General features: G+C 58.1%; 109 protein-coding genes, 1 other RNA gene and 1 riboswitch (1 of these 111 running past the window's edge). Of the genes, 68 read left to right on the top strand and 42 right to left on the bottom strand.

What is annotated here, in order from left to right; genetic code table 11:
• Both leuS and LCM21_RS13025 read right to left on the bottom strand, forming a co-directional pair.
• Positions 1-1640: the 5' portion of a leucine--tRNA ligase gene (gene leuS, locus LCM21_RS13030; protein WP_224890990.1), read on the bottom strand. Its footprint begins 895 nt before the window's first position; the window shows 1640 of its 2535 coding nt (coding positions 1-1640); its start codon is at positions 1638-1640; its stop codon lies off the left edge, out of view.
• Between the two features lie 72 nt (positions 1641-1712).
• Entirely contained in the window at positions 1713-2198 is a 486-nt protein-coding gene (locus LCM21_RS13025) for a DUF3576 domain-containing protein (RefSeq protein WP_224890989.1), read from the bottom strand.
• 285 nt (positions 2199-2483) lie between these two features.
• Here LCM21_RS13025 and LCM21_RS13020 point away from each other — a divergent pair, with 285 nt between their 5' ends.
• Both LCM21_RS13020 and LCM21_RS13015 read left to right on the top strand, forming a co-directional pair.
• Positions 2484-3542 (top strand): porin, encoded by a 1059-nt coding sequence (locus LCM21_RS13020; RefSeq protein WP_224890988.1) that lies wholly within the window; start codon positions 2484-2486, stop codon positions 3540-3542.
• A gap of 102 nt (positions 3543-3644) precedes the next feature.
• Positions 3645-4304 (top strand): YggS family pyridoxal phosphate-dependent enzyme, encoded by a 660-nt coding sequence (locus LCM21_RS13015; protein ID WP_224890987.1) that lies wholly within the window; start codon positions 3645-3647, stop codon positions 4302-4304.
• Here LCM21_RS13015 and LCM21_RS13010 read toward each other — a convergent pair.
• Both LCM21_RS13010 and ribA read right to left on the bottom strand, forming a co-directional pair.
• The gene (locus LCM21_RS13010) at positions 4288-4788 is read right to left on the bottom strand and encodes a L,D-transpeptidase family protein (RefSeq protein ID WP_224890986.1); all 501 of its coding nucleotides are present in this window, start codon (positions 4786-4788) and stop codon (positions 4288-4290) included. The two genes, LCM21_RS13015 and LCM21_RS13010, sit on opposite strands and share 17 nt — an antisense overlap.
• Complete coding sequence (gene ribA, locus LCM21_RS13005) at positions 4785-5879, bottom strand: GTP cyclohydrolase II (protein WP_224890985.1); 1095 nt, start codon at positions 5877-5879, stop codon at positions 4785-4787. The genes LCM21_RS13010 and ribA overlap by 4 nt, the downstream gene beginning before the upstream one ends.
• Positions 5880-6039: 160 nt before the next feature.
• Between ribA and LCM21_RS13000 the strand changes: the two genes are divergently transcribed.
• The 6 genes from LCM21_RS13000 (at position 6040) to LCM21_RS12975 (ending at position 10124) form a co-directional block, all read left to right on the top strand.
• Positions 6040-6726, top strand: a complete 687-nt coding sequence (locus LCM21_RS13000) for a response regulator transcription factor (protein WP_068337060.1) — start codon at positions 6040-6042, stop codon at positions 6724-6726.
• A 185-nt stretch (positions 6727-6911) separates the two neighbouring features.
• Positions 6912-7382, top strand: a complete 471-nt coding sequence (locus LCM21_RS12995) for a GNAT family N-acetyltransferase (RefSeq protein WP_224890984.1) — start codon at positions 6912-6914, stop codon at positions 7380-7382.
• 108 nt (positions 7383-7490) lie between these two features.
• Complete coding sequence (locus tag LCM21_RS12990; protein WP_224890983.1) at positions 7491-8279, top strand: exodeoxyribonuclease III; 789 nt, start codon at positions 7491-7493, stop codon at positions 8277-8279.
• A 76-nt stretch (positions 8280-8355) separates the two neighbouring features.
• Positions 8356-9273: a thioredoxin gene (trxA, locus tag LCM21_RS12985; RefSeq protein WP_224890982.1), complete on the top strand. Its 918-nt coding sequence runs from the start codon at positions 8356-8358 to the stop codon at positions 9271-9273.
• Positions 9274-9300: 27 nt separating this feature from the next.
• Positions 9301-9942 (top strand): LON peptidase substrate-binding domain-containing protein, encoded by a 642-nt coding sequence (locus LCM21_RS12980; protein WP_068337072.1) that lies wholly within the window; start codon positions 9301-9303, stop codon positions 9940-9942.
• Positions 9939-10124, top strand: coding sequence for a Trm112 family protein (locus LCM21_RS12975; protein ID WP_224890981.1), 186 nt, complete (start codon positions 9939-9941; stop codon positions 10122-10124). The genes LCM21_RS12980 and LCM21_RS12975 overlap by 4 nt, the downstream gene beginning before the upstream one ends.
• Here LCM21_RS12975 and LCM21_RS12970 read toward each other — a convergent pair.
• Positions 10121-11383 carry an FAD-dependent monooxygenase gene (locus LCM21_RS12970; protein WP_224890980.1) on the bottom strand — a complete coding sequence of 421 codons (1263 nt, stop codon included), beginning with the start codon at positions 11381-11383 and terminating at the stop codon, positions 10121-10123. The genes LCM21_RS12975 and LCM21_RS12970 overlap by 4 nt on opposite strands.
• A 56-nt stretch (positions 11384-11439) precedes the next feature.
• Here LCM21_RS12970 and LCM21_RS12965 point away from each other — a divergent pair, with 56 nt between their 5' ends.
• The 4 genes from LCM21_RS12965 (at position 11440) to LCM21_RS12950 (ending at position 17603) form a co-directional block, all read left to right on the top strand.
• Positions 11440-12768 carry an amidase gene (locus LCM21_RS12965; protein WP_224890979.1) on the top strand — a complete coding sequence of 443 codons (1329 nt, stop codon included), beginning with the start codon at positions 11440-11442 and terminating at the stop codon, positions 12766-12768.
• A 108-nt stretch (positions 12769-12876) separates the two neighbouring features.
• Complete coding sequence (locus LCM21_RS12960) at positions 12877-14058, top strand: aminotransferase class I/II-fold pyridoxal phosphate-dependent enzyme (RefSeq protein WP_224890978.1); 1182 nt, start codon at positions 12877-12879, stop codon at positions 14056-14058.
• 14 nt (positions 14059-14072) lie between these two features.
• A complete protein-coding gene (locus LCM21_RS12955; RefSeq protein WP_224890977.1) occupies positions 14073-16967 on the top strand; it encodes a DNA translocase FtsK in 2895 nt (964 codons plus the stop codon).
• 39 nt (positions 16968-17006) lie between these two features.
• The gene (locus LCM21_RS12950) at positions 17007-17603 is read left to right on the top strand and encodes a LolA family protein (RefSeq protein ID WP_224890976.1); all 597 of its coding nucleotides are present in this window, start codon (positions 17007-17009) and stop codon (positions 17601-17603) included.
• A gap of 12 nt (positions 17604-17615) precedes the next feature.
• Here the strand turns inward: LCM21_RS12950 and LCM21_RS12945 are convergent, their stop codons facing one another.
• Together LCM21_RS12945 and LCM21_RS12940 are read right to left on the bottom strand one after the other, a co-directional pair.
• Positions 17616-18197, bottom strand: a complete 582-nt coding sequence (locus LCM21_RS12945) for a transglycosylase SLT domain-containing protein (RefSeq protein WP_224890975.1) — start codon at positions 18195-18197, stop codon at positions 17616-17618.
• 60 nt (positions 18198-18257) lie between these two features.
• Entirely contained in the window at positions 18258-19139 is an 882-nt protein-coding gene (locus LCM21_RS12940; protein ID WP_224890974.1) for an AEC family transporter, read from the bottom strand.
• A gap of 80 nt (positions 19140-19219) precedes the next feature.
• On the opposite strand from LCM21_RS12940, the gene hspQ reads away from it, so the two are divergent.
• Entirely contained in the window at positions 19220-19546 is a 327-nt protein-coding gene (gene hspQ / locus LCM21_RS12935; protein ID WP_068337094.1) for a heat shock protein HspQ, read from the top strand.
• A gap of 25 nt (positions 19547-19571) precedes the next feature.
• Here the strand turns inward: hspQ and LCM21_RS12930 are convergent, their stop codons facing one another.
• The 3 genes from LCM21_RS12930 to LCM21_RS12920 form a co-directional block, all read right to left on the bottom strand.
• Positions 19572-21149: a gamma-glutamyltransferase family protein gene (locus LCM21_RS12930; RefSeq protein WP_224890973.1), complete on the bottom strand. Its 1578-nt coding sequence runs from the start codon at positions 21147-21149 to the stop codon at positions 19572-19574.
• 212 nt (positions 21150-21361) lie between these two features.
• Positions 21362-21802: an ATP-binding protein gene (locus LCM21_RS12925; protein ID WP_224890972.1), complete on the bottom strand. Its 441-nt coding sequence runs from the start codon at positions 21800-21802 to the stop codon at positions 21362-21364.
• Positions 21803-21834: 32 nt separating this feature from the next.
• Positions 21835-22173 (bottom strand): STAS domain-containing protein, encoded by a 339-nt coding sequence (locus tag LCM21_RS12920; protein ID WP_224890971.1) that lies wholly within the window; start codon positions 22171-22173, stop codon positions 21835-21837.
• 99 nt (positions 22174-22272) lie between these two features.
• Here LCM21_RS12920 and LCM21_RS12915 point away from each other — a divergent pair, with 99 nt between their 5' ends.
• Together LCM21_RS12915 and LCM21_RS12910 are read left to right on the top strand one after the other, a co-directional pair.
• Entirely contained in the window at positions 22273-23445 is a 1173-nt protein-coding gene (locus LCM21_RS12915) for a thiolase family protein (protein WP_224890970.1), read from the top strand.
• Between the two features lie 53 nt (positions 23446-23498).
• Positions 23499-23951: a GAF domain-containing protein gene (locus tag LCM21_RS12910; protein ID WP_224890969.1), complete on the top strand. Its 453-nt coding sequence runs from the start codon at positions 23499-23501 to the stop codon at positions 23949-23951.
• 51 nt (positions 23952-24002) lie between these two features.
• Here the strand turns inward: LCM21_RS12910 and LCM21_RS12905 are convergent, their stop codons facing one another.
• Positions 24003-24392 (bottom strand): SHOCT domain-containing protein, encoded by a 390-nt coding sequence (locus LCM21_RS12905; protein WP_224890968.1) that lies wholly within the window; start codon positions 24390-24392, stop codon positions 24003-24005.
• Positions 24393-24503: 111 nt separating this feature from the next.
• A complete protein-coding gene (locus LCM21_RS12900; RefSeq protein ID WP_224890967.1) occupies positions 24504-24770 on the bottom strand; it encodes a DUF1294 domain-containing protein in 267 nt (88 codons plus the stop codon).
• Positions 24771-24899: 129 nt separating this feature from the next.
• Here LCM21_RS12900 and LCM21_RS12895 point away from each other — a divergent pair, with 129 nt between their 5' ends.
• The 8 genes from LCM21_RS12895 (at position 24900) to rarD (ending at position 34756) form a co-directional block, all read left to right on the top strand.
• Positions 24900-25469: a helix-turn-helix domain-containing protein gene (locus LCM21_RS12895; protein WP_224890966.1), complete on the top strand. Its 570-nt coding sequence runs from the start codon at positions 24900-24902 to the stop codon at positions 25467-25469.
• The gene (locus LCM21_RS12890) at positions 25469-26095 is read left to right on the top strand and encodes a LysE family translocator (RefSeq protein WP_224890965.1); all 627 of its coding nucleotides are present in this window, start codon (positions 25469-25471) and stop codon (positions 26093-26095) included. The genes LCM21_RS12895 and LCM21_RS12890 overlap by 1 nt, the downstream gene beginning before the upstream one ends.
• Before the next feature lie 4 nt (positions 26096-26099).
• Positions 26100-26480, top strand: a complete 381-nt coding sequence (locus tag LCM21_RS12885; protein WP_224890964.1) for a GFA family protein — start codon at positions 26100-26102, stop codon at positions 26478-26480.
• A 15-nt stretch (positions 26481-26495) separates the two neighbouring features.
• Positions 26496-28949: a GcvT family protein gene (locus LCM21_RS12880; protein ID WP_224890963.1), complete on the top strand. Its 2454-nt coding sequence runs from the start codon at positions 26496-26498 to the stop codon at positions 28947-28949.
• Positions 28950-29125: 176 nt separating this feature from the next.
• The gene (locus LCM21_RS12875) at positions 29126-30178 is read left to right on the top strand and encodes a zinc-binding dehydrogenase (RefSeq protein ID WP_224890962.1); all 1053 of its coding nucleotides are present in this window, start codon (positions 29126-29128) and stop codon (positions 30176-30178) included.
• Positions 30179-30191: 13 nt separating this feature from the next.
• Entirely contained in the window at positions 30192-31085 is an 894-nt protein-coding gene (locus tag LCM21_RS12870; protein ID WP_224890961.1) for a homocysteine S-methyltransferase family protein, read from the top strand.
• A gap of 151 nt (positions 31086-31236) precedes the next feature.
• Positions 31237-33690 (top strand): GcvT family protein, encoded by a 2454-nt coding sequence (locus tag LCM21_RS12865; RefSeq protein WP_224890960.1) that lies wholly within the window; start codon positions 31237-31239, stop codon positions 33688-33690.
• 190 nt (positions 33691-33880) lie between these two features.
• Positions 33881-34756, top strand: a complete 876-nt coding sequence (gene rarD / locus LCM21_RS12860; RefSeq protein ID WP_224891211.1) for an EamA family transporter RarD — start codon at positions 33881-33883, stop codon at positions 34754-34756.
• On the opposite strand, the gene LCM21_RS12855 is transcribed toward rarD, so the two are convergent.
• Both LCM21_RS12855 and LCM21_RS12850 read right to left on the bottom strand, forming a co-directional pair.
• Positions 34747-35451: an SGNH/GDSL hydrolase family protein gene (locus tag LCM21_RS12855; RefSeq protein ID WP_224890959.1), complete on the bottom strand. Its 705-nt coding sequence runs from the start codon at positions 35449-35451 to the stop codon at positions 34747-34749. The two genes, rarD and LCM21_RS12855, sit on opposite strands and share 10 nt — an antisense overlap.
• A 2-nt stretch (positions 35452-35453) precedes the next feature.
• Positions 35454-35864 (bottom strand): nuclear transport factor 2 family protein, encoded by a 411-nt coding sequence (locus LCM21_RS12850; RefSeq protein WP_224890958.1) that lies wholly within the window; start codon positions 35862-35864, stop codon positions 35454-35456.
• A gap of 96 nt (positions 35865-35960) precedes the next feature.
• Between LCM21_RS12850 and LCM21_RS12845 the strand changes: the two genes are divergently transcribed.
• The 5 genes from LCM21_RS12845 to LCM21_RS12825 all read left to right on the top strand — a co-directional run bounded on the left by LCM21_RS12845 (position 35961) and on the right by LCM21_RS12825 (position 39899).
• Positions 35961-36608, top strand: coding sequence for an RluA family pseudouridine synthase (locus LCM21_RS12845; protein ID WP_224890957.1), 648 nt, complete (start codon positions 35961-35963; stop codon positions 36606-36608).
• 302 nt (positions 36609-36910) lie between these two features.
• Complete coding sequence (locus LCM21_RS12840) at positions 36911-37630, top strand: helix-turn-helix transcriptional regulator (protein ID WP_224890956.1); 720 nt, start codon at positions 36911-36913, stop codon at positions 37628-37630.
• 100 nt (positions 37631-37730) lie between these two features.
• Entirely contained in the window at positions 37731-38402 is a 672-nt protein-coding gene (locus tag LCM21_RS12835; protein WP_068337145.1) for a YiaD family glycine zipper/OmpA-like lipoprotein, read from the top strand.
• Positions 38403-38517: 115 nt separating this feature from the next.
• The gene (locus LCM21_RS12830; RefSeq protein WP_224890955.1) at positions 38518-39060 is read left to right on the top strand and encodes an NADPH-dependent FMN reductase; all 543 of its coding nucleotides are present in this window, start codon (positions 38518-38520) and stop codon (positions 39058-39060) included.
• Positions 39061-39098: 38 nt separating this feature from the next.
• Positions 39099-39899: an HTD2 family dehydratase gene (locus LCM21_RS12825; RefSeq protein WP_224890954.1), complete on the top strand. Its 801-nt coding sequence runs from the start codon at positions 39099-39101 to the stop codon at positions 39897-39899.
• Here the strand turns inward: LCM21_RS12825 and LCM21_RS12820 are convergent.
• Positions 39891-40931 carry an NAD(P)/FAD-dependent oxidoreductase gene (locus LCM21_RS12820; RefSeq protein ID WP_224890953.1) on the bottom strand — a complete coding sequence of 347 codons (1041 nt, stop codon included), beginning with the start codon at positions 40929-40931 and terminating at the stop codon, positions 39891-39893. The genes LCM21_RS12825 and LCM21_RS12820 overlap by 9 nt on opposite strands.
• A gap of 48 nt (positions 40932-40979) precedes the next feature.
• On the opposite strand from LCM21_RS12820, the gene mnmC2 reads away from it, so the two are divergent.
• Positions 40980-41645 carry a tRNA (5-methylaminomethyl-2-thiouridine)(34)-methyltransferase MnmC2 gene (gene mnmC2 / locus LCM21_RS12815; RefSeq protein WP_224890952.1) on the top strand — a complete coding sequence of 222 codons (666 nt, stop codon included), beginning with the start codon at positions 40980-40982 and terminating at the stop codon, positions 41643-41645.
• Positions 41642-42511 carry a DMT family transporter gene (locus LCM21_RS12810; protein ID WP_224890951.1) on the top strand — a complete coding sequence of 290 codons (870 nt, stop codon included), beginning with the start codon at positions 41642-41644 and terminating at the stop codon, positions 42509-42511. Before mnmC2 ends, LCM21_RS12810 begins: the two co-directional genes overlap by 4 nt.
• On the opposite strand, the gene LCM21_RS12805 is transcribed toward LCM21_RS12810, so the two are convergent.
• Complete coding sequence (locus LCM21_RS12805; protein ID WP_224890950.1) at positions 42485-44449, bottom strand: lytic transglycosylase domain-containing protein; 1965 nt, start codon at positions 44447-44449, stop codon at positions 42485-42487. The two genes, LCM21_RS12810 and LCM21_RS12805, sit on opposite strands and share 27 nt — an antisense overlap.
• Positions 44450-44584: 135 nt before the next feature.
• Between LCM21_RS12805 and dapA the strand changes: the two genes are divergently transcribed.
• Positions 44585-45460, top strand: coding sequence for a 4-hydroxy-tetrahydrodipicolinate synthase (gene dapA / locus LCM21_RS12800; RefSeq protein ID WP_224890949.1), 876 nt, complete (start codon positions 44585-44587; stop codon positions 45458-45460).
• A gap of 32 nt (positions 45461-45492) precedes the next feature.
• Here the strand turns inward: dapA and LCM21_RS12795 are convergent, their stop codons facing one another.
• The 8 genes from LCM21_RS12795 to pdxR all read right to left on the bottom strand — a co-directional run bounded on the left by LCM21_RS12795 (position 45493) and on the right by pdxR (position 56035).
• Complete coding sequence (locus LCM21_RS12795; RefSeq protein ID WP_224890948.1) at positions 45493-46377, bottom strand: sigma-70 family RNA polymerase sigma factor; 885 nt, start codon at positions 46375-46377, stop codon at positions 45493-45495.
• Positions 46374-46832, bottom strand: coding sequence for a carboxymuconolactone decarboxylase family protein (locus LCM21_RS12790; protein WP_224890947.1), 459 nt, complete (start codon positions 46830-46832; stop codon positions 46374-46376). Before LCM21_RS12790 ends, LCM21_RS12795 begins: the two co-directional genes overlap by 4 nt.
• A 97-nt stretch (positions 46833-46929) precedes the next feature.
• On the bottom strand, positions 46930-47817 hold the full coding sequence (locus LCM21_RS12785) for a dimethyl sulfoxide reductase anchor subunit family protein (RefSeq protein ID WP_224890946.1): 888 nt from the start codon (positions 47815-47817) through the stop codon (positions 46930-46932).
• Complete coding sequence (locus LCM21_RS12780) at positions 47817-48566, bottom strand: 4Fe-4S dicluster domain-containing protein (RefSeq protein WP_224890945.1); 750 nt, start codon at positions 48564-48566, stop codon at positions 47817-47819. Before LCM21_RS12780 ends, LCM21_RS12785 begins: the two co-directional genes overlap by 1 nt.
• A 109-nt stretch (positions 48567-48675) precedes the next feature.
• Positions 48676-51489 (bottom strand): molybdopterin oxidoreductase family protein, encoded by a 2814-nt coding sequence (locus LCM21_RS12775; RefSeq protein WP_224890944.1) that lies wholly within the window; start codon positions 51487-51489, stop codon positions 48676-48678.
• Positions 51486-52583 (bottom strand): acetate/propionate family kinase, encoded by a 1098-nt coding sequence (locus LCM21_RS12770; protein ID WP_224890943.1) that lies wholly within the window; start codon positions 52581-52583, stop codon positions 51486-51488. Before LCM21_RS12770 ends, LCM21_RS12775 begins: the two co-directional genes overlap by 4 nt.
• Before the next feature lie 93 nt (positions 52584-52676).
• Positions 52677-54449 carry a sulfoacetaldehyde acetyltransferase gene (gene xsc / locus LCM21_RS12765; RefSeq protein ID WP_224890942.1) on the bottom strand — a complete coding sequence of 591 codons (1773 nt, stop codon included), beginning with the start codon at positions 54447-54449 and terminating at the stop codon, positions 52677-52679.
• A gap of 125 nt (positions 54450-54574) precedes the next feature.
• On the bottom strand, positions 54575-56035 hold the full coding sequence (gene pdxR / locus LCM21_RS12760; RefSeq protein ID WP_224890941.1) for a MocR-like pyridoxine biosynthesis transcription factor PdxR: 1461 nt from the start codon (positions 56033-56035) through the stop codon (positions 54575-54577).
• A gap of 133 nt (positions 56036-56168) precedes the next feature.
• On the opposite strand from pdxR, the gene LCM21_RS12755 reads away from it, so the two are divergent.
• Together LCM21_RS12755 and LCM21_RS12750 are read left to right on the top strand one after the other, a co-directional pair.
• Entirely contained in the window at positions 56169-56477 is a 309-nt protein-coding gene (locus LCM21_RS12755) for an ArsR/SmtB family transcription factor (protein WP_068337190.1), read from the top strand.
• Positions 56470-57498 carry a permease gene (locus LCM21_RS12750; RefSeq protein ID WP_224890940.1) on the top strand — a complete coding sequence of 343 codons (1029 nt, stop codon included), beginning with the start codon at positions 56470-56472 and terminating at the stop codon, positions 57496-57498. Before LCM21_RS12755 ends, LCM21_RS12750 begins: the two co-directional genes overlap by 8 nt.
• Before the next feature lie 38 nt (positions 57499-57536).
• Here the strand turns inward: LCM21_RS12750 and LCM21_RS12745 are convergent, their stop codons facing one another.
• Both LCM21_RS12745 and LCM21_RS12740 read right to left on the bottom strand, forming a co-directional pair.
• Positions 57537-57929, bottom strand: coding sequence for a hypothetical protein (locus tag LCM21_RS12745; protein WP_224890939.1), 393 nt, complete (start codon positions 57927-57929; stop codon positions 57537-57539).
• Between the two features lie 51 nt (positions 57930-57980).
• A complete protein-coding gene (locus tag LCM21_RS12740) occupies positions 57981-58742 on the bottom strand; it encodes a DUF1013 domain-containing protein (RefSeq protein ID WP_068337200.1) in 762 nt (253 codons plus the stop codon).
• Positions 58743-58872: 130 nt separating this feature from the next.
• Between LCM21_RS12740 and LCM21_RS12735 the strand changes: the two genes are divergently transcribed.
• On the top strand, positions 58873-59514 hold the full coding sequence (locus LCM21_RS12735; RefSeq protein WP_224890938.1) for a ribonuclease T2 family protein: 642 nt from the start codon (positions 58873-58875) through the stop codon (positions 59512-59514).
• Here the strand turns inward: LCM21_RS12735 and LCM21_RS12730 are convergent.
• The 5 genes from LCM21_RS12730 to LCM21_RS12710 form a co-directional block, all read right to left on the bottom strand.
• Positions 59511-59999, bottom strand: a complete 489-nt coding sequence (locus tag LCM21_RS12730; RefSeq protein WP_224890937.1) for a hypothetical protein — start codon at positions 59997-59999, stop codon at positions 59511-59513. The genes LCM21_RS12735 and LCM21_RS12730 overlap by 4 nt on opposite strands.
• Positions 60000-60061: 62 nt before the next feature.
• Positions 60062-60652: a thermonuclease family protein gene (locus LCM21_RS12725; protein ID WP_224890936.1), complete on the bottom strand. Its 591-nt coding sequence runs from the start codon at positions 60650-60652 to the stop codon at positions 60062-60064.
• A gap of 72 nt (positions 60653-60724) precedes the next feature.
• Positions 60725-61318 (bottom strand): recombination mediator RecR, encoded by a 594-nt coding sequence (gene recR / locus LCM21_RS12720; protein WP_224890935.1) that lies wholly within the window; start codon positions 61316-61318, stop codon positions 60725-60727.
• Between the two features lie 63 nt (positions 61319-61381).
• Positions 61382-61726: a YbaB/EbfC family nucleoid-associated protein gene (locus LCM21_RS12715; RefSeq protein WP_068337214.1), complete on the bottom strand. Its 345-nt coding sequence runs from the start codon at positions 61724-61726 to the stop codon at positions 61382-61384.
• Positions 61727-61855: 129 nt separating this feature from the next.
• The gene (locus tag LCM21_RS12710; RefSeq protein ID WP_224890934.1) at positions 61856-63616 is read right to left on the bottom strand and encodes a DNA polymerase III subunit gamma/tau; all 1761 of its coding nucleotides are present in this window, start codon (positions 63614-63616) and stop codon (positions 61856-61858) included.
• 134 nt (positions 63617-63750) lie between these two features.
• Between LCM21_RS12710 and LCM21_RS12705 the strand changes: the two genes are divergently transcribed.
• Positions 63751-64245, top strand: a complete 495-nt coding sequence (locus LCM21_RS12705) for a protein-tyrosine phosphatase family protein (RefSeq protein ID WP_224890933.1) — start codon at positions 63751-63753, stop codon at positions 64243-64245.
• A gap of 1 nt (position 64246) precedes the next feature.
• On the opposite strand, the gene LCM21_RS12700 is transcribed toward LCM21_RS12705, so the two are convergent.
• Entirely contained in the window at positions 64247-64654 is a 408-nt protein-coding gene (locus LCM21_RS12700; protein ID WP_224890932.1) for a hypothetical protein, read from the bottom strand.
• Positions 64655-64735: 81 nt separating this feature from the next.
• Positions 64736-64955: riboswitch (cobalamin riboswitch) on the bottom strand.
• 134 nt (positions 64956-65089) lie between these two features.
• Between LCM21_RS12700 and LCM21_RS12695 the strand changes: the two genes are divergently transcribed.
• On the top strand, positions 65090-65947 hold the full coding sequence (locus LCM21_RS12695) for an alpha/beta hydrolase family protein (RefSeq protein WP_224890931.1): 858 nt from the start codon (positions 65090-65092) through the stop codon (positions 65945-65947).
• Positions 65948-65978: 31 nt separating this feature from the next.
• Here LCM21_RS12695 and ffs read toward each other — a convergent pair.
• Both ffs and LCM21_RS12685 read right to left on the bottom strand, forming a co-directional pair.
• Positions 65979-66077, bottom strand: an RNA gene (ffs, locus tag LCM21_RS12690) — signal recognition particle sRNA small type.
• A 39-nt stretch (positions 66078-66116) separates the two neighbouring features.
• Positions 66117-67997: a bifunctional 2',3'-cyclic-nucleotide 2'-phosphodiesterase/3'-nucleotidase gene (locus LCM21_RS12685; RefSeq protein ID WP_224890930.1), complete on the bottom strand. Its 1881-nt coding sequence runs from the start codon at positions 67995-67997 to the stop codon at positions 66117-66119.
• A gap of 174 nt (positions 67998-68171) precedes the next feature.
• Between LCM21_RS12685 and nudC the strand changes: the two genes are divergently transcribed.
• A complete protein-coding gene (gene nudC / locus LCM21_RS12680; protein ID WP_224890929.1) occupies positions 68172-69152 on the top strand; it encodes an NAD(+) diphosphatase in 981 nt (326 codons plus the stop codon).
• Between the two features lie 37 nt (positions 69153-69189).
• Positions 69190-69657 (top strand): SRPBCC family protein, encoded by a 468-nt coding sequence (locus LCM21_RS12675; protein WP_224890928.1) that lies wholly within the window; start codon positions 69190-69192, stop codon positions 69655-69657.
• A 112-nt stretch (positions 69658-69769) separates the two neighbouring features.
• Here the strand turns inward: LCM21_RS12675 and LCM21_RS12670 are convergent, their stop codons facing one another.
• Positions 69770-70603: a prephenate dehydratase gene (locus LCM21_RS12670; RefSeq protein WP_224890927.1), complete on the bottom strand. Its 834-nt coding sequence runs from the start codon at positions 70601-70603 to the stop codon at positions 69770-69772.
• 119 nt (positions 70604-70722) lie between these two features.
• On the opposite strand from LCM21_RS12670, the gene LCM21_RS12665 reads away from it, so the two are divergent.
• The 5 genes from LCM21_RS12665 (at position 70723) to LCM21_RS12645 (ending at position 77085) form a co-directional block, all read left to right on the top strand.
• Positions 70723-71232, top strand: coding sequence for a c-type cytochrome (locus LCM21_RS12665; RefSeq protein WP_224890926.1), 510 nt, complete (start codon positions 70723-70725; stop codon positions 71230-71232).
• 172 nt (positions 71233-71404) lie between these two features.
• The gene (locus LCM21_RS12660) at positions 71405-73309 is read left to right on the top strand and encodes an extracellular solute-binding protein (RefSeq protein WP_224890925.1); all 1905 of its coding nucleotides are present in this window, start codon (positions 71405-71407) and stop codon (positions 73307-73309) included.
• Positions 73310-73318: 9 nt separating this feature from the next.
• Positions 73319-74404 carry a microcin C ABC transporter permease YejB gene (locus LCM21_RS12655; protein WP_224890924.1) on the top strand — a complete coding sequence of 362 codons (1086 nt, stop codon included), beginning with the start codon at positions 73319-73321 and terminating at the stop codon, positions 74402-74404.
• The gene (locus LCM21_RS12650) at positions 74405-75511 is read left to right on the top strand and encodes an ABC transporter permease (RefSeq protein WP_224890923.1); all 1107 of its coding nucleotides are present in this window, start codon (positions 74405-74407) and stop codon (positions 75509-75511) included.
• Entirely contained in the window at positions 75508-77085 is a 1578-nt protein-coding gene (locus tag LCM21_RS12645) for an ABC transporter ATP-binding protein (protein ID WP_224890922.1), read from the top strand. The genes LCM21_RS12650 and LCM21_RS12645 overlap by 4 nt, the downstream gene beginning before the upstream one ends.
• Before the next feature lie 20 nt (positions 77086-77105).
• On the opposite strand, the gene LCM21_RS12640 is transcribed toward LCM21_RS12645, so the two are convergent.
• Together LCM21_RS12640 and hemN are read right to left on the bottom strand one after the other, a co-directional pair.
• The gene (locus tag LCM21_RS12640) at positions 77106-79034 is read right to left on the bottom strand and encodes an elongation factor G (protein WP_224890921.1); all 1929 of its coding nucleotides are present in this window, start codon (positions 79032-79034) and stop codon (positions 77106-77108) included.
• Between the two features lie 173 nt (positions 79035-79207).
• A complete protein-coding gene (hemN, locus tag LCM21_RS12635; RefSeq protein WP_224890920.1) occupies positions 79208-80563 on the bottom strand; it encodes an oxygen-independent coproporphyrinogen III oxidase in 1356 nt (451 codons plus the stop codon).
• Positions 80564-80624: 61 nt separating this feature from the next.
• On the opposite strand from hemN, the gene fnrL reads away from it, so the two are divergent.
• Both fnrL and LCM21_RS12625 read left to right on the top strand, forming a co-directional pair.
• Positions 80625-81368 carry a transcriptional regulator FnrL gene (fnrL, locus tag LCM21_RS12630; protein ID WP_068337246.1) on the top strand — a complete coding sequence of 248 codons (744 nt, stop codon included), beginning with the start codon at positions 80625-80627 and terminating at the stop codon, positions 81366-81368.
• 74 nt (positions 81369-81442) lie between these two features.
• The gene (locus LCM21_RS12625) at positions 81443-81694 is read left to right on the top strand and encodes a GlsB/YeaQ/YmgE family stress response membrane protein (RefSeq protein ID WP_068337248.1); all 252 of its coding nucleotides are present in this window, start codon (positions 81443-81445) and stop codon (positions 81692-81694) included.
• A 36-nt stretch (positions 81695-81730) separates the two neighbouring features.
• Here the strand turns inward: LCM21_RS12625 and LCM21_RS12620 are convergent, their stop codons facing one another.
• Positions 81731-82570 (bottom strand): universal stress protein, encoded by an 840-nt coding sequence (locus LCM21_RS12620; RefSeq protein WP_068337250.1) that lies wholly within the window; start codon positions 82568-82570, stop codon positions 81731-81733.
• Between the two features lie 196 nt (positions 82571-82766).
• Here LCM21_RS12620 and ccoN point away from each other — a divergent pair, with 196 nt between their 5' ends.
• The 11 genes from ccoN to nusG all read left to right on the top strand — a co-directional run bounded on the left by ccoN (position 82767) and on the right by nusG (position 92809).
• Positions 82767-84374 carry a cytochrome-c oxidase, cbb3-type subunit I gene (gene ccoN, locus LCM21_RS12615; RefSeq protein WP_224890919.1) on the top strand — a complete coding sequence of 536 codons (1608 nt, stop codon included), beginning with the start codon at positions 82767-82769 and terminating at the stop codon, positions 84372-84374.
• Positions 84375-84388: 14 nt separating this feature from the next.
• Positions 84389-85117, top strand: coding sequence for a cytochrome-c oxidase, cbb3-type subunit II (gene ccoO / locus LCM21_RS12610; protein WP_068337252.1), 729 nt, complete (start codon positions 84389-84391; stop codon positions 85115-85117).
• Positions 85118-85129: 12 nt separating this feature from the next.
• On the top strand, positions 85130-85366 hold the full coding sequence (locus LCM21_RS12605; RefSeq protein ID WP_224890918.1) for a cbb3-type cytochrome c oxidase subunit 3: 237 nt from the start codon (positions 85130-85132) through the stop codon (positions 85364-85366).
• Positions 85363-86226, top strand: a complete 864-nt coding sequence (gene ccoP, locus LCM21_RS12600) for a cytochrome-c oxidase, cbb3-type subunit III (protein ID WP_224890917.1) — start codon at positions 85363-85365, stop codon at positions 86224-86226. Before LCM21_RS12605 ends, ccoP begins: the two co-directional genes overlap by 4 nt.
• A gap of 375 nt (positions 86227-86601) precedes the next feature.
• Positions 86602-87477 carry a LysR family transcriptional regulator gene (locus LCM21_RS12595; protein WP_224890916.1) on the top strand — a complete coding sequence of 292 codons (876 nt, stop codon included), beginning with the start codon at positions 86602-86604 and terminating at the stop codon, positions 87475-87477.
• A gap of 100 nt (positions 87478-87577) precedes the next feature.
• Positions 87578-89005, top strand: a complete 1428-nt coding sequence (gene ccoG / locus LCM21_RS12590; protein WP_224890915.1) for a cytochrome c oxidase accessory protein CcoG — start codon at positions 87578-87580, stop codon at positions 89003-89005.
• 1 nt (position 89006) lies between these two features.
• On the top strand, positions 89007-89465 hold the full coding sequence (locus LCM21_RS12585) for a FixH family protein (protein ID WP_224890914.1): 459 nt from the start codon (positions 89007-89009) through the stop codon (positions 89463-89465).
• A gap of 4 nt (positions 89466-89469) precedes the next feature.
• A complete protein-coding gene (locus LCM21_RS12580) occupies positions 89470-91647 on the top strand; it encodes a heavy metal translocating P-type ATPase (protein ID WP_224890913.1) in 2178 nt (725 codons plus the stop codon).
• A gap of 5 nt (positions 91648-91652) precedes the next feature.
• A complete protein-coding gene (gene ccoS / locus LCM21_RS12575) occupies positions 91653-91811 on the top strand; it encodes a cbb3-type cytochrome oxidase assembly protein CcoS (protein ID WP_068337263.1) in 159 nt (52 codons plus the stop codon).
• 68 nt (positions 91812-91879) lie between these two features.
• Entirely contained in the window at positions 91880-92077 is a 198-nt protein-coding gene (gene secE / locus LCM21_RS12570) for a preprotein translocase subunit SecE (protein ID WP_068337265.1), read from the top strand.
• A 198-nt stretch (positions 92078-92275) separates the two neighbouring features.
• Positions 92276-92809 carry a transcription termination/antitermination protein NusG gene (gene nusG / locus LCM21_RS12565; RefSeq protein WP_068337267.1) on the top strand — a complete coding sequence of 178 codons (534 nt, stop codon included), beginning with the start codon at positions 92276-92278 and terminating at the stop codon, positions 92807-92809.
• A gap of 56 nt (positions 92810-92865) precedes the next feature.
• Here the strand turns inward: nusG and LCM21_RS12560 are convergent, their stop codons facing one another.
• Positions 92866-94077 carry a peptidoglycan-binding domain-containing protein gene (locus LCM21_RS12560; RefSeq protein ID WP_224890912.1) on the bottom strand — a complete coding sequence of 404 codons (1212 nt, stop codon included), beginning with the start codon at positions 94075-94077 and terminating at the stop codon, positions 92866-92868.
• A 326-nt stretch (positions 94078-94403) separates the two neighbouring features.
• Here LCM21_RS12560 and rplK point away from each other — a divergent pair, with 326 nt between their 5' ends.
• Both rplK and rplA read left to right on the top strand, forming a co-directional pair.
• Complete coding sequence (rplK, locus tag LCM21_RS12555; protein WP_037314971.1) at positions 94404-94853, top strand: 50S ribosomal protein L11; 450 nt, start codon at positions 94404-94406, stop codon at positions 94851-94853.
• 1 nt (position 94854) lies between these two features.
• Positions 94855-95553: a 50S ribosomal protein L1 gene (rplA, locus tag LCM21_RS12550; RefSeq protein ID WP_068337271.1), complete on the top strand. Its 699-nt coding sequence runs from the start codon at positions 94855-94857 to the stop codon at positions 95551-95553.
• Positions 95554-95625: 72 nt separating this feature from the next.
• On the opposite strand, the gene LCM21_RS12545 is transcribed toward rplA, so the two are convergent.
• Together LCM21_RS12545 and LCM21_RS12540 are read right to left on the bottom strand one after the other, a co-directional pair.
• On the bottom strand, positions 95626-96651 hold the full coding sequence (locus LCM21_RS12545; protein WP_224890911.1) for a Hint domain-containing protein: 1026 nt from the start codon (positions 96649-96651) through the stop codon (positions 95626-95628).
• A 153-nt stretch (positions 96652-96804) separates the two neighbouring features.
• Positions 96805-97770, bottom strand: coding sequence for an aminoglycoside phosphotransferase family protein (locus tag LCM21_RS12540; protein ID WP_224890910.1), 966 nt, complete (start codon positions 97768-97770; stop codon positions 96805-96807).
• A gap of 410 nt (positions 97771-98180) precedes the next feature.
• On the opposite strand from LCM21_RS12540, the gene rplJ reads away from it, so the two are divergent.
• From rplJ to LCM21_RS12510, 6 genes are all read left to right on the top strand, one after another.
• The gene (gene rplJ, locus LCM21_RS12535; protein ID WP_170387618.1) at positions 98181-98699 is read left to right on the top strand and encodes a 50S ribosomal protein L10; all 519 of its coding nucleotides are present in this window, start codon (positions 98181-98183) and stop codon (positions 98697-98699) included.
• 79 nt (positions 98700-98778) lie between these two features.
• On the top strand, positions 98779-99156 hold the full coding sequence (gene rplL, locus LCM21_RS12530; RefSeq protein ID WP_224890909.1) for a 50S ribosomal protein L7/L12: 378 nt from the start codon (positions 98779-98781) through the stop codon (positions 99154-99156).
• 249 nt (positions 99157-99405) lie between these two features.
• On the top strand, positions 99406-103539 hold the full coding sequence (rpoB, locus tag LCM21_RS12525; RefSeq protein ID WP_224890908.1) for a DNA-directed RNA polymerase subunit beta: 4134 nt from the start codon (positions 99406-99408) through the stop codon (positions 103537-103539).
• A gap of 49 nt (positions 103540-103588) precedes the next feature.
• The gene (gene rpoC / locus LCM21_RS12520) at positions 103589-107830 is read left to right on the top strand and encodes a DNA-directed RNA polymerase subunit beta' (RefSeq protein WP_224890907.1); all 4242 of its coding nucleotides are present in this window, start codon (positions 103589-103591) and stop codon (positions 107828-107830) included.
• Between the two features lie 273 nt (positions 107831-108103).
• Complete coding sequence (locus LCM21_RS12515) at positions 108104-108730, top strand: NAD(P)H-dependent oxidoreductase (protein ID WP_224890906.1); 627 nt, start codon at positions 108104-108106, stop codon at positions 108728-108730.
• Positions 108731-108787: 57 nt separating this feature from the next.
• Positions 108788-109657 (top strand): DMT family transporter, encoded by an 870-nt coding sequence (locus LCM21_RS12510; RefSeq protein ID WP_224890905.1) that lies wholly within the window; start codon positions 108788-108790, stop codon positions 109655-109657.
• Here the strand turns inward: LCM21_RS12510 and LCM21_RS12505 are convergent.
• Positions 109642-110457 (bottom strand): putative rhamnosyl transferase, encoded by an 816-nt coding sequence (locus LCM21_RS12505; RefSeq protein ID WP_224890904.1) that lies wholly within the window; start codon positions 110455-110457, stop codon positions 109642-109644. The genes LCM21_RS12510 and LCM21_RS12505 overlap by 16 nt on opposite strands.
• Before the next feature lie 396 nt (positions 110458-110853).
• On the opposite strand from LCM21_RS12505, the gene rpsL reads away from it, so the two are divergent.
• The 4 genes from rpsL to LCM21_RS12485 all read left to right on the top strand — a co-directional run.
• A complete protein-coding gene (rpsL, locus tag LCM21_RS12500) occupies positions 110854-111225 on the top strand; it encodes a 30S ribosomal protein S12 (RefSeq protein ID WP_005980675.1) in 372 nt (123 codons plus the stop codon).
• Positions 111226-111240: 15 nt separating this feature from the next.
• Complete coding sequence (rpsG, locus tag LCM21_RS12495; protein ID WP_039529242.1) at positions 111241-111711, top strand: 30S ribosomal protein S7; 471 nt, start codon at positions 111241-111243, stop codon at positions 111709-111711.
• Positions 111712-111729: 18 nt separating this feature from the next.
• Positions 111730-113847, top strand: a complete 2118-nt coding sequence (fusA, locus tag LCM21_RS12490; RefSeq protein ID WP_068337291.1) for an elongation factor G — start codon at positions 111730-111732, stop codon at positions 113845-113847.
• 60 nt (positions 113848-113907) lie between these two features.
• Positions 113908-114026, top strand: a 119-nt coding sequence (locus LCM21_RS12485; protein ID WP_222457858.1) for a GTP-binding protein, incomplete at its 3' end; no start/stop codon positions are given.

Genomic DNA, 114026 nt, shown 5'->3' with positions numbered 1-114026 from the left:
CGGGAATAGAGCAGGTGCAGAATCGCATGCTCGATACCGCCGATATACTGATCGACATTCATCCAGTACTCGGCCTCGGCCAGATCGGTGGGTGTTTCAGCGTGCGGGGCGGTGAATCGGGCGAAATACCACGACGAATCAACAAACGTATCCATCGTATCGGTTTCGCGCCGGGCAGATCCGCCGCATTTGGGGCAGGTGCAGTCGCGCCATGTCGGATGACGGTCCAGCGGGTTTCCCGGCTTGTCGAAGGTGACATCGTCGGGCAGACGGATCGGCAGGTTTTCTTTCTTCTCGGGCACAACGCCGCATTTTTCGCAATGCACCACGGGAATCGGGCAGCCCCAGTAGCGCTGGCGCGACAGGCCCCAATCACGCAACCGGTATTTGGTGACGCCTTCTCCCCAACCCGCCTTTTCGGCGAAATCGACCGTGGCGTTGATCGCCTCGTCGCCAGTGGCCTCGGTCAAACCCGCAAAGTGATTCACCCAGCGGACTTTCTCGGTTTTGGGCGGGACAAATGCAATCTTGTCGACCGGAGTGCTGTCATCCAGCGCAAAGAACGTGTCGATCACGGGCAAGTCATACTTGCGGCAGAAATCCAAATCGCGCTGGTCATGCGCCGGGCAGGCAAAAATCGCACCGGTGCCGTAATCCATGAGGATGAAGTTCGCTATCCATACCGGCAGTTCCCAATTGGGGTCCAGCGGATGTTTGACACGGATGCCGGTGTCGTAACCAAGCTTTTCGGCGGTCTCGATGGCTTCTTCCGTAGTACCGCCTTTGCGACATTCTGCAACAAATTCAGCTATTTCAGGGTTATCGGCTTCCAACTGTCTGGCTATCGGATGATCCGGTGAGATACCGACAAAGGACGCACCCAACAACGTATCGGGGCGCGTTGTGTAAACGGTGATTGGCTCACCCCCATCGGTGCGTTGGAACCCGAACTGCAGTCCGCGCGATCGGCCGATCCAGTTTTCCTGCATCAGCCGCACCTTGGCGGGCCAATTGTCCAGTGTATCCAGTGCCTCAAGCAGCTCTTCGGAATAATCCGAGATCTTGAAGAACCACTGTGTCAGTTCCCGCCGCTCGACAAGCGCGCCAGAACGCCAGCCGCGCCCGTTTTCGACCTGTTCATTGGCCAGAACGGTCATGTCGACCGGGTCCCAGTTTACCACGGCGTTCTTGCGATAGACCAAACCGGCTTCGAGCATATCCAGAAACAAGGCCTGCTGCTGACCGTAGTATTCGGGGTCACAGGTGGCGAATTCGCGGGACCAGTCGATAGACAGACCCAGTGGTTTCATCTGCCCGCGCATGTCGGCGATGTTGCCGTAGGTCCAGTCCTTTGGGTGGCCGCCAATGGCCATCGCGGCGTTCTCTGCCGGCATTCCGAACGCGTCCCAGCCCATCGGATGCAGCACGTTGTGCCCGGTCGCCAGTTTGTACCGCGCGATCACGTCACCCATCGTGTAGTTGCGCACATGCCCCATATGGATTCGGCCCGAGGGGTAGGGGAACATCTCAAGCACATAGTATTTCGGCTTGTCCGCCTTGTGGTTGGCGGTGAAGATTCCGGCCTTGTCCCAGGCCTCTTGCCATTTTGCTTCGATTTCGGTGGCCGAATAGCGAGACATCGTGCGGTCCTTCGTGAATGAAAACGCCGGGCGTGAACCCGGCGTGGTAATATTGCGATTTTCGGCGGGTTGCTAGAGCTTGTTGTCCGCGATGCGCAACTGACGGGCGCGGGACAGGATCGCATCCTCGACCGCGCGAGTGGTTGCCGCGCTAACCGGGTTGCCGCCACTTGTCTGCAAAGCAACGCGCAGAGACCGCGCCGCAAGGGCGGGATCGCTTATGTGAACCGTTGCCCGGTATTGCCGCCCCCCGCCCGGAGGCGTGCCGTAACCTGTTACAATTACACCGGTAAACGGGTCAATCTCCTGAACGGGCAGGAAATTCAGAACATCCAGTGAGGCAGCCCACAGATAGCGATTCACGTTGGTGACCTGCTCGGCATCAGCCGTGTTGAAGACATCCCAAATGGTCGAGCGGTTCGGATCGTTCAGTTCCTGCTCATCGGAATTGCCACCGGTTGCAAGCACATCCGGGTTTGCCGTGGTGCCCCTATTCTCTCCGCAGGCCGACACGGCAGCAGTCATTATGATCAAACCGAGAATCGTCTGCAGGCGCATTGTCGACTGGTCCTGTTCACTTTGGTCTACATTGTCTGAGTGATACTCCTAGACAAGGACCCGTTCAGCAACAACCCTATTATTGTCACATATGGTTTGGCGTGGGGTCCATCCGGCCCTCAAAACCGACTGTGGCATCCTTGCACCAATTCAGGGTCAATGAGCGGGCAGTCCTTATGCCAAGCTTGCGTAAAGGGGGCAAAAAGAGCGAAACGGTTCCCGTGCTGAGACATATGCTTTGGCATGTGTCGAGTAGATAAACTTTTTGAAACCGAGGGAAACAAGATGAAAAAAGTTCTCTTCGCAACGACGGCTCTGATTGCAACCGCAGGCGTTGCGGCCGCCGAGTCCGGCGTTAACTTTAGCGGTTATGGCCGCTTCGGTATTGGGTACTCTGAAGACCGTACCGGTGCCGTAACCAACTTTAACACTGGCGTGGTTACAACCACCACCACAGGCGGTGCGACTGTAACTGGTACCACCACCAACACCGCTGTTGTTGACACCGACGACGCAATCCTGGTTTCGCGTTTCCGTCTGAACATTGACGGTTTCACCGAAACCGACGGTGGCGTTCGCTTTGAAGGCCGTGTTCGTCTGCAAGCCGACGAAAACTCTTCGACCGGTGAAGCCAACTCGGCTGGTCTGAACGGCGCGCGCTTCTCGGTTATCTACGGTGGTCTGCGTGTTGACGCCGGCAACGTTGCCGGTTCGTTCGACAACCTCGCAAACTACTATGGTAACGAAGTTGGTCTTGAACTGTTTGCTGGTCAGTACTCGGGTGTTGACTACAACTTCCTGGCCTACAGCTCGACCGGTTCTGGCGCGAACGCTGTGTTCTTCCAGTACGCAGTTGGTGACTTTGCGTTCGGCGCATCGTACGACCAAGCGACTCTGGGCCTGAACGGTTCTGCAGTTGACGCTGACCGCTGGGACATCAGCGCGACCTACTCGTTCAACAACATCACCGCAGCGGTTGCCTACGGTCAGACTGATCTGGACGACTTCGGTGGCAGCGATCCAAGCCTGACAGTTCTGACTCTGGGCGGTGAATGGGGCGACTTCTCGGGTACTCTGTTCGTAGCAGACGACGCCACCGAAGTTGACGCAACTGACGGCACCGCATGGGGTCTGTCGGCAGCCTACAACCTGGGCGCTGCAACCACCCTGCTGTTCGCCTACGGTGATGGCAACGCGGATGCGGACACTCAGCAGGTTGCTCTTGGCGCCATCTACGACCTGGGCGGCGGTGCATCGCTGCGCGGTGGTATCGGTGTAAACGACTGTGACGTTTGCGACGACTCAACGATCGTTGCTGACTTCGGTGCGCAGTTCAACTTCTAAGTTGATCTGAACCGAAAGGTTTAAGGGCAGGTCTTCGGGCCTGCCCTTTTCTTTTGCAGCAACATGGTGTTTTCCTGCGCATAAAGCAGATTGAGGTACTCTATGTCGCTGCAAGATATCACTGCCCGCATCGCCAAGGCCGAAACCGCCGCCAGGCGGTCTGCGGGGTCCGTAAAATTGATCGCTGTTTCCAAGGTGCAACCGGATGAGCGTGTGCAGGCCGTTCTAGAGCAGGGCCATCGGTGTTTCGGCGAAAATCGGGTGCAAGAGGCCGCCGGCAAGTGGCCGCGCTTCACTGAGCAGTTTCCAGATGTTGATCTGCACCTGATTGGACCCTTGCAAACCAACAAGGCCCGCCAGGCGTTTGACTTGTTCAGCACCATCCACTCGGTCGACCGTCCCAAGCTGGCAAAAACGCTGGCGCGGCTGGCGCAGGAAATGGGCACATGCCCGGACCTGTTCATTCAGGTCAATACGGGGGAAGAGGATCAGAAAGCAGGTGTCCTGCCCGCTGATACAGATGCCTTTGTTGCGGAGTGCCGGGATCTGGACCTGCCGGTGCAAGGCTTGATGTGTATCCCCCCAATAGATGAGGAACCGTCCCTGCATTTCGCCTTGCTGGCCAAGATCGCCGAACGCAACGGGCTTAGCGGTCTGTCGATGGGTATGAGTGGTGATTTCGAACAGGCCATCGCACTGGGCGCAACCCATGTGCGCGTGGGGTCGGCCATTTTTGGTGAGCGCGTCAAGCCCGGGGAATGATCAGGCGCGTACCCAATGACACCCGCCCAGCGATCCAGCGCAGGTGATCGCGGCGAAACGCAACACAGCCTTCGGTCGGGAATCCCGGACGCCGCCATTGGTGAATAAAGATCGCCGACCCACGACCCGGAACCGCGTTGGGCCAGTTCCAGTCGGTGATCAGCACCAGATCATACAATGGATCGGCGCGGCGTAGTTTTTCGTGGCTGAAACCGTATGGCGCGGTGACCAGGTTGTTGTAGCGACTGTCGCGGCCATCGTCCGACCAGAGATCGCGCGGGCCTATGGGAATCGCCCAATTTGCAGGACGGGCCATCCGATCTGGCCGATAGAGCATCCCTACGATGTGATGCAGACCAGTGGGTGTGGCCCCGTCGCCCTCGTGCTTGGTGTTGGTTAACCCGCCTTTGCCGATCACGCATGGAAACATACGACCCGCGAACCGTGTTCCGCGAGGGGTCAGAACCAGATCATCTGGCGTCAAAGCAAATGCCCCGATTTTGCGGCCTTTGTCGCCAGGTAGCCCCGGTTATGGGCCGTTTCGCCGACCTTCAGCGGGACACGTTCAGCAACGGCAATCCCGGTCTTTTCCATCATTGCGATTTTCGCTGGGTTATTGGTCAGAAGGCGTACCGAGTTGAATCCCAAGGATTTCAAGATATCCGAACCCAGCCGGAAATCCCGTTCGTCATCCTCGAAACCCAACCGGTGGTTGGCCTCGACCGTATCGAACCCCTGATCCTGCAGGAAATAGGCTCGCATCTTGTTGGCTAGGCCAATGCCACGCCCTTCCTGGTTAAGGTAAAGAAGAACCCCGGCCCCTTCTGCGCCCATCTGCGCAAGCGCGCCCCTCAGTTGCGGACCGCAATCGCATTTCAGGCTGCCCATAAGGTCACCGGTGAAACAGGCTGAATGCAACCTGGCCAGAACCGGTTTGTCGCGCTCTGGGCGACCGATTTCAACGGCATAGTGTTCCTCGCCACCGTCTTCGGGGCGGAAGATGTGAAGCCGCCCAGCTTCTGATACTTCCATTGGCAAACGGGCCGCGGCCACCTCGTGCAATTCACTGCGATCAGCCAGATGCGGCGCTGCGCTTGCGTGATCGATACAGGTCAGGCCATGGGTGGCGGCAAAGCTGCGCCCATCCTCGATTGGCACAACAACAGCGGCCGGCAAAAGCCGCGCCGTCTTGGCCAAGACAATAGCGATGCGATGCAAGTTGGCATTGCCCTGACGTCGGGTCATCAGGGGGCCTTTCATCGGGGCATTCAGGTCGTCCGACGGATCGGCGACAGCTTGTACCCACGCGATATCCGCATCCATTGGGATGATCACCCGCGCAAGATCGCCATCATAGGCACGCGCCTTGAGCGTCTCGGCCCGGCGCACGGTAACGGCGACGACTGCATCCTCTCCGACGCTGCGCAGGTCCGCAAGCCGCTGCGCACTCAGCGTCTCGGTCGCGATGGCCAGTACACTGAACCCGCTGTCATCGGTCAGGGCAACAGGAACACCCATGCGCAAATCCGCACGGGCCCGCGCCAGCAGTTCTGAGATATCAGGAACAAGGCTCATCAATGGTATCCTGTCACAATCCGGCCTTCCCATATCCTGATCCGGCAATAATGTGAAATAATTCCTCCTCATCAGACACGACCGCGTGAGCGTGTTGCAGCAAACCTTGTTGATTGCATCTTCTGCGCGCAAGTGGTGGAAAAGGTTTGGAGGACCCGACATGGCTCAGCTCAAAAAAATCCTGCTGGTAGATGACGATGAAGACCTGCGCGAGGCGTTAAGTGAGCAGCTTGTGATGACCGAGGATTTCGATGTGTTCGAAGCTCAGGACGGTCAATCCGCGATGGAGCGTGCACGCGAAGCGATCTATGACCTGGTCATTCTGGATGTGGGCCTGCCAGATACCGATGGCCGGGAATTGTGCCGTCTGATGCGGAAACAGGGTGTCAAAAGCCCTATACTGATGCTGACAGGCCATGACAGTGACGCGGACACTATTCTGGGTCTGGACGCAGGCGCCAACGACTATGTCTCTAAACCCTTTAAATTCCCGGTCCTTCTGGCCCGTATTCGCGCCCAACTGCGCCAGCACGAGCAGTCAGAGGACGCGGTTTTCGTACTTGGCCCCTACACGTTCAAGCCTGCGATGAAAATGCTGATCACCGAAGAAGATCGCAAAATCAGGTTGACCGAGAAAGAGACCAACATTCTGAAGTTCCTGTATCGGTCGGCCGATGGTGTGGTCGCCCGCGACGTTCTGCTGCACGAGGTCTGGGGCTACAATGCGGGTGTCACCACGCACACGCTGGAAACGCATATCTATCGCTTGCGTCAGAAGATCGAGCCCGATCCATCCAACGCGCGCCTTTTGGTCACAGAATCGGGTGGATATCGCTTGGTGTCATAACTCGTTGTGGATTGACGTGCATCAAAGTGATACTCTGGATGTGTAATTAGTTTACTCCCAACCCGCGCATGTCCGGGTTATGACATGCACCTCCCTGTTGGACTGCCGGGCCCTTGGGCCCGGCCTTTTTTTGTGTTTAAGCGGACCATTCCGCAGCGGCGCTTTCTGCGGTAGGAAAAGCTGAAATGACCAAAATTGAATTCACCCGCCTGCCGGATATCGATGCAAAAGAGATTTTGTTCCACATGTCAGACCCGCGCCTTGCGGAACATATGCCTTTGCTTACAGGTGCTTGGGGCCTGTCTGATGTGGCTCGTTTTGTCGAAGCCAAGGAACAGTGCTGGTCACGTGATGGGTTGGGGCATTGGGCCATTTTGCACAACGGAAACTATGTCGGTTGGGGCGGGTTTCAGAAAGAAGAGGGCGAGTGGGATTATGGGTTGGTTCTTAAACCGGGCTCATTTGGGCTTGGTGGGCGGATCACCCGGAAAGCACTGGACTTTGCCGCTTCAGACCCGCGCATTCCGTTTGTCACGTTTCTGCTGCCGCCATCCAGGACAAAGACCGGTGCCCTGTCAAGGCTCGGTGCACAGTTCGTGGGCGAAACGAAGTATGAGGGTGCCCTGTTCCGAAAGTACCGGCTGAACACGGGGTGAAGTCGCGCGCCGTTTCGCGATAGTGATGCCATTGTCAGGGTTTTCCGATGGCACCCCGGCCCGCACCGCGCTAGTTTCCGGACAATCGCGACAGAGGATTCCCCGAATATGCCTTTTACCCTTGCCACCTGGAACATCAACTCGGTCCGCCTGCGCGAGCCTATCGTCCTGAAATTGCTGCAGGAAGAGGCTCCGGATGTGTTGTGTTTGCAGGAATGCAAGTCTCCGGTCGACAAGATCCCGACCGAAGGGTTCGCTGCGCTGGGCTACACTCACATGATCGCACGTGGTCAAAAGGGCTATAACGGTGTCGCCATCCTGTCACGGCTTCCGATGGAAGAGGTCGGCGACAAGGACTTTGCAGGTCTGGGGCACGCCCGCCATATCGCAGGGCGGCTGGAGAATGGTGTAACCATCCATAATTTCTACGTTCCGGCGGGCGGCGATGTGCCGGACCGTGAGGTGAATGAGAAATTCGGTCAGAAACTCGATTACCTCACCGATATGCGCGACTGGTTCCATGCCGATAAACCCCAGAAATCCATTCTGGTCGGTGACCTGAATATCGCTCCGCGCGAGGACGACGTTTGGTCGCACAAACAACTGCTCAAGGTCGTCTCGCACACGCCGATCGAGGTTGAAACACTGGCCGAAACCCAGGATGCGGGGGGTTGGGTTGACGTAACCCGGCAGGATATTCCCGATGGGCAGCTTTATAGCTGGTGGTCCTATCGTGCGCGCGATTGGGATGCGGCGGACAAGGGGCGGCGGCTGGATCACGTCTGGGCCACGCCTGATATTTCAAACGCAGGTCATTCCAGCCGTGTTCTGCGCGACGCGCGCGGATGGGAGAAGCCGAGTGATCACGCGCCTGTTTTTGCCAGTTTCGACCTGTAATTGCGCAACTCTGCCCTTGGTTTCCGCTGCCAGCGGTTGCATATAAGGCTCAAGTTCGAACCGGAGAGTGAATGCCATGGACCTTCTGAACGCCGCTGCCAGCCCTGACACCACCAACCTGATCAAGGACGGGTCCGAGGCCACGTTTATGGCCGATGTGGTCGAAGCATCGCAGGAAACACCGGTCATCGTTGATTTCTGGGCGCCTTGGTGCGGCCCATGCAAAACGCTTGGCCCGATGCTGGAAGATGCCGTGACCGCCGCCAAGGGTGCGGTGAAGATGGTCAAGATCAACGTGGACGAGGCGCAGATGATCGCAGGACAACTGCGCATCCAATCGATCCCGACGGTTTATGCCTTCTACAAGGGCCAGCCGGTGGATGGGTTTCAGGGCGCACTGCCAGGCTCCGAGATCAAGGCGTTCATCGACCGTGTGATCGAAGCGGCGGGCGGTGAAAGCCCCGGTGGCCAACTGGAAGAAGCCGTTGAGGCCGCCGAAGAGATGCTGGCCGCCGGTGCCGCCAGTGATGCCGCGCAAACATTTGCGGCTATTCTGGGCGAAGACCCGAACCATGCGGCGGCTTATGGTGGTTTGGTCCGCGCCCATATTGCGGCCGATGATCTGGAACAGGCCGAGGCGATCCTGAACGGCGCACCGGCCGAGATTTCCACCTCGACCGAAGTAGAGGCGGCACATGCGCAACTGGAACTGGCAAAGCAGGCCGCAGATGCGGGCCCGGTCGCCGATCTGAGCGCCGCGGTCGAGGCCGATCCGGACAACCACCAAGCCCGTTTCGATCTGGCGCAGGCCCTGCATGCAAACGGCGATGTTGAAGAAGCCGTTGCTCAGTTGCTGGAGCTTTTCCGCAGGGATCGTGAGTGGAATGAAGGCGCGGCCAAGGCGCAGCTGTTTACGATCTTCGACGCGCTCAAGCCCAATGATCCGATTGTTTTGAATGGGCGGCGCAAACTCAGCTCGATGATATTTGCCTAATCTCCGATCAGAGCTAGAATCGGGTACATGATGCATCCCGCTGACCTGCCTGAAACGGTGTCCGTTTTTCCATTGCCGGGGGCGCTTTTGCTGCCCCGGTCCCGCCTGCCTCTGCACATTTTTGAGCCGCGCTATCTGCAAATGTTGGATGACGCCCTGAAAACGCAGGAGCGATTGATTGGCATGGTGCAACCAAACCCGTGCAAGAGTAATGAAGGCAAGCTGCACCAGATCGGCTGCGCCGGTCGCGTGACGCAGTTCTCGGAAACCGAAGATGGCCGTTATCTCATTACGCTTACGGGAATATCGCGGTTCCGCATCCGGTCCGAACTGGACGCATTTACGCCTTACAGGCGTTGTGTGGTGTCGTGGGAAGGGTTTGACCGTGACCTCGGCAAGGTGGAAACGGACAAAGGCTTTGATCGTAAGCAGTTCATGAACCTTCTTGAACGGTTCTTTGCGTCACGCCACCTTTCAACCGACTGGGACACACTGAAAGACGCCGAGGATGAGCTATTGGTGAACTCGCTCTCCATGCTGCTGGATTTCGACCCCGAAGAAAAACAGGCGCTTCTTGAGGCGCCTTGCCTTCGTACGCGGCGTGAGACACTGGTGACCCTGATCGAAATTGCCATGCGCGGCGGAACGAATGAGGAAAAGCTTCAATGACCGAGCCTGAACACGCGTTTGATCGACATATGCTTGAGGCTCTGATCTGTCCACAGACCCATACCACGCTGCACTATGACGCAGAAAAGCAAGAGCTGGTGTCCAAGGCGGCGGGTCTTGCTTTTCCCATTCGCAACGGCATCCCTGTGATGTTGGTGGATGAGGCTCGCACGCTGGACTAGATCGACCGGCCTTGTAAAAGCTTGGGCAAATCCCCGGTCAATCCGGCGGCTTCCCGCACGAAACCGCGCCGTAGGCCGGGTAAAGAGCCTACGATCCCCATCCCGATATCCCGACCCATCCGGAGTATGGGATTGTCGTTGGAAAACAGCTTGTTGAACATATCCGTCGCCATCGCCAGTGAGGCGGTGTCAAAGCGGCGCCACGCCTGATAACGCTCCAGCACCGTGATTGAACCGATATCCTCGCCCCGTCGGCCTGCAAGGGTCAGCACCTCGGCCAGTGCGCCGACATCGCGCAGGCCCGCATTCAGACCTTGCCCGGCAATGGGGTGCATGCCGTGTGCGGCATCTCCGACCAAGGCCAGATGATCCGCGATGAAGGAATTGGCGATGGTCAGGTTCAGCGGATAGGCGAACCGGTCTCCGGCCAGCATGATCTCGCCCAGGAAATCACCGAACCGGGGCCGCAGGACTTGTAGATAGTCGGCTTCGGACATGGCGTTGATCCGCTCAGCCATTTCGGTCCGCTCGCTCCATACGATGGAACTGCGATTGCCAGTCAGGGGCAGGATGGCCAAGGGGCCGGGTGGCATAAAGAACTGATGTGCGATGCCGTGATGGGGCAGCTCGTGCTCGATGGCGCAGACCAGCGCCGTCTGACCGTAATCCCAGCCGGTGCGCTTGATCCCCGCCCGCGCGGCCGTACCGCTGCGGCGTCCGTCGCAGCCGACCAGCAGATCGCCAGCCAAGGTGCTTCCATCATCCAATGTCAGCGTAACGCCGTTTGCGTTGCTCTCTTGTGCGACAACCTTCTTGCCGCTGAGTTCCGTGATGGCCTTTTCCTCGGCCATTGCGTCCAGAAATGCGCGCCGCAGGTGACGGTCTTCTACCATGTACCCCATCGGGCCTTCTTCGATCTCGGCATGGTCGAAATGCATGAAAAAAGGCGATGGACCTGCCCCGGCGTGCCCGTCGGTGACCTTGATCTCCAACATCGGCTGGGCGTGTTCGGCCACGCGGTCCCAGATCCCGATCGCATCCAAAAGGCGTTGTGATGCAAGCGCCAGCGCGTAAGAGCGCCCGTCAAAGGCCGCATTCTTGCGCACCTTCTCGGCCAGTGCGTCAATCACGGTGACGGAATGCCCCGTCTGCGCCAGGGATAACGCCAAGGCCGGGCCATTCAGGCCTCCGCCTACGATCAGGATGTCGGGTTTCTTTTCCATGCGGTGCAATATGCGCGACCATTCGGGATTGTCCATGTGTGGTCCTGTCGCTACCGTCGCCAAAACCAAGAATTGAGAAAAAGGGGGCAGGGATGCAGGACTGGCTGACCATGACAGCATGCGATCTGGGTCGGGGTATAGGCATGGGTCGAATCGACCCTGTGGAATTGACCGAGACGTTTCTGTCCGCAATCGACGCCCATCCCCACCGTGACCGGATTTACGCGCGCGTCACCCATAACCGTGCGCGCGCCGAGGCTGCAGCCGCGCAAGAGCGCGTCAAGCACGGTCTGCGCCTTTCACTGCTGGATGGCGTGCCAATCAGTTGGAAAGATTTGTTCGATACCGCTGGCATAGCGACCGAGGCGGGTTCTGCCCTGTTAAAAGGCCGCGTACCGCAGGCTGACGCGGTCGTGTTGCGCAACGCCACTGCCATGGGCGCGGTATGTCTTGGCAAAACGCATATGAGCGAGTTGGCCTTTTCCGGTTTGGGCCTGAACCCGATTACCGAAACACCGCCTTGTATTGACGATGAAAAGGCCGTTCCCGGCGGATCATCCTCGGGCGCGGCGGCATCGGTCGCATGGGGGCTGGCTGCGGGCGGTATTGGCTCGGACACTGGGGGTTCGGTGCGCATTCCGGCGGCTTGGAACAATCTGGTCGGGCTAAAGACCACCTCGGGGCGGATCAGTCTGGAAGGGGTTGTCCCTTTGTGCCTGCGCTTCGACACCGTTGGCCCGCTAGCCCGGTCGGTGGAGGACGCGGCGCATATGCTGGCGCTGCTTGAAGGAAACAGCCCCGCAGACCTGCGAGGCGCCAGCCTGAAAGGCCGCCGTTTCGCCGATTTGCAGAATGTCGCAAAAGATGATCTGCGCGATGCACCGCGCGCAGCCTATGACGCGTCGCTGGATCGTCTGCGCGATGCCGGAGCCGAGATCGTACCCATCGAAGTCCCTGAGCTGAACGAAGCGATGGGTCTTTCCGGCGTTCTTTATACGACCGAAGCCTACGGACTGTGGCGCGATGTGATCGAGGCCAACCCTGACGCGATGTATCCCGAGATATTAGAGCGTTTTCGTGCTGGAAAAAACGCCGCGGGTCCCGATTATGTTGCCGCTTGGTCCACGCTCAAGGCGTGCCGTGCCGCTTGGGATGCGGCCACGTCCGGCTTTGATGCCGTTCTGGCCCCCACCGCGCCCATCCTGCCGCCGAATCTTGAAAGGCTAATGAGTGATCACGACTATTACGTCACCGAAAACCTGTTGGCGCTGCGCAATACGCGGATCGGGAATCTCATGGGTCTGGCCGCGCTAAGCCTGCCGACAGGCACCCCCGGATGTGGGCTTATGATGTTGGGCTATCCAGGTTCGGAAGAGGCGCTTTTGCGTCTTGGTTCTGCAGCCGAGACAGCATTGGCCTGAATGCCACAATCCCCTGATTCGGCACCTCTTTGTCTGGACGAAGCAGGATGCGGTCTGTAATCTTCTGAAAAAACGGGGCGAAATGATCCCGATATTGAGGCAGTAGTTATGAATTTTCCCGAGCGGTTTTCGAACCTACCGGAATATGCATTCCCACGTCTGCGCACCCTGTTGGACCACCACCAACCGGGCGGAGACGTGATTCACATGACCATCGGCGCGCCGATGCATGATTTCCCGTCCTGGGTAACGGACGTGATCATGGAAAACGCAGCGGGATTTCAGGGCTATCCGCCGAATGAAGGGACGGCTGAGTTGCGCCGCGCGATCACCGACTGGATTGGCCGTCGCTATGGCGTAACCATGGACCCTGAGACCAATGTGATGGCTTTGAACGGCACGCGCGAGGGGCTGTACAATGCCGCCATGGCGCTGTGCCCCGAACAGAAGAATGGGCAAAAACCGGTTATCCTATGCCCGAACCCGTTTTATCAGGTGTACATGGTTGCCTCGATTTCGGTCGGGGCCGAGCCGGTATTTGTGCCTGCCACGGCCGCAACAGGCCATTTGCCGGACTATGCAAGCCTTCCCGATGACGTTCTGAACCGCACCGTTGCGGCTTACATCTGTTCACCGGCCAACCCGCAGGGCGCTGTTGCGTCGCGTGACTATTGGGCCGAATTGATCAGTTTGGCCGAGAAGTTCGATTTCCGGATTTTTGCCGACGAATGCTATTCTGAAATCTATCGCGACAAAGCACCCACAGGTGCGCTGACCGTGGCGCAGGAACTGGGGGCAGATCCCGAACGGATCACGCTTTTCAATTCGCTGTCGAAAAGATCGAACCTAGCCGGCTTGCGCTCGGGGCTGATTGCGGGTGGCCCTGAGACGATCAAACGGGTCAAGCAGCTGCGCAACTATGCTGGCGCACCCTTGCCCGCGCCGTTGCAGGCGGCGGCGGCACGTGTCTGGGCTGACGAAGAGCATGTCGCGGAGAACCGCGCGCTGTATCAGGAGAAATACGCGATTGCCGATGAGGTGTTTGCGAATGTTCAAGGCTATATGCCGCCAGAGGCCGGGTTCTTCCTTTGGTTGCCGGTCGATAACGGCGAAGAAACCGCATTGAAGCTGTGGCAGCAATCCGGCGTTCGGGTCCTGCCGGGCGCTTACCTTTCCCAAGGTGATTCCGGGCAGAACCCGGGCGAACATTTTATACGGGCCGCCCTGGTGGCCCCAAAAACAGAGTTGCAGCAAGGGCTGATCAAGCTCCGCGACTGCATCTATTCGTGAGGTACGAGGGCAAAATGGCATCATATAACGCGCGCAAACGCGATCCATTGCTGGACAGCACGACCCAGGCGGCAATTGAACGACGCAGCAAAGAGCTGATCGGGATCGCGCTGATCCTGCTGGGGTTGGCCTCGGCCGCGATGATATGGTCCTACACGCCCGATGATCCGAACTGGATGGTTTCGACCGATGCGCCGGTGCAGAACTGGATGGGTCGGATCGGCGCATCGATCGCAGCGCCCCTGTTTATGATCGTAGGTTGGGGCAGTTGGGGCATCGCGCTGGTGCTGATCGGTTGGGGCGCGCGATTTGCCGGCCATTTTGGTGAGGATCGCGCGGTCAACTGTCTGATCTTCGCGCCGATCTGGATTGCCGTTGTGTCCGTTTACGCGGCGACGCTGGTGCCGGGTGAGGCGTGGCGCGCCACCCACAGCTATGGCCTGGGTGGGCTGTTCGGCGACACTGTGATGGGTGCATTGCTGACCCTGCTGCCGCTTTCTTCGCATTTCATGGTCAAGCTGATGTCGCTGGCCATGGCGGTCGGGATGCTGGCGCTTGGTGTTTTTGTGCTGGGTTTCACCAAATCCGACGTGCGTAAGGGGTTCCGCGCCTTCCTGTTGGGCTTGGTGATGTCCTACGACATGCTGATGAACGTGCTGGGTCGAGGGGCGGCTGCGACTGCACAGGCCGCCCGAGATCGCCGTGCACAGTGGGATGAACGCAAGGCAGCGCGGGCCGAAGCTGCCGAAGCCGTGTTTGACGATGACATGGCCTATGCCGATCCGGTATTTGAAGACCTTGAATATGCCGAGCCCGAGCCTGCAAAGCCGGGGCTTCTGGCACGGATGCCCAGCCTGATCCGTCGTCCCGATCCGATGCCCGAACCTGAACTGATTGATCAAGACCCGGTTGCCGGTTTCGATGAAATGCCGGGTGAGGATCGCATTAGGTCCAAAATCTCTGCCGCCGTTCGCAATCGCAAAGTGGCTACCGGAGAGATGACGCCCGAGCCCGATCCGAACCTGCCGCTGACCAAGGGGCGGGGTCGGGGACCGGACCCATTGATCCTGAACCCAAGAGGCACGGGTGAACTGCCGCCCGAACCGCCTGTGACTGCAGCGGGCTTGCCGCCCGAACCCATGCTGACTGCGACTCCTGACCCTGAATGGCAGGACACCTTGCATGATGACTTTGCGCCCGAGCCGTATGACCAAGACGATGACGTGTTCGAAGACGCACCAGAACCGGAACCTCAGCCGCGCCCAGCGATGAAAATTCCGGTGGCCGAGCCGCGCAAACCGGTCGTTGCGCAGCCTGTGCGCCGCACCCCGCCACCCTCGCGCCGGGCCCAGGCCGAGGCGCAGCCAGCATTGTCCTTTGAGGAACGGCACTCTGACTTCGAATTGCCGCCGCTTGGTCTTTTGTCCAATCCGGCCAGCATTCAGCGGCATCACCTCAGCGATGAGGCACTGGAGGAAAACGCGCGAATGCTGGAAAACGTTCTGGATGATTACGGCGTAAAGGGTGAGATCGTCAGCGTCCGTCCCGGCCCGGTTGTCACGATGTACGAATTGGAGCCAGCCCCGGGGTTGAAAGCCAGCCGCGTGATCGGCTTGGCCGATGATATTGCGCGTTCGATGTCAGCCCTTTCGGCGCGGGTTTCGACCCTGCCAGGGCGTTCGGTGATCGGGATCGAACTGCCCAACGAAAACCGCGAAATGGTTGTGCTGCGCGAGATTTTGGCCAGCCGTGATTTCGGTGATGGCAACCAAGCACTGCCGCTGGCACTGGGAAAAGATATCGGTGGCGAATCTGTCGTAGCCAACTTGGCCAAGATGCCTCACCTGTTGATCGCCGGGACAACTGGATCGGGTAAGTCGGTTGCGATCAACACGATGATCCTGTCGCTGCTCTACAAGCTGACACCGGATGAATGCCGCCTGATCATGATCGACCCCAAGATGCTGGAACTGTCGGTTTATGACGGTATCCCACATCTGTTGTCGCCCGTTGTGACCGACCCGAAAAAGGCGGTGGTGGCCCTGAAATGGGTCGTGGGCGAGATGGAAGACCGCTATCGCAAAATGTCCAAGATGGGCGTGCGCAATATCGCGGGCTACAACGGTCGCGTGAAGGATGCGTTGGCCAAGGGTGAGATGTTCAGCCGCACGGTCCAGACTGGGTTTGACGAAGAAACCGGCGAGCCGATGTTCGAGACCGAGGAATTCGCGCCCGAGGCGATGCCCTACATCGTCGTGATCGTCGATGAGATGGCCGACCTCATGATGGTTGCCGGCAAAGAGATCGAAGCCTGCATTCAGCGTCTGGCACAAATGGCGCGAGCTTCGGGCATTCACCTGATCATGGCGACGCAGCGCCCCTCGGTCGACGTGATCACCGGCACGATCAAGGCGAACTTCCCGACCCGGATTTCGTTCCAGGTGACGTCCAAAGTCGACAGCCGCACTATTCTGGGCGAAATGGGCGCCGAGCAGCTTTTGGGGCAGGGTGACATGCTGTACATGGCGGGTGGCGCCAAGATCACACGCTGCCATGGACCTTTTGTTTCGGATGAAGAGGTTGAGGAAATCGTCAACCACCTGAAACAGTTCGGCCCACCGGATTACGTCGGCAGCGTTCTTGATGGACCAGCAGAGGACAAGGCTGATAATATCGACGCCGTTCTGGGGCTGAACACCGGTGGCAACACCAATGGTGAGGACGCGCTCTATGACCAGGCGGTGGCGATTGTGATCAAGGATCGCAAATGCTCAACCTCTTACATCCAGCGGAAACTTGCCATTGGCTATAACAAAGCTGCGCGGCTTGTTGAGCAGATGGAAGACGAAGGCGTTGTTTCGTCAGCAAATCACGTCGGTAAACGAGAAATCCTCGTCCCCGAGCAATAGGATATTTAATAACAAGGGCAGAGCGCATATCTGTGGGGCATGAAACAGATTGCCCTTGCCCTTGCCTTTTGCCTTGCCGCGCCAGCCGCCTGGGCTGCCGACAAGTTGCCCTTGTCACAAATCTCCGACTATCTGAACGGCCTGAAAGCCGTTGAGACTACGTTTACGCAGGTCAACGATGATGGCTCATTGAGTACTGGAAAGTTGTGGCTTCAACGGCCCGGCAAGATGCGGTTCGAGTATGACCCGCCAAACAGCGCTGTTGTTTTGGCAAATACTGGAACCGTGAAAATCTTTGACCCGAAGTCAAATCAACCACCCGAGCAATACCCGTTGAAACGAACGCCCCTGTCACTGGTGTTGGCGCGCAATGTGAATCTGGGGCAGGCGAACATGGTGGTGGGTCATGATTTCGATGGCACTGCTACGGTTGTCACCGCTCAGGACCCGAAGAACCCTGAAACTGGACGGATTGAGCTGATGTTCACCGATAACCCGATTGAGCTGCGCAAGTGGGTCATCCATGACAATGCAGGCAGCCAGACAACCGTTCTGTTGGGACAGTTGAACACAGGCCCGAACCTGAGCCGGGATCTGTTCTCTTCTTCAAAACGAAGCGGGTCAAACAACCGCTGACCCGCGTGGTTTTTAGTGGCGGCACCCAGCCAGCTGCGCCTGATACAGCTTAGCGCGGGCATCTACGTCATTAGCCACATTCAGCAGCCAGGTCTTGCTGTAGTGGCTGCCCCTGGCATAGCCTGTGTGACCCTCGTGATAGGCGAGGTACTGGTTGCGCGTGTCACTGGGGTGGATACCATTCCGCGTGTAGCTTTTGTTCATGTACCAGCCGATAAAGTCCGACGCATCGCGAATACGGTCACGCTTGGCCCGGCGTTTGCCGGTTTCTTTCTGGTATTCTTCCCATGTGCCATCCAACGCCTGACTAAAGCCATATGCGCTGCTCTGACGACCCATCGGGATTACGCCCAGAACGTATTGGTGCGGCGTGCGTGCGTCATGCCGATAGCGACTTTCCTGATATATCGTCGCCATCTGAACGTGAACGGGGATGCCCCATTTGCGTTCAGTGTTTTTGAAGGCCTTTATGAATTCAGGCCTTTCACGCGCAATGCTGCACGCGTCATTCAGCTTGCTGGGCGGCTGTTTTGAACCACCCCCACAGGATGCCAAAAGCAGCACCCCGAAGAGTACGATAAGAATTCTGCTCATGTGCCTCGTGCCTTTTTTCTTTATTCTAGCGTAAATTGCGGTTTTAGGAAATCACATTCGTCATAGAATAATAGCTAGAATTAAGGGCATTGCGCCTATTGAAAGGGCGGTTGAGACCATGACCATCCCGGCGACGGCATCGGAATCGACCTCGAACCGTTCGGCCAACAGGTATGAGGTCACGGCCACCGGCGCGCAGGCCTGTAGCACCAGAACTCCGAAGGCCACGGCATCCAGACTGAACACACGCGCAACAGCCCACCCCAAAACGAAGCAGACCCCCAGCTTCAGCAATGAAAGCGAAAATGCCTGACCCAAGCGATGCGTTGTCAGGCGTGCCACCGCAACGCCCAGAGTGATCAGCATCAGGGGAACGGCCATCTGCCCCAACAGGTCCAGTGTGTTGGTCAGGAACACGGGCGTTTCCCAGCCGCGCCACAAAAACAAGGCACCAAACAGGGTCGCCCAGACAATCGGTTCACGCAAGACTTTTCCGAACGCGCCTTTGCCAGCCACCAGATAGATGCCGAAAGTGAATGAAAACAAAGCAGTAGTCGACAAGAAGATGACGGCATAGCCCAGTCCGGCCTGACCAAACGCAAACAGGCACAAAGGTAGGCCAAGGTTGCCTGTATTCCCGAAGATCAGCGGCGACAGGTAGGTGCGCTGCTCAAGCCTCAGCCCGCGTGCAATCACCCAGAATACCCCCGTCATCGCCAGATGTGCTGCAACGGTTGCAACGGTGAAGCGAGAAAGATCTTCCCCCGGAATATCTGTTTTCATCAGCGCTACAAAGATCAGACTGGGCACCGCAAGGGTCATGGCAAAGCGCGTGACGAATTGCAGTCGGTACTCAAACCCAAGCTTGACCCACGCAAAACCGATTCCCGCCAAAAGAAAAACCGGTGCCACGATTTCGAAGACTGTTGGCAAGAGGTTCACAGACTGTTTCCCTAAATTTCAGATCAATCATTGGCATTTCGGCCCGGAAACAGGTAGTAAGACCAGTGGGGGCAGAGATAATGCTGAAGACAAACGCCAAATACGGTTTGGGACAGGTGGTCCGCCATAAGAAACATCCCTTCCGAGGGGTGATTTTTGACGTCGATCCAGAGTTTTCGAATACGGAAGAATGGTATCAGGCCATCCCCGAGGATAGCCGACCCGTCAAGGACCAGCCGTTTTACCACTTGTTGGCAGAAAACGATCAATCGTTCTATGTCGCTTATGTTTCTGAACAAAATCTGGTTGCGGATCAGTCCGGTGAACCGGTTGAACACCCAGATATTCCCGATATGTTCGGCCCGTTCGAGAATGGCGCATATCCGCTCCACTTTCATTTGAACTGAAGTCGTTCGACCAGACGTCTGTTCTTTAGTACCCAAGCGCACATCCGTCTTTTCGCGGGTCGCTTGCGCCCTGCAAAACACCGCTTTCACAGATTCGAATTGCCTGAGCACCGCCTAACGGTGTTTCCGATACTTGAATATTGTGACCAATCTCACTCAATTGTTGAGCAACCTTGGGCGAAATTCCGCGCTCAAGCTTCAAAAAGCCTTTGTCGAAAAATGCGCGCGGTCCATCGATGCTGGCCTGTAGGCCCATGCCGTGGTCGGTCAGGTTGGACACGAACCGCGAGTGGCCGGTGGGTTGATAGGCGCCGCCCATTACACCAAACGGCATAAGAACGCGCCCATCTTGCTTCAGCAATCCCGGAATGATCGTGTGCATTGGCCGTTTGCGACCGCCCAGTTCATTCGGGTGACCAGCTTGCAGGGTAAAGCCCGACCCCCGGTTCTGCATCAGAATGCCATATTTTTCGGACGCGATCCCCGACCCGAAGCTGTGGAAAATGGAATATATCAGCGATACCGCCATCCGGTCCCGGTCTACGACGGTGATATACACGGTATCCATGTGGACGGATTCGGTCAGAGGGGTTGCTGCAGCCATGGCCCGTTTCGGATCAATCAGCGCGGCAAGGCGGTCAGCTACGTCCTGATCCATGAAACGATCTGCATGCGTCGAGTGATCAGGGTCCGCAATGAACCGGTTGCGCGCATCGTAGGCAAGCTTCGAGGCCTCGGTCTCGATATGCAGACGCTCCACCCCGAACGGGTCCATGCTGGCCAGGTCAAAGCTTTTGAGAATGTTCAGCAGCAGAATGGCCGTGGCCCCTTGAGCGTTAGGTGGATGCTCAACTAGTTCCAGACCGTTGTAGTTGCCACTGACGGGCTGTGTTTTTGTGCAAGAAGTGGCCAGAAAATCCTCGGCCGTGTGGACGCCACCGAGTTGGTTCAGCGTCGCGATCATGTCATCGGCGATTTCACCGGAATAAAAAGCATCCCTCCCATCCCGCGCGATCCGGCGCAAAACCTCTGCCTGACCGGGAGAGCGAAAAACCTGCCCGGTCTCAAGCGCCTTGTCGTTGACCAGATAATGCGACCGCGCTGCACCTTGCAGCGTTGCTGCGCCAATCTGCCAGTCAAAGGCAACCCTCGGGGCAACCGGCACGCCGTTTTCGGCATAGTGAATGGCGGGCTGTAACAGGGCATCCAGTCCCAGCTTGCCCTCGGCCTGCGCCAAGTGGCAGAAGGCATCCACGGCACCAGGGACAGTCACCGAATCCGCCGTATTCAGCGGGACCGCCTTTAGCCCTTGTGCCCGAAGTTTTTCAGCATCGGCAGCAGCCGGTGCACGGCCCGAGCCGTTCAGGGCGCGCACCTCATCCTCACCCGCGCGGTTGAAAAGAACGAAACAGTCACCGCCAAGCCCCGTCATCTGAGGTTCGCAAATGCCAAGCAAGACCGCACCTGCGATGGCCGCATCCATTGCGTTGCCACCTTGGGCAAGAATGTCCAAAGCCACCTTGGCCGCCAACGGGTGCGACGTCGCGCACATCCCTTCGGTGGCCAGAACTTCGGACCGGCCCGGTGTTTGAAAATCCCGCATGGTGATGTCCCCCCGATTCAACGCGCCGAACCTATCGCGCGGCCCGGGGTTGTCCAGTAAAATCAATGGGAAATTCCTCGGCGCCGTTCACTGGGTGGGGGCTGTGACACATGGCGCCGAGGGAAGCTATCTGAGCTACGTGTTCCTTTTTGCCCTGCGTTTGCGGCGTTACAATGGTTCGATCTGGGCCTTATTGTGACGATTTTTGGTCATTACACGGTTTGAACGAAGTCGAAGCGCAACGACAGTCGGTTGCGCCCGTTGCTACGCTCATAGCGGATTTCGCTGGTCAGTTCGTGGATCAGAAACCAGCCAAACCCCCCTTCGGGCAGTTCACTCAGTGTTGATCCAAGTGGGGCAAGGATGCCGTCCGGTATACATAGCCCAGGCAACGGGTTGCCGGTGTCCGTGATCAGAACATCCAGCCAAGTTTTGTGTAATCGGCACCGAATCTCGACCTTGGCGGGGGCGAGGCCAGCATAGGCATGTTCGACAACGTTGTTTATCGCTTCGGCTAGGGCAATCTTGACGTCGCCCGCCCAAGGGGCCGGAAGCCCTTGGGCCTCCAGGTCTTGGCTTATTCGAGCGACCCCGGCGCTGGCCTTCGACTGGGTCGCTAGGAAGCTCAAATCCAAACACTTGCCGGTTTGCATGGGCATCGCGCCTATTCAGATAAACAAAGGCGTCAGTCTGTTGCGGCTGACAGGGCGTCATCAAGCGTTGGGTACAGTTTGAACACTGTATCCATGCGGGTGAGTCGAAAAACCTTTTCGACAAAGGGTTGAAGGCCGGCCAGGTCCAGCCTGCGGTCGCTGCCAAGCTGCTTCATCGAGGCGACGATCGCACCCAGCCCGCTTGAATCGATGAATTCGACATTCGTCAGATCGAGCACAACCCTGGGGGCACCACTTTCCGCTTCGCCCCGCATGTTTTCCTTGAATTGAATTGCCATGGCCGCATCAATGCGGTCGCAATGCACCTTGATGATCTGGGTTGCGTCGTTTGTTGTGCTGGTCAGGGCCATGCGCGACGGTCCTTTAATCTGAAGGTTGCTAGTAGAAATACGCTAGACGACAAATCTTACCATTCGGTATCCATCGACTGGCAAAACAGGAGAAGCATCGTGAAACAGGTCGTTATTGCCGGCGCAGCACGGACGCCCATGGGTGGGTTTCAAGGAGTATTCGACGGCGTTGCCGCATCCGAGTTGGGCGGTACCGCGATAAAGGCGGCGCTCAAGGGCGCTGGCGCAGAAACCGTTGACGAAGTTTTGATGGGATGCGTCCTGCCTGCGGGGCTGGGTCAAGCACCTGCGCGCCAGGCCGGGTTTGCGGCCGGTCTGGGGGAAGAGGTGCCCGCGACAACGCTGAACAAGATGTGTGGATCAGGCATGAAGGCCGCGATGATGGCCTTTGATCAGATCGCGTTGGGCCATGCGGACATCATGGTGGCAGGTGGCATGGAAAGCATGACCAATGCCCCGTACCTGTTGCCCAAAATGCGTGGCGGTGCGCGGATCGGGCATGGTCAGGTCGTGGATCATATGTTCCTGGATGGGCTCGAGGACGCTTACGACAAGGGCCGCCTGATGGGAACCTTTGCCGAGGACTGCGCCGAGGCCTATCAGTTCACCCGTGAGGCACAGGACGAATACGCGCTGCAATCTCTGTCCAACGCGCTGTCGGCACAGGAAAGCGGTGCTTTTGAGGATGAAATAACTCCGGTCACGACCCGCACGCGCAAGGGCGAAGTTACATTCGCGGAAGATGAACAGCCAAAATCCGCACGGCCAGAGAAAATTCCGACGCTGAAGCCAGCGTTTCGCAAGGATGGGACGGTGACGGCGGCCAATTCGTCGTCAATTTCTGACGGTGCTGCGGCCTTGGTCCTTGCCTCGGCCGAGGCGGCAGAGGCGCAAGGCCTGACCGTGCGCGCCCGGATCGTTGGCCATGCCAGTCACGCCCAGGCGCCAGGCTTGTTCACGACCGCTCCGGTTCCGGCAGCGCAGAAGCTGTTGTCGAATGTCGGCTGGTCCAAAGAGGATGTTGATCTGTGGGAGGTGAACGAGGCTTTTGCCGTCGTGCCCATGGCGTTCATGCACGAGATGGGGCTGCCCCGCGACAAGGTGAACGTAAATGGCGGTGCCTGCGCGCTGGGCCATCCAATCGGCGCTTCGGGCGCACGGATAATGGTGACGCTTCTCAATGCGTTGGAAAAGCGAAACCTGAAACGCGGTGTGGCCGCTATCTGCATCGGTGGTGGAGAAGGCACCGCCATTGCCATTGAACGGGTTTGACCCCCTGTCCTTTTCCGCATAGTGCGGGGAAAATTCCTGCAATGAGCATGACCATGACCGCTGACTACGACGCCCTGGCGAAAACCATATCTGCGCTGACCGAAGGTGAAACGGATCAGGTTGCGCTGATGGCAACCGTCGCCTGCGAGGTGCACCATGCAGATGACCGGTTCGACTGGACTGGGTTCTATCGCGTTACCGAGCCGGGGGTGTTGAAGATCGGCCCCTACCAAGGCGGGCACGGCTGCCTTGTCATTCCGTTCGACCGGGGCGTCTGTGGCGCGGCGGCGCGCACGGGCGAGGTACAACTGGTTCCGGACGTGGATGCTTTTCCGGGCCACATTGCCTGCGCCTCGTCCACCCGGTCCGAGATTGTTTTGCCGGTACGCAACGTGCAAGGGGAGATAATCGCCGTCTTCGACATCGACAGCGACCAACCGGACGCGTTCACCGAAACGGACGCGTCTGCCCTGTCTTCAATCCTTACAGACGTTTTCGCAAGATAGGCTCGACCGGCGTCAAGCCCCGTTCGACATCAGTCAAGCCGGAGTTTTCAATCAGGTTCCCAGTACCTTGGCTTTCTGAGCGGCGAATTCTTCATCCGTCAGGTGGCCTTTTTCCTTGAGGCTCGCAAGCCGCTCAATCTCATCCGCAGCAGATACGGATGCGACCGATCGGATATAATCCTTCTGAGCCTCTTCAATCTGGTTCATGGTCTCAACGCTGTGTTGATGCATCTTGTCGCCGCGCACGACGAGATAGCACAGGACACCCAACCACGGTATCAGGATCACGAAAGCAATCCAGAGCGCCTTGCCGCCTCCGCTCAGGTCTTTTGAGCGAAAGACATCGGCAACAACCGATATCATCACCCAGAACCAGGCGACCATCAGGAACAGCAAGAAGATCGACCAGACTACGTCAAAGAAACCAAGCCCGTTTTCCATTTTTGTCCAATCCTTTAATCAATTGTAAGAAATCCCTGCGCTTTGAGATCACGCAATTGTAACAGGCAGGTCGCGCGTTGGTTAGAAAATTCTTTGGGTGCGATGCGCGGCTTACAGCAATGTGGGCAGGGTTTCGGATATAATCAGGTAGACCATCGCCGCTTGAGTCAAGAAGATCCCGAACAGCCAGATCGAAAACCCGCGCTTGCGCGTCTTGTGCCGGAACATCCAACGCCCCAGCATAGCACCGGGGCTGCCGCCAAGCACGGCCAGCCAAAGCAAGCGGCGTTCCGGGACGCGGCGCTTTCGACGTTTCGCGCGGGTCTTGTCCCAACCAAAGGCCAGCAAAGTCAGGGTGTTAATCGCCCATAGGTACATCACTGCAATCCACATAGCCGTGGCATATCAAGCGGAGCGGCTGGCGCAAATGAAAAAACTCTTGGAAATTTCATGATTCTGCGACACCGTGAAAAATGAAAGCAGAATTTCACGAGGTGCCGCCCTGCCATGAACACCCAAGCTGCTCAAAGCGCCACGCTCGGTGTGGATATTCGCGCCCTGCGTAAGGCGCGCGGGCTGACGCTTATCGAGATCGCGACGCGATTGAACCGCTCGGTGGGATGGCTCAGTCAGGTTGAGCGTGACATGTCGGATCCTTCAATCTCGGACCTGCGCCAGATTGCCGAATGTCTTGGCGTTCCGATGTCGATGCTTTTTGCGCATTCCGCAGTGCCAGCTGACGAGCAGGGCTATGTCGTGCGCGCGGGATCACGTCGGCCTATGGGTTCCGGTGACGAGGGATTGATCGAAGAACTGCTCTCACCCGATCTGACCGATGATTTTGAGGTGGTGCATTCCACGTTCGAGCCACGGTCCAAGATGCAGAAACCGGCCAACAGACCAACGCAAGAGGTCGGTTATGTCATTTCAGGCCGGTTGGATCTGACCATTGGGTCCCGACAGTTTACGGTAGGCGCGGGCGACAGCTTCCGTATCAAGCACGAACCCTATCAATGGGCCAATCCCTATGATGAGCCTGCCCTGGCCATCTGGGTCATCGCGCCACCGGTGTATTGATGAGTTTCGAGGCCTGGACCATATTCGCGCTTTTCTGGGTGGTGTTCGTGACCACTCCGGGTCCGAATGCGGTCAATTGTATCTCGAACGGGATGAGCCTGCCTTTTCCTAAAGCAATGCTTGGGGTCTTGGCGATCCTGACTCAGGCGAGTGCGTTTCTGATCCTGTCTGCGCTGGGCATCACTGCGCTGATCGCGGCGTCTCCGACCGGATTTTTCATCGCCAAGCTGGTGGGCGCGGGGTTTTTGATATGGGTCGGTGTGCGCGGTTGGGTAAACGCGACCAAGCCCGCCCCGGCCCGCGAACGACCCGCGCGGCATGTCTATCTGCATGCGCTGGCGGTAGCGACGATAAACCCCAAAAGCGTGGCCGGATACCTCGCGGCCTTTTCCCAATTCGTTCAACCAGACGTGCCGGTGTGGCAGCAGATGGGGGTGATCATGCCCACTGCGCTGATTATCACCACCCTCAGCTACACGGGGTTTACCCTGCTGGGCGCGCTGATGGGCAAGGCCGCGTTGGGGGCCGTGTTCAACATCTGGGTCCGCCGGGTAATGGCGGCCTGTTTCATTATTTACGGCGTGTTGCTGGGGGCCAGCTCCACGCCCACAACAACTAGGGGATAACGACATGCAAACTGGCTCATGTCTTTGCGGCAAGGTTGCGTTCACGATTGAAGGAGACCTCACCCCGCCTAACGCGTGTCACTGTGGTCAGTGCCGCAGGCAATCAGGGCATCTGTGGGCCTCGACCGTGACGCATGAGGACAACCTGAGCTTCACCGCCCAAGAGACGCTGGGCTGGTATCACGCGTCTGACATCGCCAAGCGTGGTTTTTGCAGCGCGTGCGGTTCGTTTCTGTTCTGGCAGCACAACGACGAGGAAACGATCGCGATCTCCGTGGGCTCATTGGACGAACCCACCGGACTGAAACTCGCCCAGCATATCTTCGTGGCGGACAAAGGCGACTACTACGACATCATGGACGACCTGCCCCAACGGGCCCAGTAACAGGGAACAAGACCAATGAGCGATTTTCCGACAAAAGCCCGCGTGGTAATCATCGGTGGCGGTGTTGTGGGGGCTTCCTCGCTGTACCATCTGGCCAAGAAGGGCTGGACCGATTGCGTCTTGCTTGAAAAGAACGAGCTGACCGCCGGCTCAACCTGGCACGCAGCGGGCAACGTCCCGACCTTTTCAACGTCATGGGCGATCATGAACATGCAGCGCTATTCGACCGAGCTGTATTCGCGGCTTGCCGAAGAGGTCGACTATCCGATGAATTACCATGTTTCGGGCTCGATCCGTCTGGCGCATAGCAAGGAGCGGATGCAGGAGTTCGAGCGCGCCATGTCCATGGGCCGCTATCAAGGCATCCCGATGGAGATTTGGACCCCGGAACAGGCCAAGGAACGTTACCCGTTCCTTGAAACCCATGATCTGAAAGGCGTGCTCTACGACCCGACCGATGGCGATATCGACCCGGCGCAGCTAACGCAGGCATTGGCCAAGGGCGCGCGCGATCTGGGACAGAAGATCATCCGTTTCTGCCCGGCGACCGGCGTGACCCAGCAGGAGGACGGCACATGGACGGTTCATACTGACAAGGGCGATATTGACTGTGACTATGTCGTCAACGCGGCGGGCTACTACGCGCAGCGTGTGGGTGAGTGGTTCAAACCCTTTGGCGGCCGCACTGTGCCCGCGATGGTCATGAGCCATCAGTACCTGTTGACCGACGAGATTCCGGAAATTGAGGCTTGGACCAAAGAAAACGGTGGCAAGCTGCCGTTGCTGCGCGACGTGGATGTTTCCTACTACCTACGGCAAGAGAAGAACGGATTTAACCTCGGCCCCTATGAGCCCAACTGTAAGGGCCACTGGATGACCGAAGATGATCCCATGCCCGATGATTTCAGCTTCCAGCTTTGGAACGACGATCTGGACCGGATCGAAGACATCGTCACTGACGCGATGGAGAGGGTGCCACTGATGGCTACCTCGGGCGTGGGCCGCGTAATCAACGGCCCGATCCCATACGCGCCGGACGGTTTGCCGCTGTTAGGACCCATGCCGGGCGTGAAGAACGCGTTTGAGGCCCACACTTTCACTTTTGGCATCGCGCAAGGCGGCGGGGCCGGCAAGGTGCTGGCCGAATGGATCGTCGATGGCCACACCGAGTGGGATATGTGGGCGGTCGATCCGCGCCGCTATACCGATTACACCGATCAGGATTACTGCAACCAAAAGGGGATGGAGGTCTATGGCAACGAATACGCCATGCACTTCCCGCATCACGAATGGCCCGCCGCGCGGGACAAGAAACTGTCACCCGTACATGACAAGGTCAAAGCGCTGGGCGGCGTGATGGGTGCCTATAACGGCTGGGAGCGCGCCAACTGGTTCGCCAAGCCGGGCGACGACACGTCGCTTGAGGCCACACATACCTGGGGCCGCTCGGGCCCGTGGGAGCAGCGCGTCAAAGAAGAATGTGAAACTGTGAGGGACGACTGTGGCGTGCTGGATCTGCCGGGGTTTTCGCGGTTCAAAATACAAGGTCCGGGCGCGGACGAATGGCTGCGGGGTCTTGTAACGGGCGCTCTGCCCAAGATTGGTCGCGTCGGGTTGGTGTATTTCGCTGATGAACGAGGTCGCATCCTTACGGAAATGTCTGTGACGCGTGAGGCCGAAAACCTGTTCGTGCTGGTGACTGCGGCCACGGCGCAATGGCATGACCGCGAATGGCTGGAACGCCACATGCCTGCTGACGCGGCCTTCACGCTGGAGGATTGGACGACGCGGATGAGCACACTGATCGTGACCGGACCAAAGTCGCGCGAGGTGCTCAGTAAGGTTTGCGAGGCAGATCTTTCGCTTCCATGGCTCAGCTTTCAGGAGAGTGAAATCACCGGCGGCTGGGTTGCGCTTTTACGCGTGTCCTTCGCAGGTGAGCTAGGGTGGGAGGTTCATGCAGAAAACGCGGATATGCCTGCCATTTATGACGCGATCCTTGAGGCCGGGGCCAAGCCTTTTGGTATGTACGCCTTGAATTCACTGCGCATTGAAAAGGGATACCGCGCGTGGAAGGGCGATCTTTCGACCGACTATTCGCTGCTCGAAGGTGGTCTGGAGCGGTTCGTCAAGCTTGATAAGCCGCAGGATTTTCCGGGTAAGGCTGCGATCCTGAACGAAAAGCAGCAGGGTGTGAAAAAGTCTTTTGTTACCCTGACCGTGGATGCGGGTGACTGCGACGCGCCATACATGTCGTGCATCTGGCAAGGTGACCAGATCGTGGGTGAGACGACCTCGGGCGCATGGGGATACCGTGTTGGCAAGTCCATCGCGTTGGGCATGATCAAGGCTGAACTGGCAAATCCGGGCACCGAGCTTGAAGTCGAAATCTACGGGCAAAAGCATCGTGCGGTCGTAGAAAAAGACCAGCCGCTCTGGGATCCTGAGAACCAGCGGCTTCGCGCCTGACAGGAAACTGCCGTGAGCAAACGATATGCATGATGGGACCCGACCTGGGTCCCATTTATAACCGGAAGACTGACCAAACCCTATTACACGGTGTCGGGTCAGAACACGGGCGATGCATAATTCTGATGGGGTCGGTGCCACCACATCTGGACGACAAGACGTAAAGGTGAAGTCTAATGAACCTCCCCAATCACATGTCCGGCGTTTACCTGACCCGACACGGCGGGCCAGAGGCTCTGGAATGGCGCGATGACATACCAGTGCCAAGGCCCGGTCCGCGGCAGGTTGTGGTTCGGGTTGCAGCGGCGGGCGTGAACAACACCGATATCAATACGCGGGTCGGCTGGTATTCCTCGGACGTGACCAGCGCCACTGATGCGGTCGATCAGGATGTTGAGGCCGGAGGCTGGGGCGGTGCGTTGCAGTTCCCGCGCATTCAGGGCGGTGATCTTTGCGGGGTCGTAGCGGCGGTTGGACAAGGGGCGGCGTTCCGACCCGGCCAGCGTGTGACCTGTCCGATCAACCTGCCACGGCCAAGACCCGGAAACCCGACCGGTTTTATTGCCTTGGGTTCAGAATTGGACGGAGCTTTTGCGCAATATTGTCTGGTCGAGGTGGATGATCTTTATGATGTTTCGGCCTCACCCCTGTCTGATGTCGAGATTGCCGCAATCCCCTGTGCTTTTGGCACCGCCGAAAACCTGCTGACCCGCGCAGGTGTAAGCCCGGGGCAGAAAGTGCTGGTCACAGGCGCATCGGGCGGCGTTGGACTGGCCGCCGTACAACTGGCGGTGTTGCGGGGGGCGACGGTTTGGGGTGTGACCAGCCCAGTCAAGGCCGACGTTGTCAAAAGTCAGGGCGCTGTAGATACGTTCGACCGTGACGCGGCGCTGCCCACTGACACATTCGACGTGGTGATCGACGTTGTGGGCGGACCTGCGTGGCCCGGTCTGATACTCGCGCTGAAGCCGGGTGGACACTATGCGGTTTCGGGTGCCATCGCTGGCCCGGTGGTGCAGGCCGATCTGCGCGACATCTACCTGCGCGACATCACCATTCACGGCTGCACCCATCAGGTCTTCGAGGTATTTGGGCGACTGGTTGAGATGATCAATACCGGTCGGATCAGACCTTTGATTTCAAAGACCTATCCGCTAAAAGACATCGCCGCTGCGCAGGAGGATTTTCAATCCAAATCGTATCCGGGCAAACTTGTTCTGATCCCCTAACTAGGCTGAAAACATGGCGAATATCACTCTTTTGGATGGCTCAATCGGGCAGGAATTGGTCAAACGCAGTGGTGACAAGCCAACACCCTTGTGGTCGACCCGCGTCATGATTGACCATCCTGAGCTGGTTGGGGACGTGCATGCAGAGTATTTCCGGCGCGGGGCGACGGTGGCCACAACAAACACCTACGCCATTCACCGGTCGCGGCTTGCGCGGGAGCAGATGGAAGACCAACTGGCGGATCTGGTCAATACGGCCCTGACACAGGCCGAACGGGCGCGCGGGTCGAATGGCGGGCGCATTGCCGGGGCGCTTGGGCCTTTGCTGGCCTCTTACCGGCCTGACCTGAAACCAGATGTGGACGACGCCGCCGCAAAATTCGCTGAGCTGGTGGACCTTATGCGTGAACGCGTCGATCTGTTCCTGATCGAAACCGTTTCCTCGGTGCAAGAGGCCGAAGGTGTTTTGCGGGGAACGGCGCATAGCGGCAAACCGGTCTGGCTCGGGCTTTCGGTCATGGATGATGATGGGACAAGGTTGCGTTCGGGCGAGCCGCTTTCCGATATCGCTCCGGTAGTGGATCGTTTCGCGCCCGAGGCTGTTCTGATCAACTGCTCGCGCCCCGAGGCCATCCCGGCCGCGCTGAAGATCATCGCAAAACTGGGGCGCCCATTCGGCGCCTATGCAAACGGATTCACGCGCATCACCCAGGGGTTTTTACAGGACGCGCCCACGGTGGATGCATTGGAACAGCGTCATGATCTGGGACCTGACGCCTATGCGGATCACGCAATGGGCTGGGTGGCGCAAGGGGCAACCATTGTTGGCGGCTGTTGCGAAGTCGGACCGGATCATATTGAAACCCTTGCCAACCGGCTGCGCGCAGCCGGTCACCAGATCGTCTGAGAGGCAGCGGATGGGAATACCGGCGGACGCTTCAACACAAACGTGCGGTACTGCATCGGTGGAAATTGCCGATACTGCGACGGTTATCGTACATTTGTTGCCGGTCTTTCATGGCATTTTGGTACAACCCTGACACAGCGGAGATTTCAGGATGGTTGATCTTCCCAGCAAGGCCCGAGTGGTGATCATTGGCGGCGGCGTTATCGGATGCTCGGTCGCGTATCACCTGACCAAGAAGGGTTGGAAGGACGTAGTATTGCTTGAGCGCAAGCAATTGACCAGCGGCACCACATGGCACGCGGCAGGTCTAATTGCGCAGCTACGTGCAACGGCGAATATGACCAAGCTGGCGAAGTACAGCCAAGAGCTCTATGGCTCACTTGAAGAAGAAACCGGTGTCGCCACCGGGTTCAAGCGGTGCGGATCAATTACCGTCGCGTTGACTGAGGAGCGCAAGGAAGAGATTTATCGGCAAGCGGCCATGGCGCGCGCTTTTGGTGTTGAGGTCGAAGAGATTTCGAATGAACGCGTGCAGGCGCTTTATCCGCACCTGAACCTCGACGGTGTCAAAGGTGCTGTTTATTTGCCGCTGGACGGGCAGGGTGACCCGGCAAATATTGCCCTTGCTTTGGCCAAAGGCGCCCGCCAGCGCGGCGGCATCGTCAGGGAACGTGTGAAAGTCACCGATATCGTCAAACAGGGCCGTGAGGTAACGGGTGTTGATTGGGTGGCGGATGACGGCAGTGCCTCGGGCCATATTGAATGCGATATGGTTGTGAACTGTGCAGGCATGTGGGGCCACGAAGTTGGCCGCATGGCTGGAGTGAACGTCCCGCTGCACGCGTGTGAGCATTTCTACATTGTCACCGAAGCCATTGACGGTCTGACCCAATTGCCGGTGCTGCGCGTCCCTGACGAATGCGCCTATTACAAAGAAGACGCGGGTAAAATGCTGCTGGGCGCGTTTGAACCAAACGCAAAGCCCTGGGCGATGAAGGGCATCCCTGACAGTTTTGAATTCGACCAGCTACCCGAGGATTTTGACCATTTCGAACCGATCCTTGAGGCCGCGTGCAACCGTATGCCCATGCTGGCCGAGGCGGGTATTCATACCTTTTTCAACGGCCCGGAATCTTTCACGCCTGACGATGCCTACCATCTGGGCCTTGCGCCCGAGATGGATAATTTTTGGGTGGCGGCTGGGTTTAACTCGATCGGTATTCAATCGGCAGGCGGTGCCGGTATGGCGCTGGCCGAATGGATGGATAGCGGCGAGAAACCGTTTGATCTAGGGGATGTGGATATCGGTCGGATGCAGCCGTTTCAGGGCAACAAGAAGTATCTGTTCGAACGGTCCAAGGAAACGCTGGGTTTGCTCTATGCCGACCATTACCCCTATCGCCAGAAGGCGACTGCACGCGGCGTACGCCGGACCCCGTTCCATCACCACCTCAAGGAACAAGGTGCGGTTTTCGGCGAACTGGCAGGGTGGGAACGCGCCAACTGGTTCGACAGTGAAGGGCAGGAGCGCGAATACCAGTACAGTTGGAAGCGCCAAAACTGGTTCGAGAACTCGGCCGCGGAACACCGCGCGGTCCGTGAAAACGTCGGCATGTACGATATGTCCTCGTTCGGTAAAATCCGCGTTGAAGGGCCGGATGCCGAGAGATTTATGAACCACATCGGCGGCGGTGACTATTCGGTGCCAACTGGCAAGATCGTCTACACCCAGTTCCTAAACCGCACCGGCGGGATTGAGGCGGACGTGACCGTTACGCGCCTGACCGAGACCGCCTATCTGGTTGTAACCCCGGCAGCGACCCGTTTGGCGGATCAGACATGGATGATGCGCCATGCAGGTCATTTCAATGTCGTCATCACGGATGTGACTGCTGGCGAAGGTGTTCTGGCCGTAATGGGCCCGAACGCGCGCGCGCTGCTTGAAAAAGTGTCGCCGGGTGATTTTTCGAACGCGACCAATCCATTTGGCACCGCGCAAGAGGTCGAACTCGGCATGGGGCTGGCCCGTGTGCACCGCGTCACATATGTGGGTGAGCTGGGGTGGGAGGTCTATGTCTCGGCGGACATGGCTGGCCATGTTTTTGAAACCCTGTACGAAGCCGGACAGGACATGGGGTTGAAACTTTGCGGTATGCACATGATGGATAGCTGCAGGATCGAAAAGGGGTTCCGCCATTTCGGCCATGACATCACCTGCGAGGATCACGTGGTCGATGCGGGCCTCGGCTTTGCCGTGAAGGTGGACAAAGGCTGTGACTTCATCGGACGCGAGGCCGTTATTGCGCGTAAGGAAAGCGGACCGAAGAGCCGTCTGGTGCAATTTAAACTGACCGATCCTGAGCCTTTGCTGTTCCACAATGAACCGATCATCCGCGATGGCGAATATGTGGGCTATCTGAGTTCGGGCAACTACGGTCATACCCTGGGCGGTGCCATTGGTCTGGGCTATGTCCCCTGCGCAGGGGAGAACGCGGCGGATGTCCTGGCCTCAGACTATGAGATCGACGTGTGCGGTGTGAAAGTTAAGGCAGAGGCATCGCTCAAGCCGATGTACGATCCGAAATCCGAACGCGTTAAGGTGTGATCAAATCGTCGGGGCGCTTCTGCGCCCCAGCCCTTCCCGACCGGCCGTTACTAGTAGGTCGGATACATCAGCATTCGTGATGACCTTGTTCACAGTTTTCTGAGTTCCCAAACGCGCCTGATTTGCCATAGAGAACCAGGGTATCAATCGGAGACCCGCCGTGGCAGACACTCCCTTACCGCCGAACACGATGGACACGCCCAAGGGGCTGGCGCTGGCTGTCACGGCATACGTCCTGTGGGGCTTTCTGCCGTTGTACATGAAGGCCATTGCGCATGTTGGGGCGGTCGAGATCGTGTCGCATCGTATCATCTGGTCGGTTCCCGTTGCGGGCCTGCTGCTGGTGGCCTTGGGGCGCACGCGGGATTTGAAGGCGGCACTGGTGAACCCCAAGATGCTGGGGATGGCTTGCCTTACGGCGGCGCTGATCTCGGTGAATTGGGCAATCTATGTCTGGTCCATTGCAAATGACCGGGCTTTGGATGCCGCGCTCGGCTATTACATCAACCCATTGTTCAGCATCGCGCTTGGCGCGGTTCTGCTGCGCGAGCCATTGACAAAAACGCAACTGGCGGCGGTGGCGATTGCCGCGCTGGGCGTGCTGGTTCTGATTGTCGAGGCAGGCAGCTTGCCTTGGCCCGCGCTGGGGTTGATGGTCAGTTGGGGGTTCTATGCCTTTTTCAAACGGTCCCTTCCCATCGGGCCCAATCAGGGCTTTTTGCTTGAGGTTCTGATTCTGCTGATCCCGGCCTTGGCATATGTCACATGGCTGGGCGTGCAAGGCACGGGGCATTTTGGAGTCACCGCGACGGACACAATGCTGCTGGCAGGGGCCGGGGTCGTGACGGCGGTGCCGCTGCTCGTCTATGCCAACGGGGCCAAGCTGGTACGGCTGTCGACGATGGGCATCCTGCAATACATCGCTCCGACCATGATCTTTATCACTGCGATCACTATTTTTGGCGAACAGATCGACCGAGGGCGCATGATTGCCTTCCCGCTAATCTGGACCGCTTTGGTGGTGTATTCGATCCCGATGATCCGGCAGGTGCGCGCTCAGGCTTGACGCAACAGACGGGCGGCTTCTTCGGCCCACAGGGCATAGGCTTTCGGACTGGGGTGATATCCGTCAGGGGCGGCAAGGGCCGGGTCGTCGGGCAGGTCCAGTTTCAGATGCCGGACCTTTGGAAAACTGTCTGCGACCTGCTGCAAACCCTGATCCAGACGCGCGGCCTGACGTCCAAGAACCCAGGCCAGCGGTTGTGGCAAGGCTGGGAACCTTTGCATCTGTGGAACCGCAGTGACCACAATCCGTCGCGCGCCCAGACGACCGGACAAAAGGTCCAGCAATTGGGCCTGCTGCGTGATGAACTGTTGGCGCGTCACACCGCGGGTCACGTCATTCACGCCAAGCGCGGTTAGCGCCATATCGAACTGGTCATTGATTTCGCCAAGCCGGTCAATCGTGTCTTGCGTCCGATGCCCGGTCGTGGCCTCAAGCCGCCATTCAACAGCATAGTGCTTGGCCAATCGGGTGACGAGATGCCCGGACAAAGCTTGCGCCTGTGTTCCCGCGCCGACCCCGGCGGCAGAGCTGTCTCCGGCAATCAGCAAGCGCAATCGGGGGCCGCGCCCGATGCGTCCTTGGCGTGGGCCAATCGGTTCGGGCAGACGTTGCGCCTTGCGGCGTACCGATAGGCCTTGAGCAGCCAGAACCGGCAGCAAGGGCAAGCGGAGCAGTTGATCTGCGGCAACGGGCATCGTCAGCTTAGCGCGCTTTTGAACTCAAGGAACCGTGCGTCTGTCATGATGCGCGCCATCATCGCCTCACGCAGGGCGCCGATGGTTTTGTATGGCCGCATGACGACCTCGAACTCCTGGATCAAGCCATCTTTGTTGAGGGTTATCAGGTCAACGCCCACGGCATCCAGATCCCCGACCTTGCATTGAAACTCCAGGGCCCAATCGTTGCCTTCGCCCATCACACGGCGATAGCGAAAGTCAGAAAAGACCTGCCCCACATGCCCCAGTACAGCTGCCACAGGCACACGCCCGGTCCAGGTGCTGTAGTAAGTCGGCGGAGAGAACCGAACATCTTCGGCCAGCAATTCGCAGATCAGGCTTTCATCGCCTTTGGCAACCACCTCTTTCATGCGTTCGATTGTGGGGTGCATGGGGTCTCCTTACCTTTTTGGGCAGAGTTGCGGAACCAGCCCACTCAGGCAAGCCCGACGTTGCGGGAGGTCGCGCGCTGCGATACGCAGGCGCGCATGAGCGAGACCTATGACCCCCCTATGACCCCCTTGGATGTATTGCACGAGGATGCGCAGTTGATTGTGGTGAACAAGCCTGCGGGCCTGTTGTCAGTGCCGGGGCGGGGCGCGCATCTGGCCGATTGTCTGCTGGCGCGGGTACAGGCGGCATTTCCGCAGGCCCTATTGGTGCATCGGCTGGATCGGGATACATCCGGTGTGATGGTTTTTGCACAAACCCCCCATGCGCAGCGGCACCTTGGCTTGCAATTTGAGAACCGCCAGACCCGAAAGACCTATGTGGCGCGTGTCTGGGGGCGGGTCGCTGATAAAACGGGAACAGTTGATCTGCCGCTGATCGTGGATTGGCCCAACCGACCGCGTCAGATGGTCTGTCACGAGACGGGCAAGGCAGCCGTCACAGAGTGGCGCGTCGTGAAGCATGAGGGTGAAACGACCCGCCTTCGGCTATTTCCAAAAACGGGCCGTTCGCACCAGTTGCGCGTACATATGCAGGCGCTGGGTCACCCGATTCTGGGTGACCCGTTTTACGCCGACGGGCCAGCGCGGGATTTCCCGCGCCTGATGCTGCATTCCGAAGAGCTGCGACTAAAACACCCCGAAGGCGGTGTTTCGATGAAGTTCAGGGCCAAAGCGGATTTTTAGAACTCAGGCCGGTTTTCTCATAAGCCGTTTCAACTTTCCGAGAGAAAGCCACCTTTTGCGTGTCTTCGCGCTGGTCAGGCTGCAGTGTCGAGTCGCGGCAATCTCGCGCTCGATTTCGAACGCCCGCAAAGCGTGGTCCTGAGACCATTGACCAAGTTTCAGCGTCATCATGACGTGGTTGTCGAGGCAGGGCATGTTCTGTCTCCGTTTATTCAAGAACGGGCCCAGTTTCGCGCATCACTCCTGACACTACCCTGTCAGGGGCGAGTGCTAAGATGTCAGCAGATCGCACGGAGGAACATATGCGCCGCTCAACCAGATTGTTTGAAATCATCCAGATCCTACGGGCCGCAGGTGCGCCGGTGACCGCCGAGGAACTGGCCGCGCAGCTGGAAGTTTCCGTACGCACGGTTTATCGCGACATTGCCGAGTTGCAGGCCCAGCGAACGCCTATCGAAGGCGAGGCGGGGATCGGGTATCTGATGCGGCGCGGGTATGATCTGCCGCCCTTGAACTTCGACGCCGAAGAAGTTGAGGCACTGTGGGTCGGTCTGTCGCTTCTGGCACGAACCGGAGATAGTCACCTGCAGCGCGCCGCCAACCGCATCTGCCAAAAGATCGAGGCGCTGCATTGCCCCGCGGATTGGCTGCATGTTGCGCCGTGGGGCGCTCCGGTTGATGATCCGGCCAAGGGCTGTATTCCCGTTGCCAGTTTTCGCGAAGCGATCCGAGCCGAACAGAAAATTCGCATAACTTACGAGAATGGCGATGGCGATCGCACGGAACGCGTGGTTCGCCCGGTGGCGCTGATCTATCATACCGAATGTACGATGCTGGCGGGGTGGTGCGAACTGCGCGACGGGTTCAGGCATTTCCGAACCGACCGCATCTGGGCCAGCGAATATGTTGGGCAAAGCTTTTCGGGGCAGGCAAGGTCGCTTCGGGAACTCTGGCAGGAACGAAACAGTGCACAAATACTGGCTGGGCGATGCGACCCGTCCACATTGGCGGGTATTCGCTGATTTCACCTGATTGTTGCTTGAGCCTAACTGCGGGTAAAGCGATATACTGCACCAAACAATATGCGCCCGGAAAACGGGCGCCGGAGCAGAAGGTGTTATCATGTCGATTTCCAAATTTGTTATTCCCGCCGGGCTGGGTGCGGCCATGATGCTGGCCGCCTGTGCCGATCCGGGTACGCTGAACTTGCCTGCCGATCCCAATCAGAACACCAGGCAGGGCGCAATTCTGGGTGGTTTGGTTGGTGCCGGGGTAGGTGCTATCGCGAACAGCTCGGACCCGCTTTTGGGTGCGGCTGCCGGTGCGGCGATTGGTGCCGCCGGGGGTGGTCTGATCGGCAATCAACTGGATAGACAAGCGGCTGAACTACGCCAGCAACTGGCCAATCAGGGCATCATCGTCACCAATGCCGGTGACCGACTGATCGTTACCGTGCCGAATGATATTACCTTTGATACCGACAGCGCGACCGTTCGCCCGGCGCTGCGGTCTGATCTGGTGCGGGTGGGGCAAAACCTTGTGAATTACCCCAATTCGAACGTTCAGGTCATCGGCCACACCGACAGTGATGGGGAGGCGTCCTACAATCAGGCTCTGTCCGAACGCCGCGCCAGATCGGTGGCAGACATTTTGCAGGCCAATGGTGTCAGCGGTGCCCGGATTTCAACGCTTGGTCTTGGGGAAAGCCGGCCAGCCGCCTCGAACCTGACGCCCGAGGGCAAGGCGCAGAATCGCCGGGTCGATATCGAAATCGTTCCCAATGGTCGTACCTGAGCATTCCGGGCGCGTTTCGACGCGCCCTGATTGCAAATTGACGGCGCGTCACATGGGCTTTGGCCCGCGCAAATTCTGAACTAGCTATTGGGAATTACAATAGCGGAGCTGATGAATGTCCGAACCGATCCTTCTGAGCCTGTCGGGCTCATTGCGCCAAAATGCGACCAACCGAAAACTGCTGCGGGAAGCCGCGCGCCTGTTTGCCCCCGGAACACATATCGAGGCAGATCTGAACCTGCCTTTGTATGATGGGGATCTTGAGGATGGTGAAGGCATTCCCGAGACCGTACAGACTTTGTCCGACCAAATCGCGCAGGCCCATGCGGTCATCATCTCTACCCCGGAATACAACAAGGGGCCGTCCGGCGTTCTGAAAAACGCGCTGGATTGGGTCAGCCGTACGGGCGGGCGACCCTGGGCTGACAAACCGGTGGCCGTGATGTCCGCCGCCGCTGGCCGCGCTGGTGGCGAGCGCGCACAGATGGTGTTGCGCGGCTACATGGTGCCGTTCCAGCCGCGTATCCTGCAAGGGCCTGAGATGCACCTGGCCGACAGTTCCAACGAGTTTGATGAACACGGTAAACTCACCAGCGACCGCTATGAAAGCACGCTGCGGACCCTGATGGAAAAGCTAAGGGCCGAGGCTGGTTTCTAGCGCTTGTTCCAGCGTGAACGGCTGCCTAATCTGCCGTCATGACAGTGGAAATTCAAACCGATGTAATGGACCCGGCCCGCGCCGCTGCTCTGCTGGTGGCGCTGGGGCAAGAAGGTGCGGCTGCAGATGGCTCTCCACTGCCATCGTTTTTTCACCAGCTCTATTTCTGGTCGCCGCGCCCACCCTCTCAGCTTGGTCGGGACGGGCACCCGAGAGTTGGCGAAGGGGTGATCCCCGATATGGGGCTGCCCCGCCGGATGTGGGCGGGCGGACGGTTGCAATTCGATGCGCCTTTGATCGCGGGCCGAAAAGCCGAGCGGCGAACCACCTGTGAAAATGCAACCTCAAAGACTGGGCGCACCGGGCCGCTGGGGTTTGTCACTCTGCGCCACGAAATCTGGCAAGACGACGCCGTGTGCCTGACCGAATGGCAGGACTTGGTTTACCGTCAGGACCCCGCTGCTGATGAGATCAAGCCAACGCCCCCCACCGCCCGGACCGATGAGACCGACCAGCGCGATGTCACGTTCGATTCGACCTTGCTGTTTCGCTATTCCGCGCTGACCTTCAATGGTCACCGAATCCACTATGATCTGGAATATGCCCGCGATGTTGAAGGTTACACCGGGCTGGTGGTGCATGGCCCGCTGCTGGCGCAATTGCTGATGCGGTTCGCCGAAGACATACTGGGGCCGTTGGCGCAGTTTTCTTTTCGCGCCACAGCGCCCTTGATACATTTCGAAACGGCGACCCTATGCCGGGAAGGCCATGCGCTGTGGGTGCGCGGCCCTGATGGGCGGCAATGTATGACAGCCAAGGCTGTTCCGCGATCAAAGTGAAGCCTCAGGCCGGAACTCATCGGGGATATTGTCGATTCTCTCAAGAACCAGATCGGCCATCACCTCGGCGATCTTCGGAGCCATGCCAAAGCCGATCTTGAAACCACCGTTTGCGATGAACTGGCCTTGGTAAAGCGGATGAGCGCCAAGCATCGGTGCGCGGCTTTTGCTGCGGGGCCGCACACCGGCCCACCTTTCAAGAACCTCGGCACCGTGCAGCACCGGCACGGCGCGAGTTGCCCGCTCAAGCACATCGTCCAAGGCGGCGTCGGTGCTGGTGGGGTCATTATAGTCACGCTCTGACGTGGAGCCGATCGCCAGCGTACCGTCCGCATGGGGGACGAAGTGAATGGCATCAGCGAACAGTTGCGGTACGTCGCCCGCGTCGAACCGCAGTAGCGCGGCCTGACCTTTGACGCCATTGCCGACCGTTTTCCCGAATGCGGCGGAAAGCTCTTGCAATCCGGCAAGACCCGTTGCGTGGACCACTTGCCCTTGGTCCGGCGCGTTCGAGACCACGTTGACCCCCATCACCGCCAGCGCAGACACCAGCGCGGCGCAAGCGCGTCGGGGATGCATCCGGGCGCTTAGCGTATCGTGAATCACGAAACCCGTCGGGCTGAGCGGGCACCATGAGCCAAGTTTGCGACCCTCAACCACACGCCATTCGGCGCGACCCTGCCAAAGCTGCGCCGCGGTCTGTGCCCGCGCGTGGGCAAGTTTTAACGCCCGGTCGTCTGCGATGGGCTGCAACCGGCCCAACCGCGCATATCCGGATGAGACGCCGCCGGTGGCTTCGACCTGTCTCCAGAAGGGTTCGGCCATCAACAGGCTGTCGAACTGAAACGCCTTTTTGGCGTTCCAGTTTTCGGGCACATGTGGGGCCAGCGCACCGACAAGCCCACCGCTGGACCCGGCACCGGGGCCAAACGGATCAACGACCTGAACCTTGGCGCCGCGCCGCGCGCATATCCACGCGATGGACAGGCCAAAAATACCTGCGCCGCGCACCGTCACATCGGCCATTGCCATTCCCCTTTTCCTTGTTCAGTGTCGCGCCGGTGACTACAGGATTTCCCGATGGCAGACCAGCACGCCGAACTCACATGGACCGAGGATCACATCCCGGTCTCGGATCGTTTCGACGACCCATACTATTCGTTGCAGAACGGGTTGGAGGAAACCCGACACGTGTTTTTGGCAGGTAACGATCTGCCTGCGCGGTTTGCACCGGGGTTCCGCATTGCCGAACTGGGCTTTGGCACGGGTCTGAACATGCTGACCGCTTGGTCCGAATGGGAAAAATCCGGTCAGTCAACGCCCTTATCCTTTTCCAGTTTCGAGGCATTTCCGATGACTGCGCAGGATATGGCGCGTGCGCTGGCGGCCTTTCCTGAACTGAAACCATGGGCCGCCCGTTTTCTGGCCCAGTGGCGCGGCGGCACGTGCAAACTGGATACCTTGCACCTTGAGGTCATCGAAGGTGACGCGCGTCAAACATTGCCCGCATGGACGGATCAGGCGGATGCGTGGTTTCTGGATGGATTTTCGCCTGCCAAGAACCCGGAATTGTGGGGCGCTGACCTGATGCAACAGGTCGCCAGCCACACTGTAAAAGGGGGCACCGCGGCTACCTATACTGCAGCAGGATTTGTGCGGCGTGGATTGCAAGAGGCAGGCTTTAACGTATCCCGCACTGCCGGATTTGGCCGCAAGCGCCACATGACCCGTGCGGTTCTGCCATGACGCAGCAGAACAATGCCCGTGCAGGCATCGCACTGATGATTGCCGCGACAATCGTGTTTGCCCTTCAGGATGGGATCTCGCGTCATCTGGCGGGGACCTATAACACCTACATGGTTGTCATGATCCGATACTGGTTCTTCGCGGCCTTTGTCATCGCCCTGGCCGGACGCGCGCCCGGAGGCTTAAAAGCCGCGTCGCAGACCAGTCAGCTTGGGTTGCAGGTGTTTCGCGGCATCTTGCTGGCGGCCGAGATTTGCGTTGCCGTTTTCGCCTTTACGGTTCTTGGGCTGATCGACAGTATGGCGGTTTTCATCTGCTATCCCCTTTTGGTCGCAGCGCTTAGTGGCCCGGTTCTGGGTGAAAGTGTCGGCTGGCGTCGCTGGACTGCAATCGGAGTGGGATGCATCGGTGTGCTGATCATACTGCAACCCGGCAAGGGCGTCTTCAATCCTTGGGCTGTTCTTCCTTTGATGTCAGCACTGATGTTCGCAGTCTATGGCTTGCTGACCCGCTATGCCGCCCGTAAGGACAGTTCGGCCACCAGCTTCTTCTGGACGGGTATCGCCGGGTCGGTGACGATGACCTTGGTTGGCATGTGGTTCTGGGAGCCGATGGCGCAAGCGGATTGGGCGTGGATGGCGCTGCTGTGCATCAGCGGTGTCAGCGGCCATTGGCTGCTGATCAAATGCTATGAAATGTCCGAGGCTAGTACCGTGCAGCCTTTTGCCTATTTCCACCTTGTATGGACCGCCATCCTAGGGATCTCAGTATTTGGGGAGGCGCTGCGGCCAGAGGTTGTTCTGGGCGCAGCTTTGGTCGTAAGCGCTGGTCTCTTCACCTTATGGCGCGAAAGACGCCAGGGTTGAGCCGATTAGCTCCTGCGAGAACGGAATCGGTAGCGCGGGCTGACCCAGCCGTGCGCGGTAAATCGGCAGGCTTTCCGCCACGCGCATCACATAGTTGCGGGTCTCGCTGAACGGGATGGTTTCAATCCAGTCCACCACGTCGATCTGACCGGCACGGGGATCGCCATACCGCTCCATCCACGAGATCGGGCGGCGGGGCCCGGCATTATAGCCAGCGGCCATCATCACCACGTTGCCGTTGAAATCCGCGGCCAGCCCTGACAGGTAATTCGCGCCCAGTTTGGCATTGTACTGCCAGTCAGAGGTCAGCTTGATCGTCTTGTGACCGCTGAGGATGCCAAGCTCTTTGGCGACCAGTTGCGCCGTGGCGGGCATCACCTGCATCAGGCCGCGCGCCCCCGCGCCGCTGATCACCACCGGATCAAACTCGCTTTCGCGGCGGGCGATGGCCAGCGTCATCTCTTTCGCCATGGGCAGCCCCATATCGGCTACCGGGTGCACCGGATAATAGGCCGCAGGCAGAACAATACCGCTTTGGGCCGCGCGTTTTGCGATCATCACCGCCAGATGGGGCTCGTTCAACTCGATCACCAGATCACCCAGCTGCGTTGCTTCGGTCTGATCCAGGCTTTCAACCAGATGGGTCAGAAAACGCTCGGAAGTATTGTCTTCGCCCGCGCGCAGCAACAGCAGGCCAGCCTCCAAGACACTGGAGTCAGCAAAGTCAGCCTGTTTCCAATGCGGTGCGCGGCGGGGGTTGGCCAGATCGCTGTCAAAAGGCCGTCCGATCCGCTCGGCGGCCAAAAGGCCATAGAACGAGGTTTGGTGGTCGGCGCCCATCGCATACGCTGCATAGGCTTTGTCAGCATCACCCAGCGCCGCATAGGCCCGCCCCAACCAGTACCCGCCTCGCCCTTTTGAAATCGGTGACTGTACCGCAGCCGAGAAGTTCTGGAAATGTCGTACCGCTGTGGCTGGGTCATTCAGCTTGCGCAACGCAAGGAAGCCGGCCAGCCATTCCAGATCTGCATAGGCATAGCCCATTTCCGGTGTCATGTGGTGGTTGGCTGCGATCCGATAGGCCCGATTGGCGTCGCCGTTGCGCATCTCAAGCCGCGCCAGTCGGCGACGGCCCTCGGCCCATTTGTCAGGCTCACCCAAGGCATCCGGCCCGGTCGAGCGCGTCAGCATCAGTTCAATTGCACTGTCGTCCAGCTCTTTCTTGTCGCGCCAAACAAAGCGGTCAAAGGCCAGCCCAGGTGCATCCGCCACGGATTTCGGAACTGCGGCGACTTTGCCATCAACGCCGGGCTGACGTTTCTGCAAGGCGATCCGTGCCTCGGCCAGCTTGCGCTGATCGGTGCTGACCAGCGGTAGCATCTGCGCGGCACTGACAAGGTGGTTGTCCCACAGCATCCTGTCCAACCGGGCCGCGTGGTGGGGTTTCAGAAGCTCGCCGAAGTTCTCCAAGTAGTCTTGTTGCAAACCCTTGCCCATCGGCATGGTCCGCCACGCGGTCACAAGATCAGCCTGCGCCTCGCCCTGACGCCCTTTCGCCAGCAGTGCTACGGCGTAGTTCAACGCCCCCTCGGCTGTTTGCGGTGGTTTGCCTGCGTAGAATTTCAGCACCCGGTCGGGATCAGCGCCGGTAAATGCCGGCTCACTTTTGCGCCGCAACCAGGCCAGACCCGGCCAATCCGGCCGGCGATCCAGAAAAACAAGCACATCGCCCGAGCTGCCATACCCCTCGCGCAGCCAGTGCCACACGATGATATCACGGCTGACCGATCCCCGTTGGCCCGACACCCGCAAGGCCGCATTCCAATCGCCCTTGCGCATTTCCGCCATTCCGGCGCGCAGATCGCCCACCGCATCGGCTTGTGCTTGCCCAACTGACCCAAGAATCACCGCTATCAAAAGCGCCAGAACGCGTGTCATGCCTTGCATTTCCCAACCAACCAAGGATACAGCCAATCAGGATAAACCTTGCGCTGCCGGGATCAACTCACATCGGTTGGATTGTGATGACTCAGGGCGCAAAAAACACACTAACTGCACCCTAAGGAGCGTGTCATGTTCAAAGGCTCAATGCCGGCCCTCGTCACCCCGTTCAGCAACGGCGAGTTGGACCTGAAAACGCTCAAACACTTGGTGGAATGGCAGATTCAGGAAGGCTCGACCGGGCTGGTGCCCGTTGGCACCACCGGCGAGAGTCCGACGCTGGGCCATGATGAGCATGAAATAGTTGTTGAAGAGGTGGTCAAAGCCGCAGCCGGTCGTGTACCCGTCATCGCCGGGGCAGGTTCGAACAACACGGTTGAGGCGATCCGGTTCGTGCGATTCGCGCAGAAGGTTGGTGCTGATGCGGCGCTGGTTGTGACTCCATACTACAACAAGCCCACCCAGAAGGGTTTGATCATGCATTACCGCGCCCTGCATGATTGCGCGGATATTCCGATCATCATCTACAACATCCCCGGCCGGTCAGTGATCGACATGACGCCTGAAACCATGGGTGAGCTTGCCAAGCTGCCGCGTATCATCGGCGTCAAGGACGCCACCGGTGATCTGGCCCGTGTCAGCCAGCAACGCGCGACCTGCGGGCCGGACTTTTGCCAATTGTCGGGTGAGGACGCCACGGCGTTGGGTTTCAATGCGCATGGCGGCGTCGGCTGTATCTCGGTCACCGCAAACGTCGCGCCGAGGCTGTGCGCCGAATTCCAGCAGGCCACATTGGACGGCGACTATGCCAAGGCGCTGGCGTATCAGGATCGTCTGATGCCCTTGCACGAGGCGCTTTTCATCGAACCGGGACTTGCCGGAGCGAAATACGCGCTGAGCAAGCTGGGCCTGTGCAGCGAGGAAGTGCGTTCGCCCCTGACAACGTTGGAAACCAGTACCAAAGCAGCGATTGACGCGGCGATGGCGCACGCGGGGCTTGTGAAATAGGGAACTCGGGCCTGTTTTGATCTCTGCAGGCTCTAATCGCTCATAACGCTTTCCAGGTGCCGGGTCTTGTCTGGATTGCGCACCATGTAGATGGCGGCGATTTCGCCCTTTTCGATGTTTACCAAGGTCGCTTGCAAAGTGCCGCCCGGCTCGCGATTGATGATCGCGGGTAAGCCGTTCAGCTGACACGCAACCCAGTGAGCGGGCTGGGTTGCGGTAGGTTTACGAGACAATCCGGCAAAGAACCGAACGACCTTATCCCGCCCGACAATCGGGTTCAGGGTCGCGATGATTTTTCCTCCGCCATCCGAATGGAGTTGGACATCGCGTGACAGCAAATCAGTCAGGTGTTTCGTGTTACCGGTTTTGGCTGCGCTGAAAAACGCATTGGCCAGTTCCTGACCGTGTTCGCGGTCAACACGGGCGCGGGGCTTCATGTGTTCGATGTGTTTCCTGGCGCGGCTTACAAGTTGGCGGCAACTGCTGTGACTACGCTCAAGCGTTTTGGACAAATCATCGTACGAGCACTCAAAAACGTCATGCAAAAGAAAGGCGGCGCGTTCCAGGGGTGACAATCGCTCTAGCGTCATCATCAGCGCGACCGAGACATCGCGGTCAAGCCGCTCTGTTGCGTCGTCGGTGACAAGCGGTTCCGGCAACCACTCACCCGGGTATGCGTCACGGATGGCCCGCGCCGCGCGCAAATGATCAAGGCATAGTCTGGTGACGACCCGGATCAGGTAGCCGGTTTCGTCCCGTACCTTTTCTACATCGACACGTTGCCAGCGCAGATAGGCGTCCTGAACGATATCCTCGGCATCGCTGACCGATCCGAGCATACGATATGCAACCGCTAAAAGACGCGGTTGCAAGTCAACGAATGCCCGATCCCCGGGCTGTGTATGTGATCGGGTCACGCGGCCACTTCTTTGGCTTTGGGGTGCGGAACCGCGAAACCGATGGCCAAGCGATTCCACGCGTTGATCTGGGTGATCACCAAAGTCAGTGCCACCTGGTCATGTTCCGAAAACTGAGCAGCCATGGCGTTATAGACGTCATCAGGGACGCGGTTGGTTTCAACTCGTGTCAGGGCTTCGGCCCACGCAAGCGCGGCACGTTCACGGTCTGAATACAGCGACGACTCGTGCCATGCGTTCAACAGGTGCAGGCGATCTTCGGTTTCACCGTTGGCGCGGGCGTCATGTGTGTGCATGTGAATACAATAGGCGCAGCCGTTGATCTGCGACACCCTAAGCTTGATCAGTTCTTTCAAACTGTGTTCCAGCCCGGATGCGCTCAGGCGTTCTTCCATATCGAGCATGGGTTGAAGCAAGTTGGGGGCGACGGCAAAGTGATTGATCCGAGGGGACATCGTATTCTCCTGCTTTTGAAGTTAACAAAAACAGGACATGCGTGGCACCGGGTTTGTGACAGGGTCAGAGAAAAAAATCCCATAAGATCTTTTCCGGTCAGCGTTTGCCATAGTACAACCCGACCACATGCTCGGCCTGCGCAAAGAACAACCACCGAGACGTGGCGACCCCGGCAAGATGTGAAAGGACAGCCAGAAGGGCCAAAACGTGTTTTACTGCGGTGCTTTCAACCGGCGGCACGATTAAAAGCAGCGGAAGACCGAAAGCCAGGCTGAACGCTATCAAGCGCAGTTTTTCGGCATGTTTGCGACCGACCACGTAAACGAATTCGCGAAGTAAGTAATTCGTGCCTGTATGTGGTGGCTCGAATGCACGGACATTGCCGCGCGAACCAAGCCCGGTAGCAGTTCCCAGATCGGTGCCGGACTGCTTTAGCGCATTGTCTCCCTTCCGCCAATATAGCACCTGAACCGCAGCAGCGATCGACAAAAGCGGTATGGCCAGAGTGATTTGCCCTGCCAAGAGGGCTCCTCCGGCAAGGCTGAAGCTTAGGAACATGGCCGGCGTCAGGTTCATGTTCCACCTCGGGATCGTCTTTAGCTGGGTATAGATCATCGAGGTTGTAAAAACCGTCGCCAGTGAAAACGCCGCGCCGAGGACGCCAAGACCGCCCCAGCGCTGCCCGAAGAATACGGCGCCGATCGCGTAAAGCCCCATAACCAGCAGCGCAATGACGGCGCACCAGCCTTCGCGGCTGAGCCAGCTTGATCGCCACTGCGTGAACGCTTTCCATGCGCGTTCGGGATGACCCAGATGAAATGTCGAAGCCAGAAGGCCGCAGACGGAGAGCCCATAGGCGATCAGGTAGAAAACGAAAGCCACCCAGCCCGTGACGTCCGGCATGCCGAGGCCCAGGAAAAACAGCAGTCCAAAGCCGAGACCAGACAAGGTGGTAAATAGGATGACGGAAGGGGCCGGGTGCATCAGAGCTTCTCCAATGTCTTGTCCAGCCAGCCCAGAAAGCCCTTGGGCTCGTCGGCGACGGGGGCCAGAAGCGGGGCCAGAATGTCGATCTGGTCCTCGATCTGATCTTTTGGCCGCGGTGGCAGGTATTTGTTGACGGGTTTGGTGCCCATTTCCGGCATCAGGTCCATGCCTTCGCGTTCGGCCACCAGTTTGCTGACGTCGCTGTCGGGATCACCAAGGTCGCCGAAATGGCGGGCACCGGCCGGGCAAGTGCGCACACAGGAAGGCACGCGGTCTACTTCCGGCAGGTTTTCGTTGTAGATGCGGTCAACACACAGCGTGCATTTCTTCATCACCCCTTCGGCCATGTCCATTTCGCGCGCTCCATACGGGCAGGACCACGCGCAAAGGCCACAGCCGATGCAGTCGCTTTCATTCACGAGGACAATGCCGTCTTCAACGCGCTTGTAGCTGGCGCCGGTAGGGCAGACAGTCACGCATGGCGCGTCCTCGCAATGCAGGCAGGATTTGGGGAAATGGATAAGCTGGGCAGGTCCGTCTTTTGGCTGCACCTCGTATGAGTGCACACGGTTCAGGAAAGTACCCGATGGGTTTGCCCCATATGCATCCTGATCGGACAGCGGCGCGCCGTAGTTCTCGGTATTCCAGCCTTTGCATGAGATGACGCAGGCATGGCAGCCGACGCAAGTGTCAAGGTCGATGACCAGTCCCATTTTACGGTTGGTGGATTCGGGAAGCTGGGTCATATCAGGGAACCTCGGCTGTGGTAGGCGGGGGAGGGGGCCAGCCCCCTCTTGAGCCTGCGGCTCAATTCACCCCCGGGATATTTTTGGCCAGATGAAGGGCGGATCCGGGTCATTTGCCAACCTTCCATGCAAGATCTTTCGGACCGGTGCCTACTGGGGATTTTATAGGGGCAAATTCGGGCTGGCTTTCGGCATCGCTGGGGGCTTCGGCTTTTTCGATTTTGACTTTCAGGTCGAACCACGCGGCCTGACCGGTCACCGGGTCAGAATTGGCCCATCGCATCCCATCCCCTTTTGGTGGCAGCAATTCGTGAATTAGGTGGTTCAGCAAAAAGCCTTTGGTGGCTTCCGGTGCATCCTCTTGCAATGCCCACGCGCCTTTGCGTTTGCCGATGGCGTTCCATGTCCAAACGGTGTTCTCGTTCAAAGCGGCCATTTCCATGACGGGTACTGTGATCTCTCCGTGCGGGGACGTAACCTTGGCCCAGTCGCCATCCTTCAGCCCGTGTTCGCGCATCAGCTTGGTTGGTACGTATAGCGGGTTGCGGCCATGCAACTGGCGCAGCCATGCGTTCTGAGTGCCCCAACTGTGATACATAGCCATTGGTCGCTGGGTCAGGGCGTTAACCGTAAAGCCTTCGTTGCCCTGCTGATCGGTTTCATACCAGATGGGCAGCGGGTCCATTGCGTGTTGAACCCGTTGGCGCAGATGATCGGGGGGTTGGCAGTCGCCATACCCCTCGGCGGCCAGTTGAAACTTGCGCATAGGTTCCGAGTAGAGCTGAAACAGGTAAGGCTGGGGGCTGTCATACAGCCCCATACCCACTGCCCAGTCCTGATAGGCCGTGTTCCAGGGTTTGTAGTAATCCGCACCTTTCGGGATATGCGAGACGAAGAAGCCGCCGTTTTCGATGTAGCGGTTTAGCTGGTCTGGGTTGACCTCACCACGCCCGACCTTGTCACCGTTGCCGCGAAACCCGGCCAAAGGTCCGATACCCGGTTTACGCTCGTGGTTGACGATGTAATCGGCGTAGTCCTTCCACTTGGGTGTACCGTCCGCGTTGGTGAAACCGGGCAGGCTCATGCGGTTGGCCAGTTCGATCAGCACCGACTGAAAACCACGTACGTCTCGGTCGGGTTCTACGACGGGCCAGCGGATCGCGTCGGCTGCGGCGTCGGCCTCGCAGATCGGACGATCCAGCAACGAGATACAGTCGTGACGTTCCAGATAGGTCGTGTCAGGCAGGATCAGGTCCGCATAGGCAACCATTTCCGAGGAATATGCATCAGAATAGATTATGCGTGGGATAACATATTTTCCATCCTCGTTTCGGGTGGTCAGCATCTCCATCACGCCCTTGGTGTTCATGGAGGAGTTCCACGACATGTTCGCCATGTACATGAACAGCGTGTCGATTTTGTACGGATCTCCTGCCGCGGCGTTCGAGATCACCATATGCATCAGGCCGTGGGCCGACATCGGGTTTTCCCAGGTAAACGCCTTATCAATGCGCTGGGCGGTGCCGTCCTCGTTGAGCAGCAAATCCTCGGGGCCGCGTGGAAAGCCGAGGTGCGGGCCCTCTAATGGGCGTCCCGGTCGGCGATCGCCATGCGGGGTGGGGTGTGCCTCGACCGGTTTCGGATAGGGCGGTTTAAAGCGGAATCCGCCTGGAACCTCGACCGTCCCCAGCAGGATTTGCAACACGTGCAGGGCGCGGCACGTCTGGAAGCCGTTGGCATGGGCCGAGATGCCACGCATGGCGTGAAAGCTGACCGGGCGGCCGATCATCTTCGCATGTCTCTCGCCCCGGAAATCGGTCCATTCGTGGTCCAGCTCGATGGCCTCGTCAAAGGCGACGCGGGCTATCTCGGCTGCGATGGCGCGAATGCGCTTGGCGGAAATGCCGCAGCGTTCGGCCACGGCTTCGGGCGCGTGGTCGTCGGTCAGGTACTTCTCGGCCATCAGGTGGAAGACCGGGCGGTGGGTGATGCCGTCCTTTTCGTAGGTCGCCGACAGATCGGGCCGGACGCCCGGTTTGTCGAAAGCGGCCGGCTTACCGGTGGTGCGGTCGATGACCAAAGGCTTGCCGTCGGCGTTGCGCAGGAACAGGCCCTTCTCAGGCCCCTCGGTAGTATTCACCAGAACTGGCGCGTTGGTGTAGCGGCTGAGGTAGTCCAGATCGATCTTACCTGCCTTCATCAGGACGTAGATCAGCGACAGGATGAACAACCCATCGGTGCCCGGCGTGATCCCGACCCAGTCATCAGCAACGGCGTTATAGCCCGACCGGATCGGATTTACCCCAATCACCCGCGCGCCGCGCGCCTTGATCTTGCCAATACCCATCTTAATCGGGTTGCTGTCATGGTCCTCGGCCACGCCGAACAGCATGAACAGCTTGGTGTGATCCCAATCCGGTTGGCCAAATTCCCAAAACGCGCCGCCCATAGTATAGATACCGCCCGCCGCCATGTTGACCGAGCAGAACCCGCCATGCGCCGCGTAGTTCGGCGTGCCGAAATTCTGTGCCCAGAAGGACGTGAAGCTTTGGCTCTGATCCCGCCCCGTAAAGAACGCCAGCTTTTGCGGAGCAGTCTCGTGCAACTCGTTCAGCCAACCGACTGCGGTGCTGATCGCTTCGTCCCACTCGATTTCGCGGAACTCACCTGATCCACGCGGACCGACGCGCCGCAGTGGTTTGCGCAAGCGCGACGGTGCGTTGACCTGCATGATCCCTGCGCTACCCTTAGCGCACAGAACGCCTTTGTTCACCGGGTGGTCGCGGTTGCCCTCGATATAGGCGACTTTACCGTCTTTCATATGCACGTTTATCCCGCAGCGGCAGGCGCACATGTAGCAGGTGGTCTGCCGAACTTCGTCAGAGACTTTCGGCGAAAGATCAAGGTCTGGTTGCTGGCTCACGTGCTGGCTCTCCGGTGTGTGTCCCGTTGCGGTGCCTCTGCATTCAACAGGCGCAGCGTATCGCGTGCAATCTGCTTTTCTTCATCGGCGGGCACAACATGATTGGGGACCTGCCCAAAAAAGGACAGGTGTTGCATGATGTTGTGTCGGATGAGTTCCGCATTTTCACCGATGCCCCCGGTGAAAGCGACCGCATCCAGCCCGCCCATCGCGACAATTGCGCTTCCGGCGTGGCGTGCGGCCCAGTAACAGAAGTGATCAACCGCAAAGCGTGCCGCGTCGTCGTCGCGGCTTAGAAGTTCGGCCATGTCATTTGTACCGGCCAGCCCCCTCAACCCACTTTGCGTGTTGAGTATCTTGTCGGTCTGTTCCAGCCCATATTCCTGAACCAGCCGCAAAACCGCCATGCCATCAATGGCGCCGCTGCGGGTGCCCATTGTTAACCCGTCCAGCGGGGAATAGCCCATACTGGTTGCCATGCTTTTCCCATTGAGAATGGCGCACAGGCTGGCCCCGTTTCCCAAGTGGAATGCAAGTAAACGCGACGGCAACGCATCACCAAAGTGTTCAACCAGTGCCGCATAGCTGAGCCCATGAAACCCACTGCGTCGCAAGCCGAGCGAGCGGGCTTGTTCGGGCAGGGCGTATGTCGTCGCGACGGTAGGGTTGCTGGCGTGAAAGGCCGTGTCGAAACATGCGAACTGCCGCAGGTCGGGCATTTTGTTCGCCAGACTTTGGATGGCCGTCAGGTTGTGGGGGTTGTGCAGCGGGGCCAATGGAATGCAGGCGGCGATCTGATCCAGCACGGTTTGCGTCAGCCGTGTTGGCTGCGTCAGTTCGGTGCCGCCATGGACCACGCGGTGACCGGCTGCGCTGAGGTCTGACAGGCTGATACCTTGCTCCTCCAACGCCTCTAACACTTTAGTCAGAGCTACCGCGTGGTCGGGTGCTTCGACACTGGCGGTGATGTCGCCAAGTTTCAGCCGCGCGGCACCGCCGATTTCCGTAACCGCAGCGGACAGGGCCGAGGTAAGGTCAAGCTTGAAAAGCTCAACCTTGATCGAGGACGATCCTGCATTGACGACAAGGATCATAGATCCCGGCACGTCAGTTTGTGCATAGGTCCGGTTTCGGTCAATCAAAGGCTCCTGTTGTGGAAGCAGGCAAGCATAGGCTTGCCTGACCGTTCAATGTTGCGGTGCCATATCTGCCGCGTCGACTCCGGCGACTGCAACTGGCTTTTTCATCGCGTCGCGGCGGAACGGCTCACCCAATTCCTGATTGATCATGACTTCAATTAGGGTTGTCGTGCCATTCTTCTGATCTTCGATCGCCTGTTTCAGCGCTGCGGTCATTTCGTCCATGGTGCGGGCGACGACACCCTTGAGGCCACAGGCCTGCGCGATGCCGGCATAGGATACCTTGGTGTCCAGCTCGGTTCCCACGAAGTTGTCGTCGAACCAGAGGGTCGAGTTGCGCTTTTCCGCGCCCCATTGGTAGTTGCGGAAAACCACCTGTGTCACGGCGGGCCATTCCTCGCGGCCGATGGCGGTCAGTTCGTTTACAGCGATGCCAAACGCGCCGTCACCGGCAAAGCCCACGACCGGCACATCCGGACAGCCGATCTTGGCACCGACGATGGCGGGCAAGCCGTAACCGCAGGGGCCGAACAGGCCGGGCGCAAGGTACTTCCGGCCGTCATCAAAGGATGGATAGGCGTTGCCGATGGCGCAGTTGTTGCCGATGTCCGAGCTTATGATGGCCTCTTTCGGCAGGGCCGCCTGTATTGCGCGCCATGCCATGCGGGGGCTCATCCAGTCGGGCTTGGCCGCGCGGGCGCGTTCATTCCAGGTGGTGCCGGGGTCGTCGTCTTCGTGATCCATGCTGGAAAGCTGCTGAGCCCAGGCAGATTTCTTCTGCGCGATCTTTGCCTTGCGGTCCGCGCGGCCTTCATCACCGGCGGTGTCGCTGAGCTGGGCCAGAATGCCCTTGGCCACTTTGGCCGCGTCCCCGATAATACCGACCGTGACCTTCTTGGTCAGGCCGATACGATCGGGGTTGATGTCAACCTGAATGATCTTGGCATCGGCTGGCCAATATTCCATGCCGTATCCAGGCAGAGTTGAGAACGGGTTCAAACGGGTGCCCAAACACAGAACCACATCGGCTTCGCTAATCAGCTCCATCCCGGCCTTCGAGCCGTTATAGCCCAGTGGTCCAGCAAACAGAGGGTGCGAGCCGGGGAACGCGTCGTTGTGCTGGTAGCCAACGCAGACCGGTGCGTCCAGACGCTCGGCCAAAGCTTTTGATGCCTCGATCCCGCCTTCGGACAGAACCACGCCCGCTCCGTTCAGGATGACGGGGTTCTTGGCGTTCGACAGCAGTTCGGCGGCTTGCGCAACGGCGGTCTCACCGCCCGAGGGGCGTTCGAACTCGACAATGGCAGGCAGTTCGACATCGATGACCTGAGTCCACATGTCACGCGGTATATTCAACTGGGCCGGGGCACTTGCACGTTTGGCCTGCATGATCACGCGGTTCAGAACCTCGCAGACGCGGGTCGGATCGCGGACCTCTTCCTGATAGGCAACCATGTCTTCGAACAACTTCATCTGCTCGACTTCCTGGAAGCCACCTTGTCCGATAGTCTTGTTCGCCGCCTGCGGGGTGACCAGCAACAGCGGGGTGTGGTTCCAGTACGCGGTTTTCACGGCCGTCACGAAGTTGGTGATGCCGGGGCCATTCTGCGCGATCATCATCGACATCTTGCCGGTCGCGCGGGTGTAACCGTCGGCCATCATTCCGGCGCTGCCTTCGTGCGCGCAATCCCAGAACATGATGCCGGCCTTCGGGAACAGGTCCGATATCGGCATCATGGCCGAGCCGATGATGCCAAAGGCGTGCTCGATACCGTGCATCTGCAAAACCTTCACAAAGGCTTCTTCTGTGGTCATCTTCATCTGAGCGATCTCCGAGAATAAGTGGAACGGCGGGGCGGTTTGCGCTGCCTTTGCCTACGGTTTTGGCGTAAGGGAAGGAGCTGCGTTAGGGCCAGAACGGGTGGCGGATTAGGTCCAGTCTGGTGTTAGCTTGCGCGTATGGCATCAGCGATCAGCTTGACGCCCGGATCGATCCGATCCTGCCGGATTGAGGAATAGCCAAGGCGGTAGAAATTCTTTGGTTTGTCCAACCCAGCAAAGAAAGACGCCCCGGGTTCTATATGGACACTCTGGCCCTGCAGGGTATGGGCCAATTGCGTTGTGTCGACATGGTCAGGCACTGACATCCACAGGGACGAGCCGCCCATGATCCCCCGTCCGGCGACGGTCAGACCGTGTTCCTCTATTGCTGTGTCCAATGCCTCGCGCCGCTGTGCCAGCGCCTTAGACATGCGCCTGATTTGCGCGTCGTAGTGGCCCAACGACAGGAAATAGGCTGTTGTGCGCTGAATATGGCCCGGCGGGTGACGCAGCACCAGGGAACGCAGCGCGCGCGCTTCGCGGATGAACGGTTCGGACCCGACCATGTATCCCAAGCGCAATCCGGGAAAGATTGATTTCGAAAAGCTGCCAACATAGATCACGCGGCCATCCCGGTCCATCGACTTCAGCGCAGGAGAAGGGGCACCCAGAAAGGCCATCTCGAATTCATAATCGTCTTCGACCACGATTGCATCCAGGTCCCGTGCGCGCTCCAGCAGCTTGGTCCGGCGGTCAACGGGCATTGTTGCGGTTGTGGGGCATTGATGGCTGGGGGTCGTGAAAATGACATCGGTGCTGTCTGGCAAAGCATCAGGCGGCAATCCATCTCGGTCAACGGGCAGGGCGGTCACGATGCAATCCCAAGGGTCTAACAGACTGCGGAGGGCATAATAGCAGGGATCTTCGATCACGGCAGTCCGATTGCGGCTCAGCAAGATTCGAGAGGCCAGCCATAGCGCATTCTGCGCCCCCATGGTGATCAGAATCTCTTCGGGGCGGGCGGCTATGCCGCGGCGGGGCAAGGTGTGGCGGGCGATGAACTCAACCAGCAGGGGATCATCCTGATCGACATAGTCGGCGGTCAGGGTATCGAACTCTTTGTGCCCAAGCGCACGCACGGCGCACAGGCGCCAGTTGGCGTGGTCGAACAGCGACTGGTCGGCCTGACCGTAGATGAAGGGATAGCGATAGCTGCGCCAGTCGGCCGGTTTCGCAAGCACATCCCCGCCCGAAAATCGACGGGCAAGGGCAGCGTCCCAGTCAACTGTTTCCGTCCCGCGCTGGACAGGCGTGTATTTGGGCGGTACCGGTGCGTTCTGCGAAACAAAATACCCCGACCGCCCTTTTGCCGTGAGGTAGTCATTGGCAAGCAATTCCGTATATGCCAGCGTCACCGTGATGCGACTTACCCCCAGATGGGCGGCCAGTTTGCGCGACGAAGGTAGCTTTTCACCGACGTGAAAACGCCCGGACAGAATGCCCTCGGCAATCATCTGCTGGATTTGGGCTTGCAGAGTGCCTTGCCCGTTGAGCTCAAGAAAGAATGTATCGACCGATATTGCCATGAGCCTTTATAGTTTGGACTTACGGGGTGGGCAATCTGGACTTATGCCCTTTCGATAAATCCTGCGTCAGGTGATTGACTGAGAAATTCGATTACATTAAATAACTAGAAAACTAGTTTAATGGAGTAAGCGAATGTGGGAAACCGCGGCAGCAGGATTTTCGGCCATGGGATCAGAGGCCCGGTTGAAGGTTCTAAGGACTCTGGTCCGGGCTGGGCAGGCTGGGCTGACAGTTGGTGAAATACAGGAACGGACGGGAATCGCGCCGTCGACACTGGCGCATCACCTCCGGTTTCTGGCCGCTGGTGGGGTGGTCGAACAAGAGAAGGCCGGGCGCAGCACGATCAATCGGGCCTGCTATGACGAGCTGAGAAATCTGGCGCAGTTCATCCTTGCGGAATGCTGCGCGGACGAAGTGGGAAAGGCCGCGAACGATGGCTGAATTGACGCAAAACCCCAAAGTGCCTGTAAAGGCGCTTGAACTGATCAAAACCCCATGGGCGCTGATCGTCGCGATCCTGATAGCCGTCGCGCTTTTGGACCCCGGCAACTGGATTGAGGTCGTTACCTTTGCCGGCAAGGCATTGGCCCATACCGGCCAGTACATACTGTTTGCTGTTCTGCTGCTGTCCTATCTCAAGGCAACAGGGGCCGAGGTCATGGTCGCGCGGGCGTTTGAGGGGCGCGAGACTCGGATGATTTTCCTTGCCGCCGTCTTTGGTGGATTGGCCCCGTTCTGTTCCTGCGAGGTCATTCCGTTCATCGCTGGTCTGCTGGCGCTGGGTGCGCCGCTTTCTGCCGTGATGGCGTTTTGGCTTAGCTCACCCTTGATTGACCCGCCGACATTGCTGATCACTGCGGGCGCTCTTGGATGGCCCTTTGCGATCGGTAAAGCCGTCGCGGCGGTCGCGCTGGGTTTGTTCGGCGGCTTCGTCGTGCGCGGCCTGATGCGATCGGGCGCTTTTTCCGCGCCTCTGCGCGAGTATAAACCGGCTAGCTGCTGCGGGTGTGGGCCCAAGCAGGATGACAAACCGGTTTGGAGGTTCTGGCAAGAACCCGACCGTCGTCAGCGGTTCCGCGCTGAGTTCGTGCATAACGGTCTGTTCCTGCTGAAATGGCTGGCCTTGGCCTATGTGCTCGAGGCGTTGCTGGTCAACTACGTTCCGGCTGACATGATTGCCAACGTGGTGGGCGGCGAAGGGGTCATGCCCATTGTAATCGCCGCGCTGGTCGGGATGCCCGCCTATCTGAACTCATACGTTGCGCCGCCACTCTTGGCCGGTCTAACAGAACAGGGGATGAGCGCAGGTGCAGCAATGTCATTCATGATCGCAGGTGCCGTCAGCTCGATCCCGGCCATGGCCGCAGTCTGGTCGTTGGTCAAACCCAAGGTCTTTGCAACCTATCTGGGTCTGGGTGTCACCGGGGCGATCATTGCCGGTATTCTTTTCCAGATGATCTAAAGGAAAAACCGCCCGGAGATGCCTCCGGGCGGTTTTGCTTATTGGTTGGCCTCGCAGAGGCTCGGCTGTTTAAAGCGGTACCGTGGTTCTCCGCTTTCGACGAACACGCGTTTTTCCACGCATGCAGTGGTACCAACGGTTCGTGCAATATGCTCTTTGGGTTCGTTGATCGAGATGGCCGAGCCATCTGGAAGCTGAACGGAGGCAATGACACCGAATTTCAGATCCCCATTCACAGGCGTCGCTGAAAGAACCGGAACGGTCAGATACGCCTCATGTTCATGCGTGCCATCGTCATTCAGCACCAAAAGCGCCGTTGCAATCGAGATGGTGCCGATGACCGCCAACACCAGCAAACCCCAGGTTTTCAGAAACGCATAGATTGATACAGCGCGGTGCGGGCCAAAGATCTTGGACAGGATGGTCAGCATGGGTTCCCCACGAAAACACCCCAGCCTTTACGGGCCGGGGCTTTCTGAGCATCAGGCGCGCTGATCGTCTTCGTCTTCTTCCTCGGCTCCGCCTTTTGGCAGATTGAAGAAGCTGTCGGCGTCGAGGATCGGCTCGTCCTCTTTTTCTTCCGCAGGTTCGTCGGACAGCGAGAACGTTTCCAGCCCTTCGATGGCTGTCGGAATCTTCGGCGCGGCGTCCATTTCCAACGACTGCTCGGTCGAAACCAGCTTGCGGCGCTCGTCATCGCTCATGACGCCACCTTCGGCAGCTTTCTTGGCGGCGGCTTTCTGAACGATCGCATCCAGCTCGGACTGTTTACACAGACCCAATGCAACCGGGTCGATGGGCTGCATGTTGGCGATGTTCCAGTGCGTACGCTCACGGATCGACTGGATGGTCGGTTTGGTGGTGCCAACCAGCTTTGCGATCTGACCGTCGCTGAGTTCGGGGTGGAACTTGACCAGCCACAGGATCGAGTTCGGGCGGTCCTGACGTTTCGACAGCGGCGTATACCGCGGGCCGCGGCGCTTTTCCTCGCCCGAGGCGGCCGGGTTGAACTTGAGCTTCAGCTTGTGCAGCGGATTGTTCTGCGCGGCGTCGATCTCATCCTGGGTCAGCTGGTTGTTGGCAATCGGGTCGAACCCTTTCACGCCAGCGGCCACATCGCCATCGGCGATACCCTGCACTTCAAGCTCGTGCATTCCTACAAAATCAGCGATCTGCTTGAAGCTGATCGTTGTATTGTCCACCAGCCATACGGCTGTTGCCTTGGCCATAAGCGGTTTTGCCATCAGCCCGTCTCCTATAAATACATCTGTCCCGTCGCCGGAATTCGGCGGCCCCGTGATCTTGGGGCAGGTTTCCGTTGTCGGGGAACTTCGGGTCTATATAGTCGCGGCAGGGCAAGAAGGAAAGAGGCGAATGCTGCGGCCTATTCTAGGACTGGTTCTGTGGGTGTTTGGCACTGTAACTGTGCTTGCCGAAGGCGAAAAGGCGGGAGAGTTTGACTACTACGTTCTGTCGCTCAGCTGGTCGCCCAACTGGTGCGCGCGCGAAGGCGATGCGCGCGGGTCAGACCAATGCGATGCGCGGCACGACCACGGCTGGATTCTGCACGGTCTTTGGCCGCAATATCACCAGGGTTGGCCTGCCTTCTGCCGCACGCCCGAGGCGCCCCCGTCGCGTGCGATGACGCGCGAAATGGCGGATATTCAGGGCTCGCCGGGTCTTTCATGGCACCAGTGGAAGAAACATGGCACCTGTTCGGGCCTGTCCGCAGCGGATTACTTTGAGTTGTCGCGAAAGGCTTATGCGCAGGTCGAACGCCCTGAGGTTTTCCGTCAGCTGGATTCGTCGGTCAAGCTGCCTGCTTCAGTGGTGGAAGAGGCGTTTCTGAAAGCCAATCCCGCGCTGGAGCGCGACATGATCACCGTCACCTGCAAACAAGGCTATATCGAAGAGGTCAGGCTGTGCCTATCGCGCGACCTTGAGCCTGTGCCTTGTGGCCGCGACGTGATCAAGGATTGCGCAGCCAAAGACGCGCTGTTCGATCCGATTCGTTAAAGCGTTCGGGTTTGGCATTCGCGAGCGTAATCCAACGCCTTGGCGGTGCCCTTGAGGTCAATCGCCATCACCACGTCACCTGTGGAGTTGTAAACGGTCATCGTCCTGTTCTGCGCAATGACGTCGACGAAACGTCGGTCGGTGAAGAACACGGTCGCGCCGGGCACACGGCCCTGATTAAATCCAATGGCAGTAGCGGCATAGCTCTTACTGTCCAGTTCGAACCGGATCGGATAGCTTTCGCCGTGCTCGATATCGCCCCAAGCCTTGTTGTAAACGGCGAAATACCCGCGATTGTCCAGCGCGTCATAGCCGATACGCACCACCGAAAGGTCCTGATAAACTGTCTGGATCAAGCACCCATTGCCAAGCGCGGGGTCCATCATGATGTTCCAGCCTTCGACAAATCCCTTGTCGATGAGTTCTTGAGACAGGGCGGCGGTTGCAGTGAAGGCGGCGAAGATGAGGGCGAATAGGCGGGTCATTGGGTGGTCCAAATTTTAGACATTCGAATTCCTCCAATAGCGGTTCATAGCATGACTTGGCTTTAGTCTTGATTTCGTCTCGGCTTCACTTCAGATCGAAAAGCGTTCATGTGGCCTTTTTGACGCGCAGCAGCACGCCATAGTCTTTTCCGCGCGTCATGTGGTTCCAGATGGGTATATTCACCACCTGAGAATATTGGCCAGTCTAGCGCAAGCCCTTGCTTCACGAGCTCTGCGGCAACGTCCGTGCCGTCTGGAAGCAGGCACTTTGCGACGATCCTGTCATAAGAAATCTCTTCTCTAATGAAAGCAGTGACAAGCGTGCCTTTACACATGCTGATCAGAGCAAATTTTGATTTTTTGCCCCACGGATGTTCTAGCTCGGGCGCGTCGATCCCTGCGATCCTAATCTTGGTTCCGCTGATCACGATTGTATCACCATCTATGACGTAGCACATACCCTTTATGGTTCTGGCTGTTGGCAGTTTCGAAACAGCGGCTGGTTCGGAAACGCGCGAATAGTCCCGTTTAATGGCTTTAGGAGTTCGAGGCTCGAAATGTGCGGCGCTCGCTCTTTGGTTCGACAAGCCGAATAAAGCGTCCAGTAATTTTTTTAACATCTGAATGGCTACTTCGATTGACTTGAGTAACACATAAAGATGCTAATTGATGAATGGCTTTGAAGTAAACTCTATAAAGAACTCGAAAGCGTTGCGTGTCTTAGCCTAAAGTTCCTTCCGCGCCCTGAGCGCCGCTGTAATCGTCCCGTCATCCAGATAGTCCAGCTCACCTCCAATCGGCACACCCTGCGCCAGTGAGGTCAGGCGGACCTGCCCCTCTAACTGATCCGCGATGTAGTGGGCGGTGGTCTGACCGTCGATGGTGGCGTTCAGGGCCAGGATGACCTCGGTGATCCCTTCGGCCGTGACCCGATCTTTAAGGCGGGGGATTCGGAGATCGTCCGGGCCGACGCCGTCCAAAGCGGACAGGGTTCCGCCCAGAACGTGATAGCGGCCTTTGAACACGCCCGCGCGCTCCATCGCCCAGAGGTCGGCGACATCCTCGACCACGCACAGCTCTCCGGTCGCGCGAGCCTCGCTGTCGCAGATGTCACAGATATCGGTGGTGCCGATATTGCCGCAGTTCAGGCACTCACGCGCGGTGGCTGCGACCTGCTGCATCGCGTCGGACAGCGGGGTCAGCAGCAGGGCACGTTTGCGGATCAGGTGCAGCACCGCGCGACGGGCCGAGCGGGGGCCGAGGCCCGGCAGCTTGGCCATCAGGTCGATCAGGTTGTCGATGTCGCTGTTCGAACTCACGGCGCGTGCTCCTGCAAATGGGCCGGGCAGGGTGCCCGGCCGATAATCCGTCAGGAGTGTCTATCAGAACGGCAGCTTGATGTCTGCGGGCAGGCCCATGCTTTCAGTCAGCTTGGCCATTTCAGCCTGCGCGCGCTCAGCAGCTTTGGTCTGCGCGTCCTTGATGGCGGCAAGGATCAGGTCTTCGACGACTTCTTTTTCGTCGCCGTTGAAGATCGACGGATCGATGTCCAGACCCTTTAACTCACCCTTCGCAGTGGCTGTGGCCTTGACTAGCCCAGCACCGGATTCGCCGACAACCGTGATGGTGTTCAGCTCTTCCTGCATTTCTGCCATCTTTGTCTGCAAATCCTGGGCGGATTTCATCATCTTGGCCATGTCGCCAAGACCGCCGAGTCCTTTGAGCATCGCTTTTCTCCTACAAATCGGTTTGTCGCTTAAATACGGGCGGCATCCGCGCCGCACAAGGGCACAGAGGCTCCCGCCCGTCGTCACGGTCTTTTGCAAAACCTTTCTTCCCGTCGGGTCCGGGTATGCCTAGTCTTCTTCAAACGGGTCCCACTCGTCTTCGACCTCGGGCAGCGCTTCGGTTTCGACCTTGGCCTTGCGCTGTTCCGGTGTTTCGATGCTTTTGATCCGCGCCTTGGGGAATTGGGCCAAAACAGCCTGCACCAAAGGATGTGCACGCGCCTCGGCTTTCAACGCTTCCTCTGCCGCGTTTTCCTTTTCGTAGATCGTCTCCCCACCGCCTTCGTTGACGACCGTGACCGCCCAGCGATTGCCTGTCCACCGTTGCAGGGCTGTCCCTAAACGCTGCGCCAATTGCGGAGAGGCACGTTCGGTCGGCTGGAATTCGATGCGTCCGGGCTGGTAGGCGACCAGCCTCAACGCGCGTTTGACCTCGTCCAGCAGGACGCCATCGCGGTTGGCGCGGATCAGATCGACCACGTGATCAAAGGTCGGGTAACGTGCCAGTGCGGTTTGCGCGTCCTGCGCCAAAGCGGCGCTTGGTGCGCCGGCCCCTCCGCGCATTGGGCTTGTGTAGGACGATGCCACCGGCGTCCGAGTGTGCGCGGCAGGTTGCGACGGCGCAGCCGCTCCACCGCCGGGTCCACCATTGGGCGGCGGAGGTGGCGCATCCTGCAAGCGCTTGATCAGTTCTTCGGGGCTGGGCAGGTCAGCCACATGGGTCAGACGGATCACGGCCATCTCAGCCGCCATCATGGCGTTTGGCGCAGCCGAGACCTCTTCAAGCGCTTTCAGCAGCATCTGCCACATCCGGGTCAGGACGCGCATTGGCAGTGCCTCGGCCATTTGTTGACCGCGCGCGCGCTCGTCCGGTGAGACTGTCGGGTCTTCCGCTGCGTCCGGCGTGATCTTAACCACGGACACCCAGTGGGTGATTTCCGCAAGATCGCGCAGCACGGCCAGAGGATCTGCGCCTTCGGCATATTGCGCCCCCAATTCGGTCAGCGCCGCCGCCGCATCACCACGCAAGATCATGTCCATCAGGTCCAGCACGCGCCCACGATCGGCCAGGCCCAGCATAGCGCGCACCTGGTCTGCACTGGTTTCACCCGCCCCGTGTGAAATTGCCTGATCCAGCAAAGAGGTTGCATCCCGCGCCGATCCTTCAGCAGCACGCGTAATAAGGGCCAGGGCGTCATCCGCAATCTGAGCGTTTTCGGCCGCCGCGATCTTGCTGAGCAGGCCGATCATGTCTTCGGGCTCAATCCGGCGCAGATCAAATCGCTGGCAACGCGACAAGACCGTCACTGGCACCTTGCGAATTTCGGTTGTGGCGAAGATGAACTTCACATGCTCGGGTGGTTCCTCAAGCGTTTTGAGCAGCGCGTTGAACGCACTCGTCGAAAGCATGTGAACTTCGTCGATGATATAGATCTTGTAGCGTGCGCTGGCGGCGCGATAGCGGACGCTGTCGATGATCTCGCGAATATCGTTCACGCCAGTTCGGCTGGCGGCGTCCATTTCCATCACGTCGACATGGCGGCCTTCCATGATGGCAACGCAATGCTCGCACTGACCACATGGTTCGGTTGTCGGCTTGCCTTGACCATCCGGACCGATGCAGTTCATGCCTTTGGCGATGATCCGCGCCGTGGTGGTTTTTCCGGTTCCGCGAATACCGGTCATGATAAAAGCTTGCGCGATCCGATCAGCCTCGAACGCGTTTTTCAGCGTACGCACCATCGCGTCCTGACCCACAAGGTCAGCAAAAGTTTCCGGGCGGTATTTGCGGGCAAGAACCTGATAGGCGGGGCTGGGCGTGTCGTTCATGTCTGCTCTGTCGGATTCGGTTCAGGACCGCAGCGTAGAGACCCCCGCGCCCCGCGTCCACAGCCACCTAGGATGAAAATTCGTTTGCAAGAATGTTTGTGCACCGTAGAAGCACAGATGAAAGAGGGGACGCGGTGCACAGGTTTGACATCCACCCAGTTCACGTTGGAAACGGTACTGTTGCCTTGTCGCCGCTGCCCGGCTGCGGCGATGGATACGCACGGGATTTCGTTGCTATCCGCGATTGGCGGCCTGGTCTTGTGATCTCGGTAACTACGACGGATGAAATGCTGCAAGAAGGCGCGATCAGATTGGGGGACGATCTGCGTGCAAATGGTGTCAGGTGGGTGCACTTGCCAATTGAAGATTTTGGCACTCCGACGCCGCCGATTGATACGGCTTGGGCCGATATAGGCGCAACAGTGTCGCGTATCCTATCCTGTGGGGGGCGGGTGCTGGTGCATTGCCGCGGAGGCTGCGGCCGCTCTGGTATGATCGTTCTGCGCCTCATGGTCGAACACGGAGAGAGCCCGGACACCGCGTTAAAACGGTTGCGTGCTGTGCGCAAATGCGCCGTCGAAACCGATAGCCAGATGCAATGGGCGGCCCGGCCCGTGATAGGCCACTAGGTCAGAGCGCCATTTGCCGGTCCATCGTAACGACAGGGTCTGTCGCAAGGGTCGTGACTTCCAGCATCGCGCAGGGCGGAGTGGTCAGCATTCCGGCCGGACGCGTGGCCGTGTCCGGGCCAAACATCATGTCCGCAAATGTCTCCAGCACTTCGAGAGGCGCATCTTCGGTGGCCCCGCAATAAATACGGATAAGGTCTTTTTGCGCTCTGAACCGTGCGACGCAGCCTTGCGGGCAATGGGAAAGCTCACTGTTGCCGTCGAATTCAAAATCAGGGGTCGTCGCCGGGACCGCGGTCTCAACCGCCCGCACGACCGAGCGCGCCATCTGCGCCAGTGCCGGACAGGGTTTGCCGGTTTTCTGACACACGGTTGCTGAGAATTGGTGTGTCTTTGTCTTCCAGATCATACCGCGCCCTCCGCGCATGGACCGGGGCATGGATCAGGTGTGACACCGTCTTGATGACCTGTCCGGGCGCCCCGCCCGAGTTTCGATTTTGTTTCGATGGCAGGTCTCCTGACTTGCGGGTCATCGCGTTGCCGACCTTCCCAACCTTGCGGCCAGTGGCGTTTCGGCATTGCTCACCGCTTACAGTTGCGGGGGCAGTCTCGGCCTTGGTCCGTTCCGATTTCACGGGCAGGACCGCACCGTGTTCCCTTTTCATCCCGCCCCGGGGTCCGGGGCAAGAACCATCAGCCCATCGCTAGCGGGTCAGTGTGGCTTGAGTCAAGCGACCTCTTGGTTTGGTGAGGGTACGTGGGGTCATGTTGAAACCCGATTGACTTGGCCCGGCAATCCATGCGGATACATCCGGTGAACTGATTGGTTCAGATAGAGGGTAGGATGCTGGATACCGAACAAGCCGTGCTGACCGAAGATTTTCTGATTCCGTCAGGTGAAACCGAATTGTCGGCTCGGCTATATCTTCCGATAGACACGCCCCGAACGGCCGTCGTCATTCACGGGGCAACCGGCGTGCCTCGGGACTACTACCAACATTTTGCGCGCTGGCTGGTTGCTGAGCAGGGCATGGCCTGCCTGACCTATGATTACAGCGACTTTGGCCATTCGCGGAACGGTCCGCTAAAGGCGGCGCGGGCCACGATGGCGGACTGGGCTTTGACAGATATGCCCGCAGCACGCGCCGAAATGCGAAAGCGATTTCCCGATGCGCAGCAATGGAGCATTGGCCATTCCATCGGTGGAATGTTGGGGCCGATTCAATCCGATCTGGATCAGATTGACCGTATGATTTGTGTCTGTTCCGGGTTGGTCACAGTGTCGGATCACCCGTGGCCGTACCGCGGCCTTGCCTTGCTGTTCTGGTACGGTCATGCCCCATTGGCCGTAAAAGCACTGGGCTATTTACCGGGCAAGGCGCTGGGTTTCGGGTCAGATTTGCCCGCGTCAGTGTATTGGCAGTGGCGCGGATGGAGTACCGCACCGCGCAACTATCTGCCCGAAATCGGGGTGACCCTGCCCGACGCTCGCGAAGCGCCGCCAGACACATCCGTGGATCTTTTTACATTCGACGATGACGATGTAGTGCCGCCAAAGGCGGTTTGGCGGTTGGCCGGTCTTTTCGGACCCAAAGCGCGCCGGCATGTATTGTCTCCGGCTAAGCTTGGATTGCCCAAGGTAGGACATATCGGAGCTTTTGCCCGTCGCAACGCCGCAGTCTGGCCGCGATTGATTGCCTAGGCCGGACGCGCACAGAGAAATGGCGAGGATGAAGTGAGAGGTTGGACATCGACCCAAGCGGGGCTCGTTGTGGCTGCTTCCTTCCGGACCTGACCAGGTTGGCGAGGCGCTCGCCCGCGCCAACCTCTCACGCAGGGATATAGGCAAACTTCTAGCGAAACACAACCCGTCAGAGCGTCAATCGGATAAGCAAAAAACCCTCATCATCGGTTCCGATGACTTGAGGGTCAAAACTATCCAGTTCCGCGATATGAGCTTGTGCTTTTGGACTTGTCCGAAGCAGGCTTGTCGCACCCTGCACGGGCACAAAGGTAAACGGGTAGGGGGCAGCCTCGAGCGGGTCGCGCGACAAAGAGCCAGCTAGATAATCCTGCAGGGCGCGTTGAACAAGCAAGGGTGGCAGGGTTATGAGCTCTGCCGCTTCCATGAATCGGAAATGGCCACCGCCATTGGCGCGATGATTGTTCGACGCAACCACAAACCGCTGATCAGCGGTCAATGGCTGCCCCTTAAAACAAATGTTTCGAATACGTCGGTGAGAGGGGGAAATCAGATGCCCTGCCAAGTCAAAACGTGCGGGTTGCGAAAGGTCGATCCGATAGGTCAGACCCTGCAGAACGTCAAAATTGTACCCGGCCCGGTTTGTGTTGATCATATCGGCGTGCTGGCCGGGTTGAATGCGATTAAAAACACTCGCGGACATTTCCAGCCAATCCGTGACCTGTTTTCCGTTAACCAATACGGCCCGCAATTCATTGGGAAAGATACATAGATCGTTCACGTGGCGCACACATATCTGACCAGCTGGTATGTCAGTGAAATATCGCGGACCGGCGCGTCCTCCGACCTTGGACGGCGCGGCCGCAGACAGAACCGGCAAACCTGCAAACGGTGTCGTCTGCAAATAGGGCCTGACCGCTGCCGCTTGTGCAGCCGCCGTCAGAACAAGACCCCTGTCCGGGGCGCAAAAGCTGAAATAGCTGTGCAGGTGACGATCGGTCTGACCGATATGTTGTGCGGTGCGTCGCCGGGTTTCCAAGTGACCGGGGGCGAAAAGTTGCCTCAACACCGGGTCTTTTGCGACGGGCGCGGGCGACGCGCCGGATTTTGAAGGGCATACCGACCGCAGTTCGACATGGCTGTACCGCACGCGCCATTCGCTGCCCTCAAACCTGTTCAATTCCAGATCAACCAACCCAAGATTTGCGCCGGCCGCTCCGGGCATCACGACCGGCTTTCCATGTACCTTCCCCTGTTTCGCATCGACATGCGCAAAACCGTCATGTGCCTTTCCGGGCAACGTCAGGTGCGAATGTCCTGCGATCAAGGCATCAATCCCATCAAGGGCGGCCAGCGGTATGATGGCATTTTCTAGGTCGGAGTCCCCTTTCGTGGGGCCAATACCTGTATGCGCAAGGGCGATGATCAGATCACAGCCCAGGCTTTTAAGATCCGCGACCTTTTCTGCGGCGCATGCCAAAATCCCGTCCATGACAACCATTTTCCCCAGCTTATGCGCTTCCCATTTCGCAGTCTGTGGCGGAAGAACCGAAAAAACACCGACTCTCAGCGAAACTGGCTGATCCTTGTACAGACCCGTTTTGGTGACGATGGTGTGTCCCTTCCACGACGGGCTCGCATCCAGCCGGTGCGCATTGCTGCAAATCACCGGGCAGCCTGAGGCCGCGATCACTTGGTCGAGCGTATTCAAGCCGAAACTGAAGTCGTGGTTGCCCAGCCCAATGGCGTCATAACCAAGATCGCCAAACGCACGCATCAGGATATGAGGCGCGTTTTCCGGTTGTACCGCCCATTCCCCAAGCGGCGTACCTTGCAGCGAATCCCCGTTGTCAAACAGCAGAACCATGGCGCCCTGCGCCTCGGCTTCTTGCCGGGCATCACGGATCAGGTGTGCCGTGCGGGTGAAACCGATCGACGGGTCAGGTGTGTCTGAGTAATAGTCAAAGCCGCACAGGTTCATGTGAAGATCGGAGGTTGCAAGAATCCGTATCTTCAGCGGGGCGTTCGGTGGTCGGGGGGAGTGAGTCAAGCTTCTACTTCTGGATGTTGTATGTGCGCCATATTCTCCAAAAAGTATAATATGTGCAACTTGTAAGGTATGTCTGCGATCATCCGGCAGCCTGGGGTGTTCCGGTGCAAGAATTGCCATTGCAACATGGGGTCAGCCGTGGCACCCCCGTGCCGACTACCCGAAGGACTTATTATGAAACACGCGGAACTTGTGACGTTTGGCAGTTCAGGCCTTGATCGCGCGGCGCAGATACGGGGCGATCTTGACAAACTGGCGCAGGCCCAAGCCCATCCACAGGCGCGCTGCCTTCTGCTCTGGCGTGGCAAGCCGCTGGTTCAGGGCGAGGCGCTGGACCGTCTGGGCCTCGTGCCAATGGATCACGATCTGGTCAAGAATGGACCGGGTGGCAGTATTGAAGAGCCGGTGTTTCTGGGTCTTTCCGATGGTGATCCGGTGTTCGCTCAGGATATATCGGAATGGTCACCCGACGGGATGGACATGTCGCAGGTTGGCGGCTTTGTCGATCCGTCAGAACAGCAACACCCGGACTTGCCCCAAGGCTATGTCTTTGCTGAACTGCGCCGGATTATGACCCGGCTGTCTGCCCGAGAGGCAGAATTGGCGGCAGCAGCCAAAGCGGTTATCGGCTGGCATGAGACGCACAGGTTCTGCGCGCGGTGCGGCGCGCCCAGCGAGGTATCGCAGGCCGGATGGCAGCGCAGTTGCCCGGTCTGTGGCGCGCAACATTTCCCGCGGACCGATCCGGTGGTCATCATGTTGATCACCCATGGGGATTCGGTTCTGATCGGGCGATCGCCGGGATGGCCCGAAGGGATGTATTCGCTGCTGGCCGGTTTTGTCGAGCCCGGCGAAACGCTTGAGGCGGCAGTCCGGCGTGAGGTGATGGAAGAGGCAGGTGTGCCGGTCGGTGCGGTCAGCTACCTCTCCAGCCAGCCGTGGCCATTTCCCGCGTCTTTGATGTTTGGTTGTGCCGGCGAAGCACTATCGCGCGAGATCACCATTGATCCGGTCGAAATCGAAGACGCGATATGGGTCAGTAAGCCCGAGATGATGCAGGTCTTCGCGGGCGAGCATCCGACGCTGCTGCCTGCGCGAAAAGGGGCCATCGCGCATTTCCTGTTGCAAAACTGGCTTGCGGACACGCTGGACTGACAAAATACTGAGTAAAGAACGAAAAACACGAGCCGCCATGCAGTTTACAGCACGCGAAGATATCGAAGCCCCGATCAATGCCGTGTTCGAAATGGTCGCCGATTTCGAGCGGTTCGAACGCATGGCAATGCGCCGCGGGATCGAAGTGCGGCGTCTGACAGGGCATATGGGTGTCGTCCCGGGAACCCGGTGGGAGACGCAGTTTAAACTGCGTGGAAAGCCCCGTCATATTGCGATTGAAATGGACGAATGCGACCCGCCATCGCTGATGCGGTTCCAGGCGACAAGCAAGGGCATGAAAGGTATGACACTCGTCGAATTTCTGGCCCTATCGCAGCGGCGCACTCGTATGAGTGTTGAAATGTCGCTGGCTGCCAAGTCTTTGCCAGCGCGGCTGTTCCTTCAATCGCTGAAGCTGGGGCAAGCCCGCTTTCGTCGCCGGTTCCAGATGCGGCTCAGCGAATTTGCACGTGAAATGGAAGAGCGTCATCGCCACGGGTCGTGAGCGCCGCAAAGTTGGAAGGGCGCAGGAAAGCGTAGGCATTTCTTGCGACGCGAAGCCGAGATCACCGATGCTGTGTCGAAAAAATATTCACCGAAGTGACCCGTCGTGCGGGTCAACCGCGCGGTTGCGCTGCGGGGTATACACCCAGTACTTCGACATTGGTGGTAAAATGCTGCAATTCTTCCATCGCCAATTGTACATTGTGGTCATCGGGATGGCCTACGATATCTGCGTAAAACTGTGTCGCGGTGAATGAGCCATCGACCATGTAGCTTTCCAGCTTGGTCATGTTGATGCCGTTGGTGGCAAACCCACCCAGCGCTTTATACAATGCGGCGGGGATGTTGCGCACCTGAAAGACAAAGCTGGTGATCATGCCATGTGGACCACGCCGGGATAGGTCCGTTTCCCGTGACATGATCAGAAAACGGGTTGTGTTGTTGTCTTGGTCCTCGATGTGACGGGCCAATACGTTCAACCCATAGATTTCGCCTGCCAGTTCGCTGGCCAGCGCCGCCGAATGCAGGTCTCCCTGTTCTGAGACCTCACGCGCGGCACGGGCGTTGTCGGGGCTGACTCGGCCGCGTATGTTGTGTTCTTTCAGAAAACCCGCGCATTGCGGCAGCAATACCAGATGCGAGTGTGCCTCGGTGATGTCAGCCAGGGTGGCACCTGGCACTGCCAGCAGATTGATATGTACGCGGACGAACGCCTCATCGATAATGTGAAGCCCGCTATGTGGCAGCAGACGGTGAATGTCCGCCACCCGCCCATAAGTCGTGTTTTCGACCGGCAGCATGGCAAGGTCCGCCTCGCCCGTCCGCACTGATTCGATCACATCTTCGAACGTGCGACAGGGCAGGGCCTCCATTTCGGGGCGCGCATTGCGGCAGGCCTCGTGGCTGTAGGCGCCGGGTTCTCCCTGAAATGCAATTCGTTTGGTCATGTGGTCGATTCCGTGCAAAAAGTTTTAGGGTTGGGCGTTTAGTCGCGGTGTCTATACCTTGCCTCTTGTAAGGGGAAGCCTTAGACACCCCAAAGACAGCTGAAATGGACAAGTGATCAATGTTCGACACGATGACAGTTACCAAGGCCGCAGCAGGCCTTTTTGGCACCTTCCTGGTCCTGCTTCTTTCAAAATGGGCAGCCGAAGTGCTTTACCATGCGGACGGCCATGGTGAGACGGCCTCTTACATCATCGAAACCGAAAGCGCAGGCGAAAGCGCCGATGCCGAAGAAGTCGTTTTCGAAGACTTGCTGGCCGCCGCTGATCCCGATAACGGCGCAAAGGTGTTCCGCAAGTGCACGGCCTGCCACAAGCTGGACGATGGCGCAAATGGCACAGGCCCATATCTGTACGCAGTTGTGGACCGTCCTGTGGCATCTGCGAAAGGGTTCACCGGCTATTCGGCTGCGATGCAGGCACACGGTGGCAACTGGACGCCTGAAGCACTGGATGCTTTCTTGGCCAAGCCCAGCAGCTATATCTCGGGTACATCCATGAGCTTTGCCGGCCTTAAAAAGCCTGAAGATCGCGCTGATCTGATTGCCTATTTGCAGACCATCGGCAACTGATCCAGTGATCAGAATGAACAAATTCAAAGCCGCTGCCCTACGCAGCGGCTTTATTTTTGCCTCATAACATCTTCACAAAGTGTTCACGCAATCTAAACTTGAACCTGACAGCGCTGGCCATTTAGCTGGCGCATATAAGTTATTGAAACAGGTGAAGCAGGGGATGAGCAACATGAAATCCAACAGAGTTTCTGTTCAGGCACGTGCAATGGATTTCAGTCGCTGGACACATGCGTTGGTGGTCGGGTTCTGGCTTCTTCTTCTGATGACCGTTCCGCTGCTTGCGGAAGAGAAGATCATAAAAAGCCACGGATTTTCGGAGTTTGGTGATCTGAAATATCCCGAAGGCTTTGCGCATTTCGATTATGTGAATCCTGACGCTCCAAATGGAGGCGAACTGTCCTATGCCGCGCAGGGCACATTCGACAGTTTCAACCCGTTCACGCGGCAAGGCCGTGCCGGCGCGCGGTCGGCTGATCAGTACGAATCCCTGCTGGTTCCGTCATATGATGAACCTGCGTCTTACTACGGGCTGCTGGCCGAAAGCCTGGAATATCCCGAAAGCCAGGAATGGGTCATTTTCAACATGCGCCCCGAGGCGCGGTTTTCTGACGGTACACCGGTGACGGCCGAAGATGTGGTGTTTTCCCATAACCTGCTGCTGGATCAGGGGCTCAAGTCATATGCAGATGCGGTTCGCAAGCGTATCCCCCGCGCCGAAGCACTGGATGATCACCGGGTCAAATTCTATTTTGCCCCGGATATTCCGCGCCGGGCTTTGATCTCGCAGGTGGGTGGCACGCCGGTGTTTTCAAAAGCGTGGTTCGAAGCGGACCCGGAAAACCGGCGCTTGGACAAGTCGCGGCTCGAGCCGGGGATCGGATCGGCCCCGTACCTTTTGGACAGCTACGACATCAACCGGCGTATCGTGTACAAGCGGAATCCGGACTATTGGGGTGACGACATCAACGTGAATGTGGGCCGCAACAATTATGACACGATCCGGATCGAGTATTTCAGCGACTCGATTGCCGCGATGGAGGGGTTCAAGGCGGGTACTTTCACCCTGCGGCAGGAAAACAACTCGAAAAGCTGGGCAACCGCGTATGATTTTCCCGCAATTGCCAACGGGTCTGTCATTCGGGTTGAACTTGAGGACGGGAACGTCCCCACGGCCTCGGGGTTCATCATGAATCTGGACCGCCCTCAATTTCAGGACCCACGTGTGCGTGAAGCGGTTCAGCTTGCCTATAACTTCGAATGGACCAATGAAAGCCTGCAATACGGTTTGTTTCAGCAACGCCATTCGTTCTGGGAAGGCACACACCTTGAGGCAAAGGGACTACCGGAAGGACGCGAGCTTGAAGTACTGCAAAGCCTTGGAGATGCGGTGGACCCGGCTGTTTTGACTGAAGAACCGGTGATGGCTCATGCCTCCAGACCCGCGCGCCAGAACGACCGCCGTAACCTGCGCACGGCCATGGCCCTGCTGGATGAGGCCGGTTGGGTTGTCGGCGGCGACGGCATTCGCCGCAATGCCGAGGGCAAGGTTCTGTCCATTGAGTTTCTGTCGGATCAGCCCACATTGGACCGGATTATCCAGCCCTTTGTCGACAATCTGCGCGCTATGGGGATTGATGCGGTCTACAACCGTGTGGACAACGCCCAGTTCACGCTGCGTCGACGTGACCGGGACTTTGACATGATCGTCGGTGGATACCCAACGTCGCTGCAACCTTCGACTGGCCTTTATCAGCAATTCGGGACCGAGGCGGCCTCGTATTCCGTTTTCAACCCGTCAGGTGCGCATGGCCCGGATATTGAACCGCTGATCGACAATATTGTGGCCGCAACCGAAAGCGAGGAGTTGTACGCCAATGTCCGCGCCCTCGACCGTGTCTTGCGCGCCAAGCGAATCATGGTGCCAACCTGGTATCTGGGTAAATATTGGGTCGCTTATTGGGACATGTACGAATACCCCGAAAGCCTGCCGCCTTATGCTTTGGGGGTCGAAGACCTGTGGTGGATCAACGCCGACAAAGAAGCCGAGTTGAAATCCTCGGGCGCGTTGAGGTAACCCGCCCCCATGGGAGCATATATTCTAAGACGTCTGTTGCTGGTCATTCCAACCCTGCTGGGGATCATGATCGTCAACTTCACGCTGGTTCAATTCGTTCCCGGCGGTCCGATTGAACAGATCATCGCCCAGATGGAAGGGGGCGGTGACGTGTTTGAAGGCATCGCCGGCGGCGGCAGTGATATCGAACAACAGACCGGTGGGGCGAACGATCGTTATGTCGGTGCGCGTGGACTGCCGCCCGAGTTCATCGAAGAACTTGAAAGGGAATTCGGTTTCGACAAACCTCCGGTCGAGCGGTTCCTGGACATGATGGGCAATTACCTGACGCTGGATTTTGGTGAGAGCTATTTCCGCTCGATCAGCGTGATTGATCTGGTGCTTGAAAAGATGCCGGTGTCGATCTCGCTTGGTCTGTGGTCGACGCTGATCGCCTATCTGGTGTCGATTCCGCTGGGTATCCGCAAGGCGGTCCGGGACGGGTCGAGATTCGACACATGGACCAGCGGAACAATCATCGTGGCTTACGCGATCCCCGGCTTCTTGTTTGCAATTCTGTTGCTGGTGCTGTTTGCCGGTGGGTCGTACTATCAGATCTTCCCGTTGCGCGGACTGACCTCGGACGATTGGGACAGCCTCAGCCTGTTTGGCAAGATTGTCGACTATTTCTGGCACATTACCCTGCCGGTGATTGCCCTGACGATTTCGGCCTTTGCAACATTGACGCTGCTGACCAAGAACTCGTTTCTGGATGAAATCAAAAAGCAATATGTCATGACGGCCCGCGCTAAAGGATTAAGCGAAAGCAAGGTTCTGTATGGCCATGTCTTTCGCAACGCCATGCTGATCGTGATTGCCGGGTTCCCGGCCGTGTTCATCGGGGTTTTCTTCAGCGGGTCGATCATAATCGAGACGATCTTTTCGCTCGACGGTCTGGGGCGTTTGGGCTTTGAGGCCGCGGTGGCGCGGGACTATCCGGTGATCTTTGGCACATTGTTCATTTTTGGCCTGATGAGCCTTGTCGTCGGCATCATCAGCGACCTGATGTATGTGCTGGTAGATCCTCGCATCGATTTCGAAAAACGGGAGGGGTAGATGGCACTTTCCCCGCTCAACCAGCGCCGTTGGCGCAACTTCCGCCGCAATGGCAGGGCGTTTTGGTCGCTGATCATCTTCTCGGTTCTGTTTGGCCTGTCGCTCTTTGCCGAGTTCATCGCAAACGACAAACCAATCCTGGTTAAATACCGGGGTGAGTTTTACACGCCGATCTTCAATTTCTATGCGGAAACTGAATTCGGTGGCGATTTCCAGACCGAAGCGATCTATCGCGACCCCGAAGTGCAGTGCCTGATCGACAGCGGTGGTCTTGAAGAGTGTTTCGACGACCCCGATGGCATTATTGATGAGATCAAGGCCGGTACGTTCCAAGCCGAAGGGTTTGAACGCGGCTGGGCCATATGGCCACTGATCCCGTATTCCTTCAACACGAGCGTAGATCGGCCGGGCGCAGCACCATTGCCGCCCAACGGACAAAACCTGCTTGGGACGGATGATACAAAACGCGATGTTCTGGCGCGGGTGATCTATGGCTTCCGCCTGTCGATCCTGTTCACGCTGATGGTCACAGGCGTCGCCAGCCTGATTGGCATTTTCGCCGGGGCCATTCAGGGCTTTTTCGGCGGTTGGCTCGACCTGGTGTTCCAACGCATCATCGAGATCTGGTCGGCCACGCCTTCGCTCTACGTCATCATCATTATGTTTGCCATTTTGGGGCGAAGTTTCTGGCTGTTGGTGGCCTTGTTGATTCTGTTCAGTTGGACCGGGCTGGTGAGTGTTGTCAGGGCTGAATTCCTACGCGCCCGCAATCTTGAATATGTCCGTGCTGCGCGGGCTCTGGGCGTTGGGAATATGACCATCATGTTCCGCCACATGCTGCCGAACGCAATGGTTGCAACGCTGACTTTCATGCCCTTCATCGTGACGGGCACCATCGGGGGTCTCGCCTCGCTGGACTTTCTGGGTTTTGGTCTACCGTCTTCGGCCCCATCGCTGGGCGAGCTGACTTTGCAGGCCAAACAGAACCTGCAAGCGCCTTGGCTGGCCTTCACGGCCTTTTTCACCTTTGCCATCATGCTGTCGCTGCTAGTCTTCATCTTCGAAGGTGTCCGCGATGCGTTTGATCCGAGAAAGACCTTTTCATGAGCCTGTTGGATGTCAAAAACCTCAACGTCTCGTTTCGGCAGGACGGGCAGGTCAGCGCGGCGGTGAAAGGTGTTTCGTTTACTGTCGACCGGGGTGAGACGGTTGCCCTTGTGGGGGAATCCGGGTCGGGTAAATCGGTTACAGCCCTGTCGACGGTTTCCCTTTTGGGTGACAGCGCCATCGTCGAAGGCTCGGCCACATATGACGGCCACGAGATGATCGGCGCGTCCGAAGACAAGCTGATGGAAGTGCGCGGCAACGATATCAGCTTTATCTTCCAAGAGCCGATGACCTCGCTCAACCCGCTGCACACGATCCAAAAGCAGATGGCCGAGTCGCTGGCCCTGCACCAGGGTCTTACCGGTGACGCGGCACGCGAAAGAATTGTCGAGCTGCTGACCAAGGTCGGCATCCGTGACCCTCGGGAGCGTTTGGACAGCTATCCGCACCAGCTTTCGGGCGGGCAACGGCAGCGTGTGATGATTGCCATGGCGCTGGCCAATAAGCCCGATATTCTGATCGCTGATGAACCCACCACCGCGCTGGACGTGACGATTCAGGCGCAAATCCTGAACCTGCTGGCCGAGCTTCAAAAATCCGAAAACATGGGGATGCTGTTTATCACGCACGACCTGGGTATCGTGCGGCGTATCGCGGACCGGGTTTGCGTGATGAAAGATGGCGAGATTGTCGAAACCGGCGCGACGGCTGAGATTTTCAACAACCCGCAGCACCCCTACACTCGCAAACTGCTGGGTGCCGAACCCTCAGGTCATCCCGATCCCGTGGCATCGAACGCGGAAGAGATCGCCCGAACAGAAAACCTCAAGGTCTGGTTTCCGATACAGCGTGGTTTTTTGAAACGGACGGTCGGTTACGTCAAAGCGGTAAATGATGCCACGCTTAGCGTGAGGGCGGGCGAGACGCTGGGTATTGTGGGCGAAAGCGGCTCTGGCAAGACAACTCTGGCGCTGGCGATCATGCGGCTAATCGCGTCTGAGGGCGGTATCACCTTCCGCGATCAGAACGTGCGTCGCTGGTCCACACGGGAACTGCGCCGATTGCGCAAGGATATGCAGATCGTGTTTCAGGACCCGTTCGGCAGCCTCAGCCCGCGTATGACGTGCCAGCAGATCATTGCCGAGGGGCTGGCGATCCACAATGTCGACCCGCACCGCGCCCCGCGTGAATTGGTGGCCGAGGTGATGACCGAGGTTGGCCTGGACCCGGCGGCGATGGATCGCTATCCGCACGAGTTCTCGGGCGGGCAGCGTCAGCGTATCGCTATCGCACGCGCTATGGTGTTGCGGCCCAAGCTGTTGGTTCTGGATGAACCGACCAGCGCACTGGACATGACGGTGCAGGTGCAGATTGTTGATCTGCTGCGCGATCTGCAACGGAAATACGGGCTGGCCTATTTGTTCATCAGCCACGACCTGAAAGTTGTCCGCGCTATGTCGCACAAGGTAATCGTCATGCGTAATGGCGACGTTATCGAAATGGGCGCGGCGGAGGATCTGTTTGAAAACGCCCAGACTGATTACACCCGCGAACTGATCGCGGCGGCGGGCTGAACCAAGCCCGCGCCATTCGGTCAGGCATTAGCGCTTTCACGCGTTGCGGTTTTTGGCACTGGGCCGCGTAGCTCTTCATAGTGATCAAAGCTCAGCTTGACCCAGCCGGTGCCGCGCGTTGCGCTGGCAAGGGTCCGGTGAAGCTCATCCTCGGCCACGGCGGGCAGTTGAGCATTGAAAATCTCCCATCCCGACGCATTGGGGTTGCCCTCGAATCCCAGCACCTGCCCTTGCAGCGAACTGATCGTCGGAACGAGATCCCCGACAAAATCCGAAGGCAGGTGGATTTCGGCGCTCAGAATCGGTTGCAGAACCACGGGTTTGGCTTGCGGCAAGGCTTCGCGCACGGCGTTCTTGCCAGCAGTACGGAAGGCATAGTCTGAGCTGTCCACATTGTGGTGCTTACCGTCGCTGAGTGTCACCTTCACATCGACCACGGGGAAGCCCTCGGGTCCCTGCGCCAGCGCGTCTTTGGCGCCGTGTTCGACCGACGGAATGTAATTCTTAGGCACTGCGCCTCCCTTGACGATTTCTTCGAACTGAAACCCCGATCCGCGTGGCATCGGCGCGACCGAGATCACCACGTCTGCAAACTGCCCCGCGCCGCCAGATTGCTTGCGGTGGCGATGACGGTGTTCGACTGGCGCACGGATGGTTTCGCGATAGGCAGTTTCGACCGGATCGGCCAGTATCTCAATTCCGAAATCTTCGGCCAGTTTCGCGGTGACGCGGCGCATATGCTGCGGTCCCTGAGATCCCAATATGGCATGTCCGCTCAGTTCATCCTGCGCCAAATGAAGACCTGGGTCGATCTCGGCCAGACGCGTCAGCGCGTTGGACAGGCGCACGTCATCACGTTCATGCGCTGGTGACACGATTTGCCGATGCGCGACCGGATGCGAGGCGGCCCATTCCGGTAGCGGGGTTGAAGATGCGCTGTCGTACAGGTTTCCCGGGTTCAGGTGGTCGGACTTGACTGCAAGCCCGATTTGCCCGGCGGGCAGTTCGGCGATCTGCGTTTTGGCATCCAGAGTCGTCAGGTTGCCGACGGTCTCGCCCCCAAGGTTTTCATGCGCTTTCACGCCCTCACCAAGGCCGCGCAGAACGACAATCTTGCCGATGTGTTTTTTCACATCCGCGAACCCGGCGATGGCTCGGGCGTTTTCGGCAGCCTCATCGCGCCCGGCCGCAATGTCGAATTCCGGGGCTTCGTGCCGCAGCGCTTTCATCAGGCGGGTCAAGCCGTTACCGTGGCTGGCCGCGCCCAAGCAGGCAGGGATCAGTTGCTGGTTTTGCATGACCTGCGCTGCCAGGTCATAGACTTCGGCGCTGGGGGGCCGCTTGTCTTCGATCAATTGCTCTAACAGGTGGTCGTCGAAATCCGACAAGGTTTCCAGCAACTCGGTGCGGGCCTCCTGTTCCCGGTCTTCGACCGATTGCGGAAGCTCGATCAGGGCCGAGGGTTGCCCTTCCTGATATTTCCAGGCCCGTTCAGATATAAGATCGACTGCACCGATGATCGCGTCACCTTCGCGGATCGGAACTTGCCGAAGGGCAATGTGATGGGTGCAATAGGTCTGCAAGGCCGCGATGATGTCACGGATTCGCCCGTTGGGGTTGTCCATTCGGTTGATGAACAGAAAGCAGGGGATGCCCGCCTCTTCAACCAGGCGCAGATATGGGGCGCACAGGACTGCGGCGTTTGGATCGGGCGGAACAACAACCACTGCCGCGTCCGAGATCGCCATGGCCGGTCCGACATACGCCAGATTGTCGCCGCCGCCATCCACGTCAACGGCGCACCAAGGCTCTCCCAAGTAAGAAAAACCGTGCAAATGCACGGTTCCGGATACGTCGAATGTGGTGGGCCGGTCATCAAGGCGGCTGATCGCCTCGACCAGGGTTGTTTTGCCCGATTGGCTGGGGCCGAGGACGGTGAAAACGCGCATGAGTGCTGTCCCTCTTTCAAATTGCAGTTCGACTGCACGAAAGGGATAGCCATGCACGGATGCGCTGGCGCTTTGCCTGTTACTCGGCCTGCCTCAGCCGTGGGCGCGGTTCGCCCACCCTGTAAGTGTGCGGATAACGGACCCACCGCGTCAAGCCCTGACATGCCGTCGGGTCAGATGGCTGAGCTGTGACCAGCTTTGCTGAGATCGTAAGAGTCAAAGCTGCGGGCGATCATACGGGTCAGCGGGCGCGCCTCGGGAGGGATGAACAACCCGTCCTCGGTGATCCGAAGCAGCCCGTCAAAGGCTGCGTTGGCCTTCTGATACATGCCCTGCAACTCGGTCTCGGTAATGTCGTGGTCGCGAAGAATCTCGGCGCTGTTGATCTGGAAATCGCACATCAATGCCTCGATCAACCGGGCGCGCAGGATGTCTTGCCCCTTGAATACGTGCCCGCGCGAGGTCGAAAACCGTCCTTCGCGGATAGCCTTCGTGTGTACCGAAGTCGCAGGTGCGTTCTGCGCGTAGCCCTGCGGAAAGCGTGAGATCGAACTTGCCCCGACGCCGATCAGAACCTCGGAACGATCGTCGGTATAGCCCTGGAAGTTCCTTTTAAGCCGCCCCGCCTTAAGTGCATGGGTCAGGCCATCATCCTGCGTGGCAAAATGGTCGATTCCGATCTCGACATAGTTGTCCCACATAAACAGACGGCGGGCGGTGTCGAACAGGTCCAGCCGCTGCTCGGGTGTAGGCAGGGCGTCTGACGGGATCAATTGCTGTCGTTTTGCCATCCATGGCACATGCGCATACCCGTACAACGCAACCCGGTCGGGGGTGAGGGATAACAGCTTCTGCACGCTTTCTGTCATGCGCGCCTTGGTCTGATGCGGCAAGCCGTACAAGATATCTGCGTTCAGGCTGGTGATCCCACGGGTGCGGATCATGTCAACAGCCTTGCGCGTGATGTCATAGCTTTGGATGCGACCGATGGTCTGTTGTATCTTATCGTCGAAGTCCTGCACCCCGATCGAGGCCCGGTTCATGCCGACCTCGGCCAACACATCCAGGCGGGATTCGTCGATCTCGTTCGGATCAATTTCGACAGAGAACTCGGCATTCGGTCCAAGCGGCACCACGTCAAGGATACGCGTCGCAAGATCGCGCATCAAATCGGGGTTCAGAAGGGTTGGTGTACCGCCGCCCCAATGCAACCGCGACAGCGCTACGCCCTCTGGCAGGCGAGCGGCCAATAGATCAAGCTCGGCCTTAAGCACGTCTACATAGGCAATTACCGGGTTGTCTGTTTGGGTTCCCTGCGTCCGGCAGGCGCAGAACCAGCATAACCTGCGGCAAAACGGGATATGGATATAAAGCGATACCTCGCTTCCCGGTTTGATCCCGGAAATCCAGTCGCCAAAAAGACCTGACCCCACGTCATTGCTGAAGTGGGGTGCGGTGGGATAGCTTGTATAACGCGGGACTTTCGCGTCAAATAGTCCAAGCTTTGCCAATTGTGGTTTCACTATCATGGCGATACGCTTAGGGGGTGGCTCGCCTGCGTGCTTTGACAGAGATCAAGTGGAAACGTTCATGACACCGATATTTAAGGTCGACCATACGAATTGTCAGGACTGCCCCATCCGGCATCGTGCAGTGTGCGCGCATTGCGACGCGGATGAGTTGGAAGAGCTTGAAGAAATAAAGTATTATCGAAGCTTCGAGGCCGGCCAGACGATCATCTGGTCAGGCGACCAAATGAATTTCGTGGGCTCTGTCGTTTCTGGAATCGCCTCTTTGACGCAGACGATGGAAGACGGGCGCACTCAGATGGTGGGTCTATTGCTGCCGAGTGATTTCGTCGGGAGACCGGGGCGCGAAATCGCGCCATATGACGTTCAGGCGACAACCGACCTGGTCATGTGCTGCTTTCGCAAAAAACCCTTTGAAGAACTGATGGGCACGACGCCGCATATCGCGCATCGCTTGTTGCAGATGACATTGGACGAGCTGGATGCAGCCCGCGAATGGATGTTGGTGCTGGGCCGCAAGACCGCACGTGAGAAAATCGCTAGCCTGCTGTCGATCATCGCGCGTCGCGATGCGTCTATCAGTAAAAAAGGCAACTCCGGCCCAATCGTGTTTGACTTGCCGCTTACGCGCGAAGCCATGGCGGATTATCTTGGCCTGACGCTGGAAACGGTCAGCCGCCAGATATCGGCCCTGAAAAAAGATCAGGTTATTTCGCTGCAAGGTAAACGGCACGTCACGATCCCAGATATGGGACGTCTGATGGAAGAGGCTGGCGATGACTCGGACGGCGGGTTCCTGGTATAAGGCGGTTGGGGCGTGACTGGGGCCACCCGAAATGCTTAACTGGGGTTGAGTGAAGACCACCTCAGGAGCAGGTCATGCAATTCACAAGCATACTGGCGATGCTTGTCGTCGGTGCAGTCGCCGGTTGGCTGTCAGGCAAGATCATGGAAGGCCGAGGGTTCGGCCTGATCGGCAACATTATCGTTGGTATCGTTGGCGCTTTTCTGGCCGGGCTGATTTTCCCCGCGCTGGGCTTCGCAGTCGGCGGCGGAGTTTTCTCATCCATATTTTTCGCCACCATCGGGGCGATTATTTTGCTGTTTTTGATCGGGCTGGTGAAGAAGTAAAACCGCCCACTTCGTGACGGTTTTACGCTGACTGAACTAGTGGGCCAAGAAAACCGGCACCGGGGATTGTTCCAGCATGTTTCGTGTTGCGCCGCCTAAAATGGCTTCGCGAAAGCGCGAATGTCCATAGGCACCCATTACGATCATATCCGCCTCGGTGTCTGTCGCATGCCGGTTCAGGATGTCTGACACACGGGCCATGGTCTTGCTGAGTACGTCGATCTCGCATTTCACGCCGTGGCGGGCCAGCATCTGTGACAGCATTCCGCCCGGGTCCGACCGGTCAGGGCCGTGACGCGGCGGGTCGATTACCACTATGCGCACCAGGTCAGCCTGGATCAGGAAAGGCAAAGCGCGACGGATGGCCCGCATCGCCTCGACGCTTTCGTTCCAGCCAAGCAGGATGGTACCGGGGCGTTCAAAGGGGGCCACGTCATCCGGAGTGACCAGAACAGGTGCGTGCCCTTCGAACATTGCGGCTTCGATAATGGATTCGGCCTCGGCACCACGGTCTTCTCCATAAGGCTGCGGCAGGATGACAAGGTCTGAGAATCGTGCGCGATGCGCCACGTGGCGACCGATATCCGCAATCTGGGCAACGCCGCTTTCGGCGGACCAGCGGGCCCCGGTCTTGCCCAGATACTCCTTCGCGTAAGTTAGTATTTCCTCAGCCTCGGCGCTTGCGCGGCTGAGCGTTTCCTGCAAAATCAGGGCGTTTGCCCCAGCGTAGTAGTACCCGGTCTGGCTGCGATCGACACCCAGACACAGAGCTTCGGCATGCGCATCCTGTGCGCCTGCCAAGGCCACCATCTGCGCCAGTGCCGATCCGCTTTGCTTTGCGTCTGTCATGACTGTGAGAAGAGATTTGTACGCCATTTTGACCTCGTGCCTTTAACGCGTGTCTTGCTGCGGCCCGATGCCTCAGCCGCTGGTCTACGATTGTCATAGAAATCAGAGTACTGTCTTGACACAGATCAAAGCAGCTCCGACGCCTGTCGGACAAAACAACAGCTAGTCAAAAAGGTCCTGCGACACATAATGAACCACGCGGGGCATGGCAAAGGGACGCAATATGTCAAATTACATCAAGCTGATCGTGCTTGGTCTGGTCGTGATTTTTGCCGCGATCGGATCCAATTACGCACGCGATTTGGCGTATCAGGTGCATGCAATTCTGGTGATGTTGATCGCCGGTGGTTTGTTCATCTGGACGCTTCGAAACACCGATGAGCCAGATATTCTCATAGACCGCTCAGGTGAATACATGGATGGCGTGATCCGCTATGGCGTGATCGCAACCGCATTCTGGGGCGTGGTCGGGTTCCTTGCAGGAACCTTCATTGCGTTTCAGTTGGCCTTTCCTGTTTTGAACTTTGAATGGGCGCAGGGCTATTTGAACTTTGGCCGCCTGCGCCCGCTGCACACCTCGGCAGTGATTTTTGCATTTGGCGGCAACGCCCTGATCGCAACTTCGTTCTATGTGGTGCAGCGCACCAGTGCCGCGCGGTTGTGGGGCGGAAACCTCGCTTGGTTCGTGTTCTGGGGCTATCAACTGTTCATCGTGCTGGCCGCGACCGGCTATGTACTGGGTGGCACGCAGTCCAAGGAATACGCAGAGCCCGAATGGTATGTTGACCTGTGGCTGACCGTGGTCTGGGTGGCATACCTGGCCGTGTTCCTAGGAACGATCGTCAAGCGGAAAGAGCCGCATATCTATGTAGCCAACTGGTTCTATCTGGCGTTCATCGTCACCGTCGCGATGCTGCACCTGGTCAACAATATGACCATTCCGGTCAGCATCTGGGGTTCCAAGTCGGTCATCGTCTGGTCGGGCGTACAGGATGCCATGATCCAGTGGTGGTATGGCCACAATGCTGTGGGCTTCTTCCTGACTGCGGGCTTTCTGGGTATGATGTATTACTTCATCCCGAAACAGGCCGAGCGTCCGGTCTTCTCGTACAAGCTGTCGATCATCCACTTCTGGGCGCTGATCTTCCTGTACATCTGGGCTGGCCCGCACCACCTGCACTATACCGCGTTGCCTGACTGGGCCTCTACACTGGGTATGGTCTTCTCGATCGTGCTGTGGATGCCGTCCTGGGGTGGTATGATCAATGGTCTGATGACCTTGTCGGGCGCTTGGGACAAGTTGCGTACGGACCCCGTGATCCGGATGATGGTGATCTCGGTCGGCTTCTACGGCATGTCAACCTTCGAAGGTCCGATGATGTCGATCCGTGCGGTAAACAGCCTGTCACATTATACCGACTGGACCATTGGCCACGTGCATTCGGGTGCGTTGGGCTGGAACGGCATGATCACCTTTGGCGCGCTGTACTTCCTGGTACCTGTCCTTTGGAAGCGTGAGCGTCTGTACTCGTTGCAAATGGTCAGCTGGCACTTCTGGCTCGCCACTATCGGCATCGTGCTTTACGCGGCGTCGATGTGGGTCACCGGTATCATGGAAGGCCTGATGTGGCGTGAAGTGGATGCCAACGGTTTCCTTGTGAATTCGTTCGCCGACACCGTGGCTGCCAAGTTCCCGATGTACGTGGTGCGTGCTCTGGGTGGCGTCCTGTTCGTCGCTGGATCGCTGATCATGTGCTACAACCTGTGGATGACTGTGCGGAAAGCACCGGCCAAAGAGGCCAGCCTGACCGTCGCGGTCCCGGCTGAATAAGGAGGGCCGGAGCAATGGCAATTCTCGACAAACACAAGATCCTCGAGACCAACGCGACCCTCCTGCTGATCTTCAGCTTTTTGGTCGTGACCATCGGTGGCATCGTACAGATCACCCCGCTGTTCTACCTTGAGAACACCATCGAAGAAGTGGAGGGCATGCGCCCCTACACGCCTTTGGAAATGGCGGGCCGTGAAATCTATCTGCGCGAAGGCTGCTATGTCTGCCATAGCCAGATGATCCGCCCCATGCGGGACGAGGTTGAGCGTTATGGCCACTACTCGCTGGCGGCTGAGTCGATGTATGACCATCCGTTCCAGTGGGGGTCCAAGCGTACCGGGCCTGACCTGGCGCGTGTTGGCGGCCGTTACTCGGACGACTGGCATGTACGGCACCTGCGGGATGCGCAGTCTGTTGTCCCGGAATCGGTTATGCCGAAATACGGCTTCCTCGAAACGCGAAAGCTGGAGGACAGGTATATCGGTGACATCATGGCCGCGAATGCGATGGTCGGAACGCCTTATTCCGAGGAAATGCTTGAAAATGCCATGGCTGACCTGCGCGCTCAGGCTGATCCCGACAGTGACTACGATGGTCTGCTTGAGCGCTATGGCGAAAACGTCAACGTGCGAAACTTCGACGGTCAGTCAGACCTGACCGAAGCCGACGCGTTGATCGCCTATCTGCAAATGCTGGGCACGCTGGTTGATTTCTCAACCTTCACCCCGGACGCGAACCGCTGACAGGGGGGTGTGATGGAAGAATACACCCTTCTACGTCAATTCGCGGACAGCTGGATGTTGCTTGTGTTGTTCCTCTTCTTTGTTGGCATCGTCATCTGGGTTTTTCGCCCCGGTGCCAGCAAGGAATACAAGGACACGGCCAATATTCCGTTTCGTCATGCAGACGCGCCTGCTTCGCAGCAGGATCAAGATAAAGCCACGCCCCAAGAGGGCGACAAACCCGCCGAGTCCAAGGAGGCGAGGAAATGAGCAAGAAAGCTGAAAAACAGCCGGGTGACCCTAACACCACTGGTCATACCTGGGACGGTATCGAAGAGTTTGACAACCCGATGCCCCGTTGGTGGCTATGGACCTTCTACGCCACCATTATTTGGGGTGTGATCTACACGATCATGTATCCCGCGTGGCCACTGGTTCAGTCCGCAACGGCTGGTGTAACCGGCTGGTCGTCTCGTGCGGAAGTCCAGGAAGAACTGGTTGCCTTCCAGGAAGCCAACGCGCCGTGGAACGTGCGGCTGGTCGAGACCCCGCTCGAGGAAATCTCGGCCGATCCCGAATTGCAGCAATACGCAGTAAACGCGGGTAGTGCGGTATTCCGCACTTGGTGCGCACAGTGCCACGGCTCGGGTGCCCAAGGTGCCACAGGGTTTCCGAACCTGCTGGACGACGCATGGCTGTGGGGCGGTACGCTGGAAGATATCGAGTATACCATCGCCTATGGTATCCGGAACGAGGAAAGCGACGACGCACGCTATTCCGAAATGCCGGCTTTTGGCGAGATCCTCGAAAATGAAGAGATCACCCAGGTTGTTCAGTACGTGATGTCATTGTCCAATGCGCAAACTGATGACGCGGCGGCGCAGGCGGGTCAGGTTGTTTTTGAAGACAATTGTTCGGCCTGCCACGGCGAAGACGGTAAGGGCGACGTTTTCCAGGGCGCACCGAACCTGACCGACGCGATCTGGCTATATGGTGGCAGCGAAGAGGCGCTGACCGAAACGGTCACGTATAGCCGCTTTGGCGTCATGCCTCCGTGGGAAAACCGCCTGACCGACGCGCAAATCCGCGCGGTCACTGCCTATGTCCACCAGTTGGGTGGCGGCCAGTAACGGTAAAAGAAAACCTTCGGACGGTTCGCCGCCCGAAGGCCAAGGTACCGGCTGTTCTATCTGTTCGCGCGTTTCCTGAACAGCCGGTGCCATTAACATGCACCAATAGCCTGTTCGCATTAGCGTTAGAAGCCTCGTTACCTGAAACGGGAAAATGTGACGCGCTTTGTCTTTTTCCAGCAATGATGCCTGGGTTTTTCTTTTCGGCTCTGGGGTGGATTATGCCCATCCGTTCGGGTGGCGATTCTGATTGAGTTCGCAAGGATCGATAGCATCCGATCTCTCCTGATCATGGTTTCGAATACCTTCAGGATTGATCCTTCGGTCAGAAAATGCGACTCAATTGCCATTCGATCATGTAACGGGAGCTTACATATGGATTGGATGAAGATGCCGCCGCTTGCGTCGCTGAAGGCCTTCCATGCTTTTGCGGAAACGGGAAATGTGGTGCAGGCGGGGGCATTGTTAAATGTCAGCCACGCTGCCATCAGTCAGCAATTGCGCGCGTTGGAAAAACACCTTGGTGCCGCCCTGTTGGACCGAAGCGGGAAGTCCATGACGCTGACCGCCGATGGCGAGAAACTGGCCCGCGCCCTGCATCTTGGGTTTGGCGCCATCTCGGACGCCGTGGCCGATCTTTTGCATATTACCCAAGATCGTCCAGTTCACGTTTCGCTCACCCCGTCGTTTGCTGCGTCGTGGTTGATGCCACGTCTTCCGGCGTTTCAGTCAGAATATCCCGATGTTCCCTTGGCGCTGGATCCTACACCCGCGCTTGTCAGCCTGCGCCCGGGTGGCGTTGATGTGGCAATTCGGTATGGAGAGGGCGATTGGCCGGGTTTGAACTCGGAGCTACTGCTCCAAAGTCCAATGGTCATCGTCGCTGCACCCGCATTGCTGAAAGGTCGCACGTCAATGACGCCGGACGAGTTGAGCCAACTGCCCTGGTTTGAGGAACTTGGAACAACCGAAGCCACCACCTGGTTGGCACAGCAAGGTGTCGAACACGGCCCTCGTGCTGGTCGCATCGCGTTGCCGGGCAATCTGATGCTTGAAGCTTTACGCGCCGGTCAGGGAGTGACTGTCACGGCGCGACATTTTGTCGAGGCCGATATCAAGGCAGGGCGGGTTGTTGAACTTTTTCACGAGCCCAGCCGGCGTGGATACCATATCGTCACTGCAGATGCGCCTATACGCCCAGCAGTTAAGGCGTTTGTCGGCTGGATCAGAAGGCAAGCCAGCCAGATGTGACAAAAGGTGTCTGTGCGATGCGCTTTTGACACATGTCAAAGTGAGTGCCTGTATGATCTGAAACAAGACGCAGAAATACAGCCACATCTGGAGCCAGCTCGTGAGCGATTCCGACCCCGCCCCCAGCCTTTATGCCGCTAGGGAGCCGATCTTCCCCCGACGTGTATCCGGGCCGTTTAGAAACCTTAAATGGATCATTCTAGCGGTTACACTGGGTATCTATTATGTAACGCCATGGATCAGGTGGGACCGTGGGCCAAGCTTGCCGGACCAGGCCGTGCTGCTGGATCTGGCAAACCGGCGTTTTTACTTTTTCTGGATCGAGATTTGGCCGCATGAATTCTACTTTGTTGCTGGCCTTCTGATCATGGCAGGCTTGGGCCTGTTCCTGTTCACCTCGGCGCTGGGTCGTGTGTGGTGCGGATATGCCTGCCCACAGACGGTTTGGACAGATCTGTTTATTTTGGTCGAGCGCTGGATCGAAGGGGATCGCAACGCACGATTGCGTCTTCATCGACAGGAAAAGATGGATCTCCGCAAGGCGCGGCTTCGCATTACGAAATGGACAGCGTGGTTGTTGATCGGTTTGGCGACCGGTGGCGCCTGGGTGTTCTATTTTGCCGATGCGCCGACGCTGCTGCGCGATCTTGTTACCGGAAACGCCCATCCGGTTGCTTACACGACCATTCTGATTCTCACCGGAACAACCTTTCTGTTTGGTGGGTTCGCCCGTGAACAGATTTGTATCTACGCGTGCCCTTGGCCGCGTATTCAAGCTGCGATGATGGACGAAGACACTCTGGTCGTCGGCTATCGAGAGTGGCGCGGAGAGCCTCGGGGCAAGGGGAAGCGCACCGCCGATTCCGAGTTGGGCGACTGTATTGATTGCATGGCTTGCGTGAATGTTTGCCCGGTGGGCATCGATATTCGCGATGGTCAACAGCTTGAGTGCATAACCTGCGCCCTTTGCATCGACGCTTGCGATGACATGATGGCCAAGATCGGCAAGCCACGCGGCCTTATCGATTACATGGCGCTGAGTGATGAGGGCCGTGAACGGGCAGGGCAGCCGCCAAAAAGCGTGTGGAAACACATCCTACGGCCCCGTACGATCATGTACACGGGCCTGTGGTCAGCGGTCGGATTTGCATTGCTGTTTGCGTTGTTTATCCGGTCGGATATCGATCTGACAGTTGCACCAGTACGTAACCCGACCTTTGTTACGATGTCGGACGGCACCATCCGCAACACTTACGATGTGCGGCTGCGAAACAAGCATGGTGAGGACCGTCTGTTCAAATTGTCGCTGACCGGAGATCCGGCAATGCGGATAGTGATCGAAGGCACGGACCTTGATACAGTCAACGTTGCGGCAGATACGTCGCAGTTGCAACGTGTGTACATCATCGCCAGAAAAGACACCGATCCTGCTGCGGCAGACACGACTCCGGTGCGTATCTGGGTCGAAGATTTGCAAAGTGGAGAACGCGCCTACAAGGACACTTCTTTCAACGGACGAGGAAACTAGGATGGCTGAGCGGCAATTCACTGGAAAGCACGCCTTGGCGGTGTTTGTCGCCGCCTTTGGCGTAATCATTACCGTTAATCTTCTGCTGGCCTATAACGCGGTCAAAACCTTTCCGGGGCTGGAGGTCAAGAACTCCTATGTCGCCAGCCAGGAATTCAATGATCGCCTGCAAGAGCATAAAGCACTGGGCTGGGAGATTCGCGCAGAATTATCTGGCGGTTTGTTGGTCCTGCACATCACCGACAAAGCGGGTACTCCGGTTGAAGTGGCCGAGCTTCAGGCCGTTGTCGGGCGCGCCACCCACGTGAAAGACGATTTCTCCCCGGATTTCATCTTTGACGGCCAAGCTTATTCGACCCCAGCTTCTCTTGGGCGGGGCAACTGGAACATCCGTTTGGTCGCAAAAGACCATGATGGGGCTGAGTTCGCGCAGCGTGTGCCGCTGTTCGTGAAAGGGTGAAAGGATGACCGCACAGGTGACCTCTGGTACTGCGGCCTGTCCGGGCTGCATTGCAAGCCCGGCAGAGCCCGCCCGCCCCATACCACAGGATGTGCAGATTGCCTTGTCGTTGCCGGGTATCCATTGCTCGGCTTGTATCTCCAAGGTCGAACGTGAATTGAACGCACATCCCGGTGTCGAGGACGCGCGGGTCAATCTGACGTTAAAGCGTGCCATGATCAAAGCGGCGCCTGATCTGCGGGCCGCCGATCTGATCCCTGTGCTGGAAAATGCAGGGTATGAGGCGCACGAACTGGACCCCGGTGCCCTGTCCGCCACGCAAACAGACAAGGCTGGGCGTGATTTGTTGATGCGGCTGGCCGTGGCCGGGTTTGCTTCGATGAATGTGATGCTGCTGTCGGTTTCGGTCTGGTCGGGTGCATCGGACGCCACGCGCGACATGTTTCATTGGATTTCGGCGGCCATTGCACTGCCCGCGATTGCATTTTCCGCCCAGCCCTTTTTTGTCAACGCCTGGAGCGCCCTGCGAGTGAGGCGCCTGAACATGGATGTGCCGATTGTTCTGGCGATCGTGTTGGCCTTGGTCACGTCGTTGTGGGAAACCGCGCTTAGCGGAAAGCATGCTTACTTCGATGCGGCCCTGACGCTGACGTTCTTTTTGTTGGCAGGTCGGTATCTGGACTATCGCACACGTGCCGCGGCCCGGTCTGCAGCCGAAGAACTGACAGCGCTTGAGGTCCCGCGCGCCACTCGGCTGGTGGATGGCGTCGAAGAGGAGGTCTCGGTTGCCTCGCTTGGAGTTGGTGATCTTGTCCTTGTCCGCCCCGGTGGCCGTATGCCGGTGGATGGTGAAATCGTCTCGGGTCAGTCAGAGCTTGACCGCTCGTTGCTAACCGGGGAAACGCTGCCCGTGTTTGCCCAGGCGGGTCTGAACGTGAGCGCGGGCGAGGTCAATCTGACCGGCCCTCTGACCATTCGGGCGACTGCGGTGGGCGAGGATACCTCGCTGCACCGTATGGCTGATCTGGTTGCAATCGCTGAATCTGGGCGGTCGCGTTATACCTCGCTGGCGGATAAGGCGGCCAAGCTTTACGCACCCGGCGTTCACATCCTGTCGGCGCTGAGCTTCGTGGGCTGGTATCTTTATTCCGGCGATATTCGCACTGCCTTGAACATCGCTGCTGCGGTGCTGATTATTACATGCCCTTGTGCGCTTGGTTTGGCGGTACCTGCGGTGACGACTGCCGCGTCAGGCCGTCTGTTCCGCAAGGGGATGCTGATCAAACATGCCACTGCTCTGGAGCGTCTGGCCGAGGTCGATACGGTTGTGTTCGACAAGACCGGCACGCTGACGTCGGGCACCCCTGAATTGACCAATTTGGGCGATCGCGCGCGTTCTGATCTTGAGATTGCCCTGGCACTGGCCGAGGCATCGTCACACCCGTTGTCGGTTTCGCTGGCCAAGTCGGCGCGGGATGCCGGTATCACGCCTGCGAGCGTTAAGGATAGGGTGGAGGTGCCGGGTTTTGGCACCGAGGGCCTCTTCCGCGGTCAGCGGGTGCGTCTGGGCCGGGCTGAATGGGCCGGCGCGCAGGAGGGCGATCAAACAGCGGCGTGGTTGTCGGTAGCCGGGCGTACGCCAGTCGCCTTTTTGTTCTCAGACAGCCTGCGCGCCGGTGCGGCGGAGGCTGTTGAGGCGTTCCGGGAGGCTGGCAAAGATGTCATTCTCATCTCCGGCGACACGCAGGGCGCTGTTCAAGCGCTGGCCGGGAAACTGGGGATCGAAAACTGGATCGCGCAGGCGCTGCCGCAGGATAAGGCCGCCCGAGTGCAGGACCTGAGCAATCAGGGTCGCCGTGTTCTGATGGTTGGCGATGGGTTGAACGACACTGCTGCGCTGGCGGCGGCGCATGTGTCGATCTCTCCGGCTTCGGCACTTGATGCAGCGCGGGTGGCGTCGGATATCGTGTTGCTGGGCAACAACCTGTCCCCGATCGCCGATGCCTGCGACACTGCCTTAAAAGCGACAAAGCGGATTCGTGAGAACTTTCGCATTGCCACTGTATATAATATCATTGCCGTGCCGTTAGCCGTGGTCGGTTTGGCCACACCGCTGATTGCGGCTCTGGCGATGTCGACTTCGTCCATCACCGTGTCTCTGAATGCCCTGCGTCTGAGGTAGTTGATATGGAAGTTCTGGCTTATCTGATACCGATTTCCCTGTTTTTAGGCGGGGTTGGCCTTGTGGCTTTTGTCTACACGGTCCGCTCGAACCAGTATGATGATCCCGAAGGCGACGCGCAGCGTATCCTCAGCGATGAATGGGACGATAAGCCCAAGCCCTGACGACCCTTGAAATCGCCGCAATGCCCGGCTATGTCCAGCGCATCCGCTAGCAGAGAGAACCAAGCCAAATGGCCACCATGAATCCGATCCAGTTCATACAGCAAGTCCGTGCCGAAGTTGCAAAGGTCGTCTGGCCGACCCGGCGTGAGGTGCTGCTGACCACGGTCATGGTGTTCATCATGGCGGCGCTGACGGCCGTATTCTTTGCGCTGGTTGATCTGGGCATTCGTGGCGGGCTGCAATTGATCCTTGGCATATTCGGCTAGGACCGTTCGGGCGCAGCGGAAACGCCACTGCCCCCTTGCACAGCCAGCAATGTCAGAGTAGGTGACGGTACTATTCGGAATAGGCGTGCGGAGATTCGGGCTGCGCGCCGCTTTTTATTCCGGGTGACGTGATAGAATTTCAATGACGGTGCTTACGGCGATACCAACGCACCGAAGGCAAACAAGGACGACAGGTTCATGGCGAAACGGTGGTATTCGGTCAGCGTTCTTTCGAATTTCGAAAAGAAGATCGCAGAGCAAATCCGCACGTCCGTGGCCGAGCAGGGCCTTGAGGACGACATCGACGAAGTTCTGGTGCCCACCGAAGAGGTGATCGAAGTGCGCCGCGGCAAAAAGGTTACGACCGAACGCCGCTTTATGCCCGGTTACGTACTGGTGCATATGGAAATGTCGGATCAGGGCTATCACCTGATCAACTCGATCAATCGCGTCACCGGCTTTCTTGGTCCGCAAGGGCGTCCGATGCCGATGCGCGATGCTGAGGTAAACCAAATCCTGAACCGCGTTCAGGAAGGTGAAGAAGCACCCAAGCTGATGATCACCTTCGAAATCGGTGAAAAGGTCAAGGTCAATGACGGCCCGTTCGAGGATTTCGACGGCATGGTCGAAGGCGTGGACGACGAGAACCAGAAGCTGAAGGTTTCTGTTTCAATCTTCGGCCGCGAAACCCCGGTTGAGCTGGACTTTACCCAGGTTACCAAGCAGACCTAACGGGTTATTGCACCCGCAGGACGTAAGTTCGCCAGCGGGTGCGGATATGCTTCGGTTTACTGCGCCGCTGTCATTGCTGTTCGCAAAAGTTGCGGGCGATCGGCTTGGGACGGCAAGAAGACAGCTTCTGACCCGGCGTCCAGTGCAGACAGGCTTGCATCATACCACTGCATCGCAAGATCACGGCGCTCCTGAACGCCAAATCCTTCCCGCAAATGGTGTCCAATCAGCTCGCCATAGGCGGGTTCGCCCATTGCGACCAACATCAAAGCAGAGCCAACTGCGGTATCCATGTTGTCCTGACGGTAGCCCATTGCAAGACAGACCTTACTTGTCGCTGCGAGATCTTCGGGGCTGAGTCCCGAGTCCAACGCCAGCTTGCGCATCTGTGTTTCCGCCTCGGTTTTTGTGTTCAGAGACAGCGAAACAACCTGCGGTTCCAGCATTTCGCCGAATGAGTCGCACTGGGTTGCTATCTGGTCCGGTGTCAGCCCTTGAATGTCCTGCATCAGATCTTCACCGCGTGCCATCGCATAGCTTCTGGCAAGGCAGAATTGTTCGCTAAGTGCGAAATCGGGATCTGACATATTTGCCAGCGTCGTATAGCCGCCGTTGGTCGACGTTTGCAGCATTACTGCGCTGCAACGATTGGCGAGGGAAGGACGCGCTGTGCCGCCAGAGAAGAGGGTTGGCAGAGAAGCGGACGTTGTCTCGCCTGCATCCGGCACTGGTTCAGGCTCTTGCGATGTTGCAACCGGAGCAGCCTCAGCCTGAGGTTGAGGTGCCGCCGCAAGGGCAGAACCGCTAAGCTGTTGTTGGCGATACGCCATCAAAAGTGGCTGGCCCGCGAGTTGAGTTGTTGCCTGTCCACCGTTTGTGGCCCAGTAATACGCCTGCATCAGAAAGTCGTACTGATACGGCTGAAAGTCATATCCGTTAATGGGATAACCCATCGACGCCTGATAGCGTTCGATGGCGGCTCGGGTCCCACTTCCGACCTGGCCATCGACCCGTCCGGCATTATAGCCGAAATAGTTGAGGGCCGTCTGAGTCTGAGCTCCTTGTGTGGTCGACGGAATGCTGGGCCGGTAGGTCCGAGTTGTTCTTTGAGTTTTTTTCTTCTGTTGGTCCTTGCCAATCGCATAACCAACAACGCCACCCACAACAGCGCCGCCGAGGAAGTCACCGGCGTCGGCCCGCGCGGTCTGAGGGGCGGTGACAGCGAAGGACAGCGCGATGCCAAGAGTTGTTATTAAACGCAGAATCATAACTTACCTCCAATACAAAGGCCTTAATCTGACAAGTATAGCACATTCGCAGCGCAACGCGGACATGCACATTTCAGCTGGCGAAACACGCCATTTGCAAGTTATGACACTCTGAGCCTGCAAAAAGCTCTTGGTTATCGGGAAAAGCCAGACGCGGCTTGGCTCCACTGGCTACTTGCCAACCTCTTTGTTCACATGTAAACGCCGCTTCTATCGTCTTCGGGCGAGATTCTCTCGTGGGAGATTGCTGGGATCGCGATCCCGGATCGGACCACGCAACATAAACCGGGTGGGACGCGTCCTGCCTACGTTGAAAGGAAAACCAAATGGCCAAGAAGCTTGCTGGTACAATGAAGCTGCAGGTTCCTGCAGGTCAGGCGAACCCGTCACCGCCAGTTGGTCCGGCGCTGGGTCAGCGCGGCATCAACATCATGGAATTCTGCAAGGCGTTCAACGCCAAGACCGCAGACATGGAGCAAGGCGCTCCGTGCCCGACCGTGATCACCTATTATCAGGACAAGTCCTTCACCATGGACATCAAGACGCCGCCCGCGTCTTATTACCTGAAAAAAGCCGCTGGTCTGAAGCCGGTCGGCAAGCGTAACCGTCCCCGTGGCGCGGAAAACCCAGGTCGTGAGACCGTGGCAACCGTGACCTCGAAGCAGGTGCGCGAGATCGCCGAAGCCAAAATGAAAGATCTGAACGCCAACGACGTCGAAGGCGCAATGCAGATCATCCTGGGCTCGGCCCGCTCCATGGGCATCGAGGTGAAGTAAGATGGCAAAACTCGGTAAACGTACCCGCGCTGCGCGCGAAGCTGTCGCCGGCAAGGAAAACCTGTCGGTTGAAGAAGCTGTTGCCCTGGTCAAAGGCAACGCAACCTCGAAATTTGACGAGACCATCGAAATCGCGATGAACCTGGGCGTTGACACCCGTCACGCAGACCAGATGGTGCGCGGCGTTGTCGGTCTGCCGAACGGCACCGGCAAAGCGATGCGTGTTGCTGTTTTCGCACGTGGCCCCAAGGCGGACGAAGCAAAAGAAGCCGGTGCAGATATCGTTGGTGCAGAAGATCTGATGGAAACCATTCAGGGCGGCACCATCGACTTCGATCGCTGCATTGCCACCCCTGACATGATGCCGATCGTTGGTCGTCTGGGTAAGGTTCTGGGCCCCCGCAACCTGATGCCGAACCCCAAAGTTGGCACTGTGACCATGGACGTGAAAGCGGCCGTCGAAGCAGCCAAGGGCGGCGAAGTTCAGTTCAAGGCGGAAAAAGGCGGCGTTGTGCATGCCGGCGTCGGCAAAGCGTCCTTCGACGAAGCCAAGCTGGTCGAAAACGTCCGTGCGTTTGTCTCGGCAGTTGCCAAGGCCAAGCCGTCAGGCGCCAAAGGCACCTACATGAAGAAAATCGCACTCAGCTCGACCATGGGTCCGGGTGTGACATTGGACGTCGCTGCTGCTGCAGGCGAATAAGCGGCGACCACGCGCTGAAAACTACAACCCGGGGTGCTGACGCAGCCCGGGTTTTTGCATTTCGAAAACCCGTCAGTAATAGGCGCGCAACACGCTGGCCTCACGTGCACTGATCGTTTTCGCGGCTGTGTGCCGGAAGGCATCGCTCATACTGTTCATCGACGGGAAAAGAGCGAGGATTTCAGCCCTTTGCGGAGATGACAGAGCCTGGTCTGCAGTGTCCCCAAAAAAATAGCTTTCGGTCAGCGCACCGTTCGACCGGACAATGTGGTGCTTGTCGAACATGAAATGCGTATAAGTGATGCGCTCCGTCTCACGAATGGAAATACCCGGAATACCGCACAGGTGCTTTGCGGCGACGAAAACTTCGGATGAACCGAAAAGCATGTCGGTTGCAGGGGACTGAATCAGGATGCGGTGTTGTTGCGACACCACCAGTTTTTTGCTGTTCCCGATGATGCCGGTTTCAATGACGACCGGTGCAAATGGGCCGAAACCGTGAACCTCGGTTGATCCGATCCACACGATCGGCTGCAGTCCGCTGTCACGCGTCCAGACGCGCTGACCTTTTCTGAGGTTTTGCACCTCAACTGCGCCATGTTCCGTTTCGATCAGTGTTCCGGGTCCAAAGCAGGTAACGAAGCTAGAGTACGCGGATGACCCGTCATTCGAGCCGCCAACCTTGATGTAAGACGTGCCGGAATCCAAAGGCGCAGATGTGCTGTATCCCCAAACATCCTGTGTGACTCCGTTCTTGGAAAACACATAGATGTCGATCTCGGGTCCAGTAGGGTTTCCGTCTCCATCCAGTGCACGCACCCGAATTATGGATTCGGATTCGACTTGTGTGCCATTCGCGACAATCCCACCGCCATCCGTGATGACGTGGCGGGACTCCAGATCATCATTAAAGACATTTCGGCCACCTCTTGTGTCATTCAATGTCACGGTGGTTCCTGTCCCGGCCGAATAAGAAAACACGGTGCCGTTTGGTGTGTCTGAATTGTTTATGATCGGATTGTTGACAATGCTTCCGTTGGGGCTCGATGTTACGATCAGACTCTCGTTGTCCTGGGCGAAAAAGCTGCGAAGTGCCATCTGTGGCAAATTACCTTCTATATAACGGATATTTTTGGATTTTTTATTTGACAACCATAGATCGGTTTTAGGCGCAACTAGAAATACAAATGCGGTTTGGCGTCAGTACTGGGCTTATATCTTTGTGCTGCTCAGGCAGAGCCATCCCAAGGGTCAATCCGTGCTGAACGCCGCCCTTAGCCGAAGATGCAGCCGATGTTTTTTCCGATCTTCGAAAGGGCTGCATGTAAAATCCGTTTGCCAAAGACGCAGCCAGTCTTTCAAAAGCCGGCCACGCAGGCAGCACTCGAGGATCTCAGGGTCTATCGGGTGTCGGTATTGACGAAAGAACATGTCCTTGTTCTTGCGCAGCATCCCGCTTCGGTCGATCTCGGATGTGGGGCCGTCCCGAAAGATATCGGCTTTCAGCAAGTCAACGATATCGTAGACGGCCAGCTTGTCGCGCGCTTCTGTGAAATCAAGGCCAATGGCTGTGCCCGAACCCATGATCAGGTTGTCGCCGTGAAAATCTCCGTGAGAGAATACGCGAATGTCCGGTCGGTTCTTAAGCCGCTTTGCCTGCAACAAGAACGCGTCGATCATTGGCTTGCTGGCTTCGGCAATATGCAAGGGCAGCGCGGTAGACAGGTCATTGATGCTGTCTGTCATCCATCGTGGACGAAAGGCATATTCGGTTGGTGCCTGAAAGCTGTGTAGGGTATTCAGCCAGGACCCAGCGCGCCGATACACCTGGGCCACCTGGTCATCGTTCGGGCTGTTGTAGATGTAGTCCACAGCTGTTGGCCGGTCGATGAATTCCGTGACCATAAACGCGCCATGCGGGGCTAAATAGACCGGACGTACGACCCGATTGGTTTCGTTACCCTTGAAGTGGTCCGAAAGCCGGGTCAGGACGTCGAATTCTTTGCTCAGCCGCCCCGTCTCGGGCGAGAGGGTGTCAATCTTCAAGGCAAAGGGCCGCCCCGATTTTTCGATTTTCCAAACCAGCCGGGAAGCTGGGAAAGCGTGCGATCGGTAGATGCAGGTAACGTCCTTTACCGAGCTCTTGAGTTGCGCCCGTGCGAATTCCTCGGCATAGGTGCTGGCCATGTCGTATTCATCAAGGGTTGGCGTCGGCATGGTCTGGTGGTTCAGCGTTTCAAAAACAGGTTGCGGAAACTGCAGCGCCAAACAGACAGGACGGGCTTTGACATGTCAATCACGCGATCCTGAAAGGATTTCGTGCGAAATTGCCCGCACGGTGCAAAGGGTCAATTTACCCCTTGGAAACACCTGTCATCTGCCCTAAAGAGAGTTACGAGATAAAGCGTGCGATTCGTCGTGCGCTTTATTTCGTTTCGTCCAAGACGGTGGGTGGGTCCAACCGGCCCCTTAATTCCCTGCCTGAGACGGGTAAGACCAAAGAATTCTGGGGGTCCAACCCTCGGGCGTGTTTTGGCCAATCCCGTAACAACGGACCTGAACGCCGGGGCGTGAGCCGCGGCAAATATGAGCCGGGGTGAGGTATCGCCCCTAACTTGGAGAGAACTGTGGATAGAGCCCAGAAAGAGAAAGTGGTCGAGGAACTCGGCCAAATCTTCGAAAGCTCTGGCGTCGTAGTGGTTGCTCACTACGCCGGTCTGACAGTTGCCGAGATGCAGGACCTTCGCGCACGTGCTCGTGACGCGGGTGGCTCCGTGCGTGTTGCCAAGAACAGGCTCGCCAAAATCGCCCTTGAGGGTAAGCCGTGTGAAAGCATGGCCGACCTGCTGACAGGGATGACCGTTCTGACCTATTCCGAGGACCCTGTGGCAGCAGCCAAGGTGGCCGAGGACTTCGCCAAGGATAACAAGAATTTTGAAATCCTCGGCGGTGCAATGGGCGAGAACGCTCTGGACCGCAAAGGCGTCGAAACAGTTTCGAAAATGCCGTCCCGTGAAGAGCTTATTGCTTCGATCGTTGGCTGCATTGGCGCACCTGCTTCGAACATCGCCGGCGCGATTGGCGCACCTGCAAGCAATATCGCAAGCATCCTTTCCACCATCGAAGAGAAGGCGGAAGCTGCGTAAGCGGTTGGCACTGAATGATCTGCGTGGGGCATATGCCCTGACGTTGGAACACACACTGTAAACGGAAAGAGCTGATAAAATGGCTGATCTGAAAGCACTCGCAGAAAGCATCGTGGGTCTGACCCTGCTGGAAGCACAAGAACTGAAAACCATCCTCAAAGACGAATACGGTATTGAGCCCGCAGCTGGCGGCGCCGTAATGGTCGCAGGTGCAGCTGGCGATGCCGGTGGCGCAGCCGAGGAAGAGAAAACCGAATTCGACGTCGTTCTGAAGAACGCCGGCGCTTCGAAAATCAACGTCATCAAAGAAGTTCGCGGCATCACCGGCCTGGGTCTGAAAGAAGCCAAGGAACTGGTCGAAGCTGGCGGCAAGATCAAAGAAGCTGTGTCGAAAGACGAAGCCGAAGAGATCAAAGGCAAGCTGGAAGCAGCTGGTGCCGAGGTCGAACTGGCCTAAATCTGTCCAGTGGCGCATCCCTGATGCGTCGGAAATTTGGCTGGGTCCGGAGAAATCCGGGTCCAGCCGAACCTGTCTTAGAAAGGGCCTCACAAGCTGGGGCGTTTTCTAAGACGCGGTTCGCGGGTCGGGAGGCTGCCTTCGGGACGGTGGCCATGAATTGATCCGGACGTGTCGTCTCGAATGTGCAAGGCGCCGGGGCCCGACGGCGTCTTTGCCCGCTGAGAACATCGAAAGGTGACATCTGACATGGCTCAAACGTTCCTTGGCCAGAAACGTCTTCGTAAATATTACGGCAAAATCCGTGAAGTGCTGGAAATGCCGAACCTCATTGAGGTCCAGAAATCTTCTTATGATCTTTTCCTGCGCTCTGGCGATGCGGATCAGCCGACCGACGGCGAAGGCATCATGGGCGTGTTTCAGTCGGTTTTCCCGATCAAGGACTTCAACGAAACCTCTGTTCTGGAGTTCGTGAAATACGATCTGGAAAAACCCAAATACGACGTTGAAGAATGCATGCAGCGCGACATGACCTACAGCGCGCCGCTGAAGGTCACTTTGCGCCTGATCGTTTTTGATGTTGATGAGGACACTGGTGCCAAATCCGTTAAAGACATCAAGGAACAGGACGTGTTCATGGGCGACATGCCCCTGATGACGCCCAATGGTACGTTCATCGTGAACGGAACCGAGCGCGTGATCGTGTCTCAGATGCATCGTTCGCCCGGTGTGTTCTTTGACCATGACAAAGGCAAGACCCATTCTTCGGGCAAGTTGCTGTTTGCCTGCCGCATCATCCCGTATCGCGGCAGCTGGCTGGACTTTGAGTTTGACGCCAAGGACATTGTCTACGCACGTATCGACCGCCGCCGCAAGCTGCCTGTGACAACCCTGCTTTATGCGCTGGGTCTGGATCAGGAAGCGATCATGGATGCCTACTACAACACCGTTTCCTACAAGCTTGACAAGAAAAAGGGCTGGATCACGCCGTTCTTCCCCGAGCGTGTGCGCGGTACGCGCCCAACCTATGATCTTGTTGATGCGAAATCCGGCGAAGTGATTGCCGAAGCGGGTAAGAAAGTTACGCCGCGCGCGGTTAAAAAGCTGATCGACGAAGGCACTGTCACTGACCTGTTGGTTCCGTTCGACAACATTGTCGGCAAGTTCGTTGCCAAGGACATCATCAACGAAGAAAACGGCGCGATTTATGTCGAAGCCGGTGACGAACTGACCCTGGAATACGACAAGGACGGCGAGCTGATCGGCGGCACTGTGAAAGAGCTCATGGATGCGGGCATCACCGACATCCCGGTTCTGGACATCGACAATGTCAATGTCGGCCCCTACATGCGCAACACCATGGCGCAGGACAAGAACATGGGCCGCGAAAGCGCGCTGATGGACATCTACCGCGTCATGCGTCCGGGTGAACCGCCCACAGTCGAGGCTGCGTCGGCTCTGTTCGATACCTTGTTCTTCGACAGCGAGCGTTACGACCTGTCCGCCGTCGGCCGCGTGAAGATGAACATGCGCCTGGCTCTGGACGCGCCGGACACCTTGCGCACGCTGCGCCGCGAAGACATCGTGGCCTGCATTAAGGCGCTGGTTGAGCTGCGTGACGGCAAAGGCGACGTGGACGATATCGACCACCTCGGCAACCGTCGTGTGCGTTCGGTCGGCGAGTTGATGGAGAACCAGTACCGCGTTGGCCTGCTGCGCATGGAGCGCGCGATCAAAGAGCGTATGTCGTCGGTCGAGATTGACACCGTCATGCCGCAGGACCTGATCAACGCGAAACCGGCTGCGGCCGCTGTCCGCGAATTCTTCGGCTCGTCGCAGCTGTCGCAGTTCATGGACCAGACCAACCCGTTGTCGGAAGTCACCCACAAACGCCGCCTCTCGGCGCTTGGCCCCGGTGGTCTGACGCGTGAGCGTGCTGGCTTTGAGGTCCGCGACGTGCACCCGACCCACTATGGCCGGATGTGCCCGATTGAAACGCCGGAAGGTCCGAACATCGGTCTGATCAACTCGCTGGCCACCTTTGCCCGCGTGAACAAGTATGGCTTCATCGAAACACCGTACCGCGTTGTCAAAGACGCCGAGGTGACCGATGAGGTTCACTACATGTCCGCGACCGAGGAAATGCGTCACACCGTGGCGCAGGCGAACGCGACGCTGGATGAAAACGGCAAGTTCATCAACGATCTGGTTTCGACCCGTCAGGCCGGTGACTACACTCTGGCTCCGCGTGAGAATGTGGACCTGATCGACGTGTCACCTAAACAGCTGGTCTCGGTCGCTGCATCGCTGATCCCGTTCCTTGAAAATGACGACGCTAACCGCGCTCTCATGGGTTCGAACATGCAACGTCAGGCGGTTCCGCTGCTGCGCGCCGAAGCGCCGCTGGTGGGTACCGGGATCGAGGAAAAGGTTGCGATCGACTCGGGCGCTGCGATTCAGGCGAAACGCGCAGGCATCATCGACCAGGTCGATGCCCAGCGTATCGTTATCCGCGCTACCGAAGATCTGGAACTGGGCGACGCTGGCGTTGACATCTACCGCCTGCGCAAGTTCCAGCGTTCGAACCAGAACACCTGCATCAACCAGCGTCCGCTGATCAAGGTGGGTGACACCGTCCAGAAGGGCGAGGTCATTGCCGACGGTCCGTCGACCGATATGGGTGAACTGGCCCTTGGTAAGAACGTGGTTGTCGCGTTCATGCCGTGGAACGGTTACAACTACGAAGACTCGATCCTGATCTCGGAACGTATCGCGCGTGATGACGTCTTTACCTCGGTCCATATCGAGGAGTTTGAAGTCGCCGCCCGTGACACCAAGCTGGGCCCGGAAGAGATCACCCGCGACATCCCGAATGTCGGTGAAGAAGCGCTGCGCAACCTCGACGAGGCGGGCATCGTTTACATCGGTGCGGATGTTGAGCCGGGCGATATCTTGGTTGGCAAGATTACTCCGAAGGGCGAAAGCCCGATGACCCCGGAAGAAAAGCTGCTGCGCGCCATCTTTGGCGAAAAAGCATCTGACGTGCGCGACACCTCGCTGCGCGTGAAGCCGGGCGATTACGGTACGGTCGTCGAGGTCCGCGTCTTCAACCGGCACGGGGTCGAAAAAGACGAGCGTGCGTTGCAGATCGAGCGTGAGGAAGTCGAACGTCTGGCCCGTGACCGGGACGACGAGCTGGCGATCCTTGACCGCAACATCTATGCGCGTCTGCAAAGCCTGATCCTTGGTAAAACCGCTGTCAAAGGCCCGAAAGGCGTCAAGGCGGGGTCAGTGATCACCGAGGAGTTGCTTGACACCCTGACACGCGGTCAGTGGTGGCAGCTGGCGCTGGAAGGTGAGCAGGACGCACAGATCGTCGAGGCTCTGAACGAGCAGTACGAAGTGCAAAAGCGTGCTCTGGACGCTCGTTTCGAGGACAAGGTCGAGAAGGTTCGTCGTGGCGACGACCTGCCGCCGGGAGTGATGAAGATGGTCAAAGTCTTCATCGCCGTGAAGCGCAAGCTGCAGCCGGGCGACAAGATGGCCGGTCGTCACGGGAACAAAGGTGTGATTTCCAAGGTTGTTCCGATGGAAGACATGCCGTTCCTGGCCGATGGTACTCCGGTTGACTTCTGTCTGAACCCGCTGGGTGTGCCGTCGCGTATGAACGTGGGTCAGATCCTTGAAACCCACATGGGTTGGGCCGCGCGCGGTCTGGGTCTGAACATCGACGACGCTCTGGGTGAATATCGCCGGTCTGGCGACCTGACCCCGGTGCGCGAAGCGATGAAGCTGGCCTATGGCGAAGATGTCTACGAAGAAGGCATCACCGGCATGGACGAGGATGGCCTGATCGAGGCTGCGGGCAACGTGACCCGCGGTGTTCCGATCGCAACCCCGGTCTTCGACGGTGCCAAAGAGGCGGACGTCAACGACGCGCTGGTGCGTGCGGGCTTCTCGGAAAGCGGTCAGTCGGTTTTGTTCGACGGTCGTACCGGTGAGCAATTTGCACGCCCGGTGACCGTGGGTATCAAGTACCTGCTGAAACTGCACCACCTTGTGGACGACAAAATCCACGCGCGGTCTACCGGGCCGTACAGCCTGGTTACCCAGCAGCCGCTGGGTGGTAAGGCGCAGTTCGGTGGTCAGCGCTTTGGTGAGATGGAGGTCTGGGCCTTAGAAGCTTACGGCGCCGCCTACACCCTGCAGGAGATGCTCACCGTGAAATCGGATGACGTCGCCGGCCGGACCAAGGTCTATGAGTCGATCGTCAAGGGCGAGGATAACTTTGAAGCGGGCGTACCGGAATCGTTCAACGTTCTGGTGAAAGAAGTCCGTGGCCTTGGCCTGAATATGGAACTCCTGGATGCGGAGGAAGAGTAGGGGCGGCAACGCCCCAAACTCATCCCATCCCAATTTGTAAGGACGCAAAATGAACCAGGAAATCACCAACAACCCGTTCAACCCGCTGACGCCCCCGAAGGTTTTCGACGAGATCAAGGTCTCGTTGGCGTCGCCCGAGCGGATTCTGTCTTGGTCCTATGGCGAGATCAAGAAACCCGAAACCATCAACTACCGGACGTTCAAGCCCGAGCGTGACGGTCTGTTCTGCGCGCGTATCTTTGGCCCGATCAAAGATTACGAATGTCTGTGCGGCAAATATAAGCGGATGAAGTATCGCGGCGTTGTCTGCGAGAAATGCGGTGTGGAAGTCACCCTGCAGAAAGTCCGCCGCGAGCGTATGGGCCACATCGAACTGGCCGCGCCCGTTGCGCATATCTGGTTCCTGAAATCGCTGCCGTCCCGCATCGGTCTGATGCTGGACATGACGCTGCGCGATCTGGAACGCGTTCTGTACTTTGAAAACTATGTCGTTATCGAGCCGGGTCTGACCGACCTGACCTACGGCCAGATGCTGACTGAAGAAGAGTACATGGACGCTCAGGATGCTTACGGCATGGACGCGTTCACCGCGAATATCGGTGCCGAAGCCATCCGTGAGATGCTGGCCCAGATCGATCTGGAAGCCGAAGCCGAACAGCTGCGCGCTGATCTGGCCGAGGCAACCGGCGAGCTGAAGCCCAAGAAGATCATCAAGCGTCTGAAGGTTGTTGAATCCTTCCTCGAGTCGGGCAACCGACCCGAGTGGATGGTCATGACCGTGATCCCGGTCATTCCGCCGGAACTGCGTCCGCTGGTACCGCTGGATGGTGGCCGTTTTGCGACCTCGGATCTGAACGATCTGTATCGCCGCGTCATCAACCGGAACAACCGTCTGAAGCGTCTGATCGAGCTGCGCGCACCTGACATCATCGTCCGCAACGAAAAGCGAATGCTGCAGGAATCCGTGGATGCTCTGTTCGATAACGGCCGTCGTGGCCGCGTGATCACCGGGGCCAACAAGCGTCCGCTGAAATCGCTGTCGGACATGCTGAAAGGTAAGCAGGGTCGCTTCCGTCAGAACCTTCTTGGTAAGCGCGTTGACTTCTCGGGCCGTTCGGTCATCGTGACCGGTCCAGAACTCAAGCTGCACCAGTGTGGTCTGCCCAAGAAGATGGCGCTGGAGCTGTTCAAGCCGTTCATCTACTCGCGTCTTGAGGCCAAGGGTCTGTCTTCGACCGTGAAGCAGGCGAAGAAACTGGTCGAGAAAGAGCGTCCCGAAGTTTGGGATATCCTCGATGAGGTGATCCGCGAACACCCTGTCATGCTGAACCGTGCGCCCACGCTGCACCGTCTTGGCATTCAGGCGTTCGAGCCGGTTCTGATCGAAGGTAAAGCCATCCAGCTGCACCCGCTGGTCTGTTCGGCTTTTAACGCCGACTTCGACGGGGACCAGATGGCTGTTCACGTCCCTCTGAGCCTTGAGGCCCAGCTGGAAGCGCGTGTTCTGATGATGTCGACGAACAACGTTCTGTCGCCTGCAAACGGCGCACCGATTATTGTTCCGTCGCAGGACATGATCTTGGGTCTCTACTATGTGACCTTAGAACGCGAAGGCATGCCGGGCGAAGGCAAAGTCTTTGGGTCGATCGAAGAAGTTCAGCACGCGCTGGACGCGGGTGAGGTGCATCTGCACTCGAAAATCACTGCGCGGATCACGCAGATCGACGACGAAGGCAACGAAGTTCAGAAGCGCTATGAAACCACTCCGGGCCGTCTGCGTCTGGGTGCCTTGCTGCCGATGAACAACAAAGCGCCGTTCGAGCTGGTCAACCGCTTACTGCGGAAGAAAGAAGTGCAGCAGGTGATCGACACCGTCTACCGCTATTGCGGTCAGAAAGAGTCGGTCATCTTCTGCGACCAGATCATGTCGATGGGCTTCAAGGAAGCGTTTAAGGCGGGGATTTCGTTCGGTAAGGACGACATGGTCATTCCGAACGACAAGTGGGGCATCGTTGATGACACTCGCAACCAGGTGAAAGACTTTGAACAGCAGTACATGGACGGCCTGATCACTCAGGGTGAAAAGTATAACAAAGTTGTCGATGCCTGGTCGAAGTGTAACGACCGCGTGACCGAGGCGATGATGAGCACCATCTCGGACGTTGCCAAGGCCGAAGATGGGTCGGACATGGAACCGAACTCGGTCTACATGATGGCCCACTCGGGTGCGCGTGGCTCGGTCACTCAGATGAAACAGCTGGGCGGTATGCGCGGTCTGATGGCCAAGCCGAACGGTGACATCATTGAGACGCCGATCATCTCGAACTTCAAGGAAGGTCTGACCGTTCTTGAATACTTCAACTCGACCCACGGTGCCCGTAAGGGTCTGTCGGATACCGCTCTGAAGACGGCGAACTCGGGGTACCTGACCCGTCGTCTGGTGGACGTGGCACAAGACTGTATCGTTCGTGAGATCGATTGCGGCACCGATCGTGCAATCACGGCCGAAGCTGCGGTCAATGATGGTGAAGTCGTCGCCTCGTTGGCAGAACGTGTGCTGGGCCGTGTGGCCGCTGATGACATCCTGCGTCCGGGCACGGATGAGGTGATCGTCGCTGCTGGTCAGCTGATTGATGAGCGCATGGCCGACACCATTGATGAAGCTGGTGTTCAGTCGGCCCGCATCCGTTCGCCTCTGACCTGTGAGTCCGAGGAAGGCGTCTGCGCGATGTGCTATGGTCGTGACCTGGCACGCGGCACCATGGTGAATACGGGTGAGGCTGTCGGCATCATCGCCGCCCAGTCCATTGGTGAACCCGGTACGCAGCTGACGATGCGGACCTTCCACATCGGTGGTGTTGCACAAGGTGGTCAGCAGTCGTTCCAGGAAGCCAGCCAGGCCGGTGTCGTTTCGTTCGAGAACCCGCAGATTCTGGCCAATGCCGCAGGTGAAAGCCTTGTCATGGGTCGGAACATGAAGCTGGTGATCAAAGACGAACATGGCGAAGAGCGTGCCAGCCACAAGCTGGGCTACGGCTCGAAGCTGTTCGTCAAGGACGGCACCAAGGTAGCCCGTGGCGACAAGCTGTTCGAGTGGGACCCCTACACTCTGCCGATTATCGCCGAAAAAGCTGGTACTGCTAAGTACGTTGACCTTGTTTCGGGCCTTGCTGTCCGTGATGAGACCGACGAAGCAACCGGCATGACGCAGAAGATCGTGGTTGACTGGCGCGCCGCCCCCAAAGGCAGCGACCTGAAGCCCGAGATCATTCTGGTCGGTGAAGATGGTGAACCGGTCCGCAATGACGCGGGCAACCCGGTCCACTATCCGATGTCGGTGGATGCGATCCTGTCGGTCGAAGACGGCCAGAAGATCGAAGCTGGTGACGTTGTTGCGCGTATCCCGCGTGAAGGCGCCAAGACCAAGGACATCACCGGTGGTCTGCCGCGTGTGGCCGAACTGTTCGAAGCGCGTCGTCCGAAAGATCACGCAATCATCGCAGAAGCCGATGGTTACGTGCGCTTTGGCCGCGACTACAAGAACAAGCGCCGCATCAGCATCGAACCGGCTGACGAGTCTATGGAGACCATCGAATACATGGTACCCAAGGGCAAGCACATCCCGGTCGCCGAAGGGGACTTCATCCAGAAGGGTGAATACCTGATGGACGGTAACCCGGCTCCGCATGACATCCTGTCTATCATGGGTGTCGAAGCGCTGGCGGATTACATGATTGACGAGGTGCAGGATGTTTATCGCTTGCAGGGTGTGAAGATCAACGACAAGCACATCGAGGTCATCGTGCGCCAGATGCTGCAGAAGTGGGAGATCCTGGATTCAGGCGACACCACCCTGCTGAAAGGCGAGCATGTCGATAAGCAAGAGTTCGACGCTGCCAACGAGAAGACCATCGCGCGCGGTGGTCGTCCGGCACAGGGCGAGCCGATCCTGCTGGGGATCACCAAAGCCTCGCTGCAGACGCGTTCGTTCATCTCGGCGGCCTCGTTCCAGGAAACCACCCGCGTGCTGACCGAAGCGTCGGTACAGGGCAAAAAGGACAAACTGGTCGGCCTGAAAGAGAACGTCATCGTTGGTCGTCTGATCCCCGCCGGTACCGGTGGCGCGACACAGGCCGTGCGTCAGGTTGCGCAGTCCCGCGACAACGTCGTGATCGAAGCCCGCCGGGAAGAGGCAGAAGCCGCTGCTGCCCTGGCCGCCCCGACCATTGATGACGACATGGTTGGTGACGAGTTGGACGATCTGGTGGAAACCCCGGAAAGCCGCGAGTAACCTCCGATCGGAAGCAAAAAGAAAGGCCCTGCGTACCCGCGGGGCCTTTTTGCGTGCGGGCTCTGAAATTATCAGAAGTGTGTAGCCTTCCAGGATTTGTGACCGGGTGCGCGAAAAACCCTCTTGATCTCAACCTACCTTGAGATTCGATAGTGACGCGGAGCATACGGATTGAGCTGTACCGTTCAGCTTGCACCGTAGTGTGACGCCGCCAGCTTCTGCGGACGGTTGTGCAATTTGCTCACAATGACAATTGCAGCCCGGAGCTTGCGCATGCACGTCCTGACCGTCCTAGACCATCCTAACCCCGCCTCGTTCAGTTCTGCCGTAGCCCGGCATTTCATGGATGGCGCCACGGCGGCGGGGCATACTGTCGAGCTTGCAGACCTGCATGCGGAAGGTTTCGACCCGCGCTGGTCGATGGCCGACATTGAGCCGGACGGTCACATGTCCGCACCGCCGGACGTGGTTGCGGAGCAGGACAGGATTGCCCGGGCGGACGCAATCTGTCTTGTGTTTCCATTGTATTGGTGGGGCATGCCCGCGATGACCAAAGGGTGGGTTGACCGCGTTTGGAACTGGGGGTGGGCCTATGATCAGTTGGACGATCCCGAAAGATCGCTTCAACGGCCCCGATCCGGTGTTCTGTTGATCCCGGCTGGCGCGCGTTCAGATGAGATTGAGGGCGAAGGATACCTGGCTGCCATGGAAACGGTCTGGATGAAGGGAACATTCGGCTATTTCGGTTGTTCGCCCCGAAAGCTCGAACTGCTGTGTGGTGCGACGGGGTCCGAAAAACGGCGGCAGGCGCTTCTGGAAAAAAGTTACCGGGCGGGTGTGGACCTGCAACCTCCGCGACAGGTTCGGCAGGGAGGAAAAAGTATAACGGTGCCTGGTTGACATCCTTACGGAGGGCGGGGCCAATGTCGCAAGAAATGCAGACCGGACCAGACCAAGATGACGCCAAATGTTAAGGGTGCTTTGCTGATGATGGGCAGCATGGCCGCATTTACCATCAATGATACACTCGTCAAGGCGGCAGGTGCAGAAGTGCCCTTATTCCAGATGGTTGCAATGCGCGGCGTGTTGGCGACGATCCTCGTTTACCTTCTGGCGCGTTATCTGGGGGCGCTGCATCTGAATTTTCCGCGTCATGACAAATGGCTGGTTGCCGCGCGGTGCCTGGCCGAGCTTTCGGCCACGTACTTCTTTCTGACCGCATTGCTTCACATGCCGTTGGCGAATGTCACTGCGGTTTTACAGGCCTTACCATTGACCGTGACACTGGGTGCCGTGCTGCTGTTTCACGAACAGATCGGGTGGCGCCGTGTCGTTGCGATTGCCTTGGGATTCGTCGGCATGCTGACGATCGTCAGGCCCGGACCGGACGGGTTCAGCATCTACGCGATTTACGCATTGATCGCGGTGGCATCGGTGACGGCGCGCGACCTGATCACACGGCGAATGTCGTCTCACGTGCCCTCGCTCGCGGTCACATTGGCGACCACCTTGACGATCACCTTGGCGGCGACCCTTGCTTCGTTTGGGACAGGTTGGCAGCCGGTTCCGGCTGGGGCTGGGATTATGATTGCATGCGCCGCTGTGTTCGTGCTGGCGGGATATCTGTTCAGCGTCATGGTCATGCGTGCGGGCGATGTTGGTTTTGTTGCCCCATTCCGGTATTCCAGCCTGATCTGGGCCTTGGCGCTGGGGTGGCTGGTCTTCGGAGACTGGCCGGACACGCTTACGATGTTTGGGGCAACTCTGGTCGTTGGGGCAGGGCTATTCACCTTTTTCCGCGAACGCCAGTCCTATGCAAAAGAATGAGCCCGCCGTACCGCCTTTTGGTCAATGGCAAAACGCGCGATGAACTCGCCTTCTTGTTCAGGGCTTAGGGCAGGCAGATCTTTGGTGCTGTTTCGCGCGCCCCAGGAATCGTTGGACTCGTTCAGAGTGCGCACCCACATGGGCGCGTCCGGGTAGCTGACGACAGGCATGAAGCGACTGATGCGGTGATGTGTGAAGCTGATGATCGTCTGTTTGCTTCCACCAGAGACATACATGCCCATTCCGACGCCAAGCAATGATTTGAAGGTTTCTTCTGCCCTGATCCCGTTCGCATCCATCCGGGCAACGAAGCCTTTGTTGAAATCTATGCCAACCGTACGATTTTTGACCATAAGCGGTTTGCAGTCCTCGACCGCTTCGCGCAGGCGTTCCACGAAATCGACGGAAACGGCGTCGTCGTCGTCATGGCGAAACTGCAGGCAGGGTTGGGCCGGGTCGGTACGGGCTGCATTCAGAATGTCTTTCATGATGTGCCGGTGCGATTTGTCGGTTTCGGCCGATTTCTGAAGTATCCTGATCTGCTTGATGTCGGCTGTCAGGTCGTTCAGCCGCTCAAACGCTGATCTGGGAAGGCAATTACCGACGACTACCAGAAGTTGGAAGTCCTCATCCGTGTGTTCCCGAAAGCAGGGCAGGGTGGAGGTTTCGAAAAGCCGGAACCTCTCTTCCAGTCGCTTGGGGTTGTACAGATGCCGGCGCCGGTCTTTGAGTGTTTCATGTTCGATCTGAAAACTGCCCAAGGCGGGGAAGGAAAAACGGCAAAGGCCTAGTACTTGCATGGTGCATCCATCATCAGAATTCTGGCCCGACTATGCCGGGCGACGTCCTTGCCCGCAACGCAGGACAGGGCTGGATGTCCGTCCCGGACCCAAGTAAACGCACGATTCCCGGCCAGATTGGCGCAAGCGGGCTTGTGCTGTTGACACTTGCGCCGACTCCCCCTATTACGCGCGTCATCTCGGTACCGGGGGCCGCCCCATAACCGATTTCAGTAATGAACTGGTCAAGACCCGGGCAATTTTGTCGTTCGCGTCCTCTGATAACCAACCGCGACGTTCACCTCGGAATGGGAACGCTCGCGGGTTTTGCGCTTGTGGACGCATGAGTGCAGCGAATTTAACCGCACGCAACGCGCGTGCATGTCATGTGTGTTGCAAAACGGGGAAGAAACCGGAATGCCAACTATTCAACAGCTGATCCGCAAGCCGCGGCAGCCGAAAGTAAAACGCTCGAAGTCCATGCACCTGGAGCAGTGCCCGCAGAAACGCGGCGTCTGCACACGTGTTTATACAACCACGCCGAAAAAGCCGAACTCGGCTATGCGTAAGGTTGCCAAGGTACGCCTGACCAACGGGTACGAGGTCATCTCGTATATCCCCGGTGAAAGCCACAACCTGCAGGAACACTCGGTTGTTCTGATCCGTGGCGGCCGTGTAAAAGACCTTCCCGGTGTGCGTTACCACATCCTGCGCGGTGTTCTGGATACTCAGGGCGTCAAAGACCGTAAGCAGCGTCGTTCGAAATACGGCGCGAAGCGTCCCAAGTAAGAAGGAGAGGCTGATATGTCACGTCGTCACGCCGCCGAAAAACGCGAAGTCCTGCCTGACGCCAAGTTTGGCGATAAGGTTCTGACCAAATTCATGAACAACCTGATGATCGACGGCAAGAAGTCGGTCGCAGAGCGCATCGTTTACAACGCGTTTGACCGTGTTGAGAACAAAATCAAGCGCGCACCTGTCGAAGTGTTCCACGAAGCGCTCGACAACATCAAACCGTCGGTCGAGGTTCGCTCGCGGCGGGTTGGTGGTGCAACCTATCAGGTTCCGGTCGAAGTGCGCCCCGAGCGCCGCGAAGCACTGGCCATCCGCTGGCTGATCACTGCTGCGCGCGGCCGCAACGAAAACACAATGGAAGAGCGCCTTGCCGGTGAGCTGCTGGACGCTGTTCAGTCCCGCGGTACCGCCGTTAAAAAGCGCGAAGACACCCACAAGATGGCCGAGGCGAACAAAGCCTTCAGCCATTACCGTTGGTAATCCCAGAGGTTTAGACACATGTCACGCGAATATCCTCTCGAACTATACCGAAACTTCGGTATCATGGCGCATATCGACGCAGGTAAGACCACCTGTTCGGAACGTATCCTGTTTTACACTGGTAAATCCCACAACATCGGTGAGGTGCACGATGGTGCAGCCACCATGGACTGGATGGAGCAGGAGCAGGAACGCGGTATCACCATCACCTCGGCTGCGACCACCACCTTCTGGGAGCGCACCGAGGACGGTCAAACCGCCGATACGCCCAAGCACCGCCTGAACATCATCGACACCCCCGGCCACGTTGACTTCACCATCGAAGTCGAGCGCTCGCTGGCCGTTCTCGACGGTGCCGTCTGCGTTCTGGACGCAAACGCCGGTGTTGAGCCCCAGACCGAAACCGTGTGGCGTCAGGCTGACCGCTACAAGGTTCCGCGTATGGTCTTCGTCAACAAGATGGACAAGATCGGCGCTGATTTCTTCAACTGCGTTCGCATGATCGAAGACCGCACTGGCGCACGCGCTGTTCCGGTTGGCATCCCGATTGGTGCTGAATCCGAGCTGGAAGGTCTGATCGACCTCGTCACCATGGAAGAATGGCTGTGGCAGGGTGAGGATCTGGGCGCAAGCTGGATCAAAGCGCCGATCCGTGACAGCCTGAAGGACATGGCTGACGAGTGGCGCGGCAAGATGGTCGAAGCGGCCGTCGAGCAAGACGACGACGCCATGATGGAATACCTGGAAGGCAACGAGCCCGACGTCGCAACCCTGCGCAAACTGCTGCGCAAGGGAACCCTTGCGCTGGACTTCGTTCCTGTTTTGGGTGGTTCGGCGTTTAAGAACAAAGGCGTTCAGCCACTGTTGAATGCCGTGATCGACTATCTGCCCAGCCCGCTGGACGTTGTTGATTACATGGGCTTCAAACCCGGTGACGAAGAAGAAGTTCGTGACATTGCGCGTCGCGCCGACGACAACATGGCCTTCTCGGGCCTTGCGTTCAAAATCATGAACGACCCCTTCGTTGGTTCGCTGACGTTCACGCGCATCTACTCGGGCGTCATGAAGAAGGGCGACTCGATCCTGAACTCGACCAAAGGCAAGAAAGAGCGCATCGGTCGTATGATGATGATGCACTCGAACAACCGGGAAGAGATCGAAGAAGCGTTTGCAGGCGACATCATCGCGCTGGCGGGTCTGAAAGACACCACCACCGGTGACACTCTGTGTGACGCGAAGGACCCGGTGGTTCTTGAAACCATGACCTTCCCCGATCCGGTGATCGAGATCGCGGTTGAGCCCAAAACCAAGGGTGACCAGGAGAAGATGTCTCAGGGTCTGGCCCGTCTGGCCGCCGAAGACCCGTCTTTCCGCGTGGAAACTGACCTGGAATCGGGTCAGACCATCATGAAGGGCATGGGCGAACTCCACCTGGACATCCTGGTGGACCGTCTGAAGCGCGAGTTCAAGGTTGAGGCGAATATCGGTGCCCCCCAGGTGGCCTATCGCGAAACCATCTCGATGCCGGTTGAACACACCTACACCCACAAGAAACAGTCGGGTGGTTCGGGTCAGTTCGCCGAAGTCAAGCTGGAGATCCAGCCAACCGAGCCGGGCGAAGGCTATTCGTTCGAAAGCCGCATCGTTGGTGGTGCTGTTCCGAAGGAATACATCCCCGGTGTTGAAAAAGGCATCAACTCGGTCATGGATAGCGGCCCGCTGGCTGGTTTCCCGGTGATCGACTTCAAGGTTGCCCTGCTGGACGGTAAGTTCCACGACGTTGACTCGAGCGTTCTGGCGTTCGAAATCGCATCGCGGATGTGTATGCGTGAAGGCATGCGCAAAGCTGGCGCGAAACTGCTGGAACCGATCATGAAGGTCGAAGTGATCACCCCGGAAGAATATACCGGTGGTATCATCGGCGACCTGACCTCGCGTCGTGGCCAGGTGTCTGGCCAGGAACCGCGCGGCAACGCCATCGCGATCGACGCGTTTGTTCCGCTGGCGAACATGTTCGGCTACATCAACACCCTGCGTTCGATGTCGTCGGGCCGCGCCCAGTTCACCATGCAGTTCGACCACTACGATCCGGTTCCGCAGAACATCTCGGACGAGATTCAGGCGAAATACGCATAAGCGAAGATTTGAGGGAGCGCGGTTCACGGGCTCCCTTCATTACCGAAAAAGGAGGCCATCATGGCAAAGGAAAAGTTTGAGCGTACAAAACCGCACGTCAACATCGGCACGATTGGCCACGTTGACCACGGCAAGACGACGCTGACCGCAGCAATCACCAAGTATTTCGGCGACTTCAA

The sequence above is a fragment of the Ruegeria profundi genome (genome assembly GCF_020171505.1).
GTDB lineage: Bacteria > Pseudomonadota > Alphaproteobacteria > Rhodobacterales > Rhodobacteraceae > Ruegeria > Ruegeria profundi.
The sequence above is the reverse complement of the archived record's forward strand: the minus strand, read 5'-3'. Positions and strand labels throughout refer to the sequence as shown.

Bases quoted from the DNA above. Each gene is read 5' to 3' on its own strand.
- LCM21_RS13025 (WP_224890989.1), bottom strand. From the start codon at position 2,198: ATGCGCCTGCAGACGATTCTCGGTTTGATCATAATGACTGCTGCCGTG.
- LCM21_RS13020 (WP_224890988.1), top strand. From the start codon at position 2,484: ATGAAAAAAGTTCTCTTCGCAACGACGGCTCTGATTGCAACCGCAGGC.
- LCM21_RS13015 (WP_224890987.1), top strand. From the start codon at position 3,645: ATGTCGCTGCAAGATATCACTGCCCGCATCGCCAAGGCCGAAACCGCC.
- ribA (WP_224890985.1), bottom strand. From the start codon at position 5,879: ATGAGCCTTGTTCCTGATATCTCAGAACTGCTGGCGCGGGCCCGTGCG.
- LCM21_RS13000 (WP_068337060.1), top strand. From the start codon at position 6,040: ATGGCTCAGCTCAAAAAAATCCTGCTGGTAGATGACGATGAAGACCTG.
- LCM21_RS12995 (WP_224890984.1), top strand. From the start codon at position 6,912: ATGACCAAAATTGAATTCACCCGCCTGCCGGATATCGATGCAAAAGAG.
- LCM21_RS12990 (WP_224890983.1), top strand. From the start codon at position 7,491: ATGCCTTTTACCCTTGCCACCTGGAACATCAACTCGGTCCGCCTGCGC.
- trxA (WP_224890982.1), top strand. From the start codon at position 8,356: ATGGACCTTCTGAACGCCGCTGCCAGCCCTGACACCACCAACCTGATC.
- LCM21_RS12980 (WP_068337072.1), top strand. From the start codon at position 9,301: ATGATGCATCCCGCTGACCTGCCTGAAACGGTGTCCGTTTTTCCATTG.
- LCM21_RS12975 (WP_224890981.1), top strand. From the start codon at position 9,939: ATGACCGAGCCTGAACACGCGTTTGATCGACATATGCTTGAGGCTCTG.
- LCM21_RS12970 (WP_224890980.1), bottom strand. From the start codon at position 11,383: ATGGACAATCCCGAATGGTCGCGCATATTGCACCGCATGGAAAAGAAA.
- LCM21_RS12965 (WP_224890979.1), top strand. From the start codon at position 11,440: ATGCAGGACTGGCTGACCATGACAGCATGCGATCTGGGTCGGGGTATA.
- LCM21_RS12960 (WP_224890978.1), top strand. From the start codon at position 12,877: ATGAATTTTCCCGAGCGGTTTTCGAACCTACCGGAATATGCATTCCCA.
- LCM21_RS12955 (WP_224890977.1), top strand. From the start codon at position 14,073: ATGGCATCATATAACGCGCGCAAACGCGATCCATTGCTGGACAGCACG.
- LCM21_RS12950 (WP_224890976.1), top strand. From the start codon at position 17,007: ATGAAACAGATTGCCCTTGCCCTTGCCTTTTGCCTTGCCGCGCCAGCC.
- LCM21_RS12945 (WP_224890975.1), bottom strand. From the start codon at position 18,197: ATGAGCAGAATTCTTATCGTACTCTTCGGGGTGCTGCTTTTGGCATCC.
- hspQ (WP_068337094.1), top strand. From the start codon at position 19,220: ATGCTGAAGACAAACGCCAAATACGGTTTGGGACAGGTGGTCCGCCAT.
- LCM21_RS12930 (WP_224890973.1), bottom strand. From the start codon at position 21,149: ATGCGGGATTTTCAAACACCGGGCCGGTCCGAAGTTCTGGCCACCGAA.
- LCM21_RS12925 (WP_224890972.1), bottom strand. From the start codon at position 21,802: ATGCAAACCGGCAAGTGTTTGGATTTGAGCTTCCTAGCGACCCAGTCG.
- LCM21_RS12920 (WP_224890971.1), bottom strand. From the start codon at position 22,173: ATGGCCCTGACCAGCACAACAAACGACGCAACCCAGATCATCAAGGTG.
- LCM21_RS12910 (WP_224890969.1), top strand. From the start codon at position 23,499: ATGACCGCTGACTACGACGCCCTGGCGAAAACCATATCTGCGCTGACC.
- LCM21_RS12905 (WP_224890968.1), bottom strand. From the start codon at position 24,392: ATGGAAAACGGGCTTGGTTTCTTTGACGTAGTCTGGTCGATCTTCTTG.
- LCM21_RS12900 (WP_224890967.1), bottom strand. From the start codon at position 24,770: ATGTACCTATGGGCGATTAACACCCTGACTTTGCTGGCCTTTGGTTGG.
- LCM21_RS12895 (WP_224890966.1), top strand. From the start codon at position 24,900: ATGAACACCCAAGCTGCTCAAAGCGCCACGCTCGGTGTGGATATTCGC.
- LCM21_RS12890 (WP_224890965.1), top strand. From the start codon at position 25,469: ATGAGTTTCGAGGCCTGGACCATATTCGCGCTTTTCTGGGTGGTGTTC.
- LCM21_RS12885 (WP_224890964.1), top strand. From the start codon at position 26,100: ATGCAAACTGGCTCATGTCTTTGCGGCAAGGTTGCGTTCACGATTGAA.
- LCM21_RS12880 (WP_224890963.1), top strand. From the start codon at position 26,496: ATGAGCGATTTTCCGACAAAAGCCCGCGTGGTAATCATCGGTGGCGGT.
- LCM21_RS12875 (WP_224890962.1), top strand. From the start codon at position 29,126: ATGAACCTCCCCAATCACATGTCCGGCGTTTACCTGACCCGACACGGC.
- LCM21_RS12870 (WP_224890961.1), top strand. From the start codon at position 30,192: ATGGCGAATATCACTCTTTTGGATGGCTCAATCGGGCAGGAATTGGTC.
- LCM21_RS12865 (WP_224890960.1), top strand. From the start codon at position 31,237: ATGGTTGATCTTCCCAGCAAGGCCCGAGTGGTGATCATTGGCGGCGGC.
- rarD (WP_224891211.1), top strand. From the start codon at position 33,881: ATGGACACGCCCAAGGGGCTGGCGCTGGCTGTCACGGCATACGTCCTG.
- LCM21_RS12855 (WP_224890959.1), bottom strand. From the start codon at position 35,451: ATGCCCGTTGCCGCAGATCAACTGCTCCGCTTGCCCTTGCTGCCGGTT.
- LCM21_RS12850 (WP_224890958.1), bottom strand. From the start codon at position 35,864: ATGCACCCCACAATCGAACGCATGAAAGAGGTGGTTGCCAAAGGCGAT.
- LCM21_RS12845 (WP_224890957.1), top strand. From the start codon at position 35,961: ATGAGCGAGACCTATGACCCCCCTATGACCCCCTTGGATGTATTGCAC.
- LCM21_RS12840 (WP_224890956.1), top strand. From the start codon at position 36,911: ATGCGCCGCTCAACCAGATTGTTTGAAATCATCCAGATCCTACGGGCC.
- LCM21_RS12835 (WP_068337145.1), top strand. From the start codon at position 37,731: ATGTCGATTTCCAAATTTGTTATTCCCGCCGGGCTGGGTGCGGCCATG.
- LCM21_RS12830 (WP_224890955.1), top strand. From the start codon at position 38,518: ATGTCCGAACCGATCCTTCTGAGCCTGTCGGGCTCATTGCGCCAAAAT.
- LCM21_RS12825 (WP_224890954.1), top strand. From the start codon at position 39,099: ATGACAGTGGAAATTCAAACCGATGTAATGGACCCGGCCCGCGCCGCT.
- LCM21_RS12820 (WP_224890953.1), bottom strand. From the start codon at position 40,931: ATGGCAATGGCCGATGTGACGGTGCGCGGCGCAGGTATTTTTGGCCTG.
- mnmC2 (WP_224890952.1), top strand. From the start codon at position 40,980: ATGGCAGACCAGCACGCCGAACTCACATGGACCGAGGATCACATCCCG.
- LCM21_RS12810 (WP_224890951.1), top strand. From the start codon at position 41,642: ATGACGCAGCAGAACAATGCCCGTGCAGGCATCGCACTGATGATTGCC.
- LCM21_RS12805 (WP_224890950.1), bottom strand. From the start codon at position 44,449: ATGACACGCGTTCTGGCGCTTTTGATAGCGGTGATTCTTGGGTCAGTT.
- dapA (WP_224890949.1), top strand. From the start codon at position 44,585: ATGTTCAAAGGCTCAATGCCGGCCCTCGTCACCCCGTTCAGCAACGGC.
- LCM21_RS12790 (WP_224890947.1), bottom strand. From the start codon at position 46,832: ATGTCCCCTCGGATCAATCACTTTGCCGTCGCCCCCAACTTGCTTCAA.
- LCM21_RS12785 (WP_224890946.1), bottom strand. From the start codon at position 47,817: ATGCACCCGGCCCCTTCCGTCATCCTATTTACCACCTTGTCTGGTCTC.
- LCM21_RS12780 (WP_224890945.1), bottom strand. From the start codon at position 48,566: ATGACCCAGCTTCCCGAATCCACCAACCGTAAAATGGGACTGGTCATC.
- LCM21_RS12770 (WP_224890943.1), bottom strand. From the start codon at position 52,583: ATGATCCTTGTCGTCAATGCAGGATCGTCCTCGATCAAGGTTGAGCTT.
- xsc (WP_224890942.1), bottom strand. From the start codon at position 54,449: ATGAAGATGACCACAGAAGAAGCCTTTGTGAAGGTTTTGCAGATGCAC.
- pdxR (WP_224890941.1), bottom strand. From the start codon at position 56,035: ATGGCAATATCGGTCGATACATTCTTTCTTGAGCTCAACGGGCAAGGC.
- LCM21_RS12755 (WP_068337190.1), top strand. From the start codon at position 56,169: ATGTGGGAAACCGCGGCAGCAGGATTTTCGGCCATGGGATCAGAGGCC.
- LCM21_RS12750 (WP_224890940.1), top strand. From the start codon at position 56,470: ATGGCTGAATTGACGCAAAACCCCAAAGTGCCTGTAAAGGCGCTTGAA.
- LCM21_RS12745 (WP_224890939.1), bottom strand. From the start codon at position 57,929: ATGCTGACCATCCTGTCCAAGATCTTTGGCCCGCACCGCGCTGTATCA.
- LCM21_RS12740 (WP_068337200.1), bottom strand. From the start codon at position 58,742: ATGGCAAAACCGCTTATGGCCAAGGCAACAGCCGTATGGCTGGTGGAC.
- LCM21_RS12735 (WP_224890938.1), top strand. From the start codon at position 58,873: ATGCTGCGGCCTATTCTAGGACTGGTTCTGTGGGTGTTTGGCACTGTA.
- LCM21_RS12730 (WP_224890937.1), bottom strand. From the start codon at position 59,999: ATGACCCGCCTATTCGCCCTCATCTTCGCCGCCTTCACTGCAACCGCC.
- LCM21_RS12715 (WP_068337214.1), bottom strand. From the start codon at position 61,726: ATGCTCAAAGGACTCGGCGGTCTTGGCGACATGGCCAAGATGATGAAA.
- LCM21_RS12710 (WP_224890934.1), bottom strand. From the start codon at position 63,616: ATGAACGACACGCCCAGCCCCGCCTATCAGGTTCTTGCCCGCAAATAC.
- LCM21_RS12700 (WP_224890932.1), bottom strand. From the start codon at position 64,654: ATGATCTGGAAGACAAAGACACACCAATTCTCAGCAACCGTGTGTCAG.
- LCM21_RS12695 (WP_224890931.1), top strand. From the start codon at position 65,090: ATGCTGGATACCGAACAAGCCGTGCTGACCGAAGATTTTCTGATTCCG.
- nudC (WP_224890929.1), top strand. From the start codon at position 68,172: ATGAAACACGCGGAACTTGTGACGTTTGGCAGTTCAGGCCTTGATCGC.
- LCM21_RS12675 (WP_224890928.1), top strand. From the start codon at position 69,190: ATGCAGTTTACAGCACGCGAAGATATCGAAGCCCCGATCAATGCCGTG.
- LCM21_RS12670 (WP_224890927.1), bottom strand. From the start codon at position 70,603: ATGACCAAACGAATTGCATTTCAGGGAGAACCCGGCGCCTACAGCCAC.
- LCM21_RS12665 (WP_224890926.1), top strand. From the start codon at position 70,723: ATGTTCGACACGATGACAGTTACCAAGGCCGCAGCAGGCCTTTTTGGC.
- LCM21_RS12660 (WP_224890925.1), top strand. From the start codon at position 71,405: ATGAAATCCAACAGAGTTTCTGTTCAGGCACGTGCAATGGATTTCAGT.
- LCM21_RS12655 (WP_224890924.1), top strand. From the start codon at position 73,319: ATGGGAGCATATATTCTAAGACGTCTGTTGCTGGTCATTCCAACCCTG.
- LCM21_RS12650 (WP_224890923.1), top strand. From the start codon at position 74,405: ATGGCACTTTCCCCGCTCAACCAGCGCCGTTGGCGCAACTTCCGCCGC.
- LCM21_RS12645 (WP_224890922.1), top strand. From the start codon at position 75,508: ATGAGCCTGTTGGATGTCAAAAACCTCAACGTCTCGTTTCGGCAGGAC.
- LCM21_RS12640 (WP_224890921.1), bottom strand. From the start codon at position 79,034: ATGCGCGTTTTCACCGTCCTCGGCCCCAGCCAATCGGGCAAAACAACC.
- hemN (WP_224890920.1), bottom strand. From the start codon at position 80,563: ATGATAGTGAAACCACAATTGGCAAAGCTTGGACTATTTGACGCGAAA.
- fnrL (WP_068337246.1), top strand. From the start codon at position 80,625: ATGACACCGATATTTAAGGTCGACCATACGAATTGTCAGGACTGCCCC.
- LCM21_RS12625 (WP_068337248.1), top strand. From the start codon at position 81,443: ATGCAATTCACAAGCATACTGGCGATGCTTGTCGTCGGTGCAGTCGCC.
- LCM21_RS12620 (WP_068337250.1), bottom strand. From the start codon at position 82,570: ATGGCGTACAAATCTCTTCTCACAGTCATGACAGACGCAAAGCAAAGC.
- ccoN (WP_224890919.1), top strand. From the start codon at position 82,767: ATGTCAAATTACATCAAGCTGATCGTGCTTGGTCTGGTCGTGATTTTT.
- ccoO (WP_068337252.1), top strand. From the start codon at position 84,389: ATGGCAATTCTCGACAAACACAAGATCCTCGAGACCAACGCGACCCTC.
- LCM21_RS12605 (WP_224890918.1), top strand. From the start codon at position 85,130: ATGGAAGAATACACCCTTCTACGTCAATTCGCGGACAGCTGGATGTTG.
- ccoP (WP_224890917.1), top strand. From the start codon at position 85,363: ATGAGCAAGAAAGCTGAAAAACAGCCGGGTGACCCTAACACCACTGGT.
- LCM21_RS12595 (WP_224890916.1), top strand. From the start codon at position 86,602: ATGGATTGGATGAAGATGCCGCCGCTTGCGTCGCTGAAGGCCTTCCAT.
- LCM21_RS12585 (WP_224890914.1), top strand. From the start codon at position 89,007: ATGGCTGAGCGGCAATTCACTGGAAAGCACGCCTTGGCGGTGTTTGTC.
- LCM21_RS12580 (WP_224890913.1), top strand. From the start codon at position 89,470: ATGACCGCACAGGTGACCTCTGGTACTGCGGCCTGTCCGGGCTGCATT.
- ccoS (WP_068337263.1), top strand. From the start codon at position 91,653: ATGGAAGTTCTGGCTTATCTGATACCGATTTCCCTGTTTTTAGGCGGG.
- secE (WP_068337265.1), top strand. From the start codon at position 91,880: ATGGCCACCATGAATCCGATCCAGTTCATACAGCAAGTCCGTGCCGAA.
- nusG (WP_068337267.1), top strand. From the start codon at position 92,276: ATGGCGAAACGGTGGTATTCGGTCAGCGTTCTTTCGAATTTCGAAAAG.
- LCM21_RS12560 (WP_224890912.1), bottom strand. From the start codon at position 94,077: ATGATTCTGCGTTTAATAACAACTCTTGGCATCGCGCTGTCCTTCGCT.
- rplK (WP_037314971.1), top strand. From the start codon at position 94,404: ATGGCCAAGAAGCTTGCTGGTACAATGAAGCTGCAGGTTCCTGCAGGT.
- rplA (WP_068337271.1), top strand. From the start codon at position 94,855: ATGGCAAAACTCGGTAAACGTACCCGCGCTGCGCGCGAAGCTGTCGCC.
- LCM21_RS12545 (WP_224890911.1), bottom strand. From the start codon at position 96,651: ATGGCACTTCGCAGCTTTTTCGCCCAGGACAACGAGAGTCTGATCGTA.
- LCM21_RS12540 (WP_224890910.1), bottom strand. From the start codon at position 97,770: ATGCCGACGCCAACCCTTGATGAATACGACATGGCCAGCACCTATGCC.
- rplL (WP_224890909.1), top strand. From the start codon at position 98,779: ATGGCTGATCTGAAAGCACTCGCAGAAAGCATCGTGGGTCTGACCCTG.
- rpoB (WP_224890908.1), top strand. From the start codon at position 99,406: ATGGCTCAAACGTTCCTTGGCCAGAAACGTCTTCGTAAATATTACGGC.
- rpoC (WP_224890907.1), top strand. From the start codon at position 103,589: ATGAACCAGGAAATCACCAACAACCCGTTCAACCCGCTGACGCCCCCG.
- LCM21_RS12515 (WP_224890906.1), top strand. From the start codon at position 108,104: ATGCACGTCCTGACCGTCCTAGACCATCCTAACCCCGCCTCGTTCAGT.
- LCM21_RS12510 (WP_224890905.1), top strand. From the start codon at position 108,788: ATGACGCCAAATGTTAAGGGTGCTTTGCTGATGATGGGCAGCATGGCC.
- LCM21_RS12505 (WP_224890904.1), bottom strand. From the start codon at position 110,457: ATGCAAGTACTAGGCCTTTGCCGTTTTTCCTTCCCCGCCTTGGGCAGT.
- rpsL (WP_005980675.1), top strand. From the start codon at position 110,854: ATGCCAACTATTCAACAGCTGATCCGCAAGCCGCGGCAGCCGAAAGTA.
- rpsG (WP_039529242.1), top strand. From the start codon at position 111,241: ATGTCACGTCGTCACGCCGCCGAAAAACGCGAAGTCCTGCCTGACGCC.
- fusA (WP_068337291.1), top strand. From the start codon at position 111,730: ATGTCACGCGAATATCCTCTCGAACTATACCGAAACTTCGGTATCATG.